This window comes from Methylorubrum thiocyanatum, assembly GCA_014138645.1.
Classification (GTDB): domain Bacteria; phylum Pseudomonadota; class Alphaproteobacteria; order Rhizobiales; family Beijerinckiaceae; genus Methylobacterium; species Methylobacterium thiocyanatum.
The window spans coordinates 1-113,633 of sequence record JACJIB010000008.1; the positions used below are offsets into that span (position 1 = coordinate 1).

The window sequence follows — 113,633 nt, forward strand, 5'->3', positions numbered from 1 at the left end:
TTGACGTAGGTGGCGTCGATGGCGTTGGCCTCGCCGGTCCATCCGGCCTTGGCCAGGGCGACCAGCATCGCCTTCCAGAAGCCGCGCCGGGACCAACGATTGAAGCGGTTGTAGATCGTGGTGGGCGGACCGTACTCCGACGGGCAATCGCACCAGCGACAGCCCGTCTTCACGACGTGGATGATGCCGGAGATGACCTGCCGGTCGTCGTTGCGTTCGGGCCCGGGCTGGTTCTTGGGCATGAACGGTTCGATGACCACCCACTGCTCGTCCGACAGCCAGAACAAGTCCGCCATGGCGCGCCTCCCTGTCTCAAGGTGCACCATTGAAGCCACATTACGTCGACAGATCAAAACCTTGATAGGGTTTTGACCCTAGGAGGTCTGCGGAGCCATTTTCCGTCCGCCTTTTCGAAGGCTCCCAACGGCTCAAACGGGAATTTCGGCCTCGCGATCCGTGTGAGCGAGCGTGTACCGTGGGAACAGCTCCATCTCGCTTGCCATCATCCTGACCGTGAATCCTCCGTACTTCCGGCCCTCGGTGTCCGGTGCGTGACCCTGGATGGCGTCGAGGACCGAGTCCCTCATCCCGCCCTGCCGCCCGCGTGTCTTGAAGCTGTGCCGCCAGCCGTGGTTGGGGTCCACGCCGACGTCGGTGATCCCGAGCTTCCGGACCCAGGCCGCCAGTCGTTCCCCAACCTTCTTCGAGAGCGGGTTGGCGTCCGAACCGCCGCGGCCCCGCGCCTTGTCGAAGAACAGCTCCTTCGATCGTGTGTCGACATAGTCGAGGAAACCCATCTCGATCAGGTGCGGGTGGATCGGGACGTCGCGGAACCGCTTCGTCTTCACCGTGCCGGCTTCCGGCGTGATGCGAAAGAACCGCACCCCGCCCTCGAAGCGAATGTCCTCGCGGCGCAGCTGCATCACCTCGCCGACCCGTGCGCCGGAATAGGCACACAGCCAGGGCACCCAGCGGCGGGCCGCAGCCTGCTCGGCGCTCAGGCGACCCCGCTGGGACGCGAGGGATGCCGCGAGGATGGTCGTGATCTCCGCCTCCGTGAAGAAGCGTTCGCGCAGGACGGGTCCCTCGACCACCTTCACGCGCAAACCGGCGCAAGGGTTCGCGGCGATCTTCCGCTTGCCCTGCATCCACCCGAACAGCGCCTTGGCCGAAGCGAGGTAGACATCGCGGATGGTCTTGTCGGCGCGCCCGTCCGTGGCCAGGGCGTCGACCCAGTCGGCGATGTTGTCCGGCGTGACGCGCGCCAGATCGTCGTGTCCGACGGACGCCTCCAGCGTCGCGAGAGCCGGCCGCCACCGCTTCCGGGTCGAGGCGGCGAGCTTCGATGCCTCGGCGTACTTCGAGAACCACTCGTCGAGCGGCAGGGCGACCGTGACCGGCTTGGCCGGCATCTTGGGAAAGCGCCCGGCCATCGGATCCGGGCTGAAATCCCCGTCGAGATACTTCAGGCTCTGCGTGTTCGCCTGAAGGATCGCCTTGGCGATCGCATACTCCAGGGAGCCTCGCGTCTCCGGATCGACGACCAACCCTTTTCGGGCGAGGTGACCGTCAATCTCCGGCCCGTACAGTCGCAGGAACGCCTTGCGGTTCGTCGAACCGGTATCCTCCACGAACCGCTCGATGATCCCGGTCGTGGCCAGGTTGTAGACCGGCGAGAACCGGCCGACTTGGAACTTGGCGATCAGGTCGTCGTAGACCTCGCCCGCGATGGCGTTGACTTCAAGCAGGTTGAGCCGCCGCACGCCGGCCCGCAAGTTGGCCCAGCGGGCTTCGACCTGGGCGGCATGCGCGGCGTGGCGGCGCTTGGCCTCGCCGACGTCCTTCGTCGCGAGGCTCGCCTTCTCCTCCCGCCGGCCGACGAGGGCCAGCAAGTCCTTTGGGACCCGCCTTCGGAACCAGAAGACGCCGGTCTTCGGATGGGGCCAGGGGCGCGACATCGCCAGAACCACGTGTGTACCACCCGTGTGTACCACCGGACGGCCGCTGAGTCGCTGTTTCCCTAGGGGATCGCTGAAAAGAAACGCTTTTCAGGATGAATGGCGGAGAGGGGGGGATTCGAACCCCCGATGGGCTTGCACCCATGCCGCATTTCGAGTGCGGTGCATTCAACCGCTCTGCCACCTCTCCGCAGAGGTGTCGCATCGACGGGATGCGCCCTAGCATGCGAAGCGCGGCCCCACAAGTCGGCTTCGTATGAGATGTGCGCGCTAACAGGCTGAGCCCTTGCGGAGAGGGGGAGCTGCGGTGTTCATGCCACCGATGTCCGACCTCTTCGCCTCCGCCGGCCTCGATGCCGCCGCACCTCGGCCGCTTGCCGATCGTCTGCGCCCGCGCCGGCTGTCAGAGGTCGTGGGACAAGAGCATCTAACCGGACCCGACGGAGCGCTGACCCGCCTGCTTGCTTCGCGCTCCCTTGGCTCGCTGGTGTTCTGGGGACCGCCCGGCACCGGCAAGACCACCGTGGCGCGGCTTCTCGCGCATGAGACCGAACTGCACTTCGAGCAGATCTCCGCGATCTTCTCCGGCATCGCCGACCTGCGGAAGGTGTTCGAGGCGGCCCGCAAGCGGCGGGCGACCGGTCAGGGCACCCTTTTGTTCGTCGATGAGATCCATCGCTTCAACCGGTCACAGCTCGATGCCTTCCTGCCGGTGATGGAGGATGGGACCGTTACGCTCGTCGGCGCGACGACGGAGAATCCGTCGTTCGAACTGAACGCCGCTTTGCTGTCGCGTGCCCGCGTGCTGCTGTTCCGCGCGCTGGATGCGACCGCGCTGGCCCGGTTGCTGGCCCGGGCCGAAGAGATGGAGGGCCAGGCGCTCCCCCTCGACGAGGAGGCCCGCGCCGCGCTGGTCCGCATGGCCGATGGCGACGGGCGGGCCGCGCTAACCCTGGCGGAAGAGGTCTGGCGCTCGGCCCGTCCCGGCGAAATCCTGGATGCGGAGAAGCTCCAGACCCTCGTTCAGCGCCGGGCGCCGATCTACGACAAGGCGCAGGAGGGGCATTACAACCTCATCTCCGCGCTGCATAAGACCGTGCGCGGCTCGGATCCGGATGCGGCGCTGTACTATCTCTGCCGGATGCTCGATGCCGGTGAGGACCGGCTGTTCATCGCCCGGCGCCTCGTGCGGATGGCCGTGGAGGATATCGGGCTTGCCGATCCGCAGGCCCTCGTCGTGGCCAACGCGGCCAAGGACGCCTTCGATTTCCTCGGTTCGCCCGAGGGCGAATTGGCGCTGGCGCAGGTCACCGTCTACCTCGCCTGCGCCCCGAAATCGAACGCGGTCTACACCGCCTACAAGGCGGCGACGCGGGTCGCGAAGGCCGCCGGCTCGCTCGCGCCGCCGCGCACGATCCTCAACGCTCCCACGGGGTTGATGAAGCGCATCGGCTACGGCGAGGGCTATCGCTACGACCATGACGAGCCCGACGCCTTTTCGGGTCAGGATTACTGGCCCGAGGCCCTCGGGCGCCAGCATTTCTACGAGCCGACCGACCGGGGCATGGAGACCCGTTACCGGGAGCGTCTGGCTTACTGGGAACGGCTGCGGCAGGAGCGGCGCGGCGAAGACTGATCATCCACGGCCATTCAAGGGACCTCGACCGATCATGCAGGCTTACGCGACGCTCACCGCCACCTTTGCCCGCCTCGGCGCGCTGGAGGATGCGAGCGGCATCCTCGGTTGGGACACGCAGACCCAGATGCCGGACGGCGCCTCCGACACCCGCGGCGAGCAACTCGCCGTGCTGAGCGTGCTCGCCCACGAGATCCTGACCGATCCCCGCAACGCCGAGCGGTTCGATGCGGCGGAGGCGGAAGGACAGCTCGGCCTATGGGAGCGGGCGAATCTGCGCGAGATGCGCCGGGCCTATGCCCACGCCTCGGCCGTGCCGGGCGATCTCGTCGCGGCGGCGTCGAGAGCGGCGACCCGCTGCGAGATGATCTGGCGCGAGGCGCGGCGCGACTCGGACTTCGCGCGGCTGCGCCCGCATCTCGAGGAGGTGCTGCGGCTGCGGCGTCTCGTCGGCGAGGCCAAGGGTGCGGCGCTCGGGCTCGATGCCTACGACGCGCTGCTCGACGGCTACGATCCCGGCATGCGGCGTGCCCGCATCGATCCGATCTTCGCCGAGCTGCGGGCCGTGCTGCCGGATCTTGTCGCCGCGGTGCGCGAGCGGCAGGCGGCCGAGCCGTCGCCCCTGCCGCTGCCGGGGCCGTTTCCCGTCGAGGTCCAGCGGGAGATCGGCCTCAGGCTGATGCGGGCGGTCGGGTTCGATTTCGCGCGGGGGCGGCTCGATGTCAGCCTGCACCCGTTCTGCGGTGGCGCCACCGACGATGTCCGTATCACCACCCGCTACGACGAAGCGAGCGCCACCGGCGCGCTGATGGGCGTGCTGCACGAGACCGGCCACGCGCTCTACGAACAGGGCCGCCCGTCGGCGTGGCGCCACCAGCCCGTCGGGCAGGCGCGCGGCATGAGCCTGCACGAGAGCCAGTCGCTGCTGGTCGAGATGCAGGCCTGCCGCTCGGCCGAGTTCTGCGCCTTCCTCGCGCCGACCCTGCGTCACGCGTTCGGCGGCGAGGGTCCGGCCTGGGACGCGGAGAACCTGCACCGCCTCTACACCCGTGTCGAGCCGGGCTTCATCCGGGTGGACGCCGACGAGGTGACCTATCCGGCCCACATCCTGCTGCGTTACCGCCTGGAGACGGCGATGATCGCGGGCGACCTCACGGTCGCCGACCTGCCCGGCGCCTTCAACGACGGCATGAAGGAGCTGCTGGGCCTTACCGTCCCCGATGACCGGCACGGCTGCCTTCAGGACATCCACTGGCCCGGCGGCAGCTTCGGTTACTTCCCGACCTACACCCTCGGGGCGCTGGCGGCCGCACAGCTCTTCAAGGCCGCCTGCGCCGCCCATCCCGGCATCCGTCCGGGGCTCGCCGCGGGCGATTTCTCGCAGCTGCGCGGCTGGCTGCAGGAGAATGTCCATGCTCGCGCGAGCCTGATGGAGACGGACGAATTGCTGATCGCCGCCACGGGTCAGCCGTTGGGCGCGCAGGATTTCCTGGCGCATCTGCGTCGCCGCTATCTCGGCGCGCAGGGCTGAGCATCGGGCCGTCCGTGTCACGGATCGGGGATTGCGCTCCGAGGCCGGGGGCCGTAACGGGGCCGCCCTCCCCTTTTCGTATCCAAGCGATCCGATCCCCATGGCGGCCTGCGGCCTCGATTTCGGCACGTCCAACACCACCCTCGGGATCGGCGCGGGCAATCGCCCGGTCCTGGTGCCGCTGGAGGGCGCACACCGCACCCTGCCGAGCGCGATCTTCTTCGCGCCCGGCCGCGACGCGCAGATCGGGCGGGCGGCGATCGAGGCCTATGTCGAGGGCACGCCCGGCCGGCTGATGCGGGCGCTCAAATCCGTGCTCGGCTCGCCCCTGATCGAGGAGACCACGCCGGTCGGGCGGGAGCGCATCCGTTTCCGCGATGTGATCGCCCGCTACCTCACCCTGGTGAAGACGCGCGCCGAGGCGGAGGCCGGCGTCGCTCTCGACACCGTGGTGCATGGCCGCCCGGTCCACTTCGTCGACAACGACCCGGCGGCGGACCGCAGGGCGGAGGACACGCTGCGACAGATCGCCGAAAGCATCGGCTTTCGCCACGTCCGATTCCAGTACGAGCCGATCGCCGCGGCGCTCGATTACGAGCGCACGGTGACGTCGGAGGAGATCGCGCTGATCGCCGATATCGGCGGCGGCACTTCGGATTTTTCCATCGTGCGCCTCTCGCCCGCGCGGCACCGGCGCGACGAGCGCGCCGAGGACATCCTGGCCAATGACGGCATCCGCATCGGCGGCACCGACTTCGACCGCAACCTCAGCCTCGGCGCGGTGATGCCGCTCCTCGGGCTCGGCAGCCCGATGAAGCGGGCGGACCTCGCGGTGCCGAGCGCCTATTTCCACGATCTCGCCACGTGGTCGAGCATCAACCGGCTCTACAATCCCAAGACCCTGCGCGAGATCGACGAAGTGGTGCGCGATGCCGCCCGGCCGGAACTCGTCTCACGGCTGCGCAACGTGGTCGAGGCGGAGCGCGGGCATTCGCTTGCCATGGCGGTGGAGGGGGCCAAGATCGCCGCCTCCGACCGGGGCATCGGCGCGGTCGATCTCGAATGGGTCGAGCCGGGCCTGTCGGCCGAGGTGGATCGCACGCGGCTCGCGGGCCACACGGACGACCTCGCGCACCGCATGGCGCAGCGGATCGGCCGCTGCCTCGATCAGGCGGGCCTCTCGGCCGAGCGGATCGACGCGCTGTTCCTCACCGGCGGCTCGACCGGCCTGCCGCATGTCCGCGCGGCCTTGACCGGTTGCGTGCCGGGCGCGCGGGTGGTCGATGGCGACACGTTCGGCTCGGTCGGGCTCGGGCTCACCCTGGAGGCGGCACGCCTCGCCGCCTGAGGCGGCGATCGTTCGCGACCGGCGGAACCTTCGCCCGCGGCGGCGGCCTATCCCGGACGCTTCCGGGTCGACGGAAGCCCATCCGCCGAGATGAGACCCCGCATGTCCCCCACATCGAACCGTCCCCGTTTTCAGACGGCGGGTATCGCCGTGTTCGCCGCCCTCCTGACCCTCCCGGCGGGAGCGGCCTTCGCCCAATCGGCCGGCGATCCGGCCAGCCCCGGCGGCGCGCGAACCAGCGGAAGCGGCTCGGACAACGGCGCCGGAGGCGCGGCGGCCGGCTCCGGCGGTGGGTCCGGTCAGGCACCGGGCAGCGGCTCGGAGACCGGACAGGGCGGCGATACCAGCGCCCGCGGCGGCGGTTCTTCCAGCGCTGGGCAGACCGGAACCGGCATGGGCGGATCGGCCGGGACCGGAATGTCCCGCGGCGGCAGTGGCACGGGACGCTGAGGCCCACCGCCTGCATCCGAACCGGCTGCGGCTCTGACCCGGCCATGCGCTGCACGCGGTCGCGGCGGGGGATTCTGCCGTGCGAGTCGCCGCAGCGCTTTGCGCCGTCATCTCAGGATGATAGCAGCGGCACATGAAGGGACGTCCTCCACATCGCGGGTCCGGCGCGAAACGCGGGCCCGGCGGCTTCGCCCCGCGGGCCGGCACCGGACCGCGCACATCCGCCAAGGAGGCCGCGCAGCGCGCCGCCCGCAATCGCGGCGAGGATGCCGGCGAACGCTCGCCCTGGGATGACAGCGCAGCGATCGAGGCCGCTCCCCGCCCGAAGCGCCCGCCCAGGGCTGCCGCTCCGAAAGCGGACGCACCGCGCACCGGTGCCAAGGCCGCTGTCGCCCGCGCGCCCCGTGCCGAGGCCCCTCCCCCGGCGGCCGGCCCGACGCGCCGGGAGCAGCGCGCCGCCGCCTCGGCGACGCTGGCGAGCGGCGTGCAGACGCTGACCGTCGCCCCCGACGAGGCCGGGATGCGCATCGACCGCTTCCTAGGCGCACGCTTCCCTCAGCTTCCCTTCACCCGCGTGCAGAGCATCGTCCGCAAGGGCGAGTTGCGGGTCGATGGCAAGCGCGCCAAGCCGAACGACCGGCTGGAGCCGGGTTCGAGCGTGCGCGTGCCGCCGCTGAAGCTCGAACAGCCGACCGACCGTCCGCGCAGCGCCGCCAAGGTCGAGGGGGACGCCGAGTTCCTGCGTTCGCTGATCCTCTACGAGGACGCGGACATGATGATTCTCAACAAGCCGTTCGGCCTCGCGGTCCAGGGCGGGTCGGGCACCGTGCGCCACGTCGACGGTCTGCTCGAGGCGTTGACCGGGCCGGACGGGCAGCGCCCGCGCCTCGTCCACCGCCTCGACAAGGACACCGCCGGCTGCCTGATCGTCGCCAAGACCCGGCTCGCGGCCGCGACGCTGGCCAAGAGCTTCCGCTCCCGCGCGGCGCGTAAGATCTACTGGGCACTGGTGGCGGGCGTGCCGCGCACCCGCCAGGGCCGGGTCTCGACCTATCTCGTCAAGGATGAGCCGACCGATGCCGATGCGCGCATGAGGGTAGCCAAGCATGGCGACGAGGGGGCGAGCCATGCGCTGACCTACTACGCCACCGTCGATCAGGCGGCGCAGAAGCTCGCTTGGCTTTCCCTGAAGCCCGTGACCGGCCGGACGCACCAGCTGCGCGCCCACGCTGCCCATATCGGCCATCCGATCGTCGGCGACCCGAAATACTTCGACGTCGAGAACTGGGAGTTGCCCGGCGGCATCCAGAACCGCCTGCACCTGCTTGCCCGCCGCATCGTGATCCCGCACCCGCGCACCGGTCAGCCGGTCGATATCAGTGCCCCGCTCCCGCCGCACATGGCGCAGAGCTGGAACCTGCTCGGCTTCGACGCCGCCCGCTACGACCCGATCGTCGAGGCGCCGGAAGCCTGACCGGCGCCGGAGCGTTTCACGAAAGCGAGGAGCGTCTTGGAAGATGGTTCTCGCGCCATAGCTTTTGCACAATCGGGATGCTGCGTGGACGGGGAGAGGACGAGATGCTTCTATCGTCTCTCCGTCCAAACCCGACGGCCGTTGCCGACCTTGCGGGGCGATGGGTTAGGGTCGCGCTTGCCGTCGGGACGTTCGAAGGTCGCCCCGCCGCCGGAAGCCGTGCAACGAGGTTCAGGATCGCATGAGGCTCGTCACGCTGTTGCCCGTCGCGCTCGCCGGCTTGCTCTGTGCCGCTGCGCCCGTCGGCGCGACGCCGCCCGGCAATGGAGCGCAGGGACAGGTTCAAGGACAATCGCAAGCGCAACCCCAGGGGCAGCCCCAGGGGCAGCCCCAAGGACAGCCCCAAGGACAGCCCCAGGCCGGCCTACCGCCTGCCTCCCAGGCGGCACCGGGATCGCGGGCGCAGGGTCAGGGGGCACGTCCAGGCGAACGTCGCCGCCGCATCTCCTATGCGGCCTGCAACCGTGAATCGCACCGCCGCAAGCTTTCCGGCGGCGCGCGCCGCCGCTTCCTCGTCCGTTGCCGCCTCGGCTACGAGCGGCGCCCGGCTTCCCAGCCGGCGCCGTCCCGCAGACCATGAGCCACGGGGCTTCCCGGCCTTGCTCAAGCTGATCGTCTTCGACGTCGATGGCACACTCGTCGACAGCCAGCACCTGATCGTGGAGGCGCAGCGGCGCGCCTTCTCCGAACACGGGCTGCCGGTGCCGCCGCGCAAGGAGGCCCTGTCCGTCGTTGGGCTGTCGCTGCCCGACGCGTTCCGGCGCCTCGTCGGAGAGGCCGGCCCGATCGAATCGCTCTCGCACAGCTACCGCAAGGCCTTCCAGGCGCTGCGCATCGATCCCGATTACGAGGAGCCGCTGTTTCCCGGCATGGCCGATCTGGTCGCGCGGCTGCATCGCCGCGACGACATCCAGCTCGGCATCGCCACCGGCAAGTCGCGCCGGGGCGTCGATCACCTCGTGGACAAGCACGGCTGGGAACGCTGGTTCGCCACGATCCAGACCGCGGACGACGCCCCGTCCAAGCCCGACCCGGCGATGCTGCTCCAGGCGATGGCCGAAGCCGGCGCCGAACCCTCGATGACGGTGATGATCGGCGACACCACCTACGACATGATGATGGCCAGGAGCGCCGGCGTGGCCGCGATCGGCGTCGGCTGGGGCTATCACGCCCCCGGCGCGCTGTTCGGCGCGGGCGCAGTGACGGTCGTCGAGTCGGCCGCCTCCCTGAGCGACCTGTTCTCCGGTCCCCTGGATGAGGCGCAGCCGGGCCCGGTGACGGAGCGGCTCGCGACCCCGTAGGTACCGCCCACCCGAACGCCGCCGGCGGCCCGTCCGGACCGTCTGTTCGCGGCCCACCGCTCCGGCGACTCGCGCAAGAGCCCGAGAAATCCTATTTGCGGCCCATGAGCACTTCAGGCGACGACGTCACCCGTGATTGGCTGGGCGAGCCCGGCGACGATGGCAAGCACGATCCCGTTCGGGCCGCGCGCGCCAGCACCGCACCGACCCTGCCCAAGCGCTTCTACGCGCAGGCCGGTATCGCGGAAGCCGAGGGCGGCTTCCGCCTCGTACTCGACGGGCGCGGCGCCAACACGCCGGGCCGCCGGCCGCTCGTGGTGCCCGATATCGGGCTCGGCGAAGCACTTGCGGCGGAATGGGCTGCGCAGGAGACGGTGATCGATCCGCGCACGATGCCGCTGACCCGCCTCGTCAACACCACGATCGACGGTGTGGTCGAGCGCCGCGCCGCGGTCGCGGAGGATCTCGGCGCCTTCGCCGGCACCGATCTCGTCGCCTACCGCGCCGGAACGCCGGAACGCCTCGTCGCCGAGCAGGCCGCCGCCTGGGATCCCCTCGTCGCCTGGGCCGCCGAAACCTTCGGGGCACGGCTGTTCCTCGCCGAGGGCGTCATGCATGTCGAGCAGCCGGAGGGCTCCGTGGCGGCCTTGCGTGCGGCGATCGACGCGGTGGACGATCCGTTCCGTCTCGCGGCGCTCCACGCGCTGACGACGCTGACCGGCTCCCTGGTGATCGCCCTGGCGGTGCTGCACCGCCGACTGGGCGCGGACGAGGCCTGGGCGGCAGCGCATGTGGACGAGACGTATCAGGCGAGCGTCTGGGGCCGCGACGCGGAGGCCGAGGCTCGCCTCGCCCACCGCCGGGCGGAATTCGACGCCGCGGCCACGGTGGCGCAGCGCCGGAGCTGAACGGCGCGCTGCCTCCGGACGATGCTCGGCCCGGTCACTTGCGAGGCATCGTGCTTCTTCTTGGAGCGATTGAATTAATTCAATCGCTTCCAGCTCAAGTGTCGCTTCTGTGCACTATCGGCGCGACCTGCCGACGCCCCAATCTCGGAGACGTCCGACTTTGGAGACGAACGTGCCGACCCTTCGAATCACCACCCGGCAGATCACCCTGGCTGCCCTCACGGCGGTGCTCACGCTGAGCGCCGCAGCCTGCGCGACCAAGCCTCCGCCCGCACCGGCGCCCCTCGTCAAGAAGGGCTGAGCGCGACGGGTCTAACCCATCGAACATGCAAGCGAGCGGGCAGCCCCGTCCTTCGGGCCGGGGCTGCACCGGCGGGCCACGCCTGAAACGCGGATTGGCTTAAAGACGCCCCTCCCTAGCCGTTTCCGAGGGCCGGAACGCGTGCTAAGGGCGATCGAACGATACAAGGTCAAGCTCTTGCGCTCTGATCTGTATTCAAAAAACGATTTCGATCGCCAGGGAGTCTCGCCGGATCATGAAGGACATTCTCGAGAAGCTTGAGGAGCGCCGCGCGCAGGCCCGGCTCGGCGGCGGGGAAAAGCGGCTCGAGGCCCAGCACAAGCGCGGCAAGCTGACGGCGCGCGAGCGCATCGAACTCCTGCTCGACCACGGGTCGTTCGAGGAATTCGACATGTTCGTGCAGCATCGCTCCACCGATTTCGGCATGGAGAAGCAGAAGATCCCCGGCGACGGCGTCGTCACCGGCTGGGGCACCGTCAACGGTCGCACCGTCTTCCTGTTCTCGAAGGACTTCACGGTCTTCGGCGGCTCGCTCTCCGAGGCGCACGCGGCCAAGATCGTCAAGGTCCAGGACATGGCGCTCAAGATGCGCGCCCCGATCATCGGCATTTTTGACGCCGGTGGCGCCCGCATCCAGGAGGGCGTGGCGGCGCTCGGCGGCTATGGCGAGGTGTTCCGCCGCAACGTCGCCGCCTCCGGCGTGATCCCGCAGATCTCGGTCATCATGGGTCCCTGCGCCGGCGGCGACGTCTACTCCCCGGCCATGACCGACTTCATCTTCATGGTGCGCGACACGAGCTACATGTTCGTGACCGGCCCGGACGTGGTGAAGACCGTCACCAACGAGGTCGTCACCGCCGAGGAACTCGGCGGCGCCAAGGTGCACACCACGAAGTCCTCGATCGCCGACGGCTCGTTCGAGAACGACGTCGAGGCGATCCTCCAGATCCGCCGCCTGCTCGACTTCCTGCCCGCCAACAACATCGAGGGCGTGCCGGAGATCGAGAGCTTCGACGACGTTAACCGCCTCGACAAGTCGCTCGACACCCTGATCCCGGACAACCCGAACAAGCCCTACGACATGGGCGAGCTGATCCGCCGGGTCGTGGACGAGGGCGATTTCTTCGAGATCCAGGCGGCCTACGCCCGCAACATCATCACCGGCTTCGGCCGCATCGAGGGCCGCACCGTCGGGTTCGTGGCCAACCAGCCGCTGGTGCTGGCCGGCGTGCTCGATTCGGACGCCTCCCGCAAGGCGGCCCGCTTCGTGCGCTTCTGCAACGCCTTCTCGATCCCGATCGTCACCTTCGTCGACGTGCCGGGCTTCCTGCCCGGAACGGCGCAGGAATATGGCGGCCTGATCAAGCACGGCGCCAAGCTGCTCTTCGCCTACTCGCAGGCCACCGTGCCGCTCGTCACCATCATCACCCGGAAAGCCTTCGGCGGCGCCTACGACGTCATGGCGTCGAAGCATGTCGGCGCCGACCTCAACTACGCTTGGCCGACGGCACAGATCGCGGTGATGGGTGCAAAGGGCGCGGTCGAGATCATTTTCCGCGCCGAAATCGGCGACGCGGACAAGATTGCCGAGCGCACCAAGGAATACGAGGACCGCTTCCTGTCGCCCTTCGTGGCGGCGGAGCGCGGCTACATCGACGAGGTGATCATGCCCCATTCCACCCGCAAGCGCATCGCGCGGGCGCTGGGGATGCTGCGCACCAAGGAGATGGAGCAGCCCTGGAAGAAGCACGACAACATCCCGCTCTGAGGCGGGTACGCCGGCCGCCCTTCGGGGCGGCCTTTTCGTTTCGGGGTCTTGTGCCTAGCCGAAATGCCCGGCCCGGCTCGCCGCCAGTTCGGGCTTGCCGGCGATCAGGCGCCGCTTCAGCCGCACCAGCGCCTCGCGCTGCAACTCGCTCGGCGCGGAATGGGCGGAGGCGACCTGGGTCAGCATGTCCACGAACTGCACCCGCTCCTCGTTGGTCAGCTTCTCGCGAAACAGCGGCAGCAGCGGATCGGCGACGAGAGAGAAGGGGCGGCGCTCCTGTGTGTAGCGCCATGCCCGATCGAAGGTCGCGGAGATCGTCTGGATCTCCAGCGGATTCTCCATGAACTCGAGGATGCGCGTCTTCTCGGAGGCCGTGATCGGACTACCGGTGCGCACGATCTGGATCATCAGGATCACCGCAGCGAGCCGCACGTCGTTCACCCGCTGGAGCGGACTCCCGACGATGCTCTCGAAGGCCGACTTCGCCCGGCGCTGCAGCCCCTTGGTGTCCTGATCGATCTCCTTGAGCTGCTTGACCGTGTAGTGGGCGCGCAGGAGCCAGAACAGAACACTGGCGACGACGGCGGTGAAGATGATGAGGACCGGCAACAGGCGTCTCCGCGAATCCACACATGATGCGAATCGCTGCGTAAACGACCATGCAGATGACGGAGGGTCAAATGCGGGCAGCGCGCGGATCGAATGAATTCTTCGTGCGGATACGACCAGATGTCGTTGAGAAGGGCGTGGTGGGCGCGACAGGGATCGAACCTGTGACCCTTCGCGTGTGAAGCGAATGCTCTCCCGCTGAGCTACGCACCCGAGCCCCGACGTGCCGCTTGCGGAAGCGCGGCACGGGCGTCGCCGTGGCGACGGAGGGCCGTATACGCTGAGGCCGTGCGCTCGGCAAGCGGCTTCCGCGCCTCCGCGACAGATTCATGTCGAGCCCTGCCCCGACTGAAGAGATGACGCCCGACCCCGGCTTGCAGCGTGAAGCCGAACTCGCTACGGGAGGCGTACCGTACGGTACGGTACGGATTCGATCGCCGGATCATGCAACCAAGTCCCGCCCTCATCGACGAGCCCCCGAGCGAGACGCCCTCCCCGCGTCAGCAGGCGGTGCTGGACGCCGCCCTGGCGCTGATGGTCGAGGGCAACGACCCGCTCACCATGGATGCGGTGGCGCGCCGGGCGAGCTGCTCGAAGGAAACGCTCTACAAGTGGTTCGGCGACCGGGACGGCCTCCTGACCGCGACGGTGCGCTGGCAAGCCTCGCGGGTGCATGCCGGCCGTTACGAGGTCAGCGGCCTCGACGCGACGACCCTGCGTGAAAACCTCCTCGACTTCGCCGAGAGCTGGCTCGCGGTGATCGGCAGCCGCACTTCGGTGGCGCTCAACCGCATCGCCATCGCCGAGGCGGGTTCGCGCCGGAGCAATCTCGGCGGCATCGTCCTGGCGAATGGTCGCTTCGCCATCGGCGAGCGGGTGAAGCCGGTGCTGGAGGCCGGCCGCGCGGCGGGTCTCCTCGCCTTCGAGGACAGCGAGGCGGCGTTCCGGACCTTCTTCGGTCTGGTGGGCCGCGATATCCAGATCAGACTTCTCCTCGGCGACGCGCTCGATCTCGACGCCGCCGGGATCCGGAGCGACGCGGCCCGTGCCGTCGAGCAGTTCCTGGCCCTCTACGGCCGGGCGAAACCCTGAACCGAAACTATTCAACCGGAGAGGACACCACCATGCGCGTCTATTACGATCGCGACGCCGACCTGAACCTGATCAAGGGCAAGAAGGTCGTCATCGTCGGCTACGGCTCCCAGGGCCACGCCCACGCGCTGAACCTGCGCGATTCGGGCGTGAAGGACATCGTCATCGCGCTGCGCGAGGGCTCGGCCACCGCCAAGAAGGCCGAGCACGAGGGCTTCAAGGTGATGAACGTCGCCGATGCCGCCAAGTGGGGCGACGTGGTGATGATGCTCACCCCCGACGAGCTGCAGGGCGACATCTACAAGGAGTCGCTCGAGGGCAACATGAAGCAGGGCGCCGCGCTCCTGTTCGCCCACGGCCTCAACGTGCACTTCAACCTGATCGAGCCGCGCAAGGATCTCGACGTGCTGATGGTCGCCCCGAAGGGCCCCGGCCACACCGTGCGCGGCGAGTACCTCAAGGGCGGCGGCGTGCCGACCCTGATCGCCATCGCCCAGGACGCCTCGGGCAACGCCCATGACCTCGGCCTGTCCTACGCCTCGGCCAATGGCGGCGGCCGCGCCGGCATCATCGAGACGACCTTCAAGGAAGAGTGCGAGACCGACCTGTTCGGTGAGCAGGCCGTGCTCTGCGGCGGCCTCGTCGAGCTCATCAAGGCCGGCTTCGAGACCCTGGTCGAGGCGGGCTACGCCCCCGAGATGGCCTATTTCGAGTGCCTGCACGAGGTGAAGCTGATCGTCGACCTCATCTACGAGGGCGGCATCGCCAACATGAACTACTCGATCTCGAATACCGCCGAGTACGGCGAGTACGTCACCGGTCCGCGCATCGTCACGCCGGAGACCAAGGCCGAGATGAAGCGCGTCCTCAACGACATCCAGTCGGGTATCTTCACCCGCAATTGGATGCTGGAGAACAAGGTCGGCCAGACCTCGTTCAAGGCCACCCGCGCCAAGCTCGCCGCCCACCCGATCGAGGAAGTCGGTGCCAAGCTCCGCGGCATGATGCCGTGGATCTCCGAGAAGGCCCTGGTCGACAAGACCAAGAACTGATTTGGCATCGGCAGGCCGGGTTTCGCTCGGCCTCCACCGTCGCGAGGAAGGCCGGTTCGCGCGAGCGTGACCGGCCTTTTTTGCGGCCCCGTTTGCGACCTCACGTCTTTGCCTTAAACGCTGCCTGGTGGAGGCCCGAGGCAACGGGCCCCGGAGGAGACGCTCATGGCATCGCTCTACTCGGAGGCGCATCGCGCGCTCCAAGAGGAATTCGGCACGACCAAGCTCGCCGTGCGCCTCGACGAGGACTGGGTGCACGAGACGGTCCAGCCGGAGGAAGCCGCCTTCATCGGCTCGCGCGACATGTTCTTCCTGTCCACCGTCGATCCCGATGGGATGCCGACGGTGTCCTACAAGGGCGGCCCGACCGGCTTCGTGAAGGTGGTCGACGGCTCGACGCTGGTGTTTCCCGGCTTCGACGGCAACGGCATGTTCTACTCGGTCGGCAACATCGCCGGGCAGGCCAAGGTCGGCCTGCTGTTCATCGATTTCGAGACGCCGCACCGCATCCGGGTGCAGGGCCACGCTTCGCTGCTGCGCGACGACCCGCTGATGGCCGAGTATACGGAAGCGAAGTACCTCGTGAAGGTCGACGTGACCAAGATCTGGGTCAACTGCCCGCGCTACATCCACAAGTACAAGAAGCTCGAGCAGAACAAGTACGTTCCCCGCCCGAACCGCGAGACGCCGCTCGCGGCCTGGAAGCGGCTCGATCTCGCCGGCGACGTCATCAGTGACGAGGACAAGGCGCGGGTCGCCAAGGAAGGCCGCCTCGAAGTCTCGGAATACGAGGCGCTCGTCGCCCGCGGCGAGGCCTGAGACCGACGGACGGCCTCTCGCAATCGTTCGACCCGGCCGGCTTTACGCGCTGCGCCGGGTCGTGCTTCGTGCGCGCGATCGCGAACAGCGCGACGGGCCGCCTCCGGGCAAGATAACCTGAAATGACGTTCCTCAGACGAACTCTGCAGAACCATCCGCAGATCAAGCGGGCGATCAAGTCCGTTGCCAAGTCGGCGGGCCTGTTCCGCGACAGCCCGGCTAACGACTTCTATCGCGATCTGGCCGAGGTGAAGACGCGCGGAGACGACGCCTTCTCGACGCTGTTCTACGGCTATGACGGCGACCACCTGATCAACAAGTGGAACCACTTCCTGCCGATCTACAGCCGGCTGTTCGCGCCCTACCGCAACGGCATGCCGGACGGGCGTCCGCTCCGCTTCCTCGAAATCGGCGTCTACGAGGGCGGTTCGCTCGATCTCTGGCGCCGCTTCTTCGGCGAGTCCGCCATCCTCTACGGCATCGACGTCGATCCGCGCTGCGCCGTGTTCGACGGGCGCGCGGCCCAGGTCCGCATCGGCTCGCAGGCCGATCCGGCCTTCCTTCGTTCCGTGGTCGCGGAGATGGGCGGCGTCGACATCGTCCTCGATGACGGCAGCCATGTCGCGAGCCACCAGCGGGTGAGCTTCGAGACGCTGTTCCCGCTCCTGGCGGAGGACGGGCTCTACGTCGCCGAAGACCTGCACACCTCGTACTGGCGCGACTACGAGGGCGGCTACCGCCGCAAGGGCACGTTCCTGGAGATGACCAAGGCGTTCATCGACGACATGCACGCTTGGTATCACGACCGCGGCGCGCGGGAGATCGGGCGCGGCATCGGCGCGATCCACGTCTACGACAGCATCGTCGCCTTCGAGAAGGGCGGCGGTGAGCGGCCGTTCCACACCACCATCGGCACGCCGCAGCGGGCGATCGACCGGGTGCGCTGAGCGCCTCCCCGAACGAAAAGAGCCCGCGCATCCGTTGGGATGCACGGGCCCTTATTCGTCATGTCGAGCGGCTTACATCGCCTTGAGCGGGCCGGCCTCGATCACGTCCTCGACCGTGCGCAGACCGGCGCGGGTGGAGTTGACGAGCACCGCCATGTTGCCCGGCGGGTGCTGGTTCTTCCACATCTTGGTGTGGGCGGCCGGGATCTTGTCCCAGGGGAACACCTCGCTCATGCAGGGATCGACGCGCCGGTCCATGACGAACTGGTTGGCGGCCGAGGCCTGCTTGAGGTGGGCGAAGTGCGAGCCCTGGATGCGCTTCTGGCGCATCCAGACGTAGCGGGCGTCGAAGGTGATGTTGAAGCCGGTCGTGCCGGCGCAGAACACCACCATGCCGCCGCGCTTCACCACCAGCGACGAGACCGGGAAGGTCGCCTCGCCGGGATGCTCGAACACGATATCGACGTCGTTGCCCTTGCCGGTGATGTCCCAGATCGCCTTGCCGAACTTCCGGGCTTCCTTGAGCCAGGTGTTGTATTCAGGCGAATTCACCTTCGGGAGCTGACCCCAGCAGTCGAAGTCCTTGCGGTTGATCACGCCCTTGGCGCCGAGGCTCATGACGTAGTCGCGCTTCGACTCGTCGGAGATCACCGCGATGGCGTTGGCGCCCGAGGCGGCGCAGAGCTGCACGCCGAACACGCCGAGACCGCCCGAGGCGCCCCAGATCAGCACGTTCTGGCCCGGACGCACGGTGTGCGGCGCGTGGCCGAACAGCATGCGGTAGGCGGTGGCGAGCGTCAGCGTGTAGCAGGCGGCCTCTTCCCAGGTGAGGTGCTTCGGGCGCTGCATCAGCTGGCGCGACTGCACCCGGCAGAACTGGGCGAAGGAGCCGTCGCCGGTCTCGTAACCCCAGATGCGCTGGGTCGGCGAGAACATCGGATCGCCGCCGTTGCACTCCTCGTCGTCGCCGTCGTCCTGGTTGCAGTGAACGATGACCTCGTCGCCGACCTTCCAGCGCTTCACCTTGGCGCCGACCTTCCAGACGATGCCCGACGCGTCGGATCCGGCGATGTGGTACTCGCCCTTGTGCACGTCGAAGGGCGAGATCGGCTCGCCGAGACCGGCCCAGACGCCGTTGTAGTTCACGCCCGCGGCCATGACGTAGACGAGCACTTCGTCGTCGCCGATGTCCCAGACCGGCAGGACTTCGAGCTGGTGCGACTCTTCCGGCGGCCCGTGGCGCTCGCGGCGGATCGCCCAGGCGTACATCTTGGCGGGCACGTGGCCGAGCGGGGGAATCTCGCCGAGCTCGTAAAGGTCCTTGGCTTCTGCCGTCTGCCCGGTCCAGGCCGGCGCTGCACTTGCAGCCATCGTGGCACTCCCTGTTCTGCTCGTTCGCGCGTGACGAACCGCGCGACCTTGGCCGACGCTATAAGCACGATGTTTCCGGCCTTCCAAGTGGCCTAAAAGGCAAGGCTTTGTTCTCTCCGCACAAAAAAGAGGCACCGACCTAGGCCGATGCCCCTGTATTCAAAATAACGTTGAAACGACTACTCGGCGGCCGCTCGCGCCGTCTCGATTCCGAGGCCCTGTGCGACGCCGCGCCCGAAATCCTCGTGGACCTTGAACCAGTGAGCGATCATCCGCTCCTGGATGTTGCGGGGGCTGTCGCCCATGGACGTGACGATGTTCTCGACGAGCCGTTTCCGGCCGCCCTCGTCGAGCACCTTGGTCCAGAACAGCTTCGGCTGACCGTAGAGGTCCTCGTCGTCGCCCGGCCAGCCGTAGCGGCCGGCATCGCCCGTGATGCGCAGGGGCGGCTCGCTGAACGATGGATCCTGCTTCGGTCCGCCGAACGAGTTCGGCTCGTAATCGACCTGGGCGCCGTGATTACCGTCGGTGCGCATGGCGCCGTCGCGGTGATAGGTCTGGACCGGTGCGTTCTTGGCCTGGTTCACCGGGATCTGCTGGTAGTTCACGCCGAGCCGGTAGCGGTGGGCGTCGGCGTAGGACAGCACGCGGTTCTGCAGCATCTTGTCCGGCGAGAAGCCGATGCCCGGCACCACGTTCGACGGCTCGAAGGCCGACTGCTCGATCTCGGCGAAGTAGTTGTCGGGATTGCGGTTCAGCTCCATCTCGCCGATCTCGATCAGCGGGTAGTCGGCGTGCGGCCAGACCTTGGTGAGGTCGAACGGGTTGATGCGGTAGGTGTCAGCCTCCAGCTCCGGCATGAGCTGCACGGAGACCCTCCATTTCGGGAAGTCGCCCTTCTCGATGGCGTTGGAGAGGTCGGCGGAGGAGTAGTCCGGATCCTTGCCCGCGACCTCGTCGGCCTCATCCGCGGAAAAATTCTGGATGCCCTGCTTGGTGTGGAAGTGGAACTTCACCCAGTGGCGCTCGCCGCGGTCGTTCCAGAGCGAGAAGGTGTGCGAGCCGTAGCCGTTCATGAAGCGGGCCGATTTCGGCGTGCCGCGATCCGAGTACAGGAACATCACCTGATGGATCGCCTCCGGCGATAGGCTCCAGAAGTCCCAGCGGCGCCAGTGCGGCTTCAGGTGGGTGCGCGGATCGCGCTTCTGCGTGCGGATGAAGTCGGAGAACTTGATCGCGTCGCGTACGAAGAAGATCGGCGTGTTGTTGCCGACGAGATCCCAATTGCCCTCCTCGGTGTAGAACTTGAGGGCGAAGCCGCGCGGGTCGCGGGCGGTGTCCGCCGAGCCGGATTCGCCGCCGACGGTGGAGAAGCGTGCCACCATCGGCACCTCCTTGCCCACCTCGGTCAGCACCTTGGCGCGGGTGAACTCGGCCAGCGACTTGGTGAGCCGGAAGGTGCCGTAGGCACCGTAGCCCTTGGCATGGACCACGCGCTCCGGGATGCGCTCCCGGTTGAAGTGGGCCATCTTCTCGATGAGGTGGTAGTCCTGCATCAGCACCGGGCCGCGTGGGCCGGCGGTGAGCGAGTTCTGGTTGTCGGATACCGGATTTCCGAAGGCCGTCGTCAGCCGAGGGCTCTGGTCTGCCATCGCATGTTTCTCCTTGTCGGTGCCTCTGGGGGCGGCGTCGCAACCGGCGGTTCACCGGGCGATCGTTGCCGCCCCAACGCGCGAGGCCGAGCTTGGAGCCGTTCGAATCTGCAACGGAGCGATGCGTCTGTCGCCGAATGGCGGCAAGGTCGCGCGGAATTGAAGAGGGGCGGATCCGATCGGTCGATCTGCGACTTCCTCGACATCGCACGCGCAAGACAAATCGGCTTCACCGCGGCATCAAGTTTTTCCAGCGCTTGAGGCGCCCAACCTCGACCTTTCTCCCAGATGACGCGACGCGACGGCTTCGCTACGGTGCCGGCCAATAGCCGCGCCTCAAGGCGCGCGCGATCGCATCGGATCAGGGAGTCGAGTGGGATGAGCGCGCAAGCGAGCGTCGCCGAGGTCAAGCGCGACAAGCCGTGGATCATCCGCACTTATGCGGGTCACTCGACGGCGGCGGAGTCGAACAAACTCTATCGCGGCAACCTCGCCAAGGGCCAGACCGGCCTGTCCGTCGCATTCGACCTGCCGACCCAGACGGGCTACGACCCGGACCACGAACTCGCCCGCGGCGAGGTCGGCAAGGTCGGTGTCTCGATCGCGCATCTCGGCGACATGCGGGCGCTGTTCGACCAGATCCCGCTGGCGCAGATGAACACCTCGATGACGATCAACGCCACGGCGCCGTGGCTCCTGTCGCTCTACCTCGCCGTGGCCGAGGAGCAGGGCGCGCCGATCGCCGCGCTCCAGGGCACGACGCAGAACGACATCATCAAGGAATATCTCTCGCGCGGCACCTACGTGTTCCCGCCCGCGCCCTCGCTTCGGCTGACCAAGGACGTGATCCTGTTCACGACCAAGAACGTGCCGAAGTGGAACCCGATGAACGTCTGCTCCTACCACCTGCAGGAGGCGGGGGCGACGCCGGTTCAGGAACTCTCCTACGCGCTGGCCATCGCCATGGCGGTGCTCGACACCGTGCGCGAAGATCCCGATTTCGACGAGGCCAGCTTCTCCGACGTCTTCAGCCGGATCTCGTTCTTCGTGAATGCCGGAATGCGGTTCGTCACCGAGATCTGCAAGATGCGGGCGTTCGCCGAGCTGTGGGACGAGATCGCCCAGCAACGCTACGGCATCACCGACGCCAAGAAGCGCATTTTCCGGTATGGCGTCCAGGTGAACTCGCTCGGGCTCACCGAACAGCAGCCCGAGAACAACGTCCACCGCATCCTGATCGAGATGCTGGCGGTCACGCTGTCCAAACGCGCCCGCGCCCGCGCAGTGCAGTTGCCGGCCTGGAACGAGGCGCTCGGCCTGCCGCGGCCGTGGGACCAGCAATGGTCGATGCGGATGCAGCAGATCCTCGCCTTCGAGACCGACCTGCTCGAATACGACGACATCTTCGACGGCTCGACGGTGATCGAGTCCCGGGTTGAGGCCCTGAAGGAGCAGACCCGGGCCGAGCTGAAACGGATCGCCGAACTCGGCGGCGCGGTCACGGCGGTCGAGGCGGGCGAGCTGAAGCGGGCGCTGGTGGAATCGAACGCCCGGCGCATCGCGGCGATCGAGAAGGGCGAGCAGATCGTCGTCGGCGTCAACAAGTGGCAGCAGGGCGAGCCGTCCCCGCTGACCGCGGGGGACGGAGCGATCTTCACCGTCTCGGAGACGGTCGAGATGGAAGCCGAGGCCCGGATCCGCGAGTGGCGCTCGAAGCGCGACGACAACGCGGTGAAGCAGGCGCTGGCCGACCTCGAGCAGGCGGCCCGCTCGGGCGCCAATATCATGCCGCCGTCCATCGCTGCGGCGAAGGCCGGCGTCACCACCGGCGAGTGGGGCCAGCGCCTGCGCGAGGTGTTCGGCGAGTACCGCGCGCCGACCGGCGTGACCCTGGAGACGGTCACCTCGGGCGCGGCGGAGGAGGCGCGCCTGCTCATCGCGGATCTCGGGGAGCGGCTCGGCGAGACGCCGAAGCTCGTGGTCGGCAAGCCGGGCCTCGACGGCCATTCCAACGGCGCCGAGCAGATCGCGCTGCGTGCGCGTGATGTCGGCTTCGACGTGACCTACGACGGCATTCGCCAGACTCCGACGGAGATCGTCGCCAAGGCGAAGGAGCGCGGCGCCCATGTCATCGGCCTCTCGGTGCTGTCGGGCAGCCACGTGCCGTTGGTGCGCGAAGTGAAGGCGAAGCTGCGCGAGGCCGGCCTCGACCACGTGCCCGTGGTCGTCGGCGGCATCATCTCGACCGAGGACGAACTGGTGCTCAAGAACATGGGCGTCACCGCGGTCTACACGCCGAAGGACTACGAGCTCGACAAGATCATGGTCGGGCTCGCCAAGGTCGTGGAGCGAGCCCTCGACAAGCGCGCCGCCGACAAGGCGGACACGGAAGCCGGTGTGCCGGGCGCGCCGCGGCCCAACGGCAACGCCGCGCAGGTCTTCTGACGGCGGCCGTCACCTCTGCGAAACGGCCCCGGTCAGCACCCTCCTCCCCCCGCGGGGAGGAGGCGACGGCCAAGACATCTCAGTTTCGGACGAACAGGTTCACCGACAGGATGTGATCCAGCTCGGTGCCGCGGGCCGGCGCCCGGGCCGTCTGGTTCAAGTAACCGATCTCGACCGTCGATTGTCCGCCGATCGGCAGTTCGAGCCCGACGAAGGTGCGGATGCGATCGAAGCCGGCGCGGGGGCCCCAATCCGCGTCGTTGAGCGCCACGAAGAGTTCCGTCCAGCCCACCGCCGAGATGCTGTCCTTCGCCTCGGTCAGCGGGCGAGCGAAGCGCAGGTTTTCGCGCAGCCGAAAACCGACATCCCGCCCGCCGGACTGCCAGCGCTGCTCGAAACGTGTCCGTGACGAGACCTTCACCCCCGCGATCTCGCCGATCTTCCAGTTGATTTCCTGGAAGCTGCGATCCTCGATGCTCACGCGGCCGGGCGTGCCGTGGTCTTCGACGTAGGCGTAGCCCTGATAGAGGGTGAGACTCTCGTTGACCTTCCAGCCCACCGCCGGACGAAGGATCAGCTGGTCGAGCCGTGAGATTCCGCTGCCGATGCGCGGCTGAGCCTCGGCAAAGAAGGCGACGTCGCCGAGGGAGCCGAACAGGGTCGTGTTGATCCAGAGCTGCCCGTCCTGCACGGGATCGGCGGCAGCGCGTGCACCCGACGCCACGAGGCACAGCCCGGCCAGCAGGAGATGCGCACGTCCGATCACGATCCCCTCCGCCAACGGCCGGGGACTGAATGTCCGCCCTCGGGGCGTGCCGTCAAGCTAGCGCTGTGATCTCAAGTGATCAGGTTCATGGGACGACCGCGCAAGGCGGTTCGCCCGTGCACGCCGCAGCGGCGAGCGTGCACGGGCGACATGGCCGAAGGGGTCAGCGAATGCCGCCGCTCGCGTTGATCACCTCGCCGGTCACCCACCGGGCATCGTCGGAGGCCAGGAAGGCGACGACCCCGGCGATGTCATCCGGCTGGCCGGACCGGCCGAGCGGCGTCTGCGCGACGAAACCGGCTTCCATCTCCGAGCCGGCGATGCCGGCCGTATGGGTGCCCTCGGTCACGACGAAGCCGGGGCTCACCACGTTGACCCGGATCCGGCGCGGGGCCAGCTCGTTGGCGAGCACGCCCGAGATCGCATTCAGCGCGCCCTTGGTCCCGGTATAGACCGCGGTCGTCGGCGTCTCCACATCGGTGACGGCCGATGAGATGTTGACGATGCTGCCCCCCTCCCCAAGCTGTTTCGCGGCCGCCTGAGTCGCGAGCAGGACGCCGAGCACGTTGACGTCGAAGATGCGGCGGTAGTGCTCTTCGGTCACCTCCTCGATCGCCGCGAACTCGTAGATGCCGGAATTGTTGACCAGCACGTCGAGCCGGCCGAAGGCCGTCACCGCCGCCTCGATCAAGCCATGCGCCTGCGCGGCCTTCGTGACGTCCCCCTGGACCGCGATGGCCCTGCCCCCGGCCGCGGTGATCGCCTCGACGACGGCGTCGGCGCCCGCCTTGCTCGACGCGTAGTTGACGACGACCGCCGCGCCGTCCCGCGCCAGCGCCTTGGCGATGGCGGCGCCGATCCCCTTCGATGCACCGGTCACCACCGCGACCTTGCCCTCAAGCTTCGACATCTGTGCTAACCCTTCGAGATGGGCCGGCTCCGGTTCGGTCGCCGTGATCCCATAGTTCGGGATTTCGGAACTATGGAAGCGGGGTTCAAGCCCCCATATGGATAAATCATGAGGCCCCTGGTTCACCCCGCCATCGAGGACGTCCAGCCCGAGGCGATCCTGTACGCACTCTCGGATCCCCGCCGGGCGGCGATCTTTGCCCGGATCACGAAGGCCGGCTGCGTCGAGGCATGCTCGGCCGTTTCCGCGGTGGGCGATCAGGTGATCCCGAAATCCTCCCTCTCCAGCCACTTCAAGGTGCTGCGCGAGGCCGGCCTGATCCGTTCAGAGCGCCACGGCGTCGAGATGCGCAACCATTCGCGTTGCGCCGAGGTGGAGGCCCGCTTTCCCGGCCTGCTGTCGGCGATCATGAACGCCTACGCGGCTCAGGCGCGATGAGGGCGGTGCGCCGGCCGACGCCGGACGTCCGGATTCCGGTCTGACGGCTGTCCCGGTGCGGCCCGGCCCTGCTTGACCGGCCGCCATCCGCGGTGCCAGAAACCGCCGCTTCAAGCGGGATCACGAGATCGCCTCGGCCCGGACTGTCTTTCCAGGGATCCGCGCCGATGGCCGCGTTCACCGAACTCGTGTTCTCCGGCGTCCAGCCGACCGGAAACCTGCATCTCGGCAACTATCTCGGCGCCATCAAGCGCTTCGTCGAGATGCAGGAGCGCGACGCGCAGTGCCTTTACTGCGTGGTCGATCTCCACGCGATCACCCTGTGGCAGGATCCGCAGGCGCTGAAGGGGCAGATCCGCGAGGTGACCGCCGCCTTCCTCGCCGCCGGCATCGATCCGAAGCGCTCCATCGTCTTCAACCAGTCGCAGGTGCCGCAGCACGCCGAACTCGCCTGGATCTTCAACTGTGTGGCGCGGCTGGGATGGCTCAACCGCATGACGCAGTTCAAGGACAAGGCCGGAAAGGACCGGGAGAACGCCTCCATCGGTCTCTACGATTACCCCGTGCTGATGGCCGCCGACATCCTGGCCTACCGGGCGACGCATGTGCCGGTGGGCGAGGACCAGAAGCAGCACCTCGAACTGACTCGCGACATCGCGCAGAAGTTCAACAACGACTTCGCGGGGTCGATCCTGGCGCACGGCCACGGCGAGCAGTTCTTCCCGCTGACCGAGCCGCTGATCGGCGGCCCGGCCGCGCGCGTGATGTCGCTGCGTGACGGCACTAAGAAGATGTCGAAGTCGGATCCGTCCGAGTATTCGCGCATCAACCTCACGGACGATGCCGACGCCATCGCCCAGAAGGTGCGCAAGGCCAAGACCGATCCGGAGCCTCTTCCCTCTGAGGCGGCGGGCCTTGCCGGGCGGCCGGAGGCCGACAACCTCGTCGGCATCTTCGCAGCCCTGCGCGGCATCACCCGCGATGAGGTGCTGAAGGATTTCGGCGGCGCGCAGTTTTCCAGCTTCAAGCCCGCACTGGTCGATCTCGCCGTCGAGATGCTGGCGCCGATCGGTGCGGAGATGAAGCGCCTGGTGGCCGATCCGGCCTACATCGATACCGTCCTCGCCGACGGTGCCGAACGGGCCGGCGCAATCGCCGCGCCGACGCTGGACGCGGTCAAGGACATCGTCGGTTTCGTCCGGCGGGGGCCGGCACTCAAGGCGGTGTGAGACGCCGCGCGATCAGCGCCGCGGTTCGTCCTTGCGCAGGTGGCGGCCGTAGGCCTGCTCCTTCTCCTCGCGCTCCTTGATCAGGTCGGCGTAGGCCTGCCGCATCTCGGGTGAGACGGTCACGGTCTTGCCCTTGGCCGGCTTGCGTTTGGGCGCTTTCTTGAAGGTGTCCGACGTGTTGGTCATCGCTGTCACATCCCCCGTGCGCGAATGCTTCTATCATAGAGCAAGCCCGGCGTCGGCTGGAATAGGCGACTACCGGCACCGCGAGACGACTGCTAAAGACCGACGGACCCAAGCCGGGGATACGCGTACCCCGCATCCGACGACGATTTCGAGAAGAGCGATGGAAAAGTTCACGACCCTGGAGGGCGTCGCCGCGCCCATGCGGATCATCAACATCGACACCGACCGCATCATCCCGAAGCAGTATCTCAAGACGATCAAGCGCACCGGGCTCGGCCAGGGCCTGTTCTCGGAGATGCGCTACAACGACGACGGCTCGGAGAACCCGGATTTCGTCCTCAACCAGCCGGCCTACCGCAACGCCAAGATCCTCGTCGTCGGCGACAATTTCGGTTGCGGCTCGTCGCGCGAGCATGCGCCCTGGGCGCTGGCCGATTTCGGCATCCGCTGCGTGATCTCCACGAGCTTTGCCGACATCTTCTTCAACAACTGCGCCAAGAACGGCATCCTGGCCATCGTCGTACCGCCCGAGGATCTGGAGAAGCTGTTCGAGGATGCGGAGCGCGGCGCCAACGCGACGCTGACGATCGATCTCGCGGCGCAGACCATCAAGGGACCCGACGGCGGCACCCTGCATTTCGACATCGACGAGGGCCGCAAGCACAACCTGCTCAACGGCCTCGACGAGATCGGCCTGACCCTCGACCAGAAGGCGCCTGCGATCGAGGCCTACGAGGCGAAGCTCGCTCAGCGCGAATGGGCCTGACGACCGGCTGACATTCTGCTGCGAAGAACGAGCACCCGCGCAGCTTCGGCAAAGGCCTCGGCCCAGAGGTCGAGGGCGGGCCGGCGGCGCCCTCCCCCGGCCTTCGGCCGCGGGGTGCGCGGCGGCATCGGGATGTGCAGGAACACCGCCGGGCAGCCCTGCTCCAGCACCCGGTAATAGGACGCGTTGCACAGGTAGCGCCCAGCGTCCCGCGAGGCCGCAGCGTCGAGCCCGGCCCGCCTCAGCGCGATCCGCACCTGCGACGCGGCGGGGCTGAGGCGCTGGGCGGGGCCGCCCGGATCGAAGGCGAACGTCCGGCTCACGCGGCCGTCGGCATCCGGAAACAGCCGGCTCAGCCGGTTGACCGCGCGGGTCTCGACGCAGATGCGGGGGCGGCGCGCGGCCACGCCGATCATCAGCACGGCCAGGGGCCGCTTCGCCAGGGCCGGGGCGAGCTGCGTGTCGAGCGCCCCGTAGCGGGTGTCGAGCACGAGGCAGTCCGGCGCCTGCCCGAGGATCAGGCGCAGATGCGCCGAGCCCGCCAGACGCCGCGCCAAACGGGCGCTCGGATTGTCCGGCACCGTGGGAAACGGCCCGAACCCGGTGATGAGCAGGCGGCTCACAAACCGATCAGGGTTGCGATCGCGTCGGCTCCGGCGGCGGGCGAGTGCTCGCCGCCCGCGACCGCCCGCTCGGCCTCCGCGGTGGCTTTCCGCACCTCGGCGCTGCCGACGAGGCGCTGGTGCAGCCGCTCGTGGACCAGCGCCCACATCCATTTCACGTCCTGCTCGCGACGCTTGCTCGCGATTTCGCCGGTGGCGGTGAGCTTACCGCGGTGGTCCTCGATGCGCGACCACAGCGCGTCGAGCCCCTTGCCGTGCAGGCCGGAGATCGTGACCACCGGCGGCGTCCAGGTGGCGGAAGGCGGGGTCAGGATATGGAGGGCGGCGCGGTACTCGGAGGCCGCGGCGTTGGCCCGCCGCTCGCCCTCGCCATCATCGGCCTTATTGACCGCGATCATGTCGGCGAGTTCGAGGATGCCCTTCTTGATGCCCTGAAGCTCGTCGCCCGCGCCCGGCAGCATCAGCACGAGGAAGAAATCGGTGAGGTCGGCAACCGCCGTCTCCGACTGGCCGACGCCGACGGTCTCGACGAGGATGACGTCGAAGCCCGCCGCCTCGCACAGCAGCATGGTCTCGCGGGTCTTGGCCGCGACGCCGCCGAGGGTGCCCGAGGAGGGCGAGGGCCGGATGAAGGCGTTGCGGTCGATGGCGAGCCGCGCCATCCGCGTCTTGTCGCCGAGGATCGACCCGCCGGTGCGGGTCGAGGAGGGATCGACCGCCAGCACCGCCACCTTGTGCCCGGCCTGCGTCAGCAGCGAGCCGAGGGCGTCGATGGTGGTCGACTTTCCGACGCCCGGCACGCCGGTGATGCCGACGCGGATGGCCCGGCCCGTCTGCGGCAGCACCGCATCGATAAGGTCGCGCACTGCCGCCCGGTGATCGGCCCGGCGCGACTCGGCAAGCGTGATGGCGCGGGCCAACGCCGCCCTGTCGCCGGCCAGAAGCCGCTCGCGGATTTGATCCATATCGGGGAGGGTCGCGCTCATGGCCCCTTCATGCCGGGGCCGTGAGCGGGCGTCGAGTGCCCAAAATCCCAATCGTGCCCCGCCACGGTCAAGATCGTGCGCGAAGGAGGAGCGCCCGGCGCCGGCCTGCGACCGGAACCGGCATCTTCGGGGACCTAGACCGGCCATGCAGCCCTCCGACGCGACCCGCCGCTCTCTCCTGCGCCTCCTGGGGCTTGCCGGCGCGGCCACCCTGTCCCCGGCCCTTTCGGGGTGCGTGATGGACGGGCTCGCCACCGGCACCGTCGGCGAGACGCAGTCGGCGCTCGACGTGAGCCCGGTGCTCCTCGTCGCCACCACCCGCCGTCCGGCTACGGGCTCTCCGCCGAAGTCGCCCTATTTCGGCTCGGAGCGCGGGCGCGGCCTGAGCTTCGCGGAAGCGCGGATGGCCGCGCCGGACCGCTCGCTGATCGGCAAGGTCTCGGCGGTTGTGGGCGGCGACTGGGGCATCCGTTCCGTCGGCGAGGTGACGTCCGGGCCGGGTGCGGCGGCCGCCTTCGCGCAATCCGCCTTCGGCCGCGACGTGCTGATCTACGTCCACGGCTATCGCGAGAGCTTCGAATCGGCGGCGATCAGCGCCGCCCGACTCTCCGACGGCATCCGCTTCAACGGCGCCTCGGCCCTGTTCACATGGCCCTCGGCCGCCGCGACCTTCGATTACGGCTACGATCGCGAGAGCGCCTTGTGGTCCCGCGACGCCTTCGAGGACCTGCTCAAGACCCTCGCGATGACGCCGAGCGGCGGTCGCATCCACATCGTCGCCCATTCGATGGGAACGCTCCTCACCCTCGAGACCCTGCGCATGCTGCGGGTCGAGGCCGGCGAGGCGGCCGTCGCCCGGATCGGCGCGGTGGTGCTCGCCGCGCCCGATATCGACATCGACCTCTTCGCCAACGGCGTCGAGCGCTTGGGGCCGGACGCCAAGCGCATCACCGTTATCTCGGCGACCAACGACCGGGCGCTCGAATTGTCGGGCGCCATCGCCGGCGGCGTCGTCCGCGCGGGTGCCGCCGACCGGGAACGGCTGGAGGCCCTCGGCGTGCGCGTCGCCGACGCGTCGGATTACGGCGGCGGCCTGTTCAACCACGACCTGTTCCTGTCGAATCGCGAGGTTCAGGCCGTCGTGAAGCGCGCCATCGCCCGCGGCAGCAGCGGCGCCTGAGGCCGAGACGGGATCAGAGGGATCGGCTTTCGCGCGATTGCCCTGCCCGTACGGCCGGCGCCCCATCGACGAATCCGGTTCGCTCGTCCTACAAGCGCCGCCGAACCCGGCCAGTCCGGTCCGGGTTTTCCGCGTGCCGCCCTTAGGCCCGCGGCACTCTTTCCCTCTTCCGAGGACGTTCCCGATGTTCACGCTTGAGATCGACGGCACGGCGATCGCGGTCATCAACGGCGACGAGGCGACCGCCCGCGACCTGTTCACCTGCGACGGCTTCAAGGAGGACATCCGGACGATGACGACCGCCGGCCGTCCGATCTGGAACGGCACCGCGGCGCTGACCGTGCGCCCCTCCACGGAGGACGAGGTCGAGGAGTTCGAGGACGCGCTCGCGGCCGATGACGGCGAGGGCGATTTCGAGCCCGACGAGCATCACGCCGCCGAAGGCGACGGCTCGGACGACGAGGACGAGGCCGACATCGTCTTCCTCGTGGACATCGACGACGAGGACGAGGATCAGCCGCTCGACGCTTGATCCAAATTCCGACCGATTTCCGTCATTCCGCCTCCACCGTCATCCCGGGGCCGCGCAGCGAAACCCGGGATCCACCCGTGATGCGCGCTCGACGGACAGGTCGTAGCCATTCGTGGCTTCCGGGTTCGCTTATCGGCGCCCCGGAATCACGTCGGGAGTGGCTGAACCGAGCCAACACAGCGGAAGCCGCATGACGGCGCGCGGCATTCTGGATTACGACCGACCATGCCGGCGAAGGTCGCCGGCATGGCAAAGTAGGGCCGGGTAGAGCGACGCCTGCCAGCCCTGGCTCCGCCTCGCGATTACCCCTCCCGCACCACCTGCATCGACGTACCGCTCGATTCGGCCTCGCGGATCGGTTCGCAGCGCCCGCCGAGATGGCGCGCGAGAAACGTCTCGGCGCGGGCGAAGAAGGCCAGCCGATTGGCCGGGCGGACGAGGCCATGGCCCTCGTCCGGAAACAGCAGGTAGGTCACCGGAATCCCGCCGCGCTCCATCGCCGCGACCATCTGGTCGGATTCGTCCTTTTTCACCCGTGGATCGTTGGCCCCCTGCACGATCAGCAGCGGCGCCTTGATCCGATCGGCGAAGTAGACCGGCGAGCGCTCGCGGATGAGCGCCATGCCCTCCTCCGTGTCCGGATCGCCGATGGCGCGGTGGAGCTGCGCCCGCATCGCCTCCCAGTAGGGCGGGATCGTCCGAACCAGGGTTTCGAGATTGGCCGGGCCGACGAGGTCGATGCCGCAGGCATAGGCTTCCGGGTTGCGGGTCAGCGCCATCAGCGTGGCGTAGCCGCCGTAGCTGCCCCCCATGATCGCGACGCGGGCCGGATCGGCCACGCCCTGCGCCACCGCCCAGGCGACGGCATCGCTGAGATCGTCGTCCATCCGCCGGCCCCACTCGCGGTCGCCGGCGTTGAGGAAGGCCTTTCCGAATCCGGTCGACGAGCGGAAGTTGACGCTGAGCGCCGCGTAGCCCCGGTTGGCCAGCCACTGATGGATGCCGTCGAAGCCGAAGCTGTCGCGCGCCCAGGGACCGCCATGGACGAGCAGCACCAGCGGCCCCGGTCCCTGCGCATCGAGCGGGCGGGTAAGGTAGGAGACGAGATCGAGCCCGTCGCGGGAGGGAATGATCGACGGGCTCATCGGCGCCAGCGGCGCCCCTTCCAGTTCCGGCCGCGCGCTTCCGAGCGAGCGCAGCCTCTTTGCGCGGCGGTCGTAGATCGCGGCCTCGCCGACGCGGGTGTCGGCGCGGGCGACGACGATCCAGAGCGCGTCGTCCTCCGTGCGGCTCGCCGGATACCAGTCGCCGAGCCCCTGGGTTTCGAGGAAGGCGAAATCGTCGGCGAAGCGCGGGTCGAGCACGTGCCAGGACTTGCGGGCGTGGGTGACCGAATAGGCCACCGGCTCGTGCGTCTCGACGTCCTGCAGCACGGCGCCGATATCCGCCTCCTCATGCGCGGCGAGCACGCGGGTCTCTCCGCTAGCGAGATCGATCCGGGTCAGAGCGGCGGTGTTGCGGCCGCGGCTGTCGCGGCAGAACAGGGCGGTGGCGGCGGCATCGAGGTTCTCCGCCCCCGAGACGCGGGCATCCTCGGGCGGGAAGGTGAGCCACGGCTTCCAGTTCGCGCCGTCGCGGGCGATCAACTGGCTCGATCCGTCCGGGAGATTGCGGAAGGCGAAACGCACCGCGTAACGCTCGTCGATGAGGAAGCCGGCAAAGCCCGGATTCTCAATTACCAAGCTGCGCGCGCCGGTGGCGAGGTCGACGCTGTGGATGTCGTGGAAGCGCGGATCGCGGTCGTTGATCGCCACCAGCACACGGTCGCGCATGATGCGGCTGAGGCCCACGATCGCCGCGGCGATGCCGGGGATCGGCGTCAGGTCGCGGCGCTCCCCCGTGGTGAGATCGACGGCGTAGAGGTGGTGATTCTCGTCGCCGTCCGCGTCCTGCACGTAGAGCAGGTGGCGGCCGTCATAGGCGAAGGCGTAGGCGTCGATGCCGCGCCGCTGGTCGGTGGTGACGGGGGCAGCCGCGTCGAGATCATCGATCGGCGCCGACCAGATGTTGAGCACGCCCTCATAGGGCGCCACCCAGCCGAGGCGGCGCCCGTCCGGGCTGATCTGATGGCCGTAGCGCGTGGGGTTGCCGAACAGGTGCTCGCGCGGGATCAGATCGACCATGCTGTCTCCTCGAAGTCCGGCGCCCACCGCTCGCGGCGGCAGGCGCTGTCCCCGAGGAAACTATCGCGAGATCAGCCGAGTACCACCACCTTGGCGCCGACTTCGACGCGGTTGAACAGGTCGATGGCGTCCTGGTTGATCATGCGGATGCAGCCCGAGGACACGCTCTTGCCGATGGAGTGCGGCTCCAGCGTGCCGTGGATGCGGAACAGCGTGTCCTTGTTGTTCTGCCAGAGATACATGGCCCGGGCGCCGAGCGGGTTGCGGCTGCCGCCAGGGACGCCGAGCCCGCTCTGCAGCTTGTCCACCTCGCGGGCGAGATCCGGCCGCCGGGCGATCATCTCCTTGGGCGGATACCAGTCCGGCCAGGCCTGCTTCGAGTTGATGGTCGCGTTGCCCGACCACGAGAAGCCCTGCTTGCCGACGCCGACGCCGTAGCGCCGAGCCCGGCCGTTCGGCAGGACGAGGTAGAGGAAGTGCGCCTTGGGATCGACCACGATCGTGCCCGGCGGCTCGTTCGTGCGGAAATCGACCTCTTGGCGCAGGAAGACCGGGTTGAACTTCTTGTAGGGGATCGCCTGGACCGGGAACGGCTCGTTGGCGATCGCAGCATAAGCCTTCGTGTAGTCGATCGGGCCGTTATCGGGCTCCTGCGGCGGCACAGGGTAGCCGGCCTGCTGCTGGCGCGGCGTCTGGTTCGGTGCCTCGGCGGCGGGCGGCGGCTCGCCGTAGCGCTCGGCCCGGCGGCGGGCATAGGCCTCGGCGTCGAGATCCGCCCCGGAGGCGTTCGGCACCGGGCGCCCGTTGCTGACCTGACCGTTATAGGGGACGTACTGCCCGCTGCGGCGGCGGTAGAGGTTGCCGTTGCTGTCCTGGTAGAGGCGGTCGTCGTCGAACCCGTCGAAGGTCTGAGCGAGACCGTGCATCGGCAGGAATGCGAGCCCGAGGCTCGTCGCGGCTCCGAAAAGAAGCTTACGGCGGTTCTGAACTGGCATGGATCGCTCGATCGAATGGGCCGGGCCGGAAACGTCTCCGGAATACGGAAGAACGGTCACGATCATCCGGGCCGGCTGAACTGCCCCGCTTGCTCCGTAGCAAGGATGCGGCCGGGCGTCAGGGCCGGAGACAACGGTCAGGCGTCCTGCACCGTGAACTGTGCGAACATTGTGTCCGAAAGGTTACACGCGGGTCCGCCATGCGCCGGACGAGCGGCATTAACGATTTCGCAAAAAATGTGCGGATTGCAGGGCGAATCGTGGCGGACGGCGATTGCATTGGCGGGGCGCGCACCTAGATCAAGCGTGACCGTACGGCCCTGACCACGGACCCCTCCCCTTGCGCGCCTCGCTCCTCCGCCTCTCGCTCGGACTGCTCTGCCTCGGCCTGATTCTGCCCGGCGAGGCCATGGCCGCCCGCAGGACCGCGCCCCTCCGTCCCGCCAAGACACCGCCGAAGACGGCGGTCGCCAAGGCGGACACGAAAGCGGACACCAATGCTCCGCTGACGGCGCCGCAGACGGCCTGGACCGCAGCCGAATCGGCCAATTGCGGCCGCGTCCGCCGCAAGCTCTGGCAGGCGGATGAGGGCTGGATCGTGAAGACGGTCACCGTCTGCCACTGAGCCGCCGAGCCTGCGAATCACAGGAGATCCCGGCCTGCGGCCGGGCCGCTCTCGAAGCCGGCGGCACAACCGGCTACAAGCCGGCTTGAGGCGGCGATCGCCGCCCCGGCATCGGCGAGTGGCGTCTTTCAGTGATCCGCGTTCTCCATACGGGCGATTGGCATATCGGCCAGACCCTGCGCGGCTTCTCCCGCGAGCGCGAGCACGACGCCGTGTTCGGCGGGCTCGAGAGCATCGTGGTGGAGCGCGAGGTCGATGCCCTCGTCGTGGCCGGCGACGTGTTCGACAGCCAGAACCCCTCCGGCGAATCGCAGGCGCGCTTCTACGCGCTGATGGCGCGCCTCCACGCGGCGCGGCCGGCGATGACCATCGTCATCACCGCGGGCAATCACGACGCCGCGGGCCGTCTGGAGGCGCCGCGCCCCCTGCTGGAAGCCATCGGCGTCCACGTCGTCGGCAATGTCCGCCGCCGCGACGGGGCGATCGACCTCGACCGGCATCTCGTGCCGGTTCGCTCCGCCCGTGGCGAGGTGGCGGCGCAAGTGCTCGCGGTCTCCTATCCCACCGCCGCCTGCCTGCCGCCGCTCTCCTCCCTCGGCAAGGAGGGGCGCATCGGTGAGGCCTCGCCGATCGTGCGGGCGGTGCGCGACCTCTACGGCCAGCTCTTCGAGGCGGCCCGGCCGCGGCTCGCCGGCCTGCCGCTCCTCGTCACTGGCCATCTCCACGTGGCCGGCGGACTCGAATCGGAGGGCGCGGAGCGGCGCATCCTGGTGGGTGGCGAGCATGCCGTGCCGGCCGACGTGTTTCCGGAGGAGGCGCGCTACGTGGCGCTCGGCCATCTCCATCGGGCGCAGATGCTGGGTCGCGGGCAGGTGCGCTATTGCGGCTCGCTGATTCCGCTCTCGGCCGCCGAGCAGCCCTACCGCCATGGGGTGACGCTGGTGACCCTCGGAAGCGGTGCGGCGCAGATCGAGCATATCGAGATCGACCGCCCCGTCCCCTTCCTGCGCCTGCCGGCCTCGGGCGACATGCCGCTTGCCGATCTCGGCGACCATCTCGCCGCCCTCGCATTCGATCCCGACCTGCCGATGGAGGCGCGTCCCTTCATCCAGGTGCGGCTCGCCCGCGAGGGCCTGCTGCCGGGCTACCGCGCCGAGGTGGACCGCATCGCCGAAGGCTTTCCGGTGCGTGTCGTCGATGTGAGGGTGACGGTGCCGCCGCGGGCCGCCGTCGAGATCGTGGAAGCGGAGGCGCCGCCCCTGCGCCTGTCCGAGCGCGACCCGGAGGAGCTGTTCCGCCTCGCCTACCGCGCGAAGTGGGAGGAGGATCCGGAACCCGCCCATCTCGACGTGTTTCACCGCGCGCGAGCGGAAGCCTGAGCCGCACGCCATGCGCATCCTCGCGATCCGCGGCGAGAACCTCGCGAGCCTCGCCGCGCCCTTCGCGGTCGATCTCGCGGCCGAGCCGCTCGGCGCCACCGGCCTGTTCGCCATCACCGGCGAGACCGGCGCGGGCAAGTCCACCATCCTCGACGCGCTCTGCCTCGCCCTCTACGGCCGCTATCCCCGCGTCGCGGTCAGCCGCCGCGAGGACGTGCCCGATCCCGGCGGCGAGGCGCTCAGCGCCAGCGACGGGCGGGCGATCCTGCGCCGGGGCGCGGGTGCGGGCTACGCCGAGGTCGACTTCATCGGCCAGGACGGCATCGCCTACCGCGTCGGCTGGGAAGCCTTCCGCGCCCGCAACCGGGCGACCGGCAAGCTCCAGGCTGAGCGGCGTCGCCTGCACCGGCTCGACGACGGCAGCGCCGTCGCCGCGGGCAAGACGCAGGTGCTCGCCGCCGTCGAGCGTCTGACCGACCTCACCTTCGACCAGTTCCGCCGCACGGTGCTGCTGGCGCAGGGCGAGTTCGACACCTTCCTGCTCGCGGCGGAAGGGGAGCGGGCCGAGCTTCTGGAGAAGATCACCGGCACGGCGATCTATTCCGAGATCTCGAAGCGGGTGCATCTCGGCTATGAGGAGCACCGCCGCGCGGTCGCGGCGCTGGAGGTCCGTCGCGGCGAGATCGGCCTGCTCGACGCGGAGGGGCTGGCAAGCCGCAGCGCCGAGCGCGCTGCGCTGCTGGCGCAAGTCGCGAGCTGGAGCGGCGAGCAGGAGGCGGTCGGCCGGACTCTCGAGGCGGCGCGCCGGATCGACGCTGCCCGCGTGGCGCTGGCTCTGGCCGAGCGGAACGCCACCTCGGCGCAGGAGAGCTTGGAGGCGGCCGGGCCGGACCGAGCCCGCCTCGCCGAACTCGACGGAATCGAGCCCCTGCGCGGCCGGGCCGAGGCGTTGCGCGAGACCGCCCGTGAGCATTCGGAGGCACGGGCGCGCGTCGAGGCCGCCGGCGCCCAGGTCGCGGCCGCCCGTGCCGCCGCCGAGGCGGCCGAGGCGCAGCGCGCGCAGGCGAGCGCGGCGGACGAGGCGGCGGAATCGGTCTTCAAGAGCTTCGGGCCGGTGTGGGACCGCGCGGCCGAACTCGACGCCACCATCGCCATCGCCGAGCAGGAAGCGGCCGCCGCCGCCCAGGCCTCCGCCCAATCGGTGCAGGCCGCGGAGACGGCGGCGGCCGCGCTCGCCGCCCTCGATCACCGCCTCGCGCAGGCGCACGAGGCGCGCGAGGCCGCGTCCCGCCGCCTCGAAGCCGATAACGGCCATGCCTTCCTCGCCGAGCGAGGCGAAGAAGTCGCCCGGCGGATCCGCGAGCGGGCGCGGCTGAGCGAGCAGGCGGAGGCGGCCCGGAGGGAGGCAGCGGCGCGGCGGGGCGAGATCGCCGGTTGTGACGGCGAAGCGGAGGCCGGCGCCGCACGCCTTGCCGATCTGCGCGCCCGCCGCGAAGCGTTGGCCGCCGCCCGTGCGGAGCGCGAGGCGGCGCTCATTGCCCTCGCGGAGCCGCAGGCACAGGCCCGCGCCGCCGCCCTGGAAACCCTGCTCGATGCCCTGCGCGAGGCCTACGCCCTGGCCGGCCGCCATGGTACGGCGGTCGCCGACCGCGCCGCCGCAGCGGAGGCCGGAGCGGAGGCGGCGGCCGCGTCGGCGCAGGCGGCCTCGCGCTATGCTGCGGCGGAAGAGGCGCTGAACGAGGCCGGAGTCCGGCGTGCCGAGATTGCACCGCTCGCGGATCTCGCCGAGGAGAGCGTCTCGCGCGAGGCGGCGCGGCTGCGCAGCCTGCTCGTGCCCGGCGGATCCTGCCCGGTCTGCGGCAGCCTCGAGCATCCGCATGCCCACGAGGCCGACGACGCCCTCGGCCGGCTCGCCGAGGTGATGCGCGCCCGTCGCACCGAACTCGATGCGCGGATCGCGGAGCATCAGGAGGCGCGCGACCGCGCCCGCGGCGACCACGCGGCGGCGCAAGGCCGTCACGAGGACGCGCAGGAACGCGCCGCCGCCGCAGCCGAAGCGGCGGCCACCGCCGCGGCGCGCTATCGCGCTGGCCTGCCCGGTCTCAGCGCCGCCCTGGACGCCTCCGGGCTCGCCGCCGTCCTGCCGCAGGAGCCCGAGGCCCCGGCACTGGCCGCCGCCGGGACCGCCGCACGGGCCGAACGCGACGCCACCCTGGCGCGGATCGCCGAGGCGAGGACGCTGCGCGGCGCGATCGATGGTCTGATCCGCGAGCGCGACCAGGCGGAGGCGCTGGCCGAGACGCAGACGCGCGCGCTCGACGTCCTCACCCGCCGCCGCACCGAGGCCGGCCTCGCAGCCGAGCGTGCCGAAAGCCTTCAGGCCGCCCTGATCCAGCGCATTGCGGACCTGTCGGGTGAGATCGCACCGGCCCTGAGCGCGGCGGATCTGAGCCTTGCCGAACTCGACCGGGCAGCGGAGGCCTGCGCCGCCCGGATCGTCGCGCTCGGACAGGCCTATGCGGCGTTACGGGCGCAGCAGGCCGATTTGGAGGCGCAGATCGCGGCCCTGGTGCCGGAACGGGCCGTGGCGGCCGCTTCGAGCGAGTCCGAGGCGCGGGCCGCGGCGAAGGCGCATGCCGAGCTAGAAGCGCGTCAGGCCAAGCTTGCCCAGGCACGCGAGGAGCGCGCCGGTCTCCTCGGCGGCGAGGCGACCGGCCTCCATCGCACCCGGCACAACAATGAGCGCCGCGCCGCCCGCGATGCCCTCCAGGCAGCGCAGGCCGCCTGCGCCGAGGCCGCCCGCGCGCTGACGGGCGCGGTCGCCGATGAGGCCGGCGTCAAGGCTGCCGCGGAGCGCGCCGCCGCCCGCCACGCCGCCGCCGAGGCCGCCTTCGCCGAGGCGTGTGGCGCGCGCGGGCGCGACGCGGTGTCCGCCCTGCTCGCCGTGCCGACCGAGATCCGCGAGGCGCTGCGCAGCGGTCTCGACCGGCTCACCCGCGAAGAGGCCGAGGCCCGCACGGCGCTGGCCACCCGCCGTGCCGATGTGGCGGCCCTTGATGCCGAGGCCGGGATCGACGTCGCGGCGGCGCAGGCCGAGGCGGCCCGGCTCACGGATGCGGTGGCACAGGCGCAGCAACGCCTCGGCGCCCTCGACGCGGAGTTGCGCCGGGACGAGGCCGCCCGCGCCCGAGCCGCCGACCTCGCCACCGAGATCGAGGCGGCGCAGGCCGAACTCGCGACCTGGCACCGGGTCGAGGAAGCCGTCGGTTCGGCGGGCGGGGACCGCTTCCGCCGCTTCGCTCAGGGCGTGACCCTCGATCACCTCGTTCATCTCGCCAACGACCAGCTCCGGGCGCTCAGCCCTCGCTACCGCCTCGCCCGCAGCGCGGGGGCCGACCTCGCCCTGCACGTCGTCGACGGCGACATGGGCGACGAGCGCCGCGCCACCCGCAGCCTCTCCGGCGGCGAGCGCTTCCTGGTCTCGCTGGCGCTGGCGCTCGCCTTGTCCGGCCTGGAGGGACGGCAATCCTTCGTCGACACCCTGTTCATCGACGAGGGCTTCGGCTCCCTCGACGCGGACACCCTCGACCTCGCGGTGGATGCCCTGGAGACGCTTCAGGGCCGCGGCCGCAAGGTCGGGGTCATCACCCATGTCGCCGGGATGATGGAGCGCATCGCCGTCCAGATCCGGGTGGAGAAGCGCGGCAGCGGCCGCAGCGTGGTCCGGGTGGTGGATCGCGGCGCTGCCGTCGATTGAGGCAGGGCAGCCTCTGCATGGTTCCTGGGCAAGACTGCTCTCGGCAGCGGCAAGGAACAGTCGCAAGAGGCCGTCCCGGCCGTATTCCGCCCATCAAATGAGTTGGCACGCCGTCTGCATTGAAATCCGCGCTGGCCCTCGGCCAGCGGGCGGGGCAACGGCGCCTCGCGCTCGGACGGCGCGTGTCCGGACACACTCTTCCGCATGAATGGCCCCGCCCGGCTCGCCGAGCGGTGCGTCTTCGAGCCCAACGAGCACGCCGATGGCTTCCTTCAAGACCGTGATGAAGTCGGGCCACCCCCCGACCCTGTTCGCCGCTTTCCTCTATTTCGATTTCTGCTTCGCGATCTGGGTGCTGAACGGTGCCATGGGCCCGTTCATCACCGAGACCTACAAGCTGACCCCGGCCGAGACCGGCTTCATGATTTCGCTGCCGATCCTGGCGGGCGCGATCATGCGCTTTCCGCTCGGCGTGCTGGCCCAGTATATCGGCCGCAAGAACGCGGCGCTGACGGAGATGAGCGTCATCGTGCTGGCAATGGCCTACGGCTTCTTCTTCGTCTCCTCTTACAACGACGTGCTCGCCATGGGCGTGCTGCTCGGCATCGCCGGCGCCTCGTTCGGCGTGGCTTTGTCGCTCGGCTCGGGCTGGTTCCCGCCGGAGCACAAGGGGCTCGCCATGGGCATCGCGGGCGCCGGCAATTCCGGCACCGTGCTCGCCGTGCTGTTCGCTCCGCCGCTCGCCCAGGCCTATGGCTGGCAGGCGGTCTACGGCTTCGCCGGCCTCGTGATGATCGTTCCGATCCTCGTGATGATCGTCCTCGCCAAGGAGCCGCCGGATTCTCACAACCAGACCTTCAGGGAGCACGTTTCCTGCCTGTTCACCAAGGACGGCTGGGCCTTCTCGCTGATCTACATCATCACCTTCGGCGGTTTCATCGGCCTCTCGAACTTCCTGCCGACCTTCTTCTACGAGCAGTTCGCGGTGACGAAGGTCGAGGCCGGGCGCCTCACCATGCTGGCCGCCCTGATGGGCTCCGGCATCCGTATCCTCGGCGGCTACTTCGCCGACCGGATGGGCGGCATCCTCGTCCTCTCCCTCGTGCTGCTGGCCGCGATCGGCTCGTTCCTGGCGCTCACCGCGACGCCCTCGCTCGCCGTGACGACGCTGCTGTTCATGCTCTGCTTCGCCGCCCTCGGGGCGGGCAACGGCGCGCTGTTCCAGCTCGTGCCGCTGCGCTGGCCGACCAATACGGCGGTGGCCGGCTCGATGATCGGCGAAGTCGGCGCGCTCGGCGGCGCCATCCTGCCCAACGTCATGGGCTTCTCGAAGCAGCATACCGGCGGCTTCGCCTCGGGCTTCGTCGTCTACGCCCTGTTCACCGGCGCGGTGCTCGCCTGCCTGTTCCTGTGGCAGCGCAAGTGGGTCGGCGCCTGGGTCGGCCCGCGCGGCAAGGTGCTCGACCAGCCGGCGGAGACGAACGCACAGGGCGCAGGCCGGATGGAGCCTGCGCGGGCTTGAGGCAGCCTGAGGCCCCGTCCCGAAAGGCGACGGGCAGCGTTCGGGCAGGATCGACGAGGGCGCGGATCGACTGATCCGCCGGACGGGGGCCTCTGCGGTCCCCGCTCTCGTTTCAGGCGGCAGGCGCAGCCGGGATGTCCGGGCGTCAGAGCCCGTCCCGTGCCACCGTGGCGAAGGTCAGCAGATCGACCCCCGCCGCACCGGCGCGCAGCAGCACACGGGCGGCGGCATTGCCGGTGGCACCCGTCGTACTGACGTCGTCGACGAGGAGAAGGCGCCGTCCGGCGATTCGTGACCGTGCCCTGTCGGCGACGCGGAAGGCGCCCTGAAGGTTGGCGGCCCGTTGCGCGCGCGTCAGACCAACCTGGGGGCGCGTCGCTTTCACGCGGACGAGGGCGTGCAGTTCGCACGGCTTCCCGGCGATCCCGCCGATCGCGCGGGCGAGCAAAGCCGACTGGTTGAAGCGCCGCCGCCAGAGCCGCAGGCCGTGCAGCGGCACGGGGAGGATCAATTCGGCCTCGTCCAGCACCTCGCGTCCGGCCGAGGCCATCATGCGGCCCATGGTTCGGGCGAGGTCGAGGCGATCGCCATATTTGAGGCGATGCACGAGGTCGCGGGCCGTGCCGTCGTAGATCGCAACGGCCCGGGCGCGTCCAAAGACGGGCGGTTCGGCGATGGCTCCGGGCGAGAGCAGACTTCCGATGCCCAGATCGAGGGCGAAAGGCGTGCCGAGCCGCTCGCAATAGGGCCGCTCGATCAGGCGCAGGCCGCGCCAGCAGGTGGAACAGAGAGCGTGGGGCTGTCCGGTGGCGCCGCCGCAGGCGACGCAGGTCGGCGGATAGACGAGGCCGATGGCCGCCGATGCGAGACGCCGCACGCCGTCCCGCACAGCCGGGAGACCGGGCGCCGGCATCGAGCGCCGATGATTTCAGCCCGGCCCGTTAATGGGCGCCGCTGTCCTGGCCGCCCTGTTGCGCCGCCTTGTCCTTCTTGTTCGCCTGATGCCGGCCGATGGCGCAACCGGCCGCGGCTCCCAAGACGCCGTGCCCGGCCATGTGCCCGGCAAGGCCGCCCACCGCAGCGCCCTTCAGGCAACCCTTGGCCTCCGCGGTGCTGGCCAACGCGACGGCGACAAGGATCAGAGCGGCGCGGATCAGAATCCGTGTCATCTTCAACCTCCCTGGTCGAGGAGCGAACGGAGAGCCCCGGATTCCGTTCCAGGACAAACCGTCGCCGAATGATCGTGCAGTCGGCGATATCGCGACATCCAAGACTCGTGCCGTGGAACGCTGCGAGGTCGCGCCGATCGGATGCCTGCGGTCGCGCGGCCCGAGCCCGTTCAGACCCTGGCCGCAGCGCCTTCAAAGCCCCATCTGCCCATGCGATGAACGACTCCGCCCCCCTGTTTGATCCCGCCCTCATTCGACACCGCATCGTTCGCGCGCGGGCGGCGGGCTATGCCGGTTTCCTGATTGAGCGGATCGCCGAGGATCTGGAGGACCGCCTCGCTGCGGTGACGCGGCCGTTCCCTCTCGGACTCGATCTCGGCACACCCCTTCCCACGGTGTCGGACCGCCTGCGCAGCAGCGGCCGGGTTGGGCGGATGATCCGTCTCAGCCCGGTCTTCGAACCGAACTCGGCCGTCGGAGACCCCGAGATGCTGCCGTTCGGCGAGCGGGCCGGGTTCGACCTCGTGGTCTCGGCGCTGTCGCTCCAGCACGTCAACGATCTGCCCGGCGCTCTTGTCCAGGTCCGCCGGGCGCTGAAGCCCGACGGCCTGTTCCTCGCCGGCCTGCTCGGCGGGGCGACCCTGACCGAACTGCGTCAAGCCTTCCTCCAGGCCGAGAGTGAGACGGAAGGGGGCGCGAGCCCCCGCGTCGCGCCCTTCGCCGAACTGCGTGACCTTGGCGGGTTGCTGCAGCGGGCGGGGTTCGCCCTGCCGGTGGCGGATGCGGACACGATCACCGTCCGCTACGGCGACCCGTTTTCGCTGATGCGCGATCTGCGCGCCATGGGGCTGACCAACGCGCTCCACGACCGCCGACGCGCGCCGCTGCGGCGGGCGACGCTGATGCGCGCGGCCGAGATCTACGCCGAGCGCTTCTCCGATCCCGACGGGCGGCTGCGGGCGACCTTCGAGATCCTGTGGCTGTCCGGCTGGGCCCCCCATGAGAGCCAGCAGAAGCCGCTGCGGCCCGGCAGCGCGAAGGCGCGGCTCGCGGACGCGCTCGGCGCCGCCGAGCATCGGTTACCGATCAACGGAGAGCCGTCATGAAGGAGCCGGGCCCCGCCCACCCGATCACCATCACGCCTCATCCGACACCGGTGCGGGTGCGGCTCGGCGGGCGCGTCATCGCCGAGACCGGGCGGGCGCTGGAACTGCGCGAGGGGGGTTACGGCCCCGTCCTCTACATCCCGCGCGAGGATCTCGTTGCGGGTGCGCTTGCCCCCAACCCGCAGCGGAGCTTCTGCCCTTACAAGGGCGAGGCGTCCTACTTCGAGCCGGTCGGCGGCGGTACGGCACGCGCTTCCGTCGCGTGGTCCTACGAGAACCCGTTTCCGGCGGTGGCCCGCATCCGCAGGCACGTGGCATTCTATCCCGACCGCGTCGACGCCATCGAGGCGTGAGGTTGAGTCGTCAGGTCGAGAGGCGAGGCACGTCTCAGCCCTCGACCTGCGACCAGAATCCCGACTTGCGCCCGTGCGCCTTGCGCAGACGCGCCACGTAGTCCCCGTGGTCCGGCGTCAGGTCGCCCGGCTTCAGCTCCCGCGCGAGGTCGGCAAGGCGCGTCAGGTGGCGGGCGCCGTGGCCGTAGGCTGGCGAGCGGCCGCGGTCGAGGATGTCGTCGATGAGGGCGCGGTAGAGCACGCTCGCCGCAAGCGGATGGTCCGGCTCCAGCGCTTCCGCGGCGGGCGCCAGCAGCTCCCAGATGCGGCCGGACCATGCGTCGCGCCGCGCGAGCACCAGCCGCGCGGCGCGGTCGAGGTTCGGCCAGCGGATCAGGAAATACAGGCCGCCATGCGGGTCCTTGCGGTTCGCCGCATGGTCGAAGGCGCGTTCCAGCGCCTCCTCGTCCTCGAAATCCGGCAGACGGGCAAGGTAGTCGCGCAGCGCCTGGGCATCGAGGCTCTGCTCGAAGCGCGACCAGCGCAGCGCCTGCGCCTCGTCCTTGCGGCCGAGGGCGTCGAGGATGCGGATCTCGACCGCTTCGCGAGCGCGTTCCGGCCCCTGCGGATCGATGCCGCCGGCCACGAGATCCTCGCGGGTCACGACCGCCGTGCCGCGCTTCTGCTTGCGGCGGATCCAGTCGAGCGCTTCCTCGGGGCGTCCCGCGGCCAGCAGCCGCTCGGCCACCGCCGCGAGGTCGGGCCGCTCGGGCGACATCTCCTCTTCGATGGCGATGAAGGCGTCGGCGTCGCCGCGGGCGTCGGCGATGACTTGGCGCAGACGGTTGAGGCTGAGGCGGTGATAGCGCCGCTCCCAGTCCTGCCCAGCCCCCGCGAAGGCGGCCGCGCCCGTCGTCTTGCGTGTGGGAGCGGGAAGCGCGGCGAGCGCCTCGACCAGACGCGCATCGAGCGGTTCGAGCGCCGCCTTCGGCAGCTTCGGCAGGAGATCGACCAGCAGGGCGCCGACGAGGCCGAAGCCGTCGCGGTCGAGCCCTTCGACGGCACGGGCCGCGAAGCCGAGCGCGGCGTCGGCCGAGAGGCTCGCTGCCAACCCGCCGGCGGCCTCCGCGGCCGCCTCGTAGACGGCGTGCACCTGCCCGCTGGAATCGTCCACCCGCTCCAGGGTGGCGTCGGCGCCCTGGAGGAAGCGCAGCAGCCGGTCGAGGGCCATCCCGGCATCGAGCGGCTTCAGATCGGAGAGGATGGTGGCGAGCGTGGCGTCGAGGTCGGCGGCAAAGGCCCTACGCTTCTGCCAGTCGATGTAGCCGCGTGCCTTCTCGAGCGCAGAGAGGCGGCGATCGATCATGGCCGCCACCTTGTCCGGGCCCTGGAGCGCGGCGAGCGCGGCCGTCACCCGCTTCTTGAAGGCGGCGCTCTGTCCGACCTCTTCGAGGATGAGGGCGATGAGCCGCTCCTGGCTCAGCGCCGCGAGGCTGTCCGCCGTCGGCGTGGTGCTGCGGGAGGCGCGCGGCTTTGCGGCGCCCGTCGTCTTCGCTGCCGCGCTCTCTCCTGCCGCCTTCACCCGTCGCGCCATGCTCGCCCCCGTGCCCGGGTCCGGTCAGGGGCCGAGCAGATCGATCAGGAAGGGGATCAGCGGCAGGTCGGCCGGCGGCATCGGCAGGTCGCGCAGGGCGCCCGGGCGGACCCAGCGAAGCGCCTGCGCCTCCCGCGACTGCGGAATCCCTTCCCACCGCCGGCAGATATAGAGCGGCATCAGCAGGTGAAAATCCGGATAGGCATGGCTCGCGAAGGTGAGCGGGGCAAGGCACGGCTCCTTGACCGTGATGCCGAGCTCCTCCGCGAGTTCGCGGATCAGGGTTTCCTCCGGCCGCTCGCCGGGCTCGACCTTGCCGCCGGGAAATTCCCAGAGGCCGGCCAGCGCCTTGCCCTCCGGTCGCTGGGCCATCAGAACCCGCCCGTCGCTATCGACCAGAGCCGCCGCGACGACGAGCAAGAGCTTGACCGGCGCGCTCATCGGCCGATCGCGAACACGGCGTCGACTTCCGCCGACGTCTCGATCGAACCGGCCTCCACCGGGACGGCGGACCGGCCGCGGGGGGCCGCCGCCTTCATGGCAAGGCCGTAGGGCATCGGCCGGGGCGATTCGGTTCGCGGCGGCGAGTCGATCGAGATCACGCTCCCGAGCTTCACGCCGGTCGCCTCCGCGATGCGCTCGGCCTGCGCCTTCGCATCCTTCACGGCGGCGACCTGCACGGCGGCATCCGCTGCGGCCGGGTCGCGCAGGCCGAAGCTGATCCCCTGGATGCGGTTGGCCCCCGAATCGAGCGTGCGCCGCATCAGTTCGCCGAGCCTGCCCATCTCGGCCAGCCGCACCCGCACGCGGTTGCTGGCCGTGTAGCCGTCCTCGCGCTCGCCCATCGTGCCGTCGGGGAGCCGGACGTTCTTGATCCGCGGCTGCAGGGTGACCGCGGAGGTGCCGATATCGGCCTCCGCCACACCCATCTCCTTGGCCGTCGCGACGATGCCCTTCGCGGCCTGGCTCGCGGCATCGAGGGCGGCGGCCGGCGTTGCGCCGCGGCTCTCCACGCCGATCTCGACCGAGGCGAAGTCCGGCGCGACCTCCTGCGAGGCCCGGCCGATCACCCGGATGCGGCCGGACTCGTCATCGGCCGCAGCCGGGCTCGCCGCGGCGAGGAGCAGGAGGGAGCCTGCAAGCGCGAAGCACTTCACGAGCGGTAGTCTCCGTTGATGGCGACGTAGGCTTTGGTGAGGTCGCAGGTCCAGACACGGGCACGGCCCTGGCCGAGTCCGAGTTCGACGCGCACGGTGATCTCGGGCCGGCGCATCACCGCGCTCGCCGCCTCCTCGCTGTAATCGGGGTCGCGGGCGCCCTGCACCGCGACGCGGACGTCGCCGAACCAGATCGCGAGGCGGTCGCGGTCGGCGGGCTCGCCGGCCTTGCCGACCGCCATCACCACGCGGCCCCAATTGGCGTCCTCGCCGGCCACTGCCGTCTTCACCAGCGGCGAATTGGCGATCGACATGGCGATGCGGTGGGCGGAGGCATCGCTCTCGGCGCCCTCGACCTCGACGGTCACGAGCTTGTTGGCGCCCTCCCCGTCCCGGGCGACGAGCTGCGCGAGTTCGATCAGCAGGTCGTCCAGGGCCGCGCAGAAGTCGGACAGTCTCGGATCGTCGGCGCGGGTGACCGCCGCGTTGCCCGCCGCGCCGGTGGCGAAGAGCAGCAGCGTGTCGGAGGTCGAGGTGTCGCCGTCCACCGTGACGCAGTTGAACGAGGTCTTCGTGCCCGCGCTCAGCAGCTCCTGCAGCACGTCCTGCGGCAGGGCGGCGTCGGTGAAGGCGAAGGAGAGCATCGTCGCCATGTCGGGGGCGATCATGCCCGCGCCCTTGGCGATGCCGTTGATCGTCACCGGAACGCCGTCGATCGCGGCCCGGCGGGTGGCGAGCTTCGGGAAGGTGTCGGTCGTCATGATGGCGGTCGCCGCCCGGGTCCAGGCCTCGGCACCGCCCTCGGCGCGGGCGGCGCAATCGGCCAGCACGCCCTCGAACTTGCGCGCGTCGAGGGGCTCGCCGATCACGCCGGTGGAGGCGATCATCACCGCCTCCGGGGCACAGCCCGCCGCCTGTCCCGCGATCTCGGCGGTCAGCGACACGGCCTCGCGACCCTTGAGCCCGGTGAACGCGTTGGCGTTGCCCGAATTCACCACGAGCGCCCGCGCGCCCTTGCCGGCCTTCAGGGCGTCACGGCACCAATCCACCGGCGCGGAGGGGCAGCGCGAACGGGTGAACACGCCCGCGACGTCCGTCCCCTCGGCAAGCGCGACGTAGAGCACGTCCGTACGGTTCTTGTAGCGGATGCCGGCCTGGGCGGTGGCGAGGCGCACGCCCGCGATCTCCGGCAGCGACGGTGAGGCGGCGGGCGCCAGGGGGGAGATTTCCGTGGATGACATCGGTCGTCGGCTCCGTCTCTAACCCGCTCTCGCCCGGTCGGCCGCGTCGGGAGGGGCGGCCTCGCACGCGGAGGCGACACGGGCATGAATCCCGAAGGTCGCGGGCCGCTCTGTTGCGCCCAGGGAGCTTCGCGTCAACACGCGGTGGCTCGGGGCGAGCGGCGGAGCCCATTCGCCGAAGCTCCCGGCGTCGGCCGGGGCCGCTCACACGAAGGTGAGCGCTCGGGACTGGAACGATTCTCCGGGGAGAGCTGATTTTCACTACAACCGTGCGATGCACAAGAATAGGATGCACCGGACCGTGTCCCGAAAGCTGCATCCCAGCCCGTGCTGAGTAAAGCCGCTTGAATGCATTGCGCAACCTGCTTAACCTAGAATGATGCATCGCAACCAAGATCGCGACGACACGACCATCGACGTCGATCCCGGCCGCGTGGAGGCAGGAATCGGCGGAGCCGGTGCGCCGCGAAGCTGCTACGGGGTTCAGGTGCTGGTTGCGGGGCGCCGCAAGCAGTGGCGCGACGAGATCAACGGACAGATCCGGCGCGCCGGCTACAGCGCGATCTCCGTCGATTCCGCCGTCGATGCCCTCACCGTTCTCGTACTCGGCCTGCCCGTCGATGTCTTGGTGACCGATGCGGAGTTGCACGGCTCTCTCGGCATCAGCGAACTCGCCGCCGAGGCGCGGGCGCTGCGTCCCAATCTCGGTATCGTCGTCGCCTGCGATTCGGCGGTCAGCGACTGTGCCGACCTTGTCCCGGCGGATGCGCTGCTGGTGCCCTGCCCGAGCCAGGAGGAGGCGGTCGCCTCCTCCGTGCGCGAGGCGCTGGCCGCCCGCGCCGTCTGAGACGGCTCGAACGCCGGAGCCCGCGACGATCGGGCCGGTACCCGATGGCAAGCCGGACATGGCAGCTTCCGGGCCGGAGGATACCACGCCATGACGATTCGCCGCCGCGACTGCCTCGCGATGCTCGCCGTTCTCGCCGCGGGGCGCGCCAACGCTCCCGCCTATGCCGCTGAATCCGGCCCGGCGGGGGCCTTCGCGTTCGACAAGCCGGGCGGCGGCACGCTCCCGCTCTCGGCCTATGCCGGCAAGCCCGTCCTCATCGTCAACACCGCCACCGCCTGCGGCTACGCTCCGCAATTCGCCGGCCTCCAGGGGCTGTGGACCCGCTTCGGCGACCGGGGCCTGACGGTGATCGCCGTGCCCTCCCCCGATTTCGGCAATCAGGAGCCCCTCGACGGCGCCGCCATCGCCGAGGCCGCGCGGAAGAACCACGGCGTCACCTTCCCGGTGGCGGACAAGACCCATGTCCGCGGCCCTGCTGCGCATCCGTTCTATCGCTGGGCGGCGGAGCAGAAGCCGGGGCAGAGCCCGCAATGGAACTTCCATAAATATCTCGTCGGCCGCGACGGCACCCTGCGCGCCGCCTTCGCGACCCAGATCGATCCGAGCGATCCGCGTATCGTCAGCGCGATCGTCGCGGAGCTGGGGCAGGCCTGAGACGCGGCTCCGTCACGGGGTCACCGGCCGGGAATGTCGGCCGGCGGCAGCAATCCCCGCTCAGACCGCGGCAGCGGACGGCGGGCGCGCGGCGCTTGGAAACGTCCCTCCCGCTCAATCGCGCGCGGCGGCGCGGACGGGTAGTTCGAGGCGAAGGGGTTCGGCGGCACGCCCTGCGCGAGGGAGGGCGAGGCCGCGAGGCAGAGGCAGGCGACGAGGAAAGCGGGGCTCGGGCGCATCGGCGGTGGATTTCCGGTTCGCAGGGGCTCGCGCCGGCACGGGGCGCCTCCCCACATCCCACCCAGCCGCGTCATCATTGCGGCCGGAACGCACGAGCCGAAGACCGAGCCATGGACCCGCACAGCTTCGAACAGGATGGCGTCGTCTACGAGGTCCGCTTCGAGCGGACCCCGGACGGTTGGATCGCGCGGATCCGGCCCGAGGACGGCGCCGAGGCCCATGTCTTCGCTTTCCCCGACGGCATCGGCTTCGATCCGGAGGACGTGCGCGGCTCGCTGATCGCCGGCTGCGAAGCGGCGGTGGCGCGCATCCCACGCCGGGCGCCGACGCGGCATTGAGGGCTCGAAACGGAACCTCGCGCAGCGAAACCGGTTCGGGCACCAGCACGCGGAACAAAAGCGCGCCGGAAACGAACGGGATTTTCCGATGACCGAAGTGACCTATCACATCGTCGAGCATGACGGCGGCTTCGCCTACAAGGTCGGCGACGTCTTCTCCGAGACCTTCCCGAGCCGCCAGGAGGCGCTGCAGGCCGCGCAGGCCGCCGCCGCCGAGCAGCAGGTGCCGGGCTCGACCGAAGGGATCCGCTACCAGGATGGGACCGGCCAGTGGCACGACGAGACCGCGCAGGGCAGTGACCGTCCGGTGGCCCGGGTCGCCGAGGACTGAACCGCCTCACCCGTCGAGGGTTATGAGCCCGACGCTGCCGCCCGCCGCGGCGGTGTTGACGGTGAGCGTCCGCTCGGTCGCGAAGCGGGCGAGATAATGCGGGCCGCCGGCCTTCGGGCCGGTGCCCGAAAGGCCGGTGCCGCCGAAGGGCTGGCTGCCGACGACCGCGCCGATCATGTTGCGGTTCACGTAGACGTTGCCGTGCGGCAGCGCGGCGGCGATCCGCTCGGCCGTCTCCTCGATGCGCGAATGGATGCCGAGGGTGAGCCCGTAGCCCTCGGCCCGGATCGCCTCGATCACGCCGGCAAGGCCACTTGCCGGGTATCGGACGACGTGGAGGATCGGACCGAACACCTCTTGCCGCAGGTCGGCGACGCCGCCGATCTCGAAGATGTGCGGCGCCACGTAGAGCCCGCCCGGATCGGCGCCGGAGACGTGCGTGCGCGCCGACCGCGCCATCGCCGCGATATGCGCGTCGAGGCGCCGCTTGGCCGATGCATCGATCACCGGACCGAGATCGGTCGCGAGGTCGCGGGGATCGCCCACCGTCAGTTCCCGCGCCGCGCCGGCCACCGCCGCGATCATCCGGTCGGCGACATCCTCCTGCACGAGGAGCAGGCGCAGGGCCGAGCAGCGCTGCCCGGCGGAGCGGAAGGCCGAGACCACCACGTCGTCGGCCACCTGCTCGGGCAGCGCGGTGGCATCGACGATCATCGCGTTGATGCCGCCGGTCTCGGCGATCAGCGGCAGGATCGCGCCGTCGCGGGCGGCCAGCGCCCGATTGATCGCCTGCGCCGTTGCCGTTGAGCCGGTGAAGACGACGCCGGAGAGCGCCGCATGCCCGATCAGCGCGGCGCCGGTCTCCGGGCCGCCGGGAACGAGGTGCAGGGCGCTTCCCGGCACGCCGGCCCCGTGCAGCAGGCGCACGGCAAGGTCCGCCACCAGCGGTGTCTGCGGCGCCGGCTTGGCGACGACCGCGTTGCCGGCCATCAGTGCCGCGGCGACCTGCCCGGTGAAGATCGCGAGGGGAAAATTCCACGGCGAGACCGCAGCGAACACCCCGCGCCCGCTCAGGCGCAGGCTGTTGGCCTCGCCCGCCGGGCCGGGCAGGCTCTGCGGCTCCGCGAACAGACGCCGGCCCTGCACCGCGTAGTAGCGCAGGAAGTCGATCGCCTCACGCCACTCGGCGACGGCGTCGTCCAGGGTCTTTCCGGCCTCGGCCTGCAGCAGGTGCAGCAGGCGCGGTTGCTCGCGCAGGAAGGCCTCCGCCGCCCGCTCCAGACAGGCGGCGCGCGCGTCGGCGGGTGTCGCGGCCCAGGCGGGAAAGCCGCGGGCGGCGGCGTCCATGGCGCGCGCGGCGATGGCTTCGTCGGCCTCCGTGACGCTGCCGAGAGCGGTCCCGTCGATCGGGCTCAGGACCGGCCGGGCTTGGCCGGCCTGAACGGTCCCGTCGATGAGCGGCGTCGCATCGGCGGAACTGGACGCGGCGGCGACCGACCCGATCTGCCGCCGCAGCGCCGCACCATCACCGAAGGCCAGCCCCGGCGCGTTGCGGCGCTCCGCGCCGAACAGGTCGCGCGGCAGCGGGATCTCGGGGTGGCGGGCCTGGGAGGGTGTCTCGACGAGGGTTTGCGGCCGGGCGAGAAGCTGTGCCACCGGCACCGCCGGATCGGCGGCGCGGGCGACGAAGGAGGCGTTCGCCCCGTTCTCCAGCAGGCGGCGCACGAGATAGGCGAGCAGTTCGCGGTGCCCGCCGACCGGCGCGTAGATCCGCTGGCCGATGCCCGGAGCCCGCTCGGCCAGCCGCTCGTAGAGCGCCTCGCCCATGCCGTGCAGGCGCTGGAATTCGAACCCGGCCTCCTCGGTGGCGGGACGGTCGAGGAGGCCGGCCAGCCCGAGCACGCTCGCCACCGTCAGCGCGTTGTGCGTGGCGAATTGCGGATAGAGCCGCGGGCGGTGGTCCAGCAGCCGTCGGGCGGCGGCCAGATAGTTCAGGTCCGTCATCGCCTTGCGGGTGAAGACGGGATAGTCGGGCGCACCCTGAATCTGGGCGAGCTTCACCTCGGTGTCCCAGTAGGCGCCCTTGACGAGGCGCACCATCAGCCGCCGGTCGTGCCGCTCGGCCAACTGCGCCACGTGGTTGATCACCGGCAGGCAGCGCTTGGAATAGGCCTGGATTGCGAGTCCGAACCCGTCCCAGCCGGCGAGCGTCGGATCGGCCAGCACCGCTGCGAACACGTCGAGGGAGAGTTCGAGCCGTTCGGCCTCCTCGGCGTCGAGGGTGAAGTTGAGATCGTGGGCGCGGGCCGTGCGGGCGAGGTCGCGCACCACCGGCACCAGTTCGGCCATCACCCGTGCGCCCTGCGTCGGACTGTAGCGCGGATGGAGCGCCGAGAGCTTGACCGAGATGCCGGGCCGGGCCGGCAGGGGCGCGTTGCCGGCCTCCCGGCCGATCCGGGCGATGGCGCGGGCATAGGCCTGGCGGTAGCTCTCCGCGTCCTCCGCCGTGCGGGCGCCCTCGCCCAGCATGTCGAAGGAGTAGCGCGAGCGCCGGGCGGCGCCCGATCCGGCGCGCTTGAGCGCGGCGCCGATCTCCTCCGCCAGCACGAATTGCCCGCCCATCAGCCGCATCGCCCGGTGCGCCGCCGCGCGCACCGCCGGGCGGCCGAGACGCCGGACCATGCCACCCAGCGTCGCCTCGGGCGTATCCTCCGGGCCGACGAGGCGGGCGCCGAGGCCGAGCGCCCAGGACGCGGCCTGGGCCAGCCCGCTCTCCGAGCGCACCGCGTGGTGGGCGAAATCGCCCTCGCGCAGCTTGTCGGCGATCAGCCGGTCGGCGGTGGCCGCGTCGGGCACCCGCAGCAGCGCCTCGGCGAGACTCATCAGGGCGAGCCCCTCACGGGTCGTGAGCGCGTATTCCCGCAGCAGCGCCTCGACCGCGCCGTGGCCGGCATCCGCGCGGATCGCGTCGATGAGGTCGGCGGCGAGCCCATCGACGGCCGCTTCCGCACCCGCCGGTAGCGGCGCCTCCTGCAGCAGCGCCTCGGCCAGGGCGGCGTCATCCGGCGCGTAGGGAGCCTGGAAGCGTGGTGAGGACATGGGAGCCGTCGCGGTCACACGCGAGCCTAGCACCGTCCTCGACGTTCGTAAGGCCCTCGCGAGGTCGCCGGGCGACATCCGGGCAGACTCGTTCGGAGACGCCTCGCGCGCGTAGCGCCAGGAGACTTGACGGGAGATGGCAGGAACCGCGCCTTCGAGACGAAGGCCGCCCCCGAAGTCCGTTCCGGCCCGCACATCGATCTGAGCGCGTCCCGCAAGCCCTGTGCGCCGCCGCGGCGGGCCTCAGGGCCGGGCGCCGGGCGGGCTGATGTCGAGCGGCACCGCCTCCGGCGCGGGCTGGGACGGCTCGGCCTCCAGGCGCGCGCGGCGGGCGGCGTCCTCGGCCTCGCGCTGACGGGCGAGCCGCGCCGCCTCCTCGGCGGCCTGCTGCGCCTTGAGCCGGGCTTGGCGCGCAGCGTCCTCGGCGGCCGTGCGGGCGCGGTCCATCTCGATCCGGGCGCGGCGGCGCTGGCGCTCGCTCTGGTCGGCATCGAACAGCTCGATCTTCTCCAATTCCCGCTGGAGCACGAGGGCGGCGAGCCCGGTGGTGAGCGGCGCCGCGTCGAGCCGCCGCTCGGGCGCGGTCAGCGGTCCGCCGAAGCCGAGCTGGATCGCGGGCGCGGCGCCGGACCAGCCCTTCGGCGCGGCGGCCGCGATGAGGGCGCCGCGAGCGTCGAGGCTGCGGTGGCGCAGATCGACCTGCAGCGTGCCGTTCCAGCGTGCAGGGCCGAGATCGATCCCGAACGGAGCCGTGCGCAGGGTGGCCGACGATAGGGTGAAGGCGGCCGAGACCGGTCCCTTGGCATGGAGCGGACCGGCCGAGAGTTCCTCCGATACCAGCGCCTGGAGCCGTCCCTCGCGCAGGGGATCGTCCTCGGCCAGCGCCTTGCCGAGGGCCCGGTCCAGGGCGGCCGCATCGGCGCCGGGCAGCGTCAGGTCGGCGAGCCGGAACTCGCCGTTGCCCGAGAGATCGTTCGACAGGGCGGCGAGGCTCACCCCCGTGGCGCCGAAACGCAGCTTCGCCGAGAGCCGGCCGGTGAGCGGTCCGGGGCCGATCAAGGCGGCAAGGTCGGCGCCGTCGACGCTGCCCTCCCCGGAAATTGCGGCGCTGCCCGCCGGCCGGGCGAGCGTGACGGAGCCTCCGAGCCGGCCGCCGGCGAGACCGGCCGAAAGGTCGCGAAGGCTCAAGGCATCGCCCTCACGCACCAGCGTCAGGTTCGCCCCCTCGGCGACGAGGCCGCGGCCGAGATCGAGCTGCCCGACCTTGAGGCCCAGGCTTGTCCGCGGCTGAGCCGGTACTGAACCGAAGCGGTTGCCCTCGCCTGCGGGGAACACGGTCGCCGCAGCGAGCGCCGGCAGCGACAGGCGGCTCAGCGTAGCGGTGCCGGAAAGCGCCCCGTCCGGGGCCCGATCGAGAGCGGCGGAGAGGTCGGCGCCCGCCGCCTGCCCCGTCACCTCGGCATGCGCATCCGCGTTCCGGCGCGACAGGTTCACTGTCAGGGCGGCGGGCAGCGCCTCGGCGGCCGGGGCGGCGCTGCCGGCGAGGATCAGGAAGGGCGCGAGGTCGGGCGTCTCCAGCCGCAATTCGCCGCCGGCCGGCGGCCGGTCGAGATTGTCGAGCAGGATCGGGCGCGGCGTGGAGAGGGTGAGGCCGGCAAGATCGCCCTCGACGCCGAGCGCGAGCGGCGCGCTCTCCTGGCCCGAAGCGGTCGCCGTACGGCTCCCGGTCAGCCGGAGGCGGCCGGGCCGGCGCAGGGCGGCGATGTCGTCGCGGCCGAACCAGCGGCCGGTCCTGGGCGTCGTCAGCGTCGCGTCGAGGCGGTCGATCCGTCCGGCGCGGGCCAGAAGCGCGAGACCGAGATCGCCCTCCCCCACGCGCCCCTTCGCCGTCGCGCGCAGGGCATCCGCCTCGCCCGATTCGCGCTCGAGGGTCAGGTCGAGGGCCAATCCGCTCTGGCGGACGCCCTGGGGCACGAGGCGGGCCTCGGGCAGGAAGCCGCGCTCCAGAAGGGCGAGCAGCGGCGCTGCCTTGCCCGCCGTCACCCGGCCTTCGATCCGTCCCGACCCGTCCGGGGCGATCCGCCCGGCGAGCTGCGCGCTCGCACCCGCGAGATCGGCGATGTCGAGGGTGTCCACGACGAGGCTGGCGCCGTCCGATTGCAGGCTGACCGCGATGGTGCCGTTGCCGGAATGCGCGCCCGAGGGTCCGTAGCGCACGTCGCGCGCCTTCAGCGTCAGGCCGAGGTCGTGCCGGTGGAGGCCCGACATGAGTTCGCCCAGCGGCGGCAGTTCGGCGATGTCGATGCCGCTGGCGGAGAGCTGCGCGTCGAGCCGGCCGCGCCCGTCGCCGCCGCCGCGATCGTACCGGGCGTTGCCGGTGACGCGGGCTTCGCCGAGGGCGAGGCGCAGGTTGCGCAGCGAGAGGTCGCCGCCGGCCGCGGAAAGGTCCGTGCCGAGTTCGAAGGCGCGCCCGTCGAGGATTGCCGCGAGGCTCTCCTCCGCGCCGATGCGTCCGAGATAGCGCCCGAGCCCCTCCGAATCGCGCGCGGCGAGGTCGATATGGCCCGTGAAGCGGGGCTCGCCCGACAGCTCGGCCTCGCCGGTGGCCGAAACGCGGGCCGAACCGGGCGCCGTGCCTTCGAAGCGCCGCAGCACGAGGCCGCCGGCACGGTCGAAGGTGCCGCGGAAGGCGACGCCGGCCCAATCGTCGAGGCCGAGGGCGACGCTCTCGGCGGCGAGATCGAGGTCGAGGAGCAGCGGCGGCGTCAGGGCGCCCGAGGATAGTCCGGAGGACAACCCCCCGGCCAGCATTCCCCGCGCACCGCCGGAGAGCAGCAGCCCGTCGAGGTCGAGCCGGCGGGTGCGCAGCGTCAGGCCGAGCCGGGCCTCGCGCAGGTCGAGCCGGCCGCTGCCCGACAGCCGCGCCGCCTTGCCGCCGGGATCGAGTTCGATCTCCACCGACTTGGCCTGCGCGACGGGGCCGCGCGCCTCGAATTTCGCCGCGAGGGTGAGCGGCAGAACGGCGCCGGCCGGCTGGACCGGCGGCCCGACGGTGAGCCTCGCCGTGCCCTCCGCCTCGGGCACGAGGCCGCGATGTGCCTGGTCTCCCCCCGGAGCGTCTTCGGGTTTGAAGGTGAGGCGGGCATCGAGTTCCAGCCGGGGCATGGTGTCGCCGCCGCCCGTGAGCTTCAGCGAGACGCCGCCATCCCCGCCGGCGGTGCTGGTGGCAAGGTGAAAGGGGCTTCCCTTGGCCGTTCCCTCCACCAGCCACGGGCCGGCGAGCGCCGGGGCCCGGAGGCGCAGGTTCTCGGCCGTAAACTGCGCCTGCGGTGCCTCGCCGGTGCGCGCGGTGGCGACGCTGAGGCGGCGGATGCGCAGGTCGTCGATCACGATGTCGCGGCGAAGCGCCTGCGGCTCGCGCGGGAGCAGCAGCGCCTCGTCGGAAACCGGGAGGGTGAGATCGGCACGCTCGATCGCGGTCTGGACGAAGCGCACCTCCCCCTTGAGCAGGGGTGCCAGGGCGATCTCCGCATCGACGCTCCGCGCATCGAGGGCCGGCCCATCCTCGGCGCCGAGTCGCAGCCGGGCGAGGCGCAGATGCGGCGAGGGCAGCAGGCGCAGGTCGATGGCGCCCTCGCTGCGGGCACCGGCGCCGAGGGAGTCCGTCAGCGCGCGGTCGATCAGCGCGCGATGGGCCGACCAGTCGATGAAGGGCGGCACGGCCACCGCCGCCACGAGAACCAGCACGACGGCGCCCGCGAGCGCGGTCAGGATATCACGCACCGTTATCGCTTCCGCCTGGCCTGCGGGCCGCAGGTCTTGGTTCGCGTTTCACGCGCGTTTCGAAGCGAAGCCTCTGGAAGCGCGCAAAACCCCGTCCACGCGGCCATAGCACAGGCTGCGGCCGGCCCGCACCACAAGCTCAAGCGCGAGCGGATCTCAGCGGCGGATGCCGAAGGACGGCCCGGCCGGCGGCGGCACGTTGAGCGGCGCGCGCTGGATCTGGTTGCGGATGGCGCTGTTCTCCAAGCTCTGGCGCTGCTCGAAGTTGCGGTTCTCGTTCCGGTACTCGAACGTCTGGTTCTGCCGGCTCGTGGCGCCCCGGTTCCCCGGGCTCTGCGCCAGGGCCGGCGTCACCGCCGGCGCGAGAACAGCGAGCAGGGTCAGGAGGGTGAGCGACGGGGCACGCATGGCCTCATCCTTCATCGTTGTCGGTCTTCGGACTTCCCGGGTGACGCGCGAGGGGGGCCGGGGGTTCCGGATCGGGTCTCGACGGCGTTCGCCTTTTGGTCCAGGGATGCGCGCATGATGCAAGAGCCCCACGACGCGCCCGGCGCGTTCCGGCCGCGCCCGTCCGACGACGAAGCGCCGTCGGCTCCGACCTCCATCGCTGCCCGTGCCATGGCCGCCCTGCGGCCCGAGGGCGCCTCCTATCTCTCCGGCCTGAACCCGGAGCAGCGCCGCGCCGTGGAGGCGACGGAGGGGCCCGTTCTCGTGCTGGCCGGTGCCGGCACCGGCAAGACGCGGGTGCTGACGACGCGCATCGCCCACCTGATCGCCACCGGCAAGGCGCGGCCCTACGACATCCTCTCGGTGACCTTCACCAACAAGGCCGCCCGGGAAATGAAGCACCGCATCGGCGGGCTCATCGGCCCGGCGGGCGAGGGCATGCCCTGGCTCGGCACCTTCCACGCCATCGGCACCAAGATCCTGCGCCGCCACGCCGAGCTGGTCGGATTGAAATCCGACTTCACCATCCTCGGCACCGACGACCAGCTCCGCCTGATGAAGCAGGTCATCGCCGACCAGAACATCGACGAGAAGCGCTGGCCCGCCCGCTCGCTCGCCCACACGATCGACGGCTGGAAGAACCGGGGTCTCTCTCCCGAGCAGGTGCCGCCGGGCGAGGCCCAGGCCTTCGCCTTCGGCAAGGGCGGGCAGCTCTACGCCGCCTATCAGGCCCGGCTCGCCACCCTCAACGCGGTCGATTTCGGCGACCTTCTGCTGCTCTGCCTGAAACTGTGGCGCGAGAACCCGGACATCCTGGCCAATTACCAGGACCGGTTCCGCTACATCCTCGTGGACGAGTACCAGGACACCAACGTCGCCCAGTATCTCTGGCTCAGGCTGCTGGCCCAGGCGCGCAAGAACGTCGCCTGCGTCGGCGACGACGACCAGTCGATCTACGGTTGGCGCGGCGCCGAGGTCGACAACATCCTGCGCTTCGAGCACGACTTCCCCGGTGCCACCGTGGTGCGTCTTGAGCGGAACTACCGCTCGACCGGCCACATCCTCGCCGCCGCCTCCGGCCTGATCGCCAAGAACGAGGGCCGCCTCGGCAAGACCCTTCGCACGGAAGACGAGGCCGGCGAGCCGGTGACCGTGACCGGCGCCTGGGATTCGGAGGAAGAGGCGCGCCAGGTCGCCGAATCGATCGAGTCGCTCCAGCGCCGGGGGCACCCGCTCTCGGAGATCGCCGTGCTGGTGCGGATCTCAGCGCAGATGCGCGAGATCGAGGACCGGTTCGTGCAAGTCGGCCTGCCCTACCGGGTCATCGGCGGCCCGCGCTTCTACGAGCGGGCGGAGATCCGCGACGCGCTGGCCTATCTGCGCGTCACCATGAACGGGGCCGACGACCTCGCCTTCGAGCGCATCTTCAACACGCCCAAGCGCGGCCTGGGCGACGCCACCCTCCAGACCCTGCACGCCTTCGCCCGCGCCGACCGGATCCCCCTCCTGGCCGCGGCCGGGAAGCTGATCGAGACCGACGAGCTGAAGCCCCGCGCCCGCTCGATGCTGCGCGGCCTCGTCGAGAGCTTTTCGCGGTGGGTGCGGCTGGTGGGGACCAAGCCCCATCCGGAGGTCGCGCAGACCATCCTGGAGGAATCCGGCTACACCGAGATGTGGCAGAAGGACCGCTCGGCCGACGCCGCCGGGCGGCTCGAAAACCTCAAGGAATTCGTCCGCTCGATGGAGGAGTTCCCCGACATGGCGGCCTTCCTCGAACACGTCTCCCTCGTCATGGAGGCCTCCGAGGCGGAAGGCGCCGACCGCGTCTCGCTGATGACGCTGCACGCCGCCAAGGGGCTCGAATTCGACACCGTGTTCCTGCCCGGCTGGGAGGACGGCCTGTTCCCGAACCAGCGCGCCATCGATGAAAGCGGCCGGGCCGGCCTGGAGGAGGAGCGGCGTCTCGCCCATGTCGGGCTCACCCGGGCCCGCAAGCGCGCCAAGCTGTCGTTCGCCGTCAACCGGCGCATTCACGGCTTGTGGTCCTCGACCATCCCGTCGCGCTTCATCGACGAGCTGCCGCCGCAGGCGGTGGACGTGATCGAGGCGCCCGCGCATTTCTCGGCGGGCGCCTCGCGCTTCGACCGCAACCCGACCCCGTTCGGCTCGTCCTACGGCACGCCGGGCTGGCAGCGGGCGCAGGCCAACACCTCGGGCGGGTTCGGCGGGGGCGGCAGCCAAGGGCGCGGCGACGGGCGCGGCGCCGGGCGCTCGGGCGGGCCCCGGGAGATCGAGGGCGAGCTGGTCGCCAAATTGACCGGCGCGCCCTCCGTCTTCGAGCACGGCCAACGGGTCTTCCACACCAAGTTCGGACCCGGCACGGTGGCCGGCGTCGACGGCAACAAGCTCACCGTTGACTTCGACAAGGCCGGCCGGAAGATGGTGCTCGACAGCTTCCTCCAGCCCGGTTGAAGCGTCCCGCCGGCGGTCGTCCGCCGGCTGCGCCGCCGCCCTGGGAGGGCGACGCCCGCGATGGCCTTGGTCAGGATCTTCCCGATCCGCCGGCAGCGCCGAAAGGCGCCGGGTCATCGCTTCTTCGCAGAGCCGTCACGCCCCCGTCGCCCGCGCTTGCAACCCTCGCGGGGCGGGCGAAGCGTTGCCGTAAAGCCGCGTTCCACAGCCTTCGTGTCGAGGCTTGGAACCGACTCGCGGGGTTTGGCTTTGCTCTTGCGTACAGATGAAAGAAGATCGGCGACGTCTTCGCCGAATCGAGGGAGAGTTCAGACAGTCGAGACTGGTTGAAAAAGCGAGTTTGCGAGAGTCACGCACGAGTCAAGGTGGAGTGTTGATCCATGAAGAGACGACGCGCACGGCTTGAACTGGTTGAGGACCGACCGATCCGGATGCATCGGACCCGCTTCGACGAGGAACGTAATCCCGCACCCATCCAACCACTCACGGATAAACAAGGTCAGTACCTCGACGCCCTCGCGTCATCTTCACAAGTCATCGTTCTCGGACCCGCCGGCACGGGCAAGACCTTCATCGCCGGCACCCGCGCCGCCGATCTACTCCGCCAGCGCCGGATCTCGAAGGTCGTCATCACCCGCCCCAACGTCCCCTCCGGCCGCTCGCTCGGCTTCTTCCCCGGAACCCTGGAAGAGAAGATCGCGCCCTGGGTCGCTCCCCTCACCGAAACGATGAAGGAGCGCATGGGGGCTGCCGCCTTCGACATCGCAGTGAAGGCCGGCGACATCGAAGTCGTCCCCTTCGAGGTCATGCGCGGGCGCACCTTCAAGAACTGCCTCGTGATCCTCGACGAGGCGCAGAACACCACGACGCCCGAAATCAAGATGTTCCTGACCCGCATCGGCGACGATTGCCAGGTCATCATCAATGGCGACGTCTCGCAGACCGATCTGCGCGAGACATCGGGGCTGCGCACGGTCATCCACCTCGTGAAGAGCCGGATGATGGCGATCCCGATCGTGGAATTCACGCTCGACGACATCGTCCGCTCCGGCATCTGCGCGGAATGGGTGAAGGCGTTCGAGGAGGAGCGGCTGTAGTACGCGCCACGACTCGGTAAGACGCGATGACGAGGTCCCGACAGGCCTCGTCATCGGTGACGATGGATCCTCAGATCCCGGCGCCTCTCTCGATAATGGCCGTCTCGACGATGTCGGCGGGTTCGTAGAGCCAGCGCGCCATGGCGCCGGCCGCGATGGCTCCGACGATCGGGGCGAGCCAGAACAGCCAGAGCTGCGCGATGTAGTCCGGGCCCGCGAACAGGGCCGGCCCCGTGCTACGGGCGGGGTTCACCGACGTGTTGGTCACCGGGATCGAGATCAGGTGGATCAACACGAGCGCGAAACCGATTGGGATGCCGGCAAAACCCGCCGCAGCCCCTTTCGAGGTCGTGCCGACGATGATGAAGACGAAGATGAACGTCGTCAGGACTTCCGTGATCAGGCAGGCGGCGAGGCCGTACTTGCCTGGGCTCAGTTCGCCGTAGCCGTTCGCGGCAAAGCCGTTCGGCACCCAGCCGGCCTTGCCCGAGGCAATGGTGTAGAGGGTGAAAGCTGCCACTGTCGCGCCGATGACCTGCGCGATGATGTAGGGCAGGACATGCCGGCTCGCGCAGCGCCGGGCCGACCAGAGCCCGAGCGTGACGGCCGGATTGAAATGGCCGCCCGAGATGTGGCCGACAGCGTAGGCCATCGTCAGCACGGTGAAGCCGAAGGCGAAGGCGACGCCGAGGAAGCCGATGCCAAGTTCCGGGAAGGCTGCGGAGAGGACAGCGGCACCGCATCCGCCGAAAGTGAGCCAGAAGGTGCCGAAGAACTCGGCGGTCGTCCGACGCATCGTATCGTGATCCATGGCGACACCTCATGCTTACGGGTCGCGAGGCGTGGACCGAGCCGTCGACTCGGAAGTCCGATCGCCGCACCGCGGGACGGAGTCGTCTGCGTCAGAACGAGCCGTGACGCATCGGGAGATGATCCCATGCGTATGTCGGGCCAGCAATGATCGGCATCATACGTCGAACGGCACTCAAGCGGCGTACCGCTTTCGTGCTCGATGCTTCGGCATCGCGACGAGTCCGGACGAACGCCGCGCGACGACGGGCTTCAGGCCGCGGCGACGCCCTTCGTGCGCAGCGGCCCGACGGACTTGCCGTCCAGCAACTGGCGCAGGCGCTCGACATCGTCGACGTTGTTCGAGGTGAGATCGGTGATGTCGCCCTCGACCAGCGCATCGACGTGGCGGCAGCGGCGGCGATGCGTCCCTGCCGGACACGAGCAGCGGAGATACGGCCCGTCCGTCCGCTCCTCGAATTCGAGGACGTAGCGGTTGCCGGTGCTGCCGCGCATGGCGAAGCGCAGCTCACCTTTGGGCCGCAGATCGACGATGCCGGAGGCCCGCAGGGCATGGGCCGATGTCGAACGGGTGAAGTCGCGCCGAGGGCCGGCCACCGCGCGGATCGGCATCAGCCCGAGGCCGCGGGCGAGATCGGCGATGTCGGCCGCACCGGTCTCGCGCAGGGCCGCCAGCGCGATCTCGGCGCAGGCGAAGGCGTCCTCGCCGGCATCGTGGTGCTCGAAGCGGATGCCGAGGCGCCCCGCCACCTTGGCGAGGCCGTGGCCGGCGGGATCGGGGAAGATCCGCCGGGCGATCTGCAGGGTGCAGTGGCCGGCCATGTCCGGCACCGGCTCGCCCCAGGCGGCGAGCGACGCGGCCAGCACGCCCATATCGAAGCCGGCATTGTGAGCGAGCAGCAGCGCGCCGGTCAGGTCCGGCCGGAACTCGGCGAAGACCTCGGGAAATGTCGGCGCGTCGCGCACATCCGCCGGCAGGATGCCGTGGATGCGGATGTTGCCGGGTGAGAACCGCATCTGCGGCGGGCGGATCAGCCGCGTCTCGCGCCGCACCACGCGGCCGCCCTCGATCCAGGCGAGACCGACCGCGCAGGCGCTGTCGCGTCGCTCGTTGGCGGTCTCGAAATCGATCGCGACGACGCTCATGGGTCTCAGATTAGGGGGTGGCGGGCCGATCCCGCAAGGCACGGGAAGCCGCGCAGGGCCGCGCCCCGCGCCGGATGTCGTGATCGCGGTCGTTGAGACAAAGACAGCCTGAACTCGTTACCGGGCGACAAGGGGATTACCGAGGTCGTCATGAACGTGTTCTCACGCCGGGGCCTGATCGCTGCCGCAGGCGGCGTGGCATGGGGCGCTGGCTCCGCGCGATCGGCCGAGGGACCGTCGCCGCTCCGGGGCAACAAGGGCGCCGACATCCTCGGGCCCCGCAACGCGCCGCGCGAGGCGGAGGACCCCTTCACCGTGGCGCCGCCGAAGACCGACCACGGCACCATGCCGAACCTGAAATGGTCGTTCGCCGACAGCCACATGCGGCTCGAGGAAGGCGGCTGGGCGCGCCAGACGACGACGCGGGAACTGCCGATCTCCACGACCATGGCCGGCGTGAACATGCGCCTGAAGGCCAACGTCGTCCGCGAGATGCATTGGCACAAGGAGGCGGAGTGGGCCTACATGATCAAGGGCCGCGCCCGGATCACCGCGATCGACGGCGATGGGCGCACCTTCGCCGACGATGTCGGCGAGGGCGACCTCTGGTACTTTCCCTCCGGCATCCCGCACTCGATCCAGGGGCTCGACGGGCCGGAGGACGGCTGCGAGTTCCTGCTGGTGTTCGATGACGGCGGCTTCTCGGAGGACTCGACCTTCCTGATCACCGACTGGCTCGCGCATACGCCGCGCGACGTGCTCGCGAAGAACTTCGGTTTGCCGGAGCGCGCCTTCGACGCCCTCCCCGAGAAGGAACTCTACATCTTCCCCGGACCGAAGCCGGGCGCCCTGGCCGAGGACCAGCTCGGCGGTGCGGGGCCGGTGCCGAAGCGTTTCAGCCACAGGATGCTGGCGCAGGAACCGATCCGCACGACGGGCGGCACCATTCGGATCACCGATTCCACGATCTTTCCGGCCTCCACCACCATCGCCGCAGCGCTGGTCGAGTTGGAGCCGGGCGCGATGCGCGAGCTGCATTGGCATCCCAACGGCGACGAGTGGCAGTACTACCTCTCCGGCCGGGGGCGGATGACGGTGTTCGGCTCGGAATCGAAGGCGCGCAGCTTCGATTATCAGGCGGGCGACGTTGGCTACGTCCCGTTCGCCATGGGCCACTACATCGAGAACACCGGCGACACGCCGCTGACCTTCCTCGAGATGTTCCGCAGCCCGCGCTACGCCGACATCTCCCTGCGCCAATGGATGGCCCTGACCCCGCACGCCCTGGTGCAGGCCCATACCAAGCTCGACCGGGCCGCGATCGATGCCTTGCCGCAGACCAAGTCACCGGTGGTCCCGGGCTGAAACCCGTCAACCCGGCCGCCCGAGGCGGCGGTCGAAGATCATCCGCACCGTCCGTCTCTCCTCGTCGAGCCGGGCCGTGAGGGCCTTGGCGTCGGGCAGGTTGGCGGCGCGGGCGAGGCGGGCGAGCGCGACGTCGGAGGCCTGCGTCGGGTCGCCCTCGACCATCAGGCGCTGCCAGTGATGCACGTCGTCGAGGAGCCGGTAGGCGCCGGTCAGCGCCTCGGTTTCGTCCGCCGCGATGAGGCCCGCCACTGCCGCCCGCGCGAACACCTCGGGCGCATCCTGATCGATCAGCTCGGGATGCGCCTGGGCATGGCCGAGCACCAGGGCCTGGGCCAGGAAGTCGAGGTCGAGCAGGCCGCCGGGACTGAGCTTGAGATCGAGCGGACCGTGATCGCCCTTCTCGTCCTCCACCGTCGCGCGCATCGTCCGCACGGCGCGGTTCACCGCCTCAGGATCGCGAGGCTGCATCAGGGCGTCCCGGATCGTGGCTTTCGCCTCCTCGGCGAGGCTCTCGTCGCCCGCGATCACCCGGGCGCGGGTCAGCGCCATATGCTCCCACAGCTCGGCCTCTTCCCGCTGGTAGGCGCGGAAGCTGCGGAACTGTGCGGCGGTCGCTCCCTGTCCGCCGCCGGGCCGCAGGCGCAGATCCACCTCGTAGAGCAGGCCGCGCCGGGTCGGTGCGGTGAGCGCCGCCACGAGGCGCTGGGTCAGCCGGTTATAGGCCACCGCCGCATCGAGGGGTTTCCGGCCGGTGCTGGTGCGGTTCTCCGGGTCGAAATCGTAGAGCACGACGAGGTCGAGATCGGATTGCGCCGTGAGCTGACGCGAGCCGAGCCGGCCATAGCCGAGGACGACGATGCGGCCCTTCGGGATCGGGCCGTGATCGGCAAAAAAGGTCTTGGAGACGGCCTCCAGCGCCGTCGCCACGGCAGCGTCGGCAATCGCCGAGAAGGCGCGCCCCGCCGCCTGCGGCGTGAGGATCCCGGAGAGGAGCCGCGCACCGGTCAGGAAGCGGAGCTGCCGCGCCGCGTCGCGGCTGCGATCGAGAAAGACCTCGTGGCTGTCGGGCCGGCCGAGCAGGGCGCGGTAATGTGCGGCGATGGCCCCCTCATCCACCGACGGATCGACGAAATCGGGATCGATCACCGCGTCGAGCACGTGCGGCGAGAAGGCGACGGTGCCCGCCAGGCGCGGGGCACTGCCGAGAAGGTCGGCAAAGAGCAGCCGCAGGCGCTCGTGCTCGCGCAGGATCGTCAGCAACTCCACCGCCGCGGGCATACGGCCGAAGGCGCGGTCGAGATTGGCCAAGGCCGCGTCCGGGTCGGGCGTGCCGGCCAGCGCCTTGAGCAGGGCCGGCACCAGCTCGGTCAGCACCTCGCGGGCGCGGGGACTGCGCACCGCCGCGCGGCGGCCGAAATGCCAGCCGCGCACGGTGTCGGTGACGCGCTCGGGGTCGCGGAAGCCGAGGCTGCGGAGCGTGGCAAGCGTCGCCGGATCGTCGGCGGCGCCGCTGAAGACGAGGTCGCCGAGATCCGAGGAGAGATCGGGCGCGGCCTCGAACAGCAGGGCGTAGTGCGCCTGTACCCGGCGGGCCTCGGCCAGGAGCGCCGCCTCGAAGCCAGCGAGGTCGGGATACCCTGCAAACCGCGCGAAGTTCTCGAGTTCCGCCCGGTCGGTCGGCAGACGCTGGGTCTGCTCGTCGCGCACCATCTGCAGGCGGTGCTCGACCGTGCGCAGGAAGGCGTAAGCCTGGGCCAGTTCGTCCCGCGCTTCCGCTGAGATCCAGCCGTCCGCGTGCAGGCTCGCCAGCATCGGCACCGTGGAGCGCCCGCGCAGCATCGGGCGCCGGCCGCCGAAGACGAGTTGCTGGGTTTGGACGAAGAACTCGATCTCGCGGATGCCGCCGCGGCCGAGCTTGATGTCGTGGCCGGCCACGGCCAGCGCCTCGTGCCCGCGCACGGCGTGGATCTGCCGCTTCATGGCGTGCACGTCGGCGATCGCCGCGAAGTCGAAATACTTGCGCCAGACGAAGGGAGTGAGATCGGCAAGGAACCGCTCGCCTGCCGGGATATCGCCGGCGATGGGCCGCGCCTTGATGAAGGCCGCCCGCTCCCAGTTCTGGCCGGTCGTCTCGTAATAGACATAGGCCGAGGCGAGGCTCATCGCGGTCGGCGTCGAGCCGGGATCGGGGCGCAGGCGATAATCGACCCGGTGGACGTAGCCGTCCCGGGTGCGCTCTTGCAGCAGCTTGGCGACGCCCTGCGCCAGCTTGGTGAAGAAGGGCGTCGGCTCCAGCCCCTCCTTCAGCGGCGCGGCCTCAGGATCGAAGAAGACGATCAGGTCGATGTCGCTCGAATAGTTCAGCTCGCGCCCGCCGAGCTTGCCCAGACCCAGCACGACAAGGCCCGATCCGGCCTGCGGCTCGTTCCGATCCTTCGGCCGGAAGCGGCCCGAGGCGGCGGCCTGGAGCAGCATCGCCTCGACGGCCGCCGAGACCGAGGCGTCGGCGAAGTCGGAGAGCGCAGCGGTCACCCGCTCCAGCGGCCAGACCCCGCCGATATCGGCGAGCGCCACCAGCAGGGCGTGCTCGGCCCTATTCCGCCGCAGGGTCTTTCCGACCGCGTCGAGATCGGGCGCGGCGCCCTCATCGCCCCGCCCGGCGGCCCGCTGCGCGGCGACGATGCGGGCGTCGGCCGCTTCCGGCGCCTCCTCGAACAGCCGGGCGAGGCGAGCCGGATCGCGCGAGGCCAGGGACCAGAGGAAGGTCGAGTGGTCGGCCAGCGCCGCGAGGAGGTCGCGGGCCCTCCCCTCGCGCAGGCCGGCGGGAAGCGCGTCGGCGATCTCGTCAAGGCGCGCCCGTGCCGCCTCGGGGTTCGCGAGAGGCGGAGCCGCGCCGAGCCGCGCGATCAGGGGTGCGGTGCCGTCGTCGCGGGCAGCCTGCCCGCCGTTTCGCCTGCCCATGCCGTCCCTTCTTCGCTTCGAAGCGTCCGCATCGCCGTCGGCCGGCGGCATCTGCCCATCAAACGCGCAAATCGCGATCTGCCAAGGGGCTTGCGGAGAGGAGGCGGCAGGAGACGGGGCGCATCACGGGCCGCAAGCGCGTGCCCGGAAACAGTGCGTCGCGATCTTCCCGCGGCCCGAGCGCCCGAGCCCGAGGGATTTTTCCACCGACTCGGCCGTCATCACATGAATGGGTTCGGGAGCAGGCAGGCGCGTTCCCCGTTGATCTCGCGCGTGCGGGGGCGGCCTTCTTCCGGAGTACCTCCGGCGGGCTACGCGACGACCGAGGACGAAAGGGGATCGATGAACAGCGCCAACTTGGTTTCCTTCATCGAGGCCGCCGTCTTCACCCTGGGCTGCGCGCTGATCGCGAGCCGCCGGATCGAGCCGCAGCGGCTCGGGGCGGTTCTGGGACTCGCGACCGTAACGCTCGCGCTGCTGCTGGTGGTGCTGGCCCTGCCCGGCAGCCCGCAGGCGACGCTCGCCGATCCCGATGGCGTCCGCAATTTCCTGAACTGAGAGAACGGCCTCAGGCCGTGCCGGCCGGCAGGCTCAGCGTCACGGCGAGTCCGGGTGCGTTGTCGGCGAGGTCGAGGCTGCCGCCGTGAAGCCGGGCGACGGCGTTGACGAGGCTGAGCCCGAGGCCGAAGCCGGGGCGCGAGCGGGCGGCGTCGAGGCGCACGAAGCGGTCGAGCACCCGGCCGCGCTCGGCTTCCGGGATGCCGGGGCCGTGATCGGCCACGGTGAGCCGGATCCTGTCGTCGGCCCGCGTGGCGCTGACCGTGATCTCCTGCGGAGCGGCCTCGGCGGACCGGGCGCCGTACTTGATGGCGTTGTCGATGAGGTTGGCGATCGCCTGCCCCACCAGTTCGCGATTGCCGTCGAGGATCAGATCCGGCTCTGTACGGACGGTCAGGCTCAGGCCCCTATCCTCGGCGAGGGGCTCGTAGAGTTCGGCCACCTCCCGCGCCACCGCGCCGGCATCGAAGCGGCGAACGCTCTCGGGCGCATTGCCGGCCTCGAGCCGGGCGATGGTCAGCAACGCGTTGAACACGCGGATCAGCCCGTCGCTGTCCTCGATCACGCCCTCGATCGCCGTCCGCAGCGCGTCCGGGCTTTCAGCGGTGCGCAGGGCCTCGTCGGCCCGGTTGCGGAGCCGCGTGAGCGGCGTTTTGAGGTCGTGGGCGATGTTGTCGGAGACCTCCTTCATACCGCGCATCAGTTCGCCGATGCGCTCCAGCATCAGGTTCAGGTTCTGGGCGAGGCGGTCGAGTTCGTCGCCGGTGCCGGCGACCCGCAGGCGCCCGTCGAGATCGCCCGCCATGATGGTGCGGGTCGTCTCGGTCATGTCGTCCACGCGCTTGAGGACGCGGCTCGCCACGAACCAGCCGCCGAGCACGCCGAGCAGCACCACCAGCGCCAGCGACGAGCCGAAGGTGTTGCCGATGGCCGCGCGCAGCCGGTCGCGCTCCTCGGTGTCGCGTCCGACGAGGAGGCGGAAGCCCCCGGCCAGGGTGAAGACCCGCATGATCGCGCGATGCTCACTCTGATCCGACTCCGTGCCGCGCCCGTAGAAACCCTCGTACTGACCGGGCCGTGCGAGGATGTCGGCCGAGACGCGGCTGACATTGCCGACGATGTGCTCGCCCGCGGGCGTCGTGACGAGATAGAGCGAGGCGCCCGGCTCCTTGGCCCGGCGCTCCACCACGGCGATGAGGCGGCGCAGGCCACCGGCGGTGTACTGCTCGGACAGCCCGTTGATCTCGGCGTCGATGGTCGAGACGATCTGGTCGTCGAGCACCCGCCGGGCGTTCCAGGCGACGTAGCCGAGGCCGAGCGAGGCCAGCACCGCGAACAGCACGAGATAGGCGAGCGAGAGCTTGAACGCGGTCGTGCGGAAGACCTTGCCGAGCCGCGCGAAGAGCCCGTCCTGCGGCGGCGATGCGGCGGACGGGCTCACGAGGCTTGCGGCTCGTCCGGCCGGATGACGTAGCCCGCGCCGCGGACCGTGTGGATCATCGGGTGCTCGAAGCCGCGGTCGATCTTCGAGCGCAGACGGGAGACGTGCACGTCGATGACGTTGGTCTGCGGATCGAAGTGGTAGTCCCAGACATGCTCCAGCAGCATCGTGCGGGTCACGACCTGCCCGGCATGGCGCATGAGGTATTCGAGCAGCCGGAACTCGCGGGGCTGCAGCACGATCTCGCGGCCCGCCCGCGTCACCCGGTGCGAGAGCCGGTCGAGTTCGAGATCGCCGACGCGGTAGGCGGTGGCCTCGCTCTGGCCGGTCGCGGCCGCGCGGCGACGGGCCAGCACCTCGGTACGGGCCAGGAGTTCGGAGAAGGCGTAGGGTTTGGGCAGGTAATCGTCGCCGCCCGCGCGCAGGCCCTTCACCCGGTCGTCCACTTGGCCGAGCGCCGAGAGGATGAGCACGGGCGTGGTGATCTCCTGCTCGCGCAGCGAGCGCACCAGGGAGAGACCGTCGAGCTTCGGCAGCATACGGTCGACGATCAGCACGTCGTAGTCGCCCTCGCGGGCGAGCGCGTAGCCGTCGAGGCCGTCGCCCGCATGGTCCACGGCGTGCCCGGCTTCCCGGAACGCTTTGACCAGATAGGCGGCGGCCTCGCGGTCGTCCTCGATGATGAGCAGGCGCATGACGCCCGTTAGATAAGCTTCGCGGCTCAGGAGCGCGAGGCGTTCACCGACAATTCTGGCTTGTGGTTCAGGGTCTGGAACACGACGCAGTAGCGCTCGGTGAGCTTGAGGAGTTGATCGAGCTTCTCCTGGGGCACGTCGGTGTCGAGATCGAACTTGAGGCGGATCGCCCGGAAGCCCACCGGCGCCTCCTTGTCGACGCCGAGGGTGCCGCGAAAGTCGAGGTCGCCTTCGGCGCTGACCGTGCCGGCCTTCAGGGGAATTTCGAGCGCGGTCGCCACGGCCTTCACCGTCACGCCGGCGCAGGCGACGAGGGCTTCGAGCAGCATGTCGCCGGAGCAGAGTTCGGCGCCCGAGCCGCCGGTGGCGGGATGCAGGCCGGCCACCGCCAGGGCACGGCCGGTCTCCACCTTGCAGGCGATGCTGGTGTCGTCGAGCGAGCCCTTCGCCTTCAGGGTGACGACGGCGGAGTCCGGGCTCTCGCGGTACTGGCTCTTGAGCGGGGCCTGGAGAGCGCGCAGGGCGTTGGCGTCCATGGGGGAATTTCCTCCGTTTCTTCTGGCGGCGCGAGGCCTGGAGCCGTATCCGACCTGATCGCATCAGGTCGGATACGGCTCCAGGTCCTTGTGTTGACGCGCCTTCTTTCGACGAACCGGTTTCCACTTCGTCGGAATGCGCTCTAGCGGGTTTCGCGCTTCCGCGACACCTCAGAACGAGCTGCCCCCGGCGAGTTCCGGCGCCGGGGAGGCGTCGCGCGGGCGCAGCGAATGGTCGAGGGCGGCGAGGATCGTGCGGGTCGCCGCCTCGCTCGTCGCCGCCGCCGGATCGCGCGGGCGACGCATCGAGAGGGCGATGGTATCGTCGAGCCGGCCGGGACGCGGGCGCATGACGATGGCGCGGTCGGCCAGCGCCACCGCCTCGGCGACGTCGTGGGTGACGATCAGCACCGTCGGCCGCACCTCCTCCCACAGGGCGAGGAGATGGCGATGGAGATCCTTGCGGGTGAAGGCGTCGAGCGCCGAGAACGGCTCGTCGAGGAGCAGCACCCGCGGTTGGGCGACGAAGGCGCGGGCGATCGAGACGCGCTGTTGCTGCCCGCCCGACAATTCGCGGGGCCAGCGGTCCGCATGCTCGGCAAGGCCGACGCGCTCCAGGGCGTGGGCGACGCGCTCCCGCCGCTCGCGCCCCGGCCGGTGCGCGATGCCGAAGCCGACATTGTCGGCGACGCTGAGCCAGGGCAGCAGGCGCGGCTCCTGAAACACGAGCCCGACGCCGGGATGGGGCGCGGTGATCGGCTCGCCGTCGAGGGCGATCCGTCCGGCGCTCGGCCGGTCGAGACCGGCAATGAGGCGCAGCAGTGTTGTCTTCCCGCAGCCCGAGCCGCCGATCAGCGCGACGATCTCGGCATTCGGCACCTGAAGGTCGATGCCGGCCAGCGCGCGGGTGCCGTCGGCATAGGTCTTGGAAAGGCTCTGGATGTTCAGCATGGTCGCCGCTGGCTTCGCACCGAAGGGATCAAGCGTCGAATTCGGCGAGCATGCGCAGGATCGCCGGACGAAGCACCGGCAGATGCACCGAGGCGATCTCCCACATGTCGCGTGCCCGGATGCGGTAATACTCGTGCCGCAGGAGGTTGCCGATCCGGATGATCGGCTGCCAGTGCACGTCCGCGTGCCGCTCGCGGAGGTCGAACGGCAGTTCCTTGGCCGCCTCAGAGATGATCTGGACGGCACGCTCGACCGCACGTTCGTAGAGGAAGTTGCCCTGGATCTCCTCGAAAGTCCGGCCCTGTGTCGCCGCGAGGATTCCGTCGATCTGTTCGAGGATGTGCCGAAGCCTGACTTCGGGCAGCTTGGCGGATTCCATCAGAAAACCCGGATGGCCTCGCGCTCGATGTATGGGCGGAAAATCGGGACTAATCCGTCACGCGTCGAGTATCCGACGGGAATGTCGGGAAAGGCTCGCTCGACCAGAGCGTAGGTTTCGTCGAAGGCGGCGAGCCCGAAACTGCCCTCGTCCGCGGGATCAACGAAGAGATCGAGATCGGAATCCGGCCTTGCCTCATCCCGGGCACGCGATCCGAACAGGAAAAGGGCCGAGACGCCGTGCGCGCGGAGATCGTCTTCCACGCAGCGCAGCCGACGGATTACCTCGTCCCGGGTCATGCCGACACCTTAGCGATGGCGGTCCCGCTCGTCATCCGTCGCTTCCTCACAGCGTCTCCCGCGCGGTGTCCTGCCAGCGCACCAGCGGCCGGCTGAGCGCGACGAGCACGGCATCGCCCGCCTTGCCGACGACGGCGAAGCTGATGATCGCCGCCAGGATCTGGTCGGGTTTGCTGAATTGCTGGCCGTCGAGGAGCAGGTAGCCGAGCCCCTCGGAGGCCCCCATCAGCTCGGCGGCCACCACGAACAGGAAGCCGAGGCCGAGCCCGGTGCGCAGGGCGGTGAGGGTCGCGGGCAGCACGGCGGGCAGGAGGATGCGCCGGGCCAGGGCCAGCTTCGAGAGGCGGAAGATGCGGCCGACCTCCACCAGCTTGCGATCGACCGAGGCGATGGCGCCGGCTACGCCGATATAGACGGGGAAGAACACGCCGACCGCGATCAACGCCACCTTCGGCGTTTCGAGGATGCCGAACCACAGGATGAACAGCGGCACCCAGGCCAGCGAGGGCACGGCGCGCAGGGCCTGCAGGCTCGGATCGACCAGCCAGCGCAGGGGCGGCAACGTCGCGGTCAGCGCACCCGCGAGGATGCCGGCGCTCGCCCCGAAGGCGAAGCCGAGGCCGACGCGGATCAGCGTCGCCTCGACATGGGTCCAGAGTTCGCCCGAGGCCGCGAGCGTCCAGAGCGCGGCGCCGATCCGGCTCGGCGGCGGAAGCAGGCGCCCCGAGGCGAGGCCCGCGGCGACGGCGATCTCCCAGCCGAGCGCGAGGCCGAGCGGCAGCAGCAGGCCAAGGGACAGCCGGGTGGCGCCGCCGAGAGCGGCGGTCCGACGCGCGGGGGCGGCCTTAGCCTCGGAGTCTTGGGAGAGGACGGTGGTGACGCTCATGTGGAGGTGTCGCGCCGGATCTGCATCGTATTCTCGGAAAAGCCCTGCCGGATTGGCGGTTCAGCGCCGCGCATCGGTCGCAGCGCGGAGAGCGAGACCTGCCAATACCGTCCCCATGAACCAGCGCTGCGCGCGGCGCCAGATGGGCCGTTCGGCCAGGAAGGCGGTAACAGAACCGGCCGCCAGGACGATGGCCGCATTCACCGCCAGACTCACGGCGATCTGGACGAGGCCGAGCGCGAGGGACTGTGTCAGCACGCCGCCGGCCGCCGGCGCGATGAACTGCGGCAGCAGCGACAGGTACATCACCGCGATCTTCGGATTCAGCAGGTTCGTCAGGAAGCCCATGGCGAAGAGCCGCCCGGGGCCATCCGGCGGCAGCGGGCGCGCCGCGAAGGGCGGGCGCCCGCCCGGCCGAAAGGCCTGCCACGCCAGGAAGAGGAGATAGGCGGCGCCGGCCCAGCGCAGGGCGTCGTAGGCGAAGGGCACCGCCACGAGGAGGGTGGTGATGCCGAAAGCCGCGCAGAGCAGGTAGACGAGGAAGCCCGCCGCCACACCCGTCAGCGACACGAGCCCGGCTGCCCGCCCCTGCGCGAGCGTGCGCGAGACGAGGTAGGCCATGTTCGGGCCGGGCGTCAGCACCATTCCAAGAGAGACGAGGGCGAAGGCGGCCAGATGCGCGGCGTCCGGCATCGTCAGGCTCAGCGGGCCGGTGCCGGGTTGAACTGCGGATCGATCAGGCCGTCCACCGCCGCCGCTACGTCGGTGGAGGCGGGGATGACGCCCGCCTGCTGCAGCGCAAGGCCGGCGGCGCGGATGCTCTCGGCCTGGGCCGGGCCGATGGCGGGCTGGCTCAGATCCGTGCGCTCGATTTGCTTGGCGATCACCGCCTCGGGCAGCTTGGTGGCCGAGATCAGCGCGCTCTTCAGAGCCTCCGGATTGGCGAGCGCGTAGGCGCGGGCCTGCTCGTAGGCGGCGATGACGACCTTCACGAGGTCGGGATGCGCCTTGGCGAAGTCCTCGCGCACGTCGAGCACGCCCCAGGTATTGGCGGCCGCGTCGCGGTGAAACAGCACGTCTCCGCTCTCGATCTCGGCGGCGGCCATCATCGGGTCGAGGCCGGCCCAGGCATCGACGTCGCCACGGTCGAGCGCCGTACGGCCGTCGGCATGCTGGAGCAGGACGAGCTTGGCGTCCTTCTCGGTGAGCCCGGCGCCCTGAAGCGCGCGGATCAGAAAGATGTGCGGATCGGTGCCGCGGGTGACGGCGATGCGCTTGCCCTTGAGGTCGGCGGGCTTCGTGATCCCGGTCTCCTTGCGGGTGACCAGCGCCGTCCATTCCGGCCGGGAATAGGCGTAGACGACCTTGACCGGATTGCCGTTGATGCGCGCCAGCAGCGCCGCCGCACCGGCCGAGGAGCCGAAATCGATGGCGCTGCCGTTCAAGAATTCCAGCGCCTTGTTGGAGCCGAGCGACTGGACCCAGCGCACCTTGATGCCGCGCGCCTTCAGCGCCTCCTCCAGAAAGCCCTTCTCCTTCAGGACGAGGCTGACGGGATTGTAAGTCGCCCAGTCGAGACGGATCTCGCCGACATCGGCTGCCCGCAGGTCCGATCCTGCCGCGAGGAGGCCCAACAATCCGGCGAATGCGGACAGGACGGTGCGGCGTCGGATCATGCGGCTGACTCCCTCTTCGGTCCGGCTTCAGCGCGGATCCATCCAAGGGCTAAAACAGTCACGTTCGTTTCGTCAAACAAAAAATTCGCAGAACAGAACGGCTGAGTTGCACACAACCGGCCGATGCCGCCGCCGGGTTTACATGCTAACGGAACGGCCATGTTCGACCCCGTTCCCGCCCTGGAAAAGATCGTCGCCTCCCTCGACCGCGACGCCCGCGAGCCGACCAAGCTGCGAGGGCTACTGGTCCCTGAGCTCCGCAAGGTGATCGAGGCGGGGCACAAGGATGCGGAGCGTCTTCTCCTGAAGGAACGCGACGGTCTCGCCTGCGCGCAGCGACTGAGCCGCCTGACCGACGCGGTGGTGCGGGCGATCTACGACGCGGTGGTCTGGCGCCTCTACCCCAACGACAACCCCTCGACCGGCGAGCAGCTCGCGGTGGTCGCCACCGGCGGCTACGGGCGGGGCACGATGGCGCCGGGCTCGGACATCGATCTCTTGTTCCTGCTGCCCTACAAGCAGACCGCTTGGTCCGAGAGCGTCGTCGAGGCGATGCTTTACGTCCTCTGGGATCTCAAGCTGAAGGTCGGCCACGCCACGCGGTCCGTCGAGGAATGCCTGCGCGAGGGCCGCGCGGACATGACGATCCGCACGGCGCTGCTCGAATCCCGCTTCCTGTTCGGATCGCGGCATCTCTTCGAGGAGCTGGTCACGCGCTTCGATACGGAGCTGGTGATCGGCTCGGCCTCCGAGTTCGTGGACGCCAAGCTGCGCGAGCGCGACGGCCGCGTCGCCAAGGCCGGCGCCTCGCGCTACCTCGTCGAGCCCAACGTCAAGGACGGCAAGGGCGGCCTGCGCGACCTCAACACCCTGTTCTGGATCGCGAAGTACACCTACCGCGTGCGCGATCAGGTCGAGCTGGTCCATGCCGGGCTCTTCACCCCCGACGAGTACCGGCTATTCGAGCGCTGCGAGGAGTTCCTGTGGCGGGTGCGCTGCCACATCCACTTCGTGACCGGGCGTGCGGAGGAGCGGCTGTCCTTCGGGCTGCAGCCGAAGATCGCAGAGCGCCTCGGCTTCGGCGCCCGCGGCGGCCTCTCGGGCGTCGAGCGCTTCATGAAGGCCTATTTCCTCATCGCCAAGGATGTCGGCGACCTCACCGCCATCGTCTGCGCCGAATTGGAGGCGCGGCACGCCAAACGCACGCCGGTGCTCGACCGTTGGATCGGCCGCTTCCGCGACCGCTTCCGGGCCACCTCGATCGAGGCGGAGGATTTCTGGATCGACAACGGCCGGGTCAACATCCGCGGCGAGGACGCGTTCGAGCGCGACCCGGTCAACCTGATCCGGCTGTTCTGGCTCGCCGACCGGCACAACCTTCCGATCCATCCCGACGCGGCGCGGCTGGCGAGCCGCTCGCTGCGCCTCATCACCCACGCCGTGCGCAGCGATGCGGAGGCCAACCGGCTCTTCCTCGACATCCTGACGTCGAAGAATGCGCCGGAGACGATCCTGCGGTCGATGAACGAGGCCGGCGTGCTCGGCCGCTTCATCCCGGAATTCGGCCGCATCGTCGCGATGATGCAGTTCAACATGTACCACCACTACACGGTGGACGAGCATCTCCTGCGCTCGATCGGCGTGCTGGCCGCGATCGATTCCGGACGGGTGCGCGAGGAGCATCCGCTGGCCTCGCGCCTGATCGACACGATCCACAACCGCCGCGCGCTCTACGTCGCGATCCTGCTGCATGACATCGCCAAGGGGCGGCCGGAGGATCACTCGATCGCGGGCGCGTCCATCGCCCGCAAGCTCGGGCCGCGCTTCGGGCTGAGCCAGGCCGAGACCGAGACGGTGTCGTGGCTGGTGGAGCACCACCTGCTGATGTCGATGACGGCGCAGAGCCGCGACCTCTCCGACCACAAGACCATCGAGAAGTTTGCCAGCGAGGTGCAGAGCCTGGAGCGGCTGAAGCTGCTCGCGATCCTGACGGTGGCCGACATCAAGGCGGTCGGCCCCGGCGTGTGGACGGCGTGGAAGGGCACGCTGATGCGCACCCTCTACGACGAGACCGAGGTCGTGCTCTCCGGCGGCCATTCGGAGATCGCCCGCACCGACCGGGTGCGGCTGATCCAGATGGCCCTGCGCGAGCAACTCTCGGACTGGAACTCGGAGCTGTTCGACGCCTACGCCGCGCGCCACAACCAAGCCTACTGGCTCAAGGTGGACACGACGCGTCACTACAAGAACGCCCGCTTCCTGCGCACGGTGATGGAGGAGGGCCGCACCAGCGCCACCACCTACGAGACCGATCCCGTGCGCGGCGTGACCGAGCTGACGGTCTACTCTCCGGACCATCCGCGCCTCCTCGCCATCATCACCGGCGCCTGCGCCACCACCGGCGGCAACATCGTCGATGCGCAGATCTTCACGACGACGGACGGCTTCGCCCTCGATTCGATCTTCATCTCCCGGGCCTTCGAGCGCGACGAGGACGAACTGCGCCGCGCTGGTCGCATCGCCACCGCGATCGAGCGGGCGCTGAAGGGCGAGATCAAGATCGCCGAACTCGTGGCCGACAAGCACCCGAAGCAGCCGCCGAAGACCTTCCTCGTGCCCCCCGACGTGTCGATCGACAACGCGCTGTCGAGCCGGGAGACCGTGGTGGAGATCACCGGCCTCGACCGGCCGGGCCTGCTCTACGAGCTGACGACGGCGCTGAACCGCCTGAGCCTCAACATCACCTCGGCGCATGTGGCGACCTTCGGCGAGCGGGCGGTGGACGTGTTCTACGTGACCGACCTGACCGGCACCCGCGTGATGCAGCCCGACCGCCTCGCGATGATCCGCGCCGCGGTGATGGAGGTGTTCGCCAGCGACGTCGCCGCACTCCGTGCCGAGGGCCTCGACGCCCTGGTCGATTCGCCCCCGCCGCGGGAGTTGTAGGCGGCGATGGTGCGGCCCTCGCTTGATTTCGGGGATTGCCCGAATGATATCAGCCGCATCCCGGAACACTTCGAGACCCGATCGATCGCACGATGATGGCTGACGACATGGAGAATCAGGACCGGCACAACGGCGCCGAGGCGGAGGTGCCGCCGCAGGCTGCTTCCTCGACCGCGGGTGCGGATGCCGAGGCTCTGGCGGCCGCGATCGCCGAGCGCGACGAGTTCAAGGACCGGCTGCTTCGCACGCTGGCCGAGATGGAGAACCTGCGCCGCCGGACCGAGCGCGAGGTTGCCGATGCCCGCACCTATGCGGTGACGAACTTCGCCCGCGACATGCTCAACGCCGCCGACAACATCCACCGCGCCCTCGAAAGCGTGCCGGCCGATGCGCGCGCGAGCGCCGAGGGCGCCTTCAAGGCTCTGGTCGAGGGCATCGAGCTGACCGAGCGGGATCTCGCCAAGACGCTCGAGCGCCACGGCGTGAAGGTGGTCGATCCGCAAGGGCAGCGCTTCGACCCGAACCGGCATCAGGCGATGTTTGAGGTGCCGAACACCGAAGTGCCCAACGGCACCGTCGTCCAAGTGGTGCAGACCGGCTACGTCATCGGCGAGCGCACCCTGCGCCCGGCCCTGGTCGGCGTCTCCAAGGGCGGCCCGAAGCCCGAGGCCAGCAAGGACAAGCCGGCCGATCCGGCGTGAGGTGGACGCGGACCGACCCGACTCAGTCGGGCAGGTCCGCGGCGGCCCGGCGCAGCGCCTCGTTCATCCGAGCCTGCCAGCCGGGGCCGGTCGCCCTGAAGCGTAGCAGGACGTCCTGATCAAGCCTCAAGCTGACGAGCTGCTTGGTCGGAGTCTTTTGCGCGCCGCGGGTACGGCGCAATTTTTCGGTGAGGGTGGGGAAGGCTTCCGCGAAGGGCACGGCGCCTCGAAAGTCTTCCTCGGTCCATTCCGGGTTGTCGGGATCGGCCGCGATGCCGGCCTGAATCTCCGCCTCCTCGGCATCGGTGATCGGTGAACGATCGCGCTTTCTAGCGGGCATCGTAGCGCCTCCGTTCGCTCCGGCTGGCTCGGCGGAGGCTGATGAGGGATATCGCCTCCTGTCCCAGTGGCGTGATGATTGCCGCCACCACGATCCGTCCGTCGAGTTCGCCGATGACCTTCATCCGGGCCGAACCGAGTGCACTCGATCGCGCTCCCTCGACGAGAGCGGTCTCGAAGTCGAAGCCTGCTTCGAAATCCGCAAAGTCGAGGCCGTGCTTCTGCAGATTGGTCAGGCGTTTGGGCTCGTCCCAGACGATCAACATCTGAAACGTAGCTCCGTTCGATCAACGCGGCAAACAGATTGTAGATACGATCCGGTTGCTGAGCGCATGGCGCCGCTCTTGGACCTGTCGCCGGCTACTCCGCCGCCTGCCGCGTCGTCTCGCGGAACGGGTGGGCCGGATAGGTGCCGATGATGCGCAACTCCTTCGAGAAGTAGCGCAGTTCCTCCAGCGCCCGGCGCAGTCCGTCATCCTCCGGATGGCCGTCGACTTCGGCGTAGAACTGGGTCGCGGTGAACTGGCCCTCGACCATGTAGCTCTCGAGCTTCGACATGTTGACGCCGTTGGTCGCGAAGCCGCCCAGCGCCTTGTAGAGGGCCGCCGGGATGTTGCGGACACGGAAGATGAAGCTCGTCACGGTCGGGCCGTTGCCCGGCTCGATCTCGACGGGCTCGGGCGAGAACACCACGAAGCGGGTGGTGTTGTGCGCCTCGTCCTCGACGTCACGTTCGAGGATGTCGAGGCCGTAGACCTCCGCCGCCATGGCCGGGGCGAGCGCCGCGCGGGTCGGGTCCTGCGCCTCCGCCACCTCGCGGGCGGCTCCGGCGGTGTCGCCCGCCACCACTGCCTTGAGGCCGAGGCGCCGGATGATCCGGCGGCACTGGCCGAGCGCGTGGACGTGGCTGTGCACGCTGGTCAGACCCTCCGCGCTCACGCCGGGCAGGACCATGAGCTGGAAGTGGATCGGCAGGAAGTGCTCGGCGATGATGTGCAGCCGCGAGGTCGGGATCAGGTGATGGATGTCGGCGACCCGGCCGGCGATCGAGTTCTCGATCGGGATCATCGCGAGGCCCGCCTTGCCCTCGTTCACCGCGGCGAAGGCGTCCTCGAAGGTGGCGCAGGGCAGAGCGGTCCAGCCGGGATAGGCCTGCGAGCAGATGATGTGCGAGTTGGCGCCGGGCTCGCCCTGATAGGCAATGGTGCGGTCGGTCATCGGCATGTCAGCGGTTCAGTTCAGGCGGCGGATGGCGAGCAGCGTGCGGGCGCGCTCCAGATCGGCGGGGGTGTCGACGCCGAGCGGCAGATCCTCGACGATCATCGCGTCGATGCGCATGCCGGCCTCCAGCGCGCGCAGCTGTTCGAGCTTCTCGCGCCGTTCCAGTTCACCCTGCGGCAGGGTGACGAAGCGGGCGAGCGCCTTCCGGCGATAGGCGTAGAGGCCGATATGGTGGAACAACGGCCCCTCGCCCCACGGCGCGCGGGCGCGGGTGAAGGCGAGCGCCCGCAGGCGGTTCGGCCCAACCGTATGCCCGATGATCTTGACCACGTTCGGGTCGTCCATCTCTTCCGGCCGGTGGATCACCGCGCAGAGGGTGGCGATGTCGACCTGCGGGTCGGCGAGCGGGGTCACCGAAGCGGCGATGATCGCGGGGTCGATGGTCGGCAGGTCGCCCTGGACGTTGACGACGACATCGTGGTTGCCGTCGGGATCGACGATCTCCAGCGCCTCGGCGAGCCGGTCTGAACCGGAGGGATGATCCGGCTGCGTCATCACCGCGAGCCCCCCCTGCGCCTCGATCGCCGCGGCGATGGCGTCGGTGTCGGTGGTGACCACCACCGGGCCGATCCCCGCCTCCACGGCGCGGCGCCAGACATGCACGATCATCGGCTCACCCGCGATGTCGGCCAGGGGTTTCGACGGCAGGCGGGTCGCGGCGAGGCGGGCCGGAATCAGGATCAGGGGATCGGACATGACCGCGGGCGGTGGGATGGGTCGGACAGGGGCTCAGGGGCGGGGAAGGCTCTAGCAGCGGCGCTCGGGCTTGTCATGGCAGCTCATGACGGCTCACGGCCGCTGTTGGCTGCCGACTCCGCCCCACGGTGCGGCAGGGCTGCAACGGAAATCGCCGCTCTCATGTCGCTTGTGAGGAATAACGGTATGCGACAGCGCGCAGCGTCCATGGGCCATTGTCAAGATCGGGCCCGAGCGGCTAATCACCCTTGAAATCGTCCAAAGTCCGGCGTCTGCCCGTCGGGCCCTCATCCGCCGGGTCCTGATCCCGTGCGCCGGAGCAGTCGAGCATGGATTCCTTCGAGCTGAACAAGGTTGCGGGCGCTGTCCTGGGTGCCCTCCTGTTCGCGGTCGGGTCGGGCTTCGTGGCGGAGCTGATCTATCATCCCAAGCCCGCCGGGAATGCCGGCTATCCGCTGCCCGAGCCGGAGCCGAAGAGCGGCGGCGCCGCGGCCGAGGCCCCGAAGGCCGAGCCCATCGCCGTGCGGCTCGCCAGCGCCGACGCCGACAAGGGCAAGGGCGGCACCAAGGCCTGCCAGGCCTGCCACAGCTTCGAGAAGGGCGGCCCGAACAAGGTCGGTCCCGACCTTTGGGACATCGTCGAGCGTCAGAAGGCCCATCACGAGGGCTTCGACTACTCCGCCGGCCTGAAGGAGAAGGGCGGCACCTGGACCTACGAGGATCTCGACCATTTCCTCGAGAACCCGAAGGGTTACGTGAAGGGCACCAAGATGGCGTTCGCCGGCATCAGCTCGCCGACGGAGCGTGCCAACGTCATCGCCTATCTGCGCACGCTCTCAGACAGCCCCAAGCCCCTGCCGGCCGCCGAGAAGAAGGCCGAGGCGGCGCCCGAGGGTGAGAAGAAGGGCGAGGCCGCGAAGCCGGCGGAGAACAAGCCCGCCGAGGAGAAGAAGGCCGAGGACAAGGCGCCCGCGAAGGCGGAGCCGAGGCCGGTCGAGAGCGCCACCGGCGACAAGGACAAGGCGCCCGAGACCAACGCGCCGAAGGGCGACACCCGCTCTGGCGACGGCAAGGACACCGCCCGCCCGGTCCCGGCGCCCCAGGTCCAGCCCCAGCGCAACGAGGTCGCCCCGACCCAGGCCCCCGAGGCCAAGCCCTCGGGCGACATCCCGACCAAGGCGGAGCCCGGCTCCGAGAGCACGCCGGCCACCGAACCGCCGGCCAAGGCCGATCCCGAGGCGCTCAAGCCGTAAGGCAGGGGCGACGAACCGATTTCGCGAAGGCCGGGCCCTGCAAAGCCCGGCCTTTTTCATGTCCCGGCCTGCGGCCGCGGCGCCTGCGCGCTCGCGGCGGGTTGGCGCCGGACCCGGCCTCGTCCTAGAACGGCGCCCGACTGACCTCTCACGGGACCGGGAGACCGCGCCAACGTGACGGAACACGCCGTAATCGCCCGCCGCAGCTTCCTCGCCGGAGCGCTCGTTCTTCTCGGGCTGCGGGGGCCCGCCTCCGCCCAGGAGCCCGCCGAATCGGCCTCGAAGGTCTCGGCGCAGGAGGCCGCCGGCAAGGGTTCAGGTCCCTGGCGCCACGCGCTGACCCTGCTCGGCGAGCCGAAATACGGGCCGGACTTCCAGCATTTCGACTATGCCGACCCGAAGGCGCCCGTCGGCGGCCTCGTGCGGCTCGGGTCGCAGGGCGGCTTCGATAACCTCAATGTCGTCGTCAACGGCCTGAAGGGCGATCTCGAAGGCGGGATCACCCAGATCTACGACACGCTGATGGAGGATTCCGGCGACGAGCCGTTCTCGTCCTACGGACTGCTCGCCGAGGGCGTGCGGATCGCCGAGGACGGCCTGTCCGTGACCTACCGCCTGCGGGCGAATGCGCGCTGGCACGACGGCAAACCGGTCACCGTCGAGGACGTGATCTGGTCGTTCGACACGCTGAAGGCCAACAGCCCCTTCTACGCCGCCTACTACCACACCGTGGCCAAGGCCGAGCCGGGCGGGGAGCGCGAGATCGTCTTCCGCTTCAGCGAGGCCGGCAACCGCGAGTTGCCGCAGGTGCTGGGTCAGATGCAGGTGCTGCCGAAACACTGGTGGACCGGCACGGACAAGAACGGCAAGCCGCGCAGCGCCACCGAGACGACCCTGGAGATCCCGCTCGGCTCGGGCCCCTACCGCCTCGCCCGGATCGATGCCGGCCGCTCGGCCGTCTACGAGCGCGTGGCCGATTACTGGGGCAAGGATCTGCCGGTGAACCGCGGCCGCAACAATTTCGGCACGGTCCGCTTCGAGTATTTCCGCGACGGGTCGGTGCTGCTGGAGGCGCTGAAGGGCGATCTCTACGACTTCCGCACCGAGAACATCGCCCGCAACTGGGCCACCGCCTACGACGATTTCCCGGCCGTGAAGGAAGGCCGCCTCGTCAAGGAGGAGTTTCCCGGACGCGGCACCGGCATCATGCAGGCCTTCGTGTTCAACCTGCGCCGGGACAAGTTCAAGGACGAGCGGGTGCGCCGCGCCTTCAACCTCGCCCTGAATTTCGAGGAGATGAACCGGCAGCTCTTCTACAGCCTCTACAGCCGGATCGATTCCTACTTCTACGGCTCGGAACTGGCCTCGTCCGGCCTGCCCGAGGGACTGGAGAAGGTGATCCTGGAGAGCGTCAAGGACAAGCTGCCGGCCAGCGTCTTCACCGAGACCTACAAAAACCCCGTCAACGACACGCCCGAGGCCGTGCGCGCCAACCTGCGCAAGGCGGTCGGCCTGCTGCGCGAGGCCGGCTACGAGCTGAAGGGCGGGAAGATGGTCGCGAAGGCAACCGGCGAACCGCTGACCGTCGAGTTCCTCGAGTTCCAGAACGTGTTCGAGCGGGTGATCCTGCCCTACGCCGCGCAGCTCAAGCTGATCGGCATCGAGAGCTCGATCCGGGTAATCGATCAGGCGCAGTACCAGAACCGCCTGCGCGGCTTCGACTTCGACATCACCACCTCGAACTGGCCGGAATCGCTCTCGCCCGGCAACGAGCAGCGCGAATTCTGGGGCTCGGCCGCCGCCGACAAACCGGGCTCGCGCAACATTGCCGGGATCAAGGATGCCGGCATCGACGCGCTGATCGAGAAGCTGATCTTCGCCGAGGATCGCGAGACCCTGGTCGCGGCCACGCGCGCCCTCGATAGGGCGCTGCTCGCCCACAACTTCGTGGTGCCGCAATGGTCCTCCGCGGTCACGCGCACCCTGCGCTGGAACCGCTTCGGCCGTCCGGCGGTGCTGCCGAAATACGGCGCTTCCGGCTTCCCGACCACGTGGTGGTACGACGAGGCGCTCGCCGCCAAGACCGGAGCCCCGCGGTGAGGGCGGGCGCGACCCGCCGGGGCGTCGTCCTCGGGACCGGAGTTCTGGCGCTCGCGGGCGCCCTGCCCCGTCCGCTTCGCGCCGAGGGCACCGCCACCGAGGCCACCCGCACCGCCCACGGGCTGTCGAGCTTCGGCGAGCTGAAATACGCGCCCGACTTCCCGAACTTCGACTACGTGAACCCGATGGCCCCGCGCGGCGGGCGCTTCTCGACCAGTCTGGTCCAGACCTTCGGCAATCAAGCGTTCGATACCTTCGACACGCTCAATCCCTATGTCTTCCGCGGCAACGGCGCGGCGGGCATCAACCTGACCTTCGACAGCCTGATGGTGCGCGCCCTCGACGAACCGGACGCGCTCTACGGCCTCGTCGCCCGCTCGGTGGAGAGCAGCGCCGACGGCCTGACCTATCGGTTCGCCCTGCGTCCGCAAGCGCGCTTCCACGACGGCTCGCCGCTCACCGCGCGGGACGCGGCCTTCTCCATCAACATCCTCAAGGAGAAGGGGCACCCGACGATCGCGCAGGTGATCCGCGACGTTGCCGAGGCGAGCGCGGAGGGCAACGAGACCCTCGTCCTCCGCTTCGCTCCCGGCCGCAGCCGCGACCTGCCGCTGATCGTCGCCGGACTGCCGATCTTCTCGGCGAAATTCTTCGAGGGCCGCGACTTCGAGGCTCAGACGCTGACGCCGCTTCTCGGGTCCGGCGCCTATCAGGTCGGGCGGATCGATATCGGCCGCTTCATCGAGCTGGAGCGCGTGAGCGACTACTGGGCGGCGGATCTGCCGGTCATGGTCGGGCAGAACAACTTCGACCAGCTCCGCTACGAGTATTTTCGCGATCGGCAGGTCGCCTTCGAGGCGTTCAAGGGCGGCGCCTATACCTACCGCCAGGAATTCACCTCGCGGATCTGGGCGACGGGCTACGATTTCCCCGCCGTGCGCGAGGGCCGCGTCAAGCGCGAGACCCTGCCCGATACCTCGCCCGCCGCCATCCAGGGCTGGTTCTTCAACACCCGCCGCGAGGTGTTCAAGGATCCCCGCATGCGCGAGGCGATCGGCCTGTGCTTCGATTTCGCCTGGACCAACCGCACGGCGATGTTCGGCGCCTACGAGCGCACCGTCTCGTTCTTCCAGAAGACCGACCTGATGGCCACCGGCAAGCCCTCAGCGGAGGAACTGGCCCTGCTCGAACCCTTCAGCGGGCAGGTCCCGGCCGAGGTCTTCGGCGAGGCCTGGACCCCACCGGTCTCGGACGGCTCGGGCCAGGACCGGGCGCTGCTGGCCCGCGCGGTGGCTTTGTTCAAGGAGGCGGGCTGCACCCGCGAGGGCGGCGCCTTGCGCCTGCCGAGCGGTAAGCCGGTCGAGTTCGAATTCCTCGATTCCGACTCTGTGTGGGAGCCCATCGTCCAGCCCTTCATCCGCAATCTCGGGCTGATCGGCATCAAGGCGCGCCAGCGGGCGGTGGATGCCGCACAGTATCAGGCGCGGGTGCGCGACTTCGACTTCGACATCATTTCCCGCGCCTCCTCGGGCGACGCGACGCCGGGGCCGGAGTTGCGCGAGGCCTACGGCTCGCGGTCGGCGGCGATCCCCGGCTCCAACAACCTCGCCGGCATCAGCGACCCGGTGATCGACGCGCTCCTCGACCGTATCGCCAATGCGGATTCACGCGCGAGCCTCACGGTGGCCTGCCGCGCCCTCGACCGGGTGCTGCGGGCCGGCCGCTACTGGGTGCCGATGTGGTACTCGCCCGAGTATCGCCTCGCCCTGTGGGACATGTTCGGCCGCCCGGCGAAGCTGCCGACCTATGGGCTCGGCGTGCCCGGCCTGTGGTGGTACGACGAAGCGAAGGCGCGCCGGATCGGCCGGGGCTGAGGATCTTCCATGCTCGCCTACATCCTGCGCCGCATCGCGCTGATGATCCCGACGATCTTCGGGATCATGCTGATCACCTTCGCCATCATCCAGTTCGCCCCCGGCGGTCCGGTGGAGCGGGTTCTGGCTCAGCTCCAGGGCCAGCAGGAAGGCTCGCTCTCGCGCATCACCGGCGGCCAGGGCGATCTCGGCGGCGGGGCGGCCCGCGGCGGAGGTGACAGTTCAAAATACCGCGGTGCGCAGGGGCTCGATCCCGCCTTCATCAAGAAGCTCGAGGCGCAGTTCGGCTTCGACAAACCCGCCTACGAGCGCTTCGGCAAGATGCTGTGGGACTATCTCCGCTTCGATTTCGGCCGCAGCTATTTTCGTGACGTTTCGGTCTTGGATCTGATCAAGGAGAAGCTGCCGGTCTCGATCTCGCTCGGCCTGTGGATGACGCTGATCTCCTACGCGATCTCGATCCCGCTCGGCATCCGCAAGGCGGTCGCCGACGGCTCGCGCTTCGATGTCTGGACCTCGGCGGTCGTCATCGTCGGCTACGCGATCCCGAGCTTCCTGTTCGGCATCCTGCTGGTGATCCTGTTCGCGGGCGGCTCGTTCCTGCAGATCTTCCCCCTGCGCGGTCTCACCTCCGAGAACTTCGAATCCCTGAGCCTCTGGGGCAAGGCCGTGGATTATGCGTGGCACCTCGTCTTGCCGCTCTCGGCGCTCGTGCTCGGCGCCTTCGCCACCTCGACCCTTCTCACCAAGAACTCGTTTCTCGACGAGATCCGCAAGCAATACGTCGTCACCGCCCGCATGAAGGGCGTGAGCGAGCGCCGCGTCCTCTACGGCCACGTGTTCCGCAACGCGATGCTGATCGTCATTGCCGGCTTTCCCGGCGCCTTCATCACCGCCTTCTTCACCGGCTCGCTGCTGATCGAGACGATCTTCTCGCTCGACGGTCTCGGGCTCCTGTCCTTCTCCTCCATCGTCGGCCGCGATTATCCGGTGGTGTTCGCCACCCTCTACATCTTCTCCCTGCTCGGACTTGCGGTGAACCTGCTCTCCGATCTGACCTACACCTGGATCGATCCGCGCATCGATTTCTCGGCCCGGGGCGCCTGAGGCGCGCTGCTGTTTGCCGGCTGCGCGGCCGGCTGCTATCGGCGCGCATTCGCCGCCGGACGCCGCCCGTGACCGCCCTCCCCCTCGTCATCCGCCCCGAGCACCCGGACGACGCCCCGGCCATCGAGCGTCTGCACGCCCGCGCCTTCGGACCCGGCCGCTTCGCCCGCACCGCCTACCGCCTGCGCGAGGGCGCGGCGCCCCTGCCCGATCTCTGCCTGACGGCGCTGGTCGGCACCTATCTCGTCGGCTCGGTGCGGATCGGCCCGGCCGAGGCCGAGGGCGGATCGCTCCTCGTGCTCGGGCCGCTCACCGTCGATCCGAGCTTCTCCGACCGCGGCATCGGAACGAGCCTGATGCAGGCGAGCCTCGACGCGGCCCGCGCCGCAGGGCACGGCCTCGTCGTGCTCGTGGGCGATGCCCCCTATTACCGCCGCTTCGGCTTCCAGCCGGTTCCCGCCGGCCGGCTCGCGATGCCCGGACCGGTCGATCCGGCGCGCTTCCTCTGGCTCGAACTGACGGACGGCGCGAGCACCGGCCTCTCCGGCACGGTCCGGCCGCCGCGCGCGCCACAAAGATCGCGCGAGAGTTGAAAAGGTCGAGCTTGACCGCAGCGGACGAGGATCGGACACCAGGGCAACCACGAAGACCACCGGAAGCGCCCGCCGTGCCGACCAGCGACGACCGCCAGCCTCCCGCCCGCTTCAATGCGGCGCGCTACTGCCTCGACGAGAACGCCCGGTTGCGCGGCGACAAGACGGCGCTGATCATGGTGGGCGAGAACGACCCCGTCGGCCGCCTCACCTACGCGCAAGCCGATCGGGCCGTGCGCGGCATCGCGGCGGGGCTGCTCGGCCTCGGGCTGAAGGCCGGCGACCGGGTGATGATCCGCATGGGCAACGAGACCGACTACGTCCTTGTCTATTTCGGCGCCCTCGCCGCCGGCCTCGTCGCCCTGCCCTCCTCGCCGCAACTGACCGCCGACGAAGCCGCCTTCCTGATGCAGAATGCCGGCGTCGCCGCGGTGGTGACCGGCACAGGATTGTCCGATGCCGGCGCTGGCGGCCCCGCGGGTTGTATCCGGCTCGATTCCGAAGCGATCGCGGCGATGAAGGCGGGGGAGCCGCTCGCCGACTACGCCGACACCGCCGCCGACGACCCGGCGACCCTGGTCTACACCTCCGGCACCACGAGCCGCCCGAAGGGCGTGCTCCACGCTCACCGCGCCATCTGGGGCCGGCGGCCGATGCACGCGCACTGGCTCGGGCTGACCGAGTCCGACGTGATGCTGCATGCCGGCACCATGAACTGGACCTACACGCTCGGCGTCGGCATCACCGACCCATGGGCCTGCGGCGCGACCACGGTGCTCTACAACGGCCCGCGCGACCGCGGGATCTGGCCGCGCCTGATCGCCGAGCAGGGCGCGACGATCTTCGCGGCGGTGCCGAGCGTCTACCGCCAGATCCTCAAATATGCGGACCTCGCCGAACACGACCTCTCGCGCCTGCGCCACGGCGTCACCGCGGGCGAGGCGCTCTCGTCCGACCTCCACGAGGCCTGGACCCGGGCCACGGGCAAGCCGCTCTACGAGGCGCTCGGCATGAGCGAGATCTCAACCTATGTGTCGAGCGGCCCGACCATCCCCGTGCGCCCCGGCTCACCCGGCCGGCCGCAGCCGGGACGCCGCATCGCGATCCTGCCCGCCGAAGGTCCGCCCGAGCCGCTGCCGGCGGGCGAGACCGGCCTTCTGGCGATCCACCGCACCGATCCCGGCCTGATGCTCGGCTACTGGCGGCGGCCGGAGGAGGAGGCGGCGGTGATGCGCGGCGAATGGTTTGCCGGCGGCGACCTCGCACGCCTCGACACCGACGGCTACCTCTGGTTCCAGGGCCGCAACGACGACCTGATGAACGCCATGGGCTACCGCGTCTCCCCCGTCGAGGTGGAGAGCGTCCTGGCCGGCCATCCCGATATCGCCGAGGTCGGCGTCACGGAGCTGGCCGTGCGCACGGATCTGCGGGTCATCGCGGCCTTCGTCGTCCTGCGGCCCGGGGCCGAACCCGATGCGGACGGGCTGATCGCGTGGTGCGGTAATCGCCTGGCCGCCTACAAGGCGCCGCGCGCCATCCGCTTCCTCGACGCGCTGCCGCGCACCGCCAACGGCAAGGTCCAGCGCAAGCGACTGGCGGAGACCGCCGCATAGCTGCGCTTGTTCGCCCCGATTCGCGCCGGTAGAGCGAAGGCCCGGCACGCATCAAGTCCCATGGCCCCGCTCCCGATCTCCGTCTTCATCATCGTCAAGAACGAGGCCGACCGTCTCGGCGCCACCCTCGCGGCGGTGCGGGATCTCGCCGACGACATCGTGGTGGTCGATTCCGGCTCGACCGACGGGACCCAGGCGCTCGCCGCCTCGCTCGGCGCCCGGGTGATCCACAACGACTGGCCGGGCTACGGCCGGCAGAAGCGCTTCGCGGAAGGCCAGTGCCGCCACGACTGGGTGCTCAACCTCGACGCCGACGAGGTGGTGCCGGCCGACCTCGCGGAGCGGATCCGCGCCGTCTTCGCCGAGGGCGAGCCGGCCCATGCCGCGTGGCGCATCGCCATCGCCGAGATCTTTCCGGGCGAGACGCGCCCCCACCCCTGGGCCTACGTGCTGACCCCCGTGCGGCTCTACCGGCGGGACTTGAGTACCTACTCGACCTCGCCGGTCCACGACCGGGTCGTGCTCGGCCCCGGCGTCACCGTGGGGCTGATCAAGGGCCGTATCCACCACTTCTCGGTGCGTTCGCTCGGCGACCAGCTCGACAAGCTCAACCGCTACTCCGACCAGCAGGCCGACGACCTCGATGCCCGGGGCGTGACGATCCCGGCTTGGCGCCTCTACGTTGAGTTGCCGGGCAACTTCCTGAAGGCGTATTTCGGTCGCCGCCACTTCGTGCGCGGCGCCTACGGTTTCCTCACCGCGATGAACTACGCGATCTCCCGCCACCTGCGCGTGGCCAAGCATTACGAGCGCCGCGTCACATCCCCGCGCCGACCGGGTTGACCCGCCGCCCCGGAGCTTCTACAGCCGAGCGGCGGGGAGACGTGGCCGAGAGGCTGAAGGCACTCGTTTGCTAAATGAGCATACCCCTAATAAGGGTATCGAGGGTTCGAATCCCTCCGTCTCCGCCACCCGCCTCTAACCATACCCCAACAATCCCAATCACTTAGCGGTCATTCCCACACCGATTCTGCCGTTTTAGGGTGCTAAATCGTCCAACACGGGCGGATTCCGTGGGCGATTTCCGACGAGACCCGTCCCACGATTTTCTGACCGCCCGGCAAGGCATGTGGCACTACGCCCGGCGCATGCCGGCCGCGTATGTCGAGGTCGATCCACGTGGCGTCATCCGGCAGTCCACGAAGATTCGCGTCGTTGACGACCCGCGGAAGGTGCACGCACGGCGCACCGCCCAGAAGATCAACGAGGAAATGGAGACGTTCTGGCGTGCTAGCCTCGGCGGGTAGAAGGCCGAAGCGCAGGCTCGCTACGATCGGGCCCGCATCGAAGCGCGCCGTCTGGGCTTCGAATACGCCTGCGCAACTCGGCCAGCGAGCGCCACCGGTTCGGCTATCGGCGTTTGCTGATCCTGCTGCGGCGGGAGGGCCTCAAGCTCAATCGCAAGAAGCTGTTCCGGCTCGATCGGGAGGAGCGGCTGTCGGTGCGCTAGCGCGGCGGTCGCAAGCGAGCAACGGGCACGCGGGCTTCAGCCGCCGTGCCGCAGCAGCCGAACCAGCGCTGGAGCCTCGACTTCGTCTCCGACACGCTCGACGACGGGCGGCGCTTCCGCCTCCTCGTCGTGGCCGATGACGGCACGCGGGAGTGTCTCGCGCTGGTGATCGACACGTCGCTGTCTGGGCAGCGCGTCGCGCGCGAACTCGACCGGATCATCGCGGTCCGAGGCGAGCCGCTGATGATAGTCTCGGACAACGTCCTACGTAGCGAGGAAGGACGGTTGGCCGGGCAACAGGTCTCCGTCCGCGAACATGCGCTCGCGGCGTGAACTTCGTCAACGTCGATCCAGGCGGCCCCTGCCGATCCGGAAGAACTCTCGGCCATAACGAACACAGGATCCAGCCGATGCACGCGGCACCGTGGTCCTCACCGTCCTCAACACGAGATGCCAATCCAGGCAGGAGACCCGAGCATTATCTACAGGGTCGTGGCTCTCACGCCCTCACGGCTCTGCTGAGAGGGGTTCTCCCAACTGGCGCCGGCCCCTCGACGAAGGGCCGATAGTCGTCACCGGTCTTGATAACGGCGTGTACCACGCGCGCCATCTTGGCGGTGATCGCGGTCAGCGCCTTGCGCCGCAAGTCGGCATTGTGCCGGTCGCGGGCGATGTAGAGCTCGAACTTGTCGCGGAAGCTGTTCTCCCGCTGGCGGATGGCGACCTGACCGGCCAGCCAGAGCGTACGCCGGAGCCGGGCGTTGCCGTACTTCGACAGCTTGGTCTGGCCCCGGAAGCTGCCGGATTGCTGTGTGGCCAGATCGAGCCCGTAGAACTTCAGGAACTGCCGGTGATGGCTGAAGCGGCGCAGATCGCCGGCCTCAGCTAGGATGGTCAGCGCGTTGATCGGGCCGATGCCGGGGATGCGGCGCAGCAACTTGTAGTCGGCGTTGTCCGATAGGAGGGTCTCGGCCGCGACCTCGATCGCGTCGCGTTGCCGGATGAGGCCGCGCGCCTCGCCGATGACGAGCCGGAACATGCTCACCGCCGGACCATCCGGCGACACCGGCAGGCCGATCGAGCTGCGAGCCGTCTCGTAGATGTCGCCGAGCAACCGCGTCTTGGCGACCTTGCGCCCGACCACGTCCCAGGCCGCGGCGATGAAAGCCTCTTTGCTCAGGGTGGTGATGCTTCCCGGTGTGGGGAAGCGATCGAGGAAGGCGAAGAACAAGTCCAATCGGCTGTTGTGCCGGAAGCGGTCGATCTCCGGAAAGTACAGCGGCAGGTAGTGGGTCAGGATCCGGTGCAGCACTTCGGTCTTGGCCTTCGAGACGGCGTCGTGCGTCTTGGATAACTCCTGCACGTCGTTGATCCCGGCGACGAGTGGACGCTGGTAGACCTGCGAGGCGCCGATGCGGATCATGTGCAGCATGACCTAGGCATCCTTCGGATCGTTCTTGTCCCAGCTATTGTGCAGGGCCTCGCGGGTGCGGGCGAGCGCCACGGAGGAGATCAGGCGCACGGCAAAGCCAGCCTGGAGCAGGCGCCAAGCGATCGGGCGGTGGTAGTTGCCGGTCGCCTCGAAGCCGCTGGTCAATGGTTGTCCGAGATCGGACAGGAGTGTGATCAGACGGTCGTGCTCAGCCCGTGTGTTGAGGACGCTCAACCGGCGTCGTCGGCCGGAGCCGGGCACCTCGATGAGGACCTCGTTGCGGGCCTTAGCAACGTCGATGGCTACGAGAACGCCGGCCGGCGGCGTAAGCTGCGGTCTGGTCATGGTCGATCCGTCTCCGGAATGAGGCTTCGAACACCGTCACTCTAGGGACCTGTTGATCGGCCATGACCGCCCAGGGCGGCGCGCTGCGCTCCGCGTGGCTTCGCGCGCCGCCCCAGAACCGTCGAGCCATCTTCCCGATGTGCTACGGCACCGAGTTGACCTCGCACGCCATCCTGCGCTGGCAGGCGGAGCATGCGGTCGCGTGGCCCGACATCGCCCCCGGCAAGCTGCAGCAGAACGGTCTTGTCGGAAGCCTCTACGGGCGCTTGCGCGACGAGTGCCTGACCGAGCATCTGTTCCGGCGCCTGACGGCGGCCCGGACCCTCATCGAAGCGTGGCGGGTGGACGACAACACCTGCCGTCCTCACACGAGCCTTGGCGGGCTCACTCCAAACGCGTTTGTACCGCGGTCCCGAGAGGACCAGAACCAGAACGAACTCTGGTTATGAACAGGGCAAACAGGGGGCAAGGTCCGTCGCGGTCTCGTCTAGGAACACGAGCTTGTGCGGATCGAGGTCGGGTTGGCCCTCGAATCAAGCCAGGCGAACTGCCTTCAGGTCCTCCCGATCCTGCTCGGCGACGTGGCCGGTGTCTTTTTTTGCGCGTGATCCCGTGGCGCTTGAAGAAGCGAAAAGCCGCGCATCGAATCACATCTGCGCCGCCCTCGAAATCCCCGTCGATTCATGCCGATCGGACGCCGCTCTACATCCTTGCCGATGCGATCCAGCCGGTGGAGGAGCGCCTGCTGCTTGCGCGGCGCCAGATCAGCGAACCGTTCCAGGAAGGCGATGCGCGGGTCGCCACACAGCGCAGCGATGTCGGCCCCGGCCCGCTCAGCCAATGCCGAATCGAACGGGGCGAACGCGCCAGGCAGTCTGCTGAATGCTCGATCAAATTGGCAGAGCCGAATTCATCGGCAAGGCGCCGGCGCTGAGCACATCTTCTGGATCACCGCGCCGACAAGGGATGAACGTCTTGGGTCTGCCGGGTCTCACTCAGCGGGTTTCCGGCATTCGAAGCTTGCCGCCGATCGCTCGGCACCGCCACGATAGACGGCCATTTGCGGATAAGAGCAGATCGGTTGCGAACGCGGCGCCGTGTCGCCCGGAAGCGTACCCTTTGCGAGGATCTGTGTCGGCGCGACGCCCTCGTCCGTCCATTGCTCCAGCGCTGTTAACGGGTCGATGTCGCCCAGCCCGGATCCACCGCCGCAATGGGTCATGCCAGGCACCATGAAGAGGCGCGCGAAGCCAGGGGCGGAGTCGCTCATGTCGCGCTCGAGGCGGCGATACCAGTCGCGGATGTCATGCGCGGAAAACACGGGGTCGGAGACCCCTTGGACCACGATCATCTTGCCGCCGCGCGCGTTGAAGGTGGTCAGGAAAGTCGCGTCGGCATCGTTGATCGCCGCAGTCTGCCGAACCCGTTCCACGTCACGGTCGAAGTCGAACTTCAGTACGTCGAAGCTCCGATCATAGGGGGTCATGAAATAGTCTCTGAGCGCGGCCGCTCCCATGGTCAAGTTGATCGCATTGGATTGCGCGGTCTGCGACGTGCCGAGCTTCCACATCCGCCAGCCCGGCGTGTTGATGCCAGCATCCCAAGGCCAGCTTGCATAGACATTCTCGCCGCGGCTGTTCTTCGCGCCCTCAAACACCGCAGTCAGGGCGTCGATCTTGTCGGCCGAAAGGCAGTCTTGCGTCTGCCCAGGCTTGCACTGAAGCGTGCTTGGGCGGAAGCTGCATTGCTCCCAAGCGTTGAGGATGCCGTCTTCCAACCCGTCTTTGGCATCGCACTGCGCCACCACGGCGCGACTGACAAGATCGAGGTCCGCCTGGCTGAAGGCATTGGCGACGATCTTTTGGCCTTGTGAGTTGACCGGCGCGATCCGCATGAACTGCTGGCTGTCCCAGGCCTCGCCGATGCTGGCATAGGACAGACGAAAGCCCGGATTGCCCGCGACGATGCCGTCGAAGTCGGTGGGATAGCGCTGCGCCGCCATCATCGCTTCGCGGCCCCCATTGGAGCAACCCATGAAATAGGATTTGTGCGCCGGCGTCCCATAGAAGCGTGCGATCAGTTGCTTGGCCGCTGTCGTAACTTGACCGGTCGAGGCATAGGCATAGTCGAGCCGCGCCTGCTGGTCCTGCGCGAAGCTCGTGTCCGTACCGTCATGGCCGCCATCCTGGCTGACCACGGCGTAGCCGCGCATCAGAGCCGGTGTCGCGGTCGAGCCCTGGAACGGCACGCTCCCGAGCGCGGCGGCGAGGAAACCGTCGGTACCGCCGCCGCCCTGGAACAGGAACTTGTCGTTCCACTGCGCCGGAAGGCGCAACTCGAACCGGATGCCATAGGGTTTGCCGTCGGCGCCGGTGCGCGGGTTGATGATGCCCCGGATGAAGCATTGCGCGCCGATCCGGCTGTACTGCCGCGTCGAGCCGGTCATTGCCGAGAAGGCATCGGGCTTGAGCACCTGCGGCCCCTGCCATTCGGCCCGTTCGATCCGCGTGCCGGGAAGGTCGACCTGTGCAAGCGCCGAACAGGCGCTCGCGAGTGTTGCCGTGTCCGGCGGGCTCCGGTGGTGGGATCGCGCCTGACTCTGGTCGTTGCCGAGCGACGGAGCGCTGACGGTCAGCGCGAGGAGGGCTGCAACCGAATGCTTCGTAAAACTCATTGGCTGAACCTTCGTTTTTCGGACCTCAGACGAGGTGAGTCTCGAAGAAGGATTGAAACTTGCCCCAGGGGATTAGGTCGACACGGTAGTGGAGATCGATGTAGCCGGCGCCGTGCACGATTCAGAGCTCCTTGGGATCGGTCGCGAAGCCGTGCGCCTGCTGGCTGAAGAAACGCGAATGCGGCCCTAAGCCGTCCGGGGAGACGCCGGCGGATCGAGGCGCTGGACTGTCTAGCATCAGGGAGGCCAAGCTGGGACGCGACCGTTGCTGATCCGATCTCGCCTCGGCCATGAGATACCTCTTTACGCCTATTCAAGAGCGGGATGTTTGCTCTTCGATCGTCTTCGAGGAGGTTGTCAGAGTGTCGGCCCTGACTTCGAGGGATCGAAACGAGGGCTCCGTCTCCAAACTCGTTACCGGTCGCCGAACGCGGAACGCCTCGATCAGTTGCCGCAGGTTCCGGTGGGCATCCTCCAGCGACGTGTGCAGCATGCGGATGTGGTGGGTGCGTCCGCCGAGGTCATGACCACCCTCGAAGCGCTGTCTGAGAGCTTCGCAGCGTCGGGACAGCGAGGCAGCATCAAGGCCGATCGGCGCGATGTGATTGTCGGCCATGGTGTCAGGCTGCCCGGACGGTATCGAGGAAGTGGCCTACCTCGGCGGTGAGGTGTCCAGACTGACGTGCCAACGCGGAACTCGACCCGAGCATCTGGGTCGCGGCCACCCAGCATCCTCCGAGGCGCGGGCCACGCCGGCGATTTTGGCCGTCGCCTCGCCCGTGCCGGTCGAGGCCTGCGCCACGTTGCGCACGATCTCCTGCGTGGCCGCCCCCTGTTGCCCACCGCCGCCGCGCTCGCGGCCGCCACCTTGTTGATCTCACGGATCTGGCCCGTAATGCCGCCGATCGCCGCCACGGCGCGGCCCGTCGACGCTTGCACCTTGCCGATCTGGTCAGCGATCTCCTCCGTAGCCCGCGCGGTCTGGCTGGCCAGCTCTTTGACCTCGGTCGCCACCACCGCGAAGCCGCGGCCCGCCTGCCCAGCCCGCGCCGCCTCGATCGCCGCGTTGAACGCCAGCAGGTCGGTCTGGCCGGCGATGTTCGAGAGCAGCCCGACCACGTCGCCGATCCGTGCGACCGCGTCATTGAGTTCTTGGACGAGGTTCGCCGTCCCATCCGCCTCGCCCATGGCACGCTGCGCCAGGGCCGCCGGTCCATGCACTGGCGGCCGATCTCCTGCACCGAGGCGCCGAGCTCCTTGGCTGCGCACGCCACCGTGCCGACATTCGAGGCCGCCTCCTCAGCCGCCGTCGCGACCGCGACGGACTGGGTCGCCGTCTCTTGGGCCGTCGCCGTCATTGGCCGGGCCGTGGTTTGCAACTCGGTGACTGCCGACGAGACCGGACCGACGATGCCGCCGACCGCCGCTTCGAAGGCATCGGCCATCTGGGGCATGCCGGCCTTGCACTGCTCCTCGGCCGAGGCGCGCGCGGGAACGGTCTCTTCCTCGAGGACCTTCGTGTGGAGCATGTTCTCCTTGAACACCTGGACCGCCCGGGCCATCGCGCCGATCTCGTCGCCGCGCTTCACCACCGGCACGGCCGTTTCCAGCCGCCCATGCGCCAGGTGATCCATCGGCATCTTCCTGCCCTTGGAGGCCGCCACGACCGCCTCGTTGCGCATGCGCTTAATCGGCCCGGAGAAATATAGGTCGTTGGAGCGGGTGTCGGCCTCGCGAAGGGCGGCGCCGGATTCGCCGGCCGAGATCATCCGCCCGACGGTGGTCCAGGCTAGGTCGGACTGAGCCTCGTGCTCGCGGGTCTCGCTGCACTCCGCAACGGACGGGACACGGTCACCGGCGCAGGCTTCGATGATGAGGAAGCCGGCCCGGCCGGTCATCGTCCGGGCCAACCGCGTCGCCGCACGGGCATTATTGATGATGCTGTCCTGATATGTCGGCTCTGCCTGATAAAAGAGGTCGTCGACGATCACCTTTGCCCCTGCGGCCGCGAGGTCGCGGATGGCTTGGGCCATGTCGGCCATCGTGCGTCCCCCTGCGGCGAACAGAATCGATGCACCCGGCGCAACGTCGTGGATGATCTGCGCCATGGCGCGCCCCTCATCGTTCCCCCATTCTCCTTCACGCAGTATCCGCGTGTCCCAAGGCAGTTCGCCGGACGCACGATCGCTCGCAAAAGCACCGTATTTGTCGAAGCTGTCGGAAATGACACCGACCGTGATCCCGCTGCCGTCGAAGCCGTACTGTGCGCGGGCCAAATCGGTGCCCATCGCACGATCGCCCTGACTGACAATGCCGGGCTGGGCCCCGAAGGCGAAGGCGTCTGCTATCGATTCGGCCTCCGGTGCGTTGTTACTCAGGCTCGTCCACGTGCTTTCAGCAGTCTGGGCGGGCCATCCAATCTGATCGAGATGACGGGACGTATAGAGCCACCCTGTCTTCGTGATTGCGGCGAACGCGCCGTAGTTCGTACTCGGGAAGATCCTCTCCTTCTCGCCGTCATCGAAATGTGACAAATAGAATTTTCTCTTCATGCTCGCGTTCTCGTTTTGCTGTGATTGCAAATTGCAGATGTAACACTCCATCAGGCTGAGACGTCTTCGGCAGATCGACTGAAAATGCCCCCGGGCATGACGGGCAACTTGCCGCCTTCGCCGATCGTTTCGAACGTCGCCCCGTCACCGAGAAGTGTCAGTTGATGCGTGTGCAGATCGTCGAGCAGATGCGTATGCGCCACGCTGACGACGGTCACGCCGGGTAAAGCCTCAAGCAACATCGCGTACATCCTGCGTGCGTTCGCGGGATCGAGCGCGCTCGTCGCCTCGTCGAGCAGGATCAGGCTCGGCCGGAGGATCAGCGGGCGCAGGAAAGCGAGGCGCTGCTTCTCGCCTGGCGAGAGGTGCTGATCCCACTCGGCCGCGACATCGAGATCCTGAACCCGAGCGCCCAGACCGATTTTCCCGAACAGATCCTCCAGATCGATTTCGGGGTCCGTCCCGCGCAGCGGATAGGTCACGGCATGGCGCAGACTTCCCACCGGGAGGTATGTTTGCTGAGGCAGGAAGAGCGTGGCTTCGAGCGGGGGCATGGTGAGGCGTCCGCCCGTCTCGGGCCAGATCCCGGCCAGCGCGCGCAGCAACGTGCTCTTGCCGACGCCGGAGGGGCCGCGGATCAGCCAGCGCTGACCGCGCTCGACGTGCCAATGGGGCAGGCTGAGCAGCGGCGTCCCATCCGGCTGGGCGAGCGTGACGTTCTCGGCGAGGATCGACGTCGCGGCCTTCGCTTCCCTGACGATCGCCGGACTGGCCGGCGGCGCGTCGAGCAGTTTGTCGAATCCACGCAGGCGGCGAACGATGCCGCGCAGCGTCTGAAACCCCTCCGTGGCCTGCCAGAAATACGCGACAGCAGCGCTGTAATGTTCGGCAGATTGCTGCGCCTGCATCATGCCGCCGAGGGAAAGCGCGCCGCTCATGTAGCGTGGCAGGAGCAGCAGCAGTGGGAAGACGCTGCCGAGCCTGCCTACGGTCGTGTTGAAGACCAGAATCTTCACCCTCTGGACGATCTGCCCATAGAAGTTGCTGCGGATCGCCGCGAAACGCTCGGCGAGGTTCGCCTGCTCGGTTGCCTCGCCGCGCAGCAGCGCCACCTGTTCGCAGGCTCGTCGGATCTCGATCAGTTTGAAGCGAAAATCGGCTCCGACCCGGTGCTCGCGCATGACGAGGCCCGGAAGCTTACGCCCGACATAGAAGGCGCCGGCCGTATGCAGCACCGTGTAGAGCGTCGTCGCCAGCAGCAAGTATCCGGGAATGTAGAGGGTGACGAAGCCAAGCGAGAGTTCGCCCGAGCCCGAGGCGTTCCACAGGATGATGCCGAAGGTGATCGCCATCGTGACGACGTGGATCAGGGAGGAGGTGGTATAAAAGGTGGTTCTGGCGAAGTCTTTGGTGTCTTCGGCGATGCGCTGGTCGGGGTTGTCGAGAAGGTCGCGGCGCTGGTTCTCGTAGTAAATGCGGTTGTGCAGCCAGCGTGCGATGTACGTCTCCGTCAGCCACTGGCGCCAATGCAGGATGATCACCTCTCCCGTGAAGTTCGTAATACTGGTTGTAACAATTGCTAGAAAAATGATCGTCGCAAGTAGAATAAGTATCGAAGGAAGTCGGCTTATATCCTTATCACCAAGCATATCCCACAGTGACTTGGTATATCTAGTGCCAAGAACGCTTGTGTAGACATGGACGAATTGTAAGCCGATATTGACCATGAAGAGCGGCCACGCCCAGCGGGCATGGCGGGTCATCCAGAACCCGCTGAGGAGGCGCAGGAAGTGGCGGAGTTTCTCTGCGAACGGCGCCTGTGCCTCTTCTCTGGCGCTCTGCCGCAGGTCTCTCGTCGCGGCGGCGGCAGGAGAGGCGCGACCATCGGCCGTGGGTTGCATGGGCAATCGTTCCGATTTCTCACTCAGAGCCGCGTGCAGCCTGCCTGAATCGGCCCGGCGCCTCGCGCTCTCCGTCTCGATGCACACTCTCACGGCGAGGCGGTTTCCCCTCGCCGGAATGCGTCAGCTTCCTGGTTCGGCATGGTCCATTCTGAGGGCCGGACGCCATCGTCCGGGACGAGGCTCCAGATCGTCCCGTCAGGCTGCGTCCGGCCGGGAGGCGGCCGCGAGGGCGTCGAGGCTCACGCGCGCGAGAATGCCGGGGGATTCTAGAAAGGCCGTGTTCGAACGATCGAGCTGCTGGATAAACCGCGCGTGGAGTTCGGGCGCGTGGACGCAGAAGAAGGACGGGAAGTCATACGTCGTGAGCGAAGAATCGTGGGCGAGCACATCCCGCTCGAACGTCTCGATGCAGGCCTTGAAGGCGGCATCGTCCCGCTCCGTCCATCCGGTCTCGAGGGAGGCTTGGCGCGAGCGCACGGCGTACCACTTGGATGCGACATCCACCAGGGTGCTTCGTGAGACCACCGGATCCCAGGCGGCCGCCTCCGCGAGGGCGCCGTAGGTCAGACCGAGTGGGTCCGTCACGGCATCGGTCGCGGCGATGGCGGCCGACTGGACCGCGCTCCATTCCGCCCGCAGGGGCGTGTCCCCGCTCGCGCTACGGCGATGCAGCGCGAGGATCCCGCACAGAGTCTCTGAAACGCCTTGAATCTCGGCAGGCCACTTGGCGTTGCCGAGGCCTTCCTCCAGCATGAAGGTGACAAGGTGGCTCGGCACATTCGTCAGGTCCGCGCCGGGCGCGACCCGCCCGAGCCAATCCGTCGCGAGCGCCGCCGCTGCCTGAGGATCTTGGATGCGAGCGCAGAGATGATCCAGCAGAAGGCCGAGGCCAGCCGGATAACCGGTGGCCGCCTCGAACGCCTTGGGGTCGTCGCTCGCGGCGATGCAGCCGGAAGGCGTGCCGCCGGTGCCGTTCCAGCGGTCGCCCGCAGGGTCAAGCGTTCCGCCGGCCCCATGCCCGGCCAGACGTGCGAGCAGCACGGCTCGGATCTCCGGATCCCCGGCGAAGGCGATGAAACGGGCCATGCTCGGATCTCAGAGATGGGAGTCGATGAAATGGCACAGGCGTGTCTTGGTCAGGATCCCGGTCGCCCGACCCCGCTCGCTGCCCTCGGCGAAGAGGGCCAGCAGCGGGATCGACCGCACGCCGAAGCGCTCGGCCAGCCGCGGATGGCTCTCGATATCGACCTTCACGACCTTGAGTGCCGCGCCGTACATCTCAGCGACCTCCTCCAACGTGGGTTGGAGGGCGCGGCAAGGGCCACACCAGGGCGCCCAGAAGTCGACCAGCACCGGACCGTCGGACATCATGACCTCGCGGTCGAAATTGTCCTCGGATGCCGAATGGATCAATTCAGACATATCGGATCCTTCCTCGTGAGCACTCGGTTCTCACCGGGCACGCGCTCTGAATGAAGCGGTTCAGAAATCGAGCGTCGCTCGGATCATGAAGGTGCGCCCCTGGGCGAGCGGGACGAAGTACGGAGAGACTGTCGTGTTATAATAATACCGGTCAAAGAGATTTGTGACGTTCATATCGACTCTAAAGTTCTCCATCGTATAGCCGATCATCGCATCGTAAGTGATGAATCCCGGTATCTTCGGCGCGGTCGCTCTGGGCCGAAAATCTGTGAAGCTGAAGGTCTGGCCGCGCCCGCCGCCGCCGATCGACAAGCCCTGAAGCGGGCCTTCCGTGAATGTATAGACGGCAAAAAGGTTGGCTTGATGCTGAGGCTGGCCGGGCATGACGAGGGGGCCCGAGGAGCGGGTACCGGCCTGCTGAATTCCGTTCGTAAAATCGTTATAGCTATACCCACCGATCACTTGTAGGTTCGGCGTGATCTGCCCCTGGAAGTCGAGCTCGTAACCTTCGGCAAGATAGCCCGGCCCGAGCCTGTTGGTTCTTGTCGCCGGGTCAAAGAACAACGTGTTGCTGTAAGCGTTTGAATATCTGTCGACCGTAACCATGAGCTGGTTGTCTAAGAGGCTGAACTTGAAACCAACTTCGCTCAGGTCGCTGAGCACGGGCGGAGCAGGCTCCGTCCGGTTGATGAATCCCTCCTGCGGCAGGAAGCCGGTTCCAACGCTGCCGTACACGCTGACCCAAGGAAAGATGTCGTACACGGCGCCGGCCGTGTAGGTCATCTCAGCCTGTTCCAACCTGACGCGGCGTGATCCGACCGTCTTGGAGCTGTACCAATCCTGTCGGACGGAGCCCAGTATGTGGAGACGGTCGAAAAGGTCGATCTTATCTTGGAATGAGATGCCTACGTTATCCGTCGCCGATTGGCCGTATCTGAAGAAATTCGATCCGTACCAAGAGGGCGTAAAAAAACCTGGAAATTGGAGGTCCTGACGCGGATTGAAGAGGCCGATCTGCTCCCGGGTTTCGAGCAGATTGGATTTTTGTTTACCCGACAGCTTGAGATAGTCGATGCCGAAACGCATCGTTTGACGGAAATATTCCGTGTCGTGCCGGACGAGCATATCGGATTGCGTGACGAACCGCTCTCCGAAAGAGGAACCAATGCTACCCACTGGATTCGCCAGAGGCTCGCCGCCCCTATATCCTACAATAATACTGCCGGGAATTTGCGTTTGACTATATGAATCCGTGATAAAATACGACGTCCGGTTGCGAAACCTGAAATCCAGACTGCCGAGATTCGCTGCATCTATCGTCCCGAGATGATGGTCGATCTCCCCATAGGGATTCAGGATTCGCACCGATCCGCCGTTGGCGGCGCTGCCGAACGGTGTCTCCCGTGGAAGCCTGAGCGGACGAAAACCGGCCTCAGGCGTTCCGAAGGTGAAGGGCGGCACTCCGTACACCCTGTCGATGTAGCGCATGCCGGCGGTGACCCGTGTATCGACGCCCTGCCATGAGACCACAGGCGAGATCAGCGCCTCGTGGGGACTGGTGTTGCCGCCGAACGAGGTGTTGGCCGTGTTGCCCGAGAGGTTGAGCCGATAGGTGACGCCCTCCAAGTCGGACACCGGCCCGCCGAGATCGAAGGCGAGCGTCCGAAAGAAGCGGCTCCCGTAGAAGACGTCGGCTCTCCGAATCGGCGTCGCGGTCGGGGCTTTCGTAACGGCGTTGATGGCGCCGCCATTGAAGCTCGGGCCACTGAGTTCGGTGGTCGGCCCCTTGATGACGTCGATGCGCTCGATGTCGGTGATCGGGAGCCGGGCGGTGCCCGACGGCTGGCCGTTGATGAGGATCTGGGACTGATCGAAACCGCGGATGAAGTAGGTTGGCGAGCCCTGGGCTTGGCCTGATCCGTCACCGATACGCACGTTGCTGACGTTGCGCGCCGCATCGAGGACCGAGGTCTGTGCCTGGGTGCGGATCACCGCGTCCGTCACGCCGACGACCGAGCGCGGATTCTCCTTCAACGGGATATCGATCCGCGTGGAGGATTGCGTATCGATGGCAGTGAAGCCCACGTCCCGGGAGCCAGCCGTATCGGTGACGTCGATCGCCGCGATATCGCCGAGGGCGGCGGCCCCGGCGGTAGGGGCGGTCGCGCCGCGGATCATCAAGGCCCCCCCGGCACCCGGCACGGCCACGAGGCCGCTGCCGGCAAGTGCGCGCGCGAGCGCTTCCCGCACGCTCATGCGGCCGACGACCGGGCCAGCGGTTCGGCCGCGGGTCAGGTCTGCCGGAAACGAGATCGGTTGCGACGCCGTCCGCCCGATCTGGGCGAGTACGCTGCCGAGGTCGCCCGCCGGGATGTTGAAGGTGGCGCTGGCCGCGACCTGGCTCATTGCCGGCGCAGCGACGAGCAAGGGCAGGACCGCTGTAGTCGCCAGCAGCAGCGCGGTGAACGGGATCGCGTGCGCGTGTCGACTCGTCGCCGCGCGGTCCACCCTGACGCCCTGTGCTCTTTCCAGACCCCGACGACGGCCGCTCGCATACATCTCAAACCCCCTGGCCGATATGGCTCTGCTTTCGCCGAACTTGACTGATGACGGAGCAAAAGCGTCAGCACCCCGAGCGAATTTTTTAAAAAATGATAGAAACGAGGGGCGCCTTGCCGAGGCCGGCTGCGAGCGGGACTTCGGTCCGAACGGAAGCGCCCGCGACATCAGGGTATCGGAGACCGGCCGGAACGACCCGCCCGCCGCCGATTCGCGGGCGATACGCTGAATGAGGCGATCAGCGTCGATCAGAGGTCCGTTGGATCGTTTGGGCCGCGACGGGCGGGTTGCCCTTGTCGGTCAGTCGCTCAATCACGCGCCGTCACCTCGCCGCCGACGGAGGCGAGCCAAGTGCCGGACGCGCCGGCAAGTCAGCTTGCTGTCCCCTTGGACACCCGGTGTTCAGGGGAAGGAGCGATGCCGACTCACCCGGCGGGTTGTCGGCGGAACCGTTGCGGTTCCGGATCATATGGGTGCCGATCGGGCACCGCCGGCCCGAGGTCACAACGGCCTGCATCGCGTTGTCGAGCCTGAACGTGATCAGCAGCCGACTCTCGGCGAGTCGGGACGCCTTGTTTGGTGAAGAGCGCCGTTTCACCGACGGTTGAAGTTGAGCGGGATGGTCTGGGTGACCGCCTGCCCGCCGGGCGGCGGTGGGAAGGGCGCGGCGCGGTACATCACGGCGACGGCCTCCGCATCGAGCGCTGCGTTGCCGGACGAGGCGATCAGGCGGGCGCTGCTCACGCTGCCGGTGCCCGAGAAGGTCACGGAGACCGCCGCCACGCCGACCGCGCCGAACGCTCCGGGCGGGAACCGCTTGGCGCGTACGATCCGCGCCCGCATCTCGTTCTGCCACGTCGCCCGCGACGCCTGGCTGACCGCCGCGCCGGCCGAGGAGGCTGCGGTGCGGTTGGCGGTCTGCCGGTCCGAACGGGGGCCGCCGCCGCTGCGGGAGGCCATGATCGGCTTGTCCTTCTTCCGGACAGGCTTTTTGGGCTTCTCCTTCTCGACCTTCTTCTCGGGCGGCTTCGGCTCGGGCTTCTTCACCTCCTGCTTGGGCAGCTTCGGCGGCAGCACGGCCTGCGGCTTGACCTCCGGAGGTGGAGGAGGAGCCTCGACGACCGGTTCCGGATCGGGAGGCGGTGGGGCCTCCTCCGGCTCGGGCTCGACCTGTTGCGCATCGGCGGCCGGTGGTCCCTCGGAGGCGTTGTCCACCTCCGACTTCACCACGGTGGGCTCAGGCGACATGTCGATCATCACGGCTGCCGGCAGTTCCACCGGCGCGGGCGGCGGCTCCGTCTCGCGGGTCAGGGCGAGGTAGAGGCCCACATGCAGACCCAGCGTCAGCAGGCCCGCCACGGCCCAGCCCAGGATCTGCGCCGCCAAAGACGCCTCGCGGCTTTCCACGATCGCGCGGTGCCGTCCGGCGGCCCGCACGAAGGCTTCGGGCGGCGGATGGATCATGGCTGGGCTCCGCCCGACGTGTCTTCCAGGCCGATCAGACCGACCTTGAGGTAGCCGGCACCCCGCAGGAGGTTCATCACCCCCATCAGTTCGCCATAGGGCACGCCCTTATCGGCGCGCAGGAAGATCCGCTCGTCCTTGTTGCCCTTGGTTGCGGCATCGAGGGCGGCGCCCAAGGCCGGTCGAGCCACGATCTCCTCGCCCAGGGCGATCGCGAGATCGGACTTGACGCTGACAAAGACCGGCTTATCCGGCCGCGGCTGCTGCGGCGCCGAGGAGACCGGCAGTTCGACCGGCACATCGACGGTCGAGAGCGGCGCGGCCACCATGAAAATGATGAGCAGCACCAGGATCACGTCGATGAACGGCGTGATGTTGATGTCGGCGGTCTCCGTGAGGTCGTCGCCGGATCGGAGATTGATGGCCATGGCCTCACTCCGCCGCGAGGCGGATGGACCCTTTGGGGCCATAGGCGCCGAACTCGCGCCGGTCGAGGTCGCGCGAGAGGTGGCGCATGATCAAGGCAACGGCATCCCCCGTCAGGGCACGGTAGCCGGTGATGGAGCGGGTCAGGGCGTTGTAGATGACGACGGCGGGAATCGCCGCGACGAGGCCGATGCCGGTGGCGAGCAGCGCCTCGGCGATGCCGGGGGCGACCACGGCGAGATTGGTGGTGTTCGAGCTGGCGATGCCGATGAAGCTGCCCATGATGCCCCAGACCGTGCCGAACAGGCCGACGAACGGGCCGATCGAGCCGATGGTGGCCAGGATGCCGGTGCCCGAGGCCATGCGTTTGCCAACCCGCGCCTCGACCCGGTTCAGCGCGATGGCCGCCCGCTCCTTCACGCCCTCGCTGGGCAGGCCGTGAGAGAGGCCGAGTTCCTCCTCGACCTCGACCAGCAGGAGGGCGCCGACGCCGCGGCGCACCCGTTGCCCCGCATCCGCCAAGTTGCCTGCCGAACGGAGCTCGTTGAGGCTCGACCGCATCCTGCGCTTGGCCAACCCTAGACTGAACATCTTCACCAGCAGGATAGTCCACGTCACGACGGAGGCGGCGGCCAGGATGATCATCACCGCCTTCACCACCGGATCGGCGGCCAGGAACATGCCCATCGGCGAGAGATCGTGGGCGGCCTTCTCCGGCTTCGCGGCCGGGATCTGCGCAGGGGCCGACGCAGAGGCCGTATTGGCCGCAACCGGCGCTGGTGTCTCGGTTCCCGACCCCGCTGCGGGCGTTTCGATCGTTTCAGGAGACAAGGCTGAATCCGCCTGCGCGGCCCGTACGAGCGGGGGCGACAGAACCATCGTGCCGCAAACCAATGCGAGAATGTACGCCCCTCGCCTGAGGTGACGGATGCTTCCCATGCTCCGTTGCGGCCCAGCTCTGAAGATCGATCGCACCATCGCTTTTCCTTCCCCCTCTGAGATCGAAGGCTTCGCGTGCTTTGACGGATAAGGATCACCAAACGACAGCGCCTGGTGCGAACTTTCTTTCGGCGCCGGGATCTGATCTACGAGAAAACATCGATCTTCACGCCCGTGGATTCGGAGCCGCTATGCGAGCTGGACGGATCAGGGCCCCTCCCGATCTGATCGGAATACGTCTCCTGCTCGTACTCGAACGGTTCGCCGGTGGGCGTAGCCGGTGACACCGACATACCGAGCCGAACGATGGTGGGCCGCGATCACTCCGTTGACCGCAATCGTGCCGAGCGCCGAAACGGCGAGGTTCCAAGCCGGGAGGAGTGAAGTGGCCGCGAACAGGAGCGCGACGTCGTAGGCCATCTGCACAGAGCCTGCGCGGACGCCGAAGCGGTCCCTCAGGTACAAGGGCAAAGATACCCAAGCCGCCGGGACTGGTGCCGTGGCGGACCAGCATGATCAGGCCGATGCCGATCCGGTCTCGCCGCGCGCCGCCATCCTGGCGATCAAAACCGCGACGGCCCAGAGATTCGTCCAGGTCGATGCGCCGCAGGAGTGCCCCAGGGTCTCCAGCAGTGCGCGGGCGGCCCCGAGGCTGTCTGCATCCGCCACTGCGACCCACTCGGTGATCAACTGGGAAGAAACGACGGTTCAAGCCGCCCGCGACCGATTCGCTCGACGAGGAAGACCGCGTTCGTCGCCGTCGTCGACGGATCGGCGAGATGTCGGTGGAACACCGAAGCCTCTGGATCGGCCAGACACAGGCGCACGGAGTAACTGCGGTAGCGCAGATAGCGCCCGATCGTCGCCGATGTGCCGCCCGCGCCCGCTCCCACGACGATCCAGGTCGGGACCAGATAGCGCTCAAGCGATAGCTGATCGAAGATCGACTGGGCGATGTTGTTGTTGCCCCGCCAGTCCGTAGCACGCTCGGCATAGGTGAATTGGTCCATGTATTGTCCATTGCTCGTGGCGGCAGTCTGGGCCGTCTCGGCGTAGACTTCGGACGATTGCGCCACCATGTGGCTGTGGCCACCATAGCGGGCGATCTCGGCGATCTTCTCCGCGGTGGTGGATGCCGGCACAACCGCGACGAAGGGAAGGCCGAGCATCTGTGCGAAATAGGCCTTAGACACCGCGGTCGAGCCGCTTGATGCCTCGACGATCGTGATATGCGGAGCGATCCAGCCGTTGCAGAGCCCGTAGAGGAAGAGCGAGCGGGCGAGGCGATGCTTGAGACTGCCGGTGGAGTGGGCGGACTCGTCCTTCACGTAAAGGTCGATACCTCGCAGCCCAGGCAGCGGCACGCGGAGCACGTGTGTATCCGCGCTGCGGGCGGCTTCGGCTTCCATCCGAGCCGGTGCGGTTCGCAGCCAGCCGGAATCGACCACGCGGCCGGGGCGCGGAGACCCGCGACGCGGCAGAGCGACGTCGTCGGCGAAGGGATCCTCACGAAGGGAATTGGGAGCGATTATCACTCCGCCTCAGGTGGAGGCAGGCCGGAGGCCGTTGCCGCGCCTCCGGTCTCGGCAGTGCCGGTACCGCTGTCATTCGTATCGCAAGACCGCGCAGCATCCGTCGCAACTTGCGCCGACGACTGATGATCGGAACAAATCCCGGCCGGCGTGACGATCCGGTCGCTCGGCATATCTCCTTCGGCCAATGGTTCGCTGGTCAAGCGCATCACAGCCGCTGCGCTCGGGCCGGCCGTCGGGCCGTGCACGACGAGTCCGCCGTTCCTGTCAGCCCAGACGACGAGATTCATGCCCGAAAGCGCCTGCAGTACGGCGGCTTCGGCGCTCCCGCACCCCGTGATTGGGCCGGCCATGTGCCTGGCCAAAAGATGAGCCGGTGCCACGATTGGTGTACCGGACGTCAGGGCGATCTGCGTGAGAAGCGTGGCAAGATCGCCCTGTGGGATGTTGAAGCAGTGGGTTCGATCGGCGCGTGCCGTCGCCGCGAACAGTATCAGCGGCACGACAGCCCACCAGGCCGAGCACACTCGACCCGCTTGGATAGACAGGTTGTTCATAACTGGTCAGCTCCCCGTTCCCTGCCTGCCCAGGTTGACGGCCGAACTTACGAAAGGGTCAGCAGAGCCGACGAGAAAGGTCGGACATGTCGCTCATCTGCCGGCGGGGCCAAGCTTGATCCAGAGCCGGGAGATACGTGTCAGGGATAAGCCGAGGGATTCGGCGAGCGCGTCGAGAGCCGCGTTCGGGTTGGGGAGTGAAGAGACTCCGGTGGCACGCAGGCCCGCAGTGGCGTCCACGTGGTCGGCCGGGTGCAGCGGCTCGGGCAGCCAGCCGGTTTCGGCGCCCTTGCCGTCGAGGACCGGGCGCACGTGTGGGCTCTGGATCAGGCCGCGCCGGGGATCGAGGCGCATGCGGATCTGATCCTCTCCCTCGACGAGGCCCGGCCCGAACGCTGGCCTCGGCGAGTTGCGCGACGCCCTGGCCCGAGCAGGGCGTGCAGACCAGCACGAGCGGGCTGTCACGCTTCTTCGCTCGCCATGGGATCACCCGTAAACATGGGATCACCCGTAAAATGGGGCGCTGTACGCAACTGAGCAGGAGCGGGCCGATGTGAAGGCGGCGCGTGAGGCGTGGTTCGCGGCTCAGCCTGACCTCGACCCCGACAAGCTCGTCTTCCTCGACGCGACGGCGGCCGCCACCAACATGGCCCGTCGCTACGGCCGCGCCCCGGGCGGCGAGCACTGCCGGCTCCTCGTGCCCCAGAGCCATTACAAAACGACCACTGTCACCGCCGCTCTGCGCACCACCCGCCTGTGCACCCTCGACCTCGCGGATGGCGCCACCAATGGCCAGCGCTTTCGCAACGATGTCGCCAACCGCCTTGTCCCGGTGCTGCGGCCCGGCAACATCGCGATCCTCGACAACCTGCAAGCTCACAAGGTCAGCGGCATGCGCGAGCGGGTCGAGGCGCCCGGCTGCTCGACCTTCCGCCCTATAGCCCCGAGTTCAACCCGATCGAACAGATCTTCGCCAAGCTGAAAGCCCTGCTGCGGAGCGCAGCCGCCCGCACCGTGCCGGACCTCTGGGACGCCATCCGGTACGCCTTCACCCGCTTCACCCCAGACGAGTGCCGCAACAGCCTCGGCGCCGCCGGCTAGGACAACGACTTGGCCGTCGCTACGTAAGCGGGAACGGCTCTAGATCAAACAGGTTCTCAGGCTGCTCGGATCGCGCTTTAATTACATTCGAATCGAAATTTATCCTGCTGAGTCAAGGATTTTTCCTTGTCAACCCATTCGATCAATTTAGAAAAATCACGTCCGGTATCTGCTTGGCATATTTCAGCCGCACCTCTGACTTCATTGAGGTATGCAATTTTATTATCGAATGAGTCGCAATTAATTCCGCCAAAACCACGCGAAAATTTATCGATTCCTTTATCATATCTGCGATTTAATGATTTTTGGTGACTTTCTAAATCTTTTTCCTTCAGAAGCGCACAGGGTCGCATAATATCGCGCCCATTTGCTGCAGCAAAATCATTTACAGGCATTCCAAAATACATAGACATGAAACAAAATGATACTATAATATTAGCTTTTTTCATCATCCGCCCCTCTCTATCAACATATTATGCACTGAGATAATCATCCTCAATGTTGGAATTGTTGCCTGATACTTATCCTGTATCGCCGGCATGGACACCACCCACTCACGCCGAGCTTGCACGCGATAGCTTGCTCTACGCGAGCAGCCTAGCCAATGTGAGTGAGTGTTCGTTGCCCCACCACATGCCACTGCAAGCCGCCTTGAAGGGCTGCCAGGTTGGCCTCCACACCGGCTGCGCGTGCCGGCATCTGCCGCTGGATTTCCCGCCCCGTTCACCGTTCACCGCTGATTTCTATCATTATCGAAGGCAGGCATATTCGCGTACCACGGACCTCGCCGCCCTATGGCGACCAATCTCATCATCAAGGTTATCCGCTCCTACCCAGGACATTACAGACCTAGTCAGTCATCCTGATGGTCAAACATATACATATATCACCGAAAACTCCAAGCACCACCGAGCGCCTGGAGTAAAGAAGCTGTATCGGTAAGACGTCGAATGTGGGCGGACAATCGCGTGAGGCTTGCAGAGGCGTATTGTGTCTGTGCCAGGAGCAGGCTGGCATAGGGCAGGCCACCAGCCCCGTATTGTACTTCAGATGCATCAAGCGCCTGTCGAGCGAGATCCTCGGCCTTCATTGCCGCGGTCAGTGTCCGCGCGTCGGCCTCGAGAGCGGTGAGCGTATCGGCGACCTCCCTCAGGGCCGTGAGAACCGCAGCGCGATAGCCGGCGCGGGCCGCCTCGTAGGCTTCGAGAGCCGCCTGCCGCCGCGCCTCGCGCGCACCGCCGTCGAACAGGGGCTGAACCAGCCCGGCTGTTGCTCCCCAGGCACTCGAGGCCGCCAGACCGGCGAGGGTGGCGGCATTCGTGCCGAGGTTGGCGGTCAGGGTGACTTGAGGCAGGAGATCCGCGGTCGCGACCCCGATCTGCGCCGAGGCGGCGTGCAACTCGGCTTCGGCGAGCCGGATGTCCGGTCGTTGCACGACGAGCCGGGCGGGCAAGCTCACCGGCACGCGGCGCGGCAGCGGCAACTCGCCCAAGCCGAAGCCCGGTGTCTCGTAGCTGCTCGGCGACTGCCCGACCAGGGTCGCGAGCCGGTGGCGCGTCTGGGCCCGCTGCGCCCGTAGGGTGACGAGTGCACCCTCCTGCGAGTGGATCAAGCTTTCCTGGGTCAGGACGGTGGCGATCGGCTCCGCTCCGGCGGCGTGGCGGACGCGGACGAGGTCGAACTGCTCCCGGTAGCGACGCAGGATCGTCTCCGAGACCGCGATCTGTGCGGACAGGCCTGCTTCCTGGATCGCCGCGGTGACAATGCTGCCGCTCAGCGTCAGCGCCGCGGCACGCAGGCGCTCGCCTGCGGCCACTTCCAGCGCCGCCTGAGCCTCGATGCTCCGGCGGATGCCACCGAACAGATCGATCCCGTAGCTGGCCGCAATGTTGGCGCTGTAGAGGCCGAAAACGCTCCCGGTCTCATGGACCGGGCCGCCGCCGCTGCGTACCAGGCTGCCGGAGAGGCCAGGCAGCAGGCTGGCTTCGGCAGCGACGGTGAAACTCCGGGCTTGGCGCAGGGCCGCCTCGGCCTGGGCGATGCCGGGGTTGGCCGCCAGCCCCTGCCGGACCAGGGCGTCGAGCCGACGCGAACGAAACAGGGTCCACCACGCCTGCGGCAGGTCCTCCCCGAAGGTGAGCACCTGAGTGGTGTCCTCGCCCGCGGCCCCCAGACGCACCGGATCGGGACGTTCGCCGTAGTGGGGCGTATTAGGAGGGAGCGGCCGTTCGAAGTCCGGCCCGACCATGCAGCCGCCGCACAGCAGCGGCAGCGCGGCTGCCACGATCACGACCGGCCTCATCGGGCGAGCGCGTCGACCGGATCGATACGCGCGGCCCGGCATGCCGGCAGGACCCCGGCCGTGATCCCCGCCAGACTCGCGCTCACGACCGCCGCCGCGACCGTATCCCAGCCGAAGGCCATGGCCACCGGCGCGCCTAACGCCCTCACCGCATACCCGACGACGAAGGCCGCCCCGATCCCGAACACGCCGCCCGCACCGCAGATGACGACCGCCTCGACGAGGAACTGCATCATAACGTCGCTGCGGCGTGCGCCCAGCGCCATCAGCAGCCCGATCTCCCGCGTCCGTTCAGCGACGGCGACGAGCATCATGTTCATGACCCCGACGCTGGCGACCGCCAAGGCCGTACCGGCCACGGCGAAGATCAGCAGGCCGAAGACGCGCCGCGTGCGCAGGAAAGCGGCGCGGATCTCCTCGCTGTCGAAGATCTCGAAATCCCGGCGTCCATGCCACGTCTCGAGGAGTTTGCGCACCGCTGCGATCCCAACCGCGTGATCGACGCTCTCGGAGATCTGGAGGAGGACGCTTTGGAGGCTGCGCTTGCCCGCGACGCGTTTCAGGAAGGTGGAGTAAGGCAGCGCAGCGAAGGGTTGCAAGCCATAGCGCGATGAAATCGCGGGCTGGACGATCCCAACGATCTTGAGCGGGACGTCGCCGGCCAGGATCACAGCGCCAAGCGGCTCCTCGTGCCGCGCGAACAGAGCCTCCCGCGTCCGCGTGTCGATGAGAACCTCCATTCGGCCCTGCTCCAGCGCCTCGTCGCCGAAGGTGTGACCGGCCAGGACCGGCATCGGCAGAATCCGGAAGAAGGACGGTGCGACGCCGTACAGGGTGACCTGTGTGGACCTGCCGCCGAAGCGCAGCAGCAAGTGTTGCTGTTCGGCCGGCGTCGCACCGTTGACGAAGGGAAGCGCGGCCAATCGCTCGACGTCGACGGGTGTCAACGTCTCGGTCTGGCGCAAGGTCAGGCCGTCTTGTCCCCTGGAGGGGTATAAAGCGATGACGTTGCTGCCGAGCCCTGCGAGGTTGGACATGACCTCCCGTTGCGAGCCTTCGCCCATCGCAACGGCGAGGACGACGGACGCGATCCCGACCACGATGCCGAGCACGGTCAGCAGGTTGCGGAGCCGGTGCAGGACGATGGTGTGGGCGGCGTTGCCGACCGCGTCGTAGCCCTGCCGGATCCGACTGGGGGCTCCGCCCCGTTGCGGCGCGGGACGCTTCGGGGGCGTCGCCGGTGCGCGGAGGGTGTGGGCTGCGACGATACGGCCATCGGCAATCTCGATCACGCGGTCGGCCGCGGCCGCGACCGTGCTGTCATGGGTGACGATCACCACGGTGTGTCCCTCCTCGCAGAGGGTGCGGAACAGTGCCAGGATCTCTCGGCTGGTCCGGCTGTCGAGAGCACCGGTCGGCTCGTCGGCCAGGATGACGCGTCCGCCGTTGATTAGCGCGCGGGCGATGCCGACACGCTGTTGCTGGCCGCCCGACAGTTGGGTCGGGCGGTGATCGAGGCGGTCGCCGAGGCCGAGGCGTTCGAGCAAGAGGGCCGCGCGGGCGTTGCGGGAGCCGGCCGCCATCCCGGCGTAGATGGCCGGCAGCGCGACGTTGGCCCGAGCGGAGAGGCGCGCCAGCAGGTTGTAGCCCTGGAAGACGAAGCCGAAGGTGTGGCGGCGCACCGCGGCGAGACCGTCATGGGTCATCGCCCCCGTATCGTGGCCCGCCACATGGTATTGTCCCGCGCTCGGCCGGTCGAGGCAGCCGAGCAGGTTGAGCAGGGTGGATTTGCCGGAGCCGGACTGGCCGACGATGGCCACGAACTGGCCGGCCCGGATCGCGAGATCGATGCCGGCGAGCGCGGCCACAGTCTGCTCGCCCATCTGGTAGTGGCGGTGGACACCCTTGAGCAGCAGCAATGGCGGCTCCTCGCCGGCTTGCGCGGCACGCTCCTCCACCGGTGAGGAAGCGGATCGCCGTCGCGATAGCCGCCCGA

General features: G+C 68.8%; 97 protein-coding genes, 3 tRNA genes and 7 pseudogenes (1 of these 107 running past the window's edge). 49 read left to right on the forward strand and 58 right to left on the reverse strand.

Annotated features, from left to right (window positions below; all coding sequences use genetic code 11):
• From HNR51_RS20800 to HNR51_RS20810, 3 genes are all read right to left on the reverse strand, one after another.
• On the reverse strand, nt 1–296 hold a 296-nt coding region (locus HNR51_RS20800; protein ID WP_182556214.1), incomplete at its 3' end, for a transposase.
• A gap of 132 nt (nt 297–428) precedes the next feature.
• A complete protein-coding gene (locus tag HNR51_RS20805) occupies nt 429–1,958 on the reverse strand; it encodes a site-specific integrase (protein ID WP_306424271.1) in 1,530 nt (509 codons plus the stop codon).
• Nucleotides 1,959–2,058: 100 nt separating this feature from the next.
• Nucleotides 2,059–2,148: transfer RNA gene (locus tag HNR51_RS20810), tRNA-Ser, on the reverse strand.
• 132 nt (nt 2,149–2,280) lie between these two features.
• Here HNR51_RS20810 and HNR51_RS20815 point away from each other — a divergent pair.
• The 9 genes from HNR51_RS20815 (at nt 2,281) to HNR51_RS20850 (ending at nt 12,735) form a co-directional block, all read left to right on the forward strand.
• Entirely contained in the window at nt 2,281–3,594 is a 1,314-nt protein-coding gene (locus tag HNR51_RS20815) for a replication-associated recombination protein A (RefSeq protein ID WP_182556359.1), read from the forward strand.
• A gap of 34 nt (nt 3,595–3,628) precedes the next feature.
• Nucleotides 3,629–5,125, forward strand: coding sequence for a carboxypeptidase M32 (locus HNR51_RS20820; RefSeq protein WP_182556216.1), 1,497 nt, complete (start codon nt 3,629–3,631; stop codon nt 5,123–5,125).
• A gap of 100 nt (nt 5,126–5,225) precedes the next feature.
• Nucleotides 5,226–6,473, forward strand: a complete 1,248-nt coding sequence (locus tag HNR51_RS20825; RefSeq protein ID WP_182556217.1) for an Hsp70 family protein — start codon at nt 5,226–5,228, stop codon at nt 6,471–6,473.
• A gap of 102 nt (nt 6,474–6,575) precedes the next feature.
• On the forward strand, nt 6,576–6,923 hold the full coding sequence (locus HNR51_RS20830; RefSeq protein WP_182556218.1) for a hypothetical protein: 348 nt from the start codon (nt 6,576–6,578) through the stop codon (nt 6,921–6,923).
• A gap of 133 nt (nt 6,924–7,056) precedes the next feature.
• The gene (locus HNR51_RS20835) at nt 7,057–8,397 is read left to right on the forward strand and encodes an RluA family pseudouridine synthase (protein WP_182556219.1); all 1,341 of its coding nucleotides are present in this window, start codon (nt 7,057–7,059) and stop codon (nt 8,395–8,397) included.
• A gap of 659 nt (nt 8,398–9,056) precedes the next feature.
• On the forward strand, nt 9,057–9,758 hold the full coding sequence (locus HNR51_RS20840; RefSeq protein WP_012452293.1) for an HAD-IA family hydrolase: 702 nt from the start codon (nt 9,057–9,059) through the stop codon (nt 9,756–9,758).
• Between the two features lie 104 nt (nt 9,759–9,862).
• Nucleotides 9,863–10,666, forward strand: coding sequence for an ATP12 family chaperone protein (locus tag HNR51_RS20845; protein WP_182556220.1), 804 nt, complete (start codon nt 9,863–9,865; stop codon nt 10,664–10,666).
• Nucleotides 10,667–10,838: 172 nt separating this feature from the next.
• The gene (locus tag HNR51_RS26820) at nt 10,839–10,967 is read left to right on the forward strand and encodes a hypothetical protein (protein WP_273288652.1); all 129 of its coding nucleotides are present in this window, start codon (nt 10,839–10,841) and stop codon (nt 10,965–10,967) included.
• A 235-nt stretch (nt 10,968–11,202) separates the two neighbouring features.
• Nucleotides 11,203–12,735 (forward strand): acyl-CoA carboxylase subunit beta, encoded by a 1,533-nt coding sequence (locus tag HNR51_RS20850; RefSeq protein ID WP_012452295.1) that lies wholly within the window; start codon nt 11,203–11,205, stop codon nt 12,733–12,735.
• A gap of 54 nt (nt 12,736–12,789) precedes the next feature.
• Here HNR51_RS20850 and HNR51_RS20855 read toward each other — a convergent pair whose 3' ends face one another.
• Together HNR51_RS20855 and HNR51_RS20860 are read right to left on the reverse strand one after the other, a co-directional pair.
• Nucleotides 12,790–13,344: a tellurite resistance TerB family protein gene (locus HNR51_RS20855; protein WP_182556221.1), complete on the reverse strand. Its 555-nt coding sequence runs from the start codon at nt 13,342–13,344 to the stop codon at nt 12,790–12,792.
• Between the two features lie 138 nt (nt 13,345–13,482).
• Nucleotides 13,483–13,557, reverse strand: a tRNA-Val gene (locus HNR51_RS20860).
• Nucleotides 13,558–13,788: 231 nt separating this feature from the next.
• Here HNR51_RS20860 and HNR51_RS20865 point away from each other — a divergent pair.
• The 4 genes from HNR51_RS20865 to HNR51_RS20880 all read left to right on the forward strand — a co-directional run bounded on the left by HNR51_RS20865 (nt 13,789) and on the right by HNR51_RS20880 (nt 17,254).
• Nucleotides 13,789–14,436: a TetR/AcrR family transcriptional regulator gene (locus HNR51_RS20865; protein ID WP_012452297.1), complete on the forward strand. Its 648-nt coding sequence runs from the start codon at nt 13,789–13,791 to the stop codon at nt 14,434–14,436.
• Nucleotides 14,433–15,488 (forward strand): ketol-acid reductoisomerase, encoded by a 1,056-nt coding sequence (gene ilvC, locus HNR51_RS20870; RefSeq protein ID WP_366932718.1) that lies wholly within the window; start codon nt 14,433–14,435, stop codon nt 15,486–15,488. Before HNR51_RS20865 ends, ilvC begins: the two co-directional genes overlap by 4 nt.
• Nucleotides 15,489–15,653: 165 nt before the next feature.
• Entirely contained in the window at nt 15,654–16,307 is a 654-nt protein-coding gene (locus tag HNR51_RS20875) for a pyridoxamine 5'-phosphate oxidase family protein (protein WP_012452299.1), read from the forward strand.
• A 122-nt stretch (nt 16,308–16,429) separates the two neighbouring features.
• A complete protein-coding gene (locus tag HNR51_RS20880) occupies nt 16,430–17,254 on the forward strand; it encodes a class I SAM-dependent methyltransferase (protein ID WP_182556222.1) in 825 nt (274 codons plus the stop codon).
• Nucleotides 17,255–17,326: 72 nt separating this feature from the next.
• Here the strand turns inward: HNR51_RS20880 and ccrA are convergent, their stop codons facing one another.
• Together ccrA and HNR51_RS20890 are read right to left on the reverse strand one after the other, a co-directional pair.
• The gene (ccrA, locus tag HNR51_RS20885; protein ID WP_012452301.1) at nt 17,327–18,625 is read right to left on the reverse strand and encodes a crotonyl-CoA carboxylase/reductase; all 1,299 of its coding nucleotides are present in this window, start codon (nt 18,623–18,625) and stop codon (nt 17,327–17,329) included.
• A 179-nt stretch (nt 18,626–18,804) separates the two neighbouring features.
• Entirely contained in the window at nt 18,805–20,277 is a 1,473-nt protein-coding gene (locus tag HNR51_RS20890) for a catalase (RefSeq protein WP_012452302.1), read from the reverse strand.
• A 378-nt stretch (nt 20,278–20,655) separates the two neighbouring features.
• Here HNR51_RS20890 and HNR51_RS20895 point away from each other — a divergent pair, with 378 nt between their 5' ends.
• Nucleotides 20,656–22,722, forward strand: coding sequence for a protein meaA (locus tag HNR51_RS20895; RefSeq protein WP_141950091.1), 2,067 nt, complete (start codon nt 20,656–20,658; stop codon nt 22,720–22,722).
• Nucleotides 22,723–22,801: 79 nt separating this feature from the next.
• On the opposite strand, the gene HNR51_RS20900 is transcribed toward HNR51_RS20895, so the two are convergent.
• Together HNR51_RS20900 and HNR51_RS20905 are read right to left on the reverse strand one after the other, a co-directional pair.
• Nucleotides 22,802–23,488, reverse strand: coding sequence for a DUF2490 domain-containing protein (locus HNR51_RS20900; protein ID WP_182556223.1), 687 nt, complete (start codon nt 23,486–23,488; stop codon nt 22,802–22,804).
• 163 nt (nt 23,489–23,651) lie between these two features.
• Nucleotides 23,652–24,398 (reverse strand): glucose 1-dehydrogenase, encoded by a 747-nt coding sequence (locus tag HNR51_RS20905; RefSeq protein WP_012452305.1) that lies wholly within the window; start codon nt 24,396–24,398, stop codon nt 23,652–23,654.
• Between the two features lie 108 nt (nt 24,399–24,506).
• Here HNR51_RS20905 and HNR51_RS20910 point away from each other — a divergent pair, with 108 nt between their 5' ends.
• Together HNR51_RS20910 and trpS are read left to right on the forward strand one after the other, a co-directional pair.
• Nucleotides 24,507–24,836 carry an ArsR/SmtB family transcription factor gene (locus tag HNR51_RS20910; protein WP_012452306.1) on the forward strand — a complete coding sequence of 110 codons (330 nt, stop codon included), beginning with the start codon at nt 24,507–24,509 and terminating at the stop codon, nt 24,834–24,836.
• A gap of 167 nt (nt 24,837–25,003) precedes the next feature.
• Nucleotides 25,004–26,065, forward strand: coding sequence for a tryptophan--tRNA ligase (gene trpS / locus HNR51_RS20915; RefSeq protein WP_012452307.1), 1,062 nt, complete (start codon nt 25,004–25,006; stop codon nt 26,063–26,065).
• Nucleotides 26,066–26,077: 12 nt separating this feature from the next.
• Here the strand turns inward: trpS and HNR51_RS20920 are convergent, their stop codons facing one another.
• Nucleotides 26,078–26,251, reverse strand: a complete 174-nt coding sequence (locus tag HNR51_RS20920; RefSeq protein WP_012452308.1) for a hypothetical protein — start codon at nt 26,249–26,251, stop codon at nt 26,078–26,080.
• 160 nt (nt 26,252–26,411) lie between these two features.
• On the opposite strand from HNR51_RS20920, the gene leuD reads away from it, so the two are divergent.
• Nucleotides 26,412–27,017: a 3-isopropylmalate dehydratase small subunit gene (gene leuD, locus HNR51_RS20925; protein WP_012452309.1), complete on the forward strand. Its 606-nt coding sequence runs from the start codon at nt 26,412–26,414 to the stop codon at nt 27,015–27,017.
• Here leuD and HNR51_RS20930 read toward each other — a convergent pair.
• Nucleotides 26,999–27,640 (reverse strand): pyroglutamyl-peptidase I, encoded by a 642-nt coding sequence (locus HNR51_RS20930; protein ID WP_182556224.1) that lies wholly within the window; start codon nt 27,638–27,640, stop codon nt 26,999–27,001. The genes leuD and HNR51_RS20930 overlap by 19 nt on opposite strands.
• Nucleotides 27,637–28,626 (reverse strand): methylmalonyl Co-A mutase-associated GTPase MeaB, encoded by a 990-nt coding sequence (gene meaB / locus HNR51_RS20935; protein WP_141950098.1) that lies wholly within the window; start codon nt 28,624–28,626, stop codon nt 27,637–27,639. The genes HNR51_RS20930 and meaB overlap by 4 nt, the downstream gene beginning before the upstream one ends.
• A 145-nt stretch (nt 28,627–28,771) precedes the next feature.
• Here meaB and HNR51_RS20940 point away from each other — a divergent pair, with 145 nt between their 5' ends.
• Both HNR51_RS20940 and HNR51_RS20945 read left to right on the forward strand, forming a co-directional pair.
• The gene (locus tag HNR51_RS20940) at nt 28,772–29,806 is read left to right on the forward strand and encodes an alpha/beta hydrolase (RefSeq protein ID WP_182556225.1); all 1,035 of its coding nucleotides are present in this window, start codon (nt 28,772–28,774) and stop codon (nt 29,804–29,806) included.
• A gap of 184 nt (nt 29,807–29,990) precedes the next feature.
• Entirely contained in the window at nt 29,991–30,338 is a 348-nt protein-coding gene (locus tag HNR51_RS20945) for a hypothetical protein (RefSeq protein WP_012452313.1), read from the forward strand.
• Nucleotides 30,339–30,640: 302 nt separating this feature from the next.
• Here the strand turns inward: HNR51_RS20945 and HNR51_RS20950 are convergent, their stop codons facing one another.
• The gene (locus HNR51_RS20950; RefSeq protein WP_182556226.1) at nt 30,641–32,521 is read right to left on the reverse strand and encodes a S9 family peptidase; all 1,881 of its coding nucleotides are present in this window, start codon (nt 32,519–32,521) and stop codon (nt 30,641–30,643) included.
• Nucleotides 32,522–32,592: 71 nt separating this feature from the next.
• Nucleotides 32,593–33,516: a L,D-transpeptidase gene (locus HNR51_RS20955; RefSeq protein WP_182556227.1), complete on the reverse strand. Its 924-nt coding sequence runs from the start codon at nt 33,514–33,516 to the stop codon at nt 32,593–32,595.
• Between the two features lie 340 nt (nt 33,517–33,856).
• Here HNR51_RS20955 and HNR51_RS20960 point away from each other — a divergent pair, with 340 nt between their 5' ends.
• From HNR51_RS20960 to HNR51_RS20975, 4 genes are all read left to right on the forward strand, one after another.
• Complete coding sequence (locus HNR51_RS20960; protein WP_182556228.1) at nt 33,857–34,141, forward strand: hypothetical protein; 285 nt, start codon at nt 33,857–33,859, stop codon at nt 34,139–34,141.
• 131 nt (nt 34,142–34,272) lie between these two features.
• The gene (locus HNR51_RS20965) at nt 34,273–35,520 is read left to right on the forward strand and encodes an exonuclease SbcCD subunit D (protein WP_182556229.1); all 1,248 of its coding nucleotides are present in this window, start codon (nt 34,273–34,275) and stop codon (nt 35,518–35,520) included.
• Nucleotides 35,521–35,530: 10 nt separating this feature from the next.
• Nucleotides 35,531–39,277: an AAA family ATPase gene (locus HNR51_RS20970; RefSeq protein ID WP_182556230.1), complete on the forward strand. Its 3,747-nt coding sequence runs from the start codon at nt 35,531–35,533 to the stop codon at nt 39,275–39,277.
• A gap of 262 nt (nt 39,278–39,539) precedes the next feature.
• On the forward strand, nt 39,540–40,799 hold the full coding sequence (locus HNR51_RS20975; RefSeq protein WP_182556231.1) for an MFS transporter: 1,260 nt from the start codon (nt 39,540–39,542) through the stop codon (nt 40,797–40,799).
• Between the two features lie 145 nt (nt 40,800–40,944).
• Here HNR51_RS20975 and HNR51_RS20980 read toward each other — a convergent pair whose 3' ends face one another.
• A complete protein-coding gene (locus HNR51_RS20980; RefSeq protein WP_182556232.1) occupies nt 40,945–41,712 on the reverse strand; it encodes a ComF family protein in 768 nt (255 codons plus the stop codon).
• Between the two features lie 28 nt (nt 41,713–41,740).
• Nucleotides 41,741–41,968 (reverse strand): hypothetical protein, encoded by a 228-nt coding sequence (locus HNR51_RS20985; protein WP_182556233.1) that lies wholly within the window; start codon nt 41,966–41,968, stop codon nt 41,741–41,743.
• A gap of 215 nt (nt 41,969–42,183) precedes the next feature.
• On the opposite strand from HNR51_RS20985, the gene HNR51_RS20990 reads away from it, so the two are divergent.
• On the forward strand, nt 42,184–43,074 hold the full coding sequence (locus HNR51_RS20990) for a methyltransferase domain-containing protein (RefSeq protein WP_182556234.1): 891 nt from the start codon (nt 42,184–42,186) through the stop codon (nt 43,072–43,074).
• A complete protein-coding gene (locus HNR51_RS20995) occupies nt 43,071–43,427 on the forward strand; it encodes a DUF427 domain-containing protein (protein ID WP_182556235.1) in 357 nt (118 codons plus the stop codon). The genes HNR51_RS20990 and HNR51_RS20995 overlap by 4 nt, the downstream gene beginning before the upstream one ends.
• Before the next feature lie 34 nt (nt 43,428–43,461).
• Here HNR51_RS20995 and HNR51_RS21000 read toward each other — a convergent pair whose 3' ends face one another.
• From HNR51_RS21000 to argJ, 4 genes are read right to left on the reverse strand one after another with little or no spacing between them, the layout of a single operon-like run.
• Entirely contained in the window at nt 43,462–45,000 is a 1,539-nt protein-coding gene (locus HNR51_RS21000; protein ID WP_182556236.1) for a DUF6880 family protein, read from the reverse strand.
• Between the two features lie 24 nt (nt 45,001–45,024).
• The gene (locus HNR51_RS21005) at nt 45,025–45,441 is read right to left on the reverse strand and encodes a (deoxy)nucleoside triphosphate pyrophosphohydrolase (protein WP_012452325.1); all 417 of its coding nucleotides are present in this window, start codon (nt 45,439–45,441) and stop codon (nt 45,025–45,027) included.
• Nucleotides 45,438–46,157, reverse strand: coding sequence for an SIMPL domain-containing protein (locus HNR51_RS21010; protein ID WP_182556237.1), 720 nt, complete (start codon nt 46,155–46,157; stop codon nt 45,438–45,440). Before HNR51_RS21010 ends, HNR51_RS21005 begins: the two co-directional genes overlap by 4 nt.
• Complete coding sequence (gene argJ / locus HNR51_RS21015; RefSeq protein ID WP_182556238.1) at nt 46,154–47,398, reverse strand: bifunctional glutamate N-acetyltransferase/amino-acid acetyltransferase ArgJ; 1,245 nt, start codon at nt 47,396–47,398, stop codon at nt 46,154–46,156. Before argJ ends, HNR51_RS21010 begins: the two co-directional genes overlap by 4 nt.
• Before the next feature lie 376 nt (nt 47,399–47,774).
• Between argJ and HNR51_RS21020 the strand changes: the two genes are divergently transcribed.
• On the forward strand, nt 47,775–48,245 hold the full coding sequence (locus HNR51_RS21020) for a response regulator (protein WP_182556239.1): 471 nt from the start codon (nt 47,775–47,777) through the stop codon (nt 48,243–48,245).
• A gap of 90 nt (nt 48,246–48,335) precedes the next feature.
• Nucleotides 48,336–48,902 carry a glutathione peroxidase gene (locus tag HNR51_RS21025; protein ID WP_182556240.1) on the forward strand — a complete coding sequence of 189 codons (567 nt, stop codon included), beginning with the start codon at nt 48,336–48,338 and terminating at the stop codon, nt 48,900–48,902.
• Between the two features lie 20 nt (nt 48,903–48,922).
• On the opposite strand, the gene HNR51_RS21030 is transcribed toward HNR51_RS21025, so the two are convergent.
• Nucleotides 48,923–49,141 (reverse strand): hypothetical protein, encoded by a 219-nt coding sequence (locus HNR51_RS21030; RefSeq protein WP_210280179.1) that lies wholly within the window; start codon nt 49,139–49,141, stop codon nt 48,923–48,925.
• 111 nt (nt 49,142–49,252) lie between these two features.
• Here HNR51_RS21030 and HNR51_RS21035 point away from each other — a divergent pair, with 111 nt between their 5' ends.
• Together HNR51_RS21035 and HNR51_RS21040 are read left to right on the forward strand one after the other, a co-directional pair.
• Nucleotides 49,253–49,480, forward strand: coding sequence for a hypothetical protein (locus tag HNR51_RS21035; RefSeq protein WP_182556241.1), 228 nt, complete (start codon nt 49,253–49,255; stop codon nt 49,478–49,480).
• Between the two features lie 88 nt (nt 49,481–49,568).
• Nucleotides 49,569–49,811, forward strand: a complete 243-nt coding sequence (locus HNR51_RS21040) for a DUF2188 domain-containing protein (RefSeq protein WP_182556242.1) — start codon at nt 49,569–49,571, stop codon at nt 49,809–49,811.
• 6 nt (nt 49,812–49,817) lie between these two features.
• Here the strand turns inward: HNR51_RS21040 and putA are convergent, their stop codons facing one another.
• The 3 genes from putA to HNR51_RS21055 form a co-directional block, all read right to left on the reverse strand.
• Nucleotides 49,818–52,910 carry a bifunctional proline dehydrogenase/L-glutamate gamma-semialdehyde dehydrogenase PutA gene (putA, locus tag HNR51_RS21045; RefSeq protein WP_182556243.1) on the reverse strand — a complete coding sequence of 1,031 codons (3,093 nt, stop codon included), beginning with the start codon at nt 52,908–52,910 and terminating at the stop codon, nt 49,818–49,820.
• Nucleotides 52,911–53,153: 243 nt separating this feature from the next.
• Nucleotides 53,154–56,693: an AsmA family protein gene (locus HNR51_RS21050; RefSeq protein ID WP_182556244.1), complete on the reverse strand. Its 3,540-nt coding sequence runs from the start codon at nt 56,691–56,693 to the stop codon at nt 53,154–53,156.
• A gap of 156 nt (nt 56,694–56,849) precedes the next feature.
• Nucleotides 56,850–57,101, reverse strand: coding sequence for a hypothetical protein (locus HNR51_RS21055; RefSeq protein ID WP_182556245.1), 252 nt, complete (start codon nt 57,099–57,101; stop codon nt 56,850–56,852).
• Between the two features lie 114 nt (nt 57,102–57,215).
• Here HNR51_RS21055 and HNR51_RS21060 point away from each other — a divergent pair, with 114 nt between their 5' ends.
• Together HNR51_RS21060 and HNR51_RS21065 are read left to right on the forward strand one after the other, a co-directional pair.
• The gene (locus HNR51_RS21060; RefSeq protein ID WP_182556246.1) at nt 57,216–59,612 is read left to right on the forward strand and encodes an ATP-dependent helicase; all 2,397 of its coding nucleotides are present in this window, start codon (nt 57,216–57,218) and stop codon (nt 59,610–59,612) included.
• Between the two features lie 380 nt (nt 59,613–59,992).
• The gene (locus tag HNR51_RS21065) at nt 59,993–60,709 is read left to right on the forward strand and encodes a PhoH family protein (protein WP_041370987.1); all 717 of its coding nucleotides are present in this window, start codon (nt 59,993–59,995) and stop codon (nt 60,707–60,709) included.
• A 70-nt stretch (nt 60,710–60,779) separates the two neighbouring features.
• Here the strand turns inward: HNR51_RS21065 and aqpZ are convergent, their stop codons facing one another.
• Together aqpZ and HNR51_RS21075 are read right to left on the reverse strand one after the other, a co-directional pair.
• Entirely contained in the window at nt 60,780–61,520 is a 741-nt protein-coding gene (gene aqpZ, locus HNR51_RS21070; RefSeq protein ID WP_182556247.1) for an aquaporin Z, read from the reverse strand.
• Between the two features lie 251 nt (nt 61,521–61,771).
• A complete protein-coding gene (locus HNR51_RS21075) occupies nt 61,772–62,665 on the reverse strand; it encodes a 3'-5' exonuclease (protein ID WP_012452338.1) in 894 nt (297 codons plus the stop codon).
• Nucleotides 62,666–62,815: 150 nt separating this feature from the next.
• Between HNR51_RS21075 and HNR51_RS21080 the strand changes: the two genes are divergently transcribed.
• On the forward strand, nt 62,816–64,030 hold the full coding sequence (locus HNR51_RS21080; protein WP_182556248.1) for an oxalate decarboxylase family bicupin: 1,215 nt from the start codon (nt 62,816–62,818) through the stop codon (nt 64,028–64,030).
• Between the two features lie 6 nt (nt 64,031–64,036).
• Here the strand turns inward: HNR51_RS21080 and HNR51_RS21085 are convergent, their stop codons facing one another.
• Nucleotides 64,037–66,994: a bifunctional [glutamine synthetase] adenylyltransferase/[glutamine synthetase]-adenylyl-L-tyrosine phosphorylase gene (locus HNR51_RS21085; RefSeq protein WP_182556249.1), complete on the reverse strand. Its 2,958-nt coding sequence runs from the start codon at nt 66,992–66,994 to the stop codon at nt 64,037–64,039.
• Between the two features lie 342 nt (nt 66,995–67,336).
• Here HNR51_RS21085 and HNR51_RS21090 point away from each other — a divergent pair, with 342 nt between their 5' ends.
• Nucleotides 67,337–67,552, forward strand: a complete 216-nt coding sequence (locus tag HNR51_RS21090) for a hypothetical protein (RefSeq protein ID WP_012452341.1) — start codon at nt 67,337–67,339, stop codon at nt 67,550–67,552.
• Nucleotides 67,553–67,562: 10 nt separating this feature from the next.
• Here the strand turns inward: HNR51_RS21090 and HNR51_RS21095 are convergent, their stop codons facing one another.
• The 9 genes from HNR51_RS21095 to HNR51_RS21135 all read right to left on the reverse strand — a co-directional run bounded on the left by HNR51_RS21095 (nt 67,563) and on the right by HNR51_RS21135 (nt 74,415).
• Nucleotides 67,563–68,993 carry a sensor histidine kinase gene (locus HNR51_RS21095; protein WP_182556250.1) on the reverse strand — a complete coding sequence of 477 codons (1,431 nt, stop codon included), beginning with the start codon at nt 68,991–68,993 and terminating at the stop codon, nt 67,563–67,565.
• Nucleotides 68,990–69,688 (reverse strand): response regulator transcription factor, encoded by a 699-nt coding sequence (locus HNR51_RS21100; protein WP_182556251.1) that lies wholly within the window; start codon nt 69,686–69,688, stop codon nt 68,990–68,992. Before HNR51_RS21100 ends, HNR51_RS21095 begins: the two co-directional genes overlap by 4 nt.
• A 26-nt stretch (nt 69,689–69,714) precedes the next feature.
• Nucleotides 69,715–70,224: an OsmC family protein gene (locus HNR51_RS21105; protein WP_012452344.1), complete on the reverse strand. Its 510-nt coding sequence runs from the start codon at nt 70,222–70,224 to the stop codon at nt 69,715–69,717.
• 171 nt (nt 70,225–70,395) lie between these two features.
• Complete coding sequence (locus HNR51_RS21110; RefSeq protein WP_012452345.1) at nt 70,396–71,175, reverse strand: ABC transporter ATP-binding protein; 780 nt, start codon at nt 71,173–71,175, stop codon at nt 70,396–70,398.
• A gap of 28 nt (nt 71,176–71,203) precedes the next feature.
• A complete protein-coding gene (locus HNR51_RS21115) occupies nt 71,204–71,554 on the reverse strand; it encodes a HepT-like ribonuclease domain-containing protein (RefSeq protein WP_012452346.1) in 351 nt (116 codons plus the stop codon).
• Complete coding sequence (locus HNR51_RS21120; protein ID WP_012452347.1) at nt 71,554–71,853, reverse strand: nucleotidyltransferase family protein; 300 nt, start codon at nt 71,851–71,853, stop codon at nt 71,554–71,556. Before HNR51_RS21120 ends, HNR51_RS21115 begins: the two co-directional genes overlap by 1 nt.
• A gap of 46 nt (nt 71,854–71,899) precedes the next feature.
• Nucleotides 71,900–72,739, reverse strand: a complete 840-nt coding sequence (locus HNR51_RS21125; protein WP_182556252.1) for an ABC transporter permease — start codon at nt 72,737–72,739, stop codon at nt 71,900–71,902.
• Between the two features lie 60 nt (nt 72,740–72,799).
• Complete coding sequence (locus HNR51_RS21130; protein ID WP_182556253.1) at nt 72,800–73,432, reverse strand: LysE family translocator; 633 nt, start codon at nt 73,430–73,432, stop codon at nt 72,800–72,802.
• 8 nt (nt 73,433–73,440) lie between these two features.
• The gene (locus tag HNR51_RS21135; RefSeq protein ID WP_182556254.1) at nt 73,441–74,415 is read right to left on the reverse strand and encodes an aliphatic sulfonate ABC transporter substrate-binding protein; all 975 of its coding nucleotides are present in this window, start codon (nt 74,413–74,415) and stop codon (nt 73,441–73,443) included.
• A gap of 159 nt (nt 74,416–74,574) precedes the next feature.
• Here HNR51_RS21135 and HNR51_RS21140 point away from each other — a divergent pair, with 159 nt between their 5' ends.
• Together HNR51_RS21140 and grpE are read left to right on the forward strand one after the other, a co-directional pair.
• Entirely contained in the window at nt 74,575–77,361 is a 2,787-nt protein-coding gene (locus tag HNR51_RS21140) for a [protein-PII] uridylyltransferase (RefSeq protein ID WP_182556255.1), read from the forward strand.
• Between the two features lie 92 nt (nt 77,362–77,453).
• Complete coding sequence (grpE, locus tag HNR51_RS21145) at nt 77,454–78,062, forward strand: nucleotide exchange factor GrpE (RefSeq protein ID WP_141950141.1); 609 nt, start codon at nt 77,454–77,456, stop codon at nt 78,060–78,062.
• A 22-nt stretch (nt 78,063–78,084) separates the two neighbouring features.
• On the opposite strand, the gene HNR51_RS21150 is transcribed toward grpE, so the two are convergent.
• The 4 genes from HNR51_RS21150 to HNR51_RS21165 all read right to left on the reverse strand — a co-directional run bounded on the left by HNR51_RS21150 (nt 78,085) and on the right by HNR51_RS21165 (nt 80,378).
• On the reverse strand, nt 78,085–78,402 hold the full coding sequence (locus HNR51_RS21150; RefSeq protein ID WP_182556256.1) for a BrnA antitoxin family protein: 318 nt from the start codon (nt 78,400–78,402) through the stop codon (nt 78,085–78,087).
• Nucleotides 78,392–78,667: a BrnT family toxin gene (locus tag HNR51_RS21155; protein WP_012452354.1), complete on the reverse strand. Its 276-nt coding sequence runs from the start codon at nt 78,665–78,667 to the stop codon at nt 78,392–78,394. The genes HNR51_RS21150 and HNR51_RS21155 overlap by 11 nt, the downstream gene beginning before the upstream one ends.
• A 94-nt stretch (nt 78,668–78,761) precedes the next feature.
• The gene (locus HNR51_RS21160; protein WP_041371839.1) at nt 78,762–79,619 is read right to left on the reverse strand and encodes a prephenate dehydratase; all 858 of its coding nucleotides are present in this window, start codon (nt 79,617–79,619) and stop codon (nt 78,762–78,764) included.
• 15 nt (nt 79,620–79,634) lie between these two features.
• On the reverse strand, nt 79,635–80,378 hold the full coding sequence (locus HNR51_RS21165; protein WP_182556257.1) for a 3-deoxy-manno-octulosonate cytidylyltransferase: 744 nt from the start codon (nt 80,376–80,378) through the stop codon (nt 79,635–79,637).
• Between the two features lie 329 nt (nt 80,379–80,707).
• Between HNR51_RS21165 and HNR51_RS21170 the strand changes: the two genes are divergently transcribed.
• From HNR51_RS21170 to HNR51_RS21215, 10 genes and pseudogenes are all read left to right on the forward strand, one after another.
• Nucleotides 80,708–81,631 (forward strand): c-type cytochrome, encoded by a 924-nt coding sequence (locus HNR51_RS21170; protein ID WP_182556258.1) that lies wholly within the window; start codon nt 80,708–80,710, stop codon nt 81,629–81,631.
• Between the two features lie 174 nt (nt 81,632–81,805).
• Nucleotides 81,806–83,731, forward strand: coding sequence for an extracellular solute-binding protein (locus HNR51_RS21175; RefSeq protein ID WP_012452358.1), 1,926 nt, complete (start codon nt 81,806–81,808; stop codon nt 83,729–83,731).
• Nucleotides 83,728–85,605 (forward strand): extracellular solute-binding protein, encoded by a 1,878-nt coding sequence (locus HNR51_RS21180; RefSeq protein WP_182556259.1) that lies wholly within the window; start codon nt 83,728–83,730, stop codon nt 85,603–85,605. Before HNR51_RS21175 ends, HNR51_RS21180 begins: the two co-directional genes overlap by 4 nt.
• A 9-nt stretch (nt 85,606–85,614) precedes the next feature.
• Nucleotides 85,615–86,712, forward strand: a complete 1,098-nt coding sequence (locus HNR51_RS21185; RefSeq protein WP_012452360.1) for a microcin C ABC transporter permease YejB — start codon at nt 85,615–85,617, stop codon at nt 86,710–86,712.
• A gap of 68 nt (nt 86,713–86,780) precedes the next feature.
• Nucleotides 86,781–87,305 carry a GNAT family N-acetyltransferase gene (locus HNR51_RS21190; RefSeq protein ID WP_182556260.1) on the forward strand — a complete coding sequence of 175 codons (525 nt, stop codon included), beginning with the start codon at nt 86,781–86,783 and terminating at the stop codon, nt 87,303–87,305.
• Between the two features lie 74 nt (nt 87,306–87,379).
• Nucleotides 87,380–88,918: an acetate--CoA ligase gene (locus HNR51_RS21195; protein WP_182556261.1), complete on the forward strand. Its 1,539-nt coding sequence runs from the start codon at nt 87,380–87,382 to the stop codon at nt 88,916–88,918.
• A 60-nt stretch (nt 88,919–88,978) separates the two neighbouring features.
• Nucleotides 88,979–89,761 (forward strand): glycosyltransferase family 2 protein, encoded by a 783-nt coding sequence (locus tag HNR51_RS21200; RefSeq protein ID WP_141950147.1) that lies wholly within the window; start codon nt 88,979–88,981, stop codon nt 89,759–89,761.
• Between the two features lie 35 nt (nt 89,762–89,796).
• Nucleotides 89,797–89,889, forward strand: a tRNA-Ser gene (locus HNR51_RS21205).
• Between the two features lie 102 nt (nt 89,890–89,991).
• A complete protein-coding gene (locus HNR51_RS21210) occupies nt 89,992–90,225 on the forward strand; it encodes a hypothetical protein (protein ID WP_182556262.1) in 234 nt (77 codons plus the stop codon).
• A gap of 59 nt (nt 90,226–90,284) precedes the next feature.
• Nucleotides 90,285–90,689 (forward strand): annotated as a pseudogene (locus HNR51_RS21215) (DDE-type integrase/transposase/recombinase); the annotation flags it as partial.
• Between the two features lie 238 nt (nt 90,690–90,927).
• Here HNR51_RS21215 and HNR51_RS21220 read toward each other — a convergent pair.
• Nucleotides 90,928–92,205 (reverse strand): annotated as a pseudogene (locus HNR51_RS21220) (IS110 family RNA-guided transposase).
• Nucleotides 92,206–92,351: 146 nt separating this feature from the next.
• Between HNR51_RS21220 and HNR51_RS21225 the strand changes: the two are divergent.
• Nucleotides 92,352–92,654: pseudogene (locus HNR51_RS21225) on the forward strand (integrase core domain-containing protein); the annotation flags it as partial.
• A gap of 21 nt (nt 92,655–92,675) precedes the next feature.
• Here HNR51_RS21225 and HNR51_RS21230 read toward each other — a convergent pair.
• A pseudogene (locus tag HNR51_RS21230) lies at nt 92,676–92,835 on the reverse strand (IS630 family transposase); the annotation flags it as partial.
• On the opposite strand from HNR51_RS21230, the gene HNR51_RS21235 reads away from it, so the two are divergent.
• A complete protein-coding gene (locus HNR51_RS21235) occupies nt 92,825–93,139 on the forward strand; it encodes a hypothetical protein (RefSeq protein ID WP_182556263.1) in 315 nt (104 codons plus the stop codon). The pseudogene HNR51_RS21230 and the gene HNR51_RS21235 sit on opposite strands and share 11 nt — an antisense overlap.
• Nucleotides 93,140–93,196: 57 nt before the next feature.
• On the opposite strand, the gene HNR51_RS21240 is transcribed toward HNR51_RS21235, so the two are convergent.
• The 13 genes and pseudogenes from HNR51_RS21240 to HNR51_RS21295 form a co-directional block, all read right to left on the reverse strand.
• Nucleotides 93,197–94,879 carry a tannase/feruloyl esterase family alpha/beta hydrolase gene (locus HNR51_RS21240; protein WP_182556264.1) on the reverse strand — a complete coding sequence of 561 codons (1,683 nt, stop codon included), beginning with the start codon at nt 94,877–94,879 and terminating at the stop codon, nt 93,197–93,199.
• Between the two features lie 313 nt (nt 94,880–95,192).
• On the reverse strand, nt 95,193–95,495 hold the full coding sequence (locus tag HNR51_RS26825; RefSeq protein ID WP_283215071.1) for a hypothetical protein: 303 nt from the start codon (nt 95,493–95,495) through the stop codon (nt 95,193–95,195).
• 4 nt (nt 95,496–95,499) lie between these two features.
• A pseudogene (locus HNR51_RS26830) lies at nt 95,500–96,513 on the reverse strand (methyl-accepting chemotaxis protein); the annotation flags it as partial.
• A gap of 968 nt (nt 96,514–97,481) precedes the next feature.
• Nucleotides 97,482–99,332 (reverse strand): ABC transporter ATP-binding protein/permease, encoded by a 1,851-nt coding sequence (locus HNR51_RS21250; RefSeq protein WP_182556265.1) that lies wholly within the window; start codon nt 99,330–99,332, stop codon nt 97,482–97,484.
• A 198-nt stretch (nt 99,333–99,530) separates the two neighbouring features.
• Nucleotides 99,531–100,421 (reverse strand): hypothetical protein, encoded by an 891-nt coding sequence (locus HNR51_RS21255; RefSeq protein WP_182556266.1) that lies wholly within the window; start codon nt 100,419–100,421, stop codon nt 99,531–99,533.
• A gap of 9 nt (nt 100,422–100,430) precedes the next feature.
• Entirely contained in the window at nt 100,431–100,757 is a 327-nt protein-coding gene (gene trxA / locus HNR51_RS21260; protein WP_182556267.1) for a thioredoxin, read from the reverse strand.
• Nucleotides 100,758–100,817: 60 nt separating this feature from the next.
• Nucleotides 100,818–103,316: a TonB-dependent siderophore receptor gene (locus HNR51_RS21265; RefSeq protein WP_182556268.1), complete on the reverse strand. Its 2,499-nt coding sequence runs from the start codon at nt 103,314–103,316 to the stop codon at nt 100,818–100,820.
• A gap of 594 nt (nt 103,317–103,910) precedes the next feature.
• Nucleotides 103,911–104,780, reverse strand: a complete 870-nt coding sequence (locus HNR51_RS21270) for an energy transducer TonB family protein (RefSeq protein WP_182556269.1) — start codon at nt 104,778–104,780, stop codon at nt 103,911–103,913.
• A complete protein-coding gene (gene exbD / locus HNR51_RS21275; protein WP_182556270.1) occupies nt 104,777–105,208 on the reverse strand; it encodes a TonB system transport protein ExbD in 432 nt (143 codons plus the stop codon). Before exbD ends, HNR51_RS21270 begins: the two co-directional genes overlap by 4 nt.
• Before the next feature lie 4 nt (nt 105,209–105,212).
• The gene (gene exbB, locus HNR51_RS21280) at nt 105,213–105,893 is read right to left on the reverse strand and encodes a tonB-system energizer ExbB (RefSeq protein WP_239681496.1); all 681 of its coding nucleotides are present in this window, start codon (nt 105,891–105,893) and stop codon (nt 105,213–105,215) included.
• 938 nt (nt 105,894–106,831) lie between these two features.
• The gene (locus HNR51_RS21285) at nt 106,832–107,554 is read right to left on the reverse strand and encodes a PLP-dependent cysteine synthase family protein (RefSeq protein WP_239681578.1); all 723 of its coding nucleotides are present in this window, start codon (nt 107,552–107,554) and stop codon (nt 106,832–106,834) included.
• Nucleotides 107,555–107,676: 122 nt separating this feature from the next.
• Nucleotides 107,677–108,234 carry a hypothetical protein gene (locus tag HNR51_RS21290; RefSeq protein ID WP_182556272.1) on the reverse strand — a complete coding sequence of 186 codons (558 nt, stop codon included), beginning with the start codon at nt 108,232–108,234 and terminating at the stop codon, nt 107,677–107,679.
• A gap of 93 nt (nt 108,235–108,327) precedes the next feature.
• Nucleotides 108,328–108,588 (reverse strand): hypothetical protein, encoded by a 261-nt coding sequence (locus tag HNR51_RS21295; protein ID WP_182556368.1) that lies wholly within the window; start codon nt 108,586–108,588, stop codon nt 108,328–108,330.
• A 292-nt stretch (nt 108,589–108,880) separates the two neighbouring features.
• Between HNR51_RS21295 and HNR51_RS27030 the strand changes: the two are divergent.
• Nucleotides 108,881–109,335: pseudogene (locus HNR51_RS27030) on the forward strand (transposase).
• A 77-nt stretch (nt 109,336–109,412) separates the two neighbouring features.
• Here the strand turns inward: HNR51_RS27030 and HNR51_RS21305 are convergent.
• Nucleotides 109,413–109,787 carry a hypothetical protein gene (locus HNR51_RS21305; protein WP_182556273.1) on the reverse strand — a complete coding sequence of 125 codons (375 nt, stop codon included), beginning with the start codon at nt 109,785–109,787 and terminating at the stop codon, nt 109,413–109,415.
• Nucleotides 109,788–109,833: 46 nt separating this feature from the next.
• Between HNR51_RS21305 and HNR51_RS26835 the strand changes: the two are divergent.
• A pseudogene (locus HNR51_RS26835) lies at nt 109,834–110,072 on the forward strand (transposase); the annotation flags it as partial.
• 149 nt (nt 110,073–110,221) lie between these two features.
• On the opposite strand, the gene HNR51_RS21310 reads toward HNR51_RS26835, so the two are convergent.
• Both HNR51_RS21310 and HNR51_RS21315 read right to left on the reverse strand, forming a co-directional pair.
• Nucleotides 110,222–111,625: an efflux transporter outer membrane subunit gene (locus tag HNR51_RS21310; RefSeq protein ID WP_239681577.1), complete on the reverse strand. Its 1,404-nt coding sequence runs from the start codon at nt 111,623–111,625 to the stop codon at nt 110,222–110,224.
• An 8-nt stretch (nt 111,626–111,633) separates the two neighbouring features.
• Nucleotides 111,634–113,633: the 3' portion of an ABC transporter permease gene (locus HNR51_RS21315; RefSeq protein WP_373325218.1), read on the reverse strand. It continues 13 nt past the right edge of the window; only the last 2,000 of its 2,013 coding nucleotides appear in the window; its start codon lies beyond the right edge, outside the window; its stop codon occupies nt 111,634–111,636.

Excerpts from the sequence above, each read along its gene's own strand:
- HNR51_RS21060 (WP_182556246.1), top strand. The coding sequence starts at position 57,216 with ATGATGCAAGAGCCCCACGACGCGCCCGGCGCGTTCCGGCCGCGCCCG.
- HNR51_RS21080 (WP_182556248.1), top strand. The coding sequence starts at position 62,816 with ATGAACGTGTTCTCACGCCGGGGCCTGATCGCTGCCGCAGGCGGCGTG.
- HNR51_RS20865 (WP_012452297.1), top strand. The coding sequence starts at position 13,789 with ATGCAACCAAGTCCCGCCCTCATCGACGAGCCCCCGAGCGAGACGCCC.
- HNR51_RS20825 (WP_182556217.1), top strand. The coding sequence starts at position 5,226 with ATGGCGGCCTGCGGCCTCGATTTCGGCACGTCCAACACCACCCTCGGG.
- HNR51_RS20880 (WP_182556222.1), top strand. The coding sequence starts at position 16,430 with ATGACGTTCCTCAGACGAACTCTGCAGAACCATCCGCAGATCAAGCGG.
- HNR51_RS21125 (WP_182556252.1), bottom strand. The coding sequence starts at position 72,739 with ATGAGCGTCACCACCGTCCTCTCCCAAGACTCCGAGGCTAAGGCCGCC.
- HNR51_RS21115 (WP_012452346.1), bottom strand. The coding sequence starts at position 71,554 with ATGGAATCCGCCAAGCTGCCCGAAGTCAGGCTTCGGCACATCCTCGAA.
- HNR51_RS21025 (WP_182556240.1), top strand. The coding sequence starts at position 48,336 with ATGACGATTCGCCGCCGCGACTGCCTCGCGATGCTCGCCGTTCTCGCC.
- HNR51_RS20830 (WP_182556218.1), top strand. The coding sequence starts at position 6,576 with ATGTCCCCCACATCGAACCGTCCCCGTTTTCAGACGGCGGGTATCGCC.
- HNR51_RS20890 (WP_012452302.1), bottom strand. The coding sequence starts at position 20,277 with ATGGCAGACCAGAGCCCTCGGCTGACGACGGCCTTCGGAAATCCGGTA.
- HNR51_RS21170 (WP_182556258.1), top strand. The coding sequence starts at position 80,708 with ATGGATTCCTTCGAGCTGAACAAGGTTGCGGGCGCTGTCCTGGGTGCC.
- HNR51_RS21160 (WP_041371839.1), bottom strand. The coding sequence starts at position 79,619 with ATGACCGACCGCACCATTGCCTATCAGGGCGAGCCCGGCGCCAACTCG.
- HNR51_RS21150 (WP_182556256.1), bottom strand. The coding sequence starts at position 78,402 with ATGCCCGCTAGAAAGCGCGATCGTTCACCGATCACCGATGCCGAGGAG.
- HNR51_RS20970 (WP_182556230.1), top strand. The coding sequence starts at position 35,531 with ATGCGCATCCTCGCGATCCGCGGCGAGAACCTCGCGAGCCTCGCCGCG.
- HNR51_RS20910 (WP_012452306.1), top strand. The coding sequence starts at position 24,507 with ATGAGGCCCCTGGTTCACCCCGCCATCGAGGACGTCCAGCCCGAGGCG.
- HNR51_RS20940 (WP_182556225.1), top strand. The coding sequence starts at position 28,772 with ATGCAGCCCTCCGACGCGACCCGCCGCTCTCTCCTGCGCCTCCTGGGG.
- HNR51_RS20920 (WP_012452308.1), bottom strand. The coding sequence starts at position 26,251 with ATGACCAACACGTCGGACACCTTCAAGAAAGCGCCCAAACGCAAGCCG.
- HNR51_RS21065 (WP_041370987.1), top strand. The coding sequence starts at position 59,993 with ATGAAGAGACGACGCGCACGGCTTGAACTGGTTGAGGACCGACCGATC.
- HNR51_RS20875 (WP_012452299.1), top strand. The coding sequence starts at position 15,654 with ATGGCATCGCTCTACTCGGAGGCGCATCGCGCGCTCCAAGAGGAATTC.
- HNR51_RS21255 (WP_182556266.1), bottom strand. The coding sequence starts at position 100,421 with ATGGCCCGTTTCATCGCCTTCGCCGGGGATCCGGAGATCCGAGCCGTG.
- exbB (WP_239681496.1), bottom strand. The coding sequence starts at position 105,893 with ATGGGCATGTTCCTGGCCGCCGATCCGGTGGTGAAGGCGGTGATGATC.
- trpS (WP_012452307.1), top strand. The coding sequence starts at position 25,004 with ATGGCCGCGTTCACCGAACTCGTGTTCTCCGGCGTCCAGCCGACCGGA.
- putA (WP_182556243.1), bottom strand. The coding sequence starts at position 52,910 with ATGTCCTCACCACGCTTCCAGGCTCCCTACGCGCCGGATGACGCCGCC.
- HNR51_RS20835 (WP_182556219.1), top strand. The coding sequence starts at position 7,057 with ATGAAGGGACGTCCTCCACATCGCGGGTCCGGCGCGAAACGCGGGCCC.
- HNR51_RS21110 (WP_012452345.1), bottom strand. The coding sequence starts at position 71,175 with ATGCTGAACATCCAGAGCCTTTCCAAGACCTATGCCGACGGCACCCGC.
- HNR51_RS21285 (WP_239681578.1), bottom strand. The coding sequence starts at position 107,554 with ATGGAAGCCGAAGCCGCCCGCAGCGCGGATACACACGTGCTCCGCGTG.
- HNR51_RS20985 (WP_182556233.1), bottom strand. The coding sequence starts at position 41,968 with ATGACACGGATTCTGATCCGCGCCGCTCTGATCCTTGTCGCCGTCGCG.
- trxA (WP_182556267.1), bottom strand. The coding sequence starts at position 100,757 with ATGTCTGAATTGATCCATTCGGCATCCGAGGACAATTTCGACCGCGAG.
- HNR51_RS20845 (WP_182556220.1), top strand. The coding sequence starts at position 9,863 with ATGAGCACTTCAGGCGACGACGTCACCCGTGATTGGCTGGGCGAGCCC.
- HNR51_RS21085 (WP_182556249.1), bottom strand. The coding sequence starts at position 66,994 with ATGGGCAGGCGAAACGGCGGGCAGGCTGCCCGCGACGACGGCACCGCA.
- HNR51_RS20895 (WP_141950091.1), top strand. The coding sequence starts at position 20,656 with ATGAGCGCGCAAGCGAGCGTCGCCGAGGTCAAGCGCGACAAGCCGTGG.
- HNR51_RS20990 (WP_182556234.1), top strand. The coding sequence starts at position 42,184 with ATGAACGACTCCGCCCCCCTGTTTGATCCCGCCCTCATTCGACACCGC.
- HNR51_RS21000 (WP_182556236.1), bottom strand. The coding sequence starts at position 45,000 with ATGGCGCGACGGGTGAAGGCGGCAGGAGAGAGCGCGGCAGCGAAGACG.
- HNR51_RS21030 (WP_210280179.1), bottom strand. The coding sequence starts at position 49,141 with ATGCGCCCGAGCCCCGCTTTCCTCGTCGCCTGCCTCTGCCTCGCGGCC.
- HNR51_RS21270 (WP_182556269.1), bottom strand. The coding sequence starts at position 104,780 with ATGATCCATCCGCCGCCCGAAGCCTTCGTGCGGGCCGCCGGACGGCAC.
- aqpZ (WP_182556247.1), bottom strand. The coding sequence starts at position 61,520 with ATGGATCACGATACGATGCGTCGGACGACCGCCGAGTTCTTCGGCACC.
- HNR51_RS21055 (WP_182556245.1), bottom strand. The coding sequence starts at position 57,101 with ATGCGTGCCCCGTCGCTCACCCTCCTGACCCTGCTCGCTGTTCTCGCG.
- HNR51_RS20820 (WP_182556216.1), top strand. The coding sequence starts at position 3,629 with ATGCAGGCTTACGCGACGCTCACCGCCACCTTTGCCCGCCTCGGCGCG.
- HNR51_RS20975 (WP_182556231.1), top strand. The coding sequence starts at position 39,540 with ATGGCTTCCTTCAAGACCGTGATGAAGTCGGGCCACCCCCCGACCCTG.
- HNR51_RS21090 (WP_012452341.1), top strand. The coding sequence starts at position 67,337 with ATGAACAGCGCCAACTTGGTTTCCTTCATCGAGGCCGCCGTCTTCACC.
- HNR51_RS21040 (WP_182556242.1), top strand. The coding sequence starts at position 49,569 with ATGACCGAAGTGACCTATCACATCGTCGAGCATGACGGCGGCTTCGCC.
- HNR51_RS21130 (WP_182556253.1), bottom strand. The coding sequence starts at position 73,432 with ATGCCGGACGCCGCGCATCTGGCCGCCTTCGCCCTCGTCTCTCTTGGA.
- HNR51_RS21295 (WP_182556368.1), bottom strand. The coding sequence starts at position 108,588 with ATGCGCCTCGATCCCCGGCGCGGCCTGATCCAGAGCCCACACGTGCGC.
- HNR51_RS21105 (WP_012452344.1), bottom strand. The coding sequence starts at position 70,224 with ATGGACGCCAACGCCCTGCGCGCTCTCCAGGCCCCGCTCAAGAGCCAG.
- meaB (WP_141950098.1), bottom strand. The coding sequence starts at position 28,626 with ATGAGCGCGACCCTCCCCGATATGGATCAAATCCGCGAGCGGCTTCTG.
- HNR51_RS20905 (WP_012452305.1), bottom strand. The coding sequence starts at position 24,398 with ATGTCGAAGCTTGAGGGCAAGGTCGCGGTGGTGACCGGTGCATCGAAG.
- HNR51_RS20815 (WP_182556359.1), top strand. The coding sequence starts at position 2,281 with ATGTCCGACCTCTTCGCCTCCGCCGGCCTCGATGCCGCCGCACCTCGG.
- HNR51_RS20950 (WP_182556226.1), bottom strand. The coding sequence starts at position 32,521 with ATGGTCGATCTGATCCCGCGCGAGCACCTGTTCGGCAACCCCACGCGC.
- HNR51_RS21035 (WP_182556241.1), top strand. The coding sequence starts at position 49,253 with ATGGACCCGCACAGCTTCGAACAGGATGGCGTCGTCTACGAGGTCCGC.
- HNR51_RS20995 (WP_182556235.1), top strand. The coding sequence starts at position 43,071 with ATGAAGGAGCCGGGCCCCGCCCACCCGATCACCATCACGCCTCATCCG.
- HNR51_RS20980 (WP_182556232.1), bottom strand. The coding sequence starts at position 41,712 with ATGCCGGCGCCCGGTCTCCCGGCTGTGCGGGACGGCGTGCGGCGTCTC.
- HNR51_RS21265 (WP_182556268.1), bottom strand. The coding sequence starts at position 103,316 with ATGTATGCGAGCGGCCGTCGTCGGGGTCTGGAAAGAGCACAGGGCGTC.
- HNR51_RS21165 (WP_182556257.1), bottom strand. The coding sequence starts at position 80,378 with ATGTCCGATCCCCTGATCCTGATTCCGGCCCGCCTCGCCGCGACCCGC.
- leuD (WP_012452309.1), top strand. The coding sequence starts at position 26,412 with ATGGAAAAGTTCACGACCCTGGAGGGCGTCGCCGCGCCCATGCGGATC.
- HNR51_RS21240 (WP_182556264.1), bottom strand. The coding sequence starts at position 94,879 with ATGAGTTTTACGAAGCATTCGGTTGCAGCCCTCCTCGCGCTGACCGTC.
- exbD (WP_182556270.1), bottom strand. The coding sequence starts at position 105,208 with ATGGCCATCAATCTCCGATCCGGCGACGACCTCACGGAGACCGCCGAC.
- HNR51_RS20805 (WP_306424271.1), bottom strand. The coding sequence starts at position 1,958 with ATGTCGCGCCCCTGGCCCCATCCGAAGACCGGCGTCTTCTGGTTCCGA.
- ccrA (WP_012452301.1), bottom strand. The coding sequence starts at position 18,625 with ATGGCTGCAAGTGCAGCGCCGGCCTGGACCGGGCAGACGGCAGAAGCC.
- HNR51_RS21200 (WP_141950147.1), top strand. The coding sequence starts at position 88,979 with ATGGCCCCGCTCCCGATCTCCGTCTTCATCATCGTCAAGAACGAGGCC.
- HNR51_RS21185 (WP_012452360.1), top strand. The coding sequence starts at position 85,615 with ATGCTCGCCTACATCCTGCGCCGCATCGCGCTGATGATCCCGACGATC.
- HNR51_RS20945 (WP_012452313.1), top strand. The coding sequence starts at position 29,991 with ATGTTCACGCTTGAGATCGACGGCACGGCGATCGCGGTCATCAACGGC.
- HNR51_RS21020 (WP_182556239.1), top strand. The coding sequence starts at position 47,775 with ATGATGCATCGCAACCAAGATCGCGACGACACGACCATCGACGTCGAT.
- HNR51_RS21155 (WP_012452354.1), bottom strand. The coding sequence starts at position 78,667 with ATGTTGATCGTCTGGGACGAGCCCAAACGCCTGACCAATCTGCAGAAG.
- HNR51_RS20850 (WP_012452295.1), top strand. The coding sequence starts at position 11,203 with ATGAAGGACATTCTCGAGAAGCTTGAGGAGCGCCGCGCGCAGGCCCGG.
- HNR51_RS21305 (WP_182556273.1), bottom strand. The coding sequence starts at position 109,787 with ATGATGAAAAAAGCTAATATTATAGTATCATTTTGTTTCATGTCTATG.
- HNR51_RS21135 (WP_182556254.1), bottom strand. The coding sequence starts at position 74,415 with ATGATCCGACGCCGCACCGTCCTGTCCGCATTCGCCGGATTGTTGGGC.
- HNR51_RS21290 (WP_182556272.1), bottom strand. The coding sequence starts at position 108,234 with ATGAACAACCTGTCTATCCAAGCGGGTCGAGTGTGCTCGGCCTGGTGG.
- grpE (WP_141950141.1), top strand. The coding sequence starts at position 77,454 with ATGATGGCTGACGACATGGAGAATCAGGACCGGCACAACGGCGCCGAG.
- HNR51_RS21250 (WP_182556265.1), bottom strand. The coding sequence starts at position 99,332 with ATGCAACCCACGGCCGATGGTCGCGCCTCTCCTGCCGCCGCCGCGACG.
- HNR51_RS21100 (WP_182556251.1), bottom strand. The coding sequence starts at position 69,688 with ATGCGCCTGCTCATCATCGAGGACGACCGCGAGGCCGCCGCCTATCTG.
- HNR51_RS21075 (WP_012452338.1), bottom strand. The coding sequence starts at position 62,665 with ATGAGCGTCGTCGCGATCGATTTCGAGACCGCCAACGAGCGACGCGAC.
- HNR51_RS21140 (WP_182556255.1), top strand. The coding sequence starts at position 74,575 with ATGTTCGACCCCGTTCCCGCCCTGGAAAAGATCGTCGCCTCCCTCGAC.
- argJ (WP_182556238.1), bottom strand. The coding sequence starts at position 47,398 with ATGTCATCCACGGAAATCTCCCCCCTGGCGCCCGCCGCCTCACCGTCG.
- HNR51_RS21120 (WP_012452347.1), bottom strand. The coding sequence starts at position 71,853 with ATGACCCGGGACGAGGTAATCCGTCGGCTGCGCTGCGTGGAAGACGAT.
- HNR51_RS26825 (WP_283215071.1), bottom strand. The coding sequence starts at position 95,495 with ATGGCCGACAATCACATCGCGCCGATCGGCCTTGATGCTGCCTCGCTG.
- HNR51_RS21005 (WP_012452325.1), bottom strand. The coding sequence starts at position 45,441 with ATGAGCGCGCCGGTCAAGCTCTTGCTCGTCGTCGCGGCGGCTCTGGTC.
- HNR51_RS20955 (WP_182556227.1), bottom strand. The coding sequence starts at position 33,516 with ATGCCAGTTCAGAACCGCCGTAAGCTTCTTTTCGGAGCCGCGACGAGC.